Source organism: Alkalidesulfovibrio alkalitolerans DSM 16529 (assembly GCF_000422245.1).
Taxonomy (GTDB): domain Bacteria; phylum Desulfobacterota; class Desulfovibrionia; order Desulfovibrionales; family Desulfovibrionaceae; genus Alkalidesulfovibrio; species Alkalidesulfovibrio alkalitolerans.
The window spans coordinates 1-90,432 of record NZ_ATHI01000006.1 but is presented as its reverse complement, the minus strand read 5'-3'; the positions used below and the strand labels follow the sequence as shown (position 1 = coordinate 90,432).

Here is a 90,432-nt window from a genome sequence, read left to right as displayed (position 1 = left end):
GAGGCCTACTTCCTGCCGATCCTTTCGCTCGGCCGCGAGGCCGGAGCGCCCCAGGCCGCGAACATGGTCCTGCTCGGCGCGCTGTGCGCGGCCGACCGCCTGCCCTTCGGCCTGTCGCGCCTGGCCGAGACCATCCGCACCAGCATGTCCCCGAAACTACACGATATAAACCTCAAGGCCATCGAATTGGGCGCGCGCGCCCTGTGCGAGGCCAAGGCAGCCTGATTCCTCATGGAAAACACCCTCTCCTCGCTCAATTCCCAGGTGGTCATGGGCACCCTGAAACGGGTGCTGGCCGAGATCGGTCCGGGAAACGCCCTGCAGCCGAGCATGAAGTCTCTGCTGCGGGTCCTGGCCGAGAACATGGGCTACAAGCGCGCCTTCCTGGCCATCTTCGACCAGGAGACGGGGACTTTGAAAATCGGTTTGACCCACACCCAGCCCAAGATCAGCCAAGCCACCTACACCCCCGGCCAGGGCGTCATCGGCCAGGTCTTCGAGTCCGGTTCGAGCCTCGTGGTGCCCCGCATGAAGGACCATCCCGAGTTCCTGAACCGGGCCTTCGGCCGTCCGCCAGAAGAATTGTCCTCGCTGGCCTTCATCTGCGTTCCCGTGACCAACGTCACGCCGGATACGCGCGAGATCGAGGTCCTGGGCACCCTCTCCGTGGACCTGCCCGCCCTGCCCCGCGACATCCTGGAGGAGCACCGCCAGTTCCTGGAGGTCGTGGCCGGGCTGATCGCCAAGCAAGCGGCGCTGCTCCAGGAGGAGATGGCCCTGCAGCAGCGCCAGATATCGGCCCAGGCCCTGAGCGGCGAAGAAACGACCTTCATGATGCCCAACATCGTCGTCTCCTCCAAATCCATGCGCGTGGTACTACAGCAGATCAGCCAAGTGGCCAACTCGCGCGCCACGGTGCTGCTGCGCGGCGAATCCGGCACGGGCAAGGAGCTTCTGGCCGAGGCCATTCACGCCGCAAGCCCCCGCGCCCAGGCCCCGCTCGTCAAGCTCAACTGCGCGGCCCTGCCCTCGGAACTCATTGAATCCGAACTCTTCGGCCACGAGAAAGGCGCCTTCACCGGCGCGGTGGCCCAAAAGAAGGGCATGTTCGAGCAGGCCAACAAGGGCACGCTGTTCCTGGACGAAATCGGCGAACTCTCGCTGGAAGCCCAGGCCAAGGTGCTGCGGGCCATCCAAGAGAAGGAGATCCAGCGCCTGGGCAGCGAGCAGACCATCAACGTGGACGTGCGTCTGGTCACGGCCACGCACCGTCCGCTGGAGGAACTGCTGCGCGACGGCCGCTTCCGCGAGGACCTCTACTACCGCATCAATGTCTTCCCGATCTTCATTCCGCCCCTTCGGGAGCGGCGGGAGGACATCCTGCCCCTGGTCGAGCACTTCCTCGACCTGTTCTGCAAGGAATACCAAAAGACCATCCGGCGCATCTCCACCCCGGCCATCGACATGCTCACGCAGTACCACTGGCCAGGAAACGTGCGCGAGCTTCGCAACTGCATGGAGCGCGCGACCCTGATTTGCGACGAGGAGGTCATCCGCTCCTACCACCTGCCGCCGAGCCTTCAGACCTCGGAGTCCTCGGCCACGGACATGGACCTCTCCTTTGGCGAGGCCGTGGCCAAGTTCGAGCAGGAGATCCTGGTGGACGCGCTGAAGAAGGCCAAGGGCAACATGCTCCAGGCCGCGCGCGACCTGCGCGTCAGCTACCGCATCGTGAACTACAAGGTGAAGAAGTACCGCATCGATCCGCGCAAGTTCGTCACCGTGCGCCGCCGCGCAAGCGGCAAGAGCGCGGCCACAGGGACGTGAGCCGGACGGCCCACCCCGCCCCGAACATTGAAGGCCCCTGGTCCGATGGACCAGGGGCCTTTTCATTATTCCACGGGGATGAACGGCGTGCGGCTGTTCAGCCGGGCTGCCGGGCGTTCGCCCTGAAAAGCCTCGGCCCAAGCGGCGTGTCTTCCAGGCGGAAGCCGTGATCACACAGGCGCTCGCGCAGTCCGTCGGCGAGGGCGAAATCCTTTGCGGCCCGGGCCTCCTCGCGCTCGCGAACGATGGCGCGGACCTCCGGCGACCATGCGCCCTCGGCCAGGGGCACGGCCTCGCGGTCGAGGATGCCGAGCACGGCGTCCACCTCTTCGAGCGCGGCAAGCGCCCTCTCCGCGCCAGCGCCGATGCCACCCGCCGCCAAGCGGCCGTTGACCGCCTTGATGAAGGCGGAGAACGCGGGCCAGAAGCGATGCAATGAAAGATCGTCCTCCATGGCGGCGGAAAACGCGGCCCGAAGCGCGGCCGCCTCGTCGCCCACATCGCCGGGCAGGCCGCTGGCCGCGCCTTTGCCCGGAGACTGCGCGGCAAGATGCAGGGCCGCGTAGAGGTCCTGCGCCTTGCCCCGGTTGCGCCGCCACATGGCCAAGCCTTGCGGCGCGGTGGTCAGCGCCTTGCGGTAGGAGGTCGAGAGTAGCCAGACGCGCAGGTCGCGCGGGTCGGCCTCGCCGGACAATTCGGGCAGCCCCTGGGAGGTCTCGCCGCACTCCTCGCGACCGCACACAGGCCCGGCCACGGCCCAGACCGACGGCCGCATCCCGGCCGCGCGGCCGAAAATGGCCGCGAAATTCTCCAGATGCGGGAAGCGGTGCGCCTCGGCGGCCAGGACCACATCCACGGAGGGCAGGTTTTCCACGGCCGCGGCCGCAAGCTGCAAGAACCAACTCGGCCGCACCTTGCCCCACTGCGTGTCCAAGACCTCTCCGGCCTTCAGATCGGCCAGGGAAGCGCGCTTGAGCAAGGTGAAGTCCAGGGGGTTGTCCTTGGCGTAGGCCGCGAGATCCACGGTATGGCCGATCTTCAGGCCCGTGGTGTCGGCATGCGCGGTGCGGCCGTAATCGCGCTCGCGCGTGACGTCGAAATAGACGCTGCGAAGCTTCTCGTAGGCCAGCCCCCGGCCGAGCAAGGCCGTGGTCAGGCCAAGGGCGCGATCCATGGACGCGGAAGCCAGGACGAAACGCACCTGCTCGCCCACGCCGAGCCGCGCGGCCTGCTCGCGCACCCGCCCAAGCGACTCCTCGGCAAAGGCGGCGCGGGACAATCCAGCCTGACGCGCGGCCGAAAGGGCGCGGTCGTCCATGTCGGCCAGCGGCACCACGGCCGTGGCCTTGCCGCCGCGCGCGGCCACAGCCCGGCACAGCGCGTCGGCCGTGACGATGCGCCGCCAGGACTCGGCGTCGCAAAGCGCGTCGAGCGACGGCCCGGGCGTGAAGATGCCAAGGCCCCCCTGCCCTGCGGGCAGCACCTGTGCCGCGCCGGAGGAGATGTCGAAGAGCGCGGGTCCCGTGCGCTCGGCCGTGGCGAAGAGGGTGGTGGAAAGATAGCGCTCGCCGCTGTCGGGGCAGATGAAGACCACGAGGCTGCCGGTCCTGCCCTCCCGGGCGAGGCTTTCGGCCAGACGCGCGGCCACGGCCGCGGCCGCGCCACTGCTCATGCCCACAAGCAGCCCCTCCTCGCGGGCCATGCGACGGGCCATGGCGAAGGCCTCGTCGTCCGCCACGGTGGCCACCTCGTCGGGCACATGCTTGTCCCAGATGCCCGGCGGATAGGACTCCTGCATGTTTTTCAGGCCCTGGATGCGATGCCCTGGCCGTGGCTCCACGGCGATGATCCGGATGGCCGGGTTGAACTCGCGCAGCCGCTTGCAAAGCCCCATGGCCGTGCCCGTGGTGCCCAGGGTGGCCACGACGTGCGTCACGCGGCCGTCGGTGTCCTCCCATATCTCCCTGGCCGTGCCGTGGTAATGCGCCGCGATGCTCGCCGGATTGTTGAACTGGTCCATGAGCACGTAGGTTTCGGGATGCTCCCGAGCCAGGCGATAGGCCTCCTCGATGGCCCCGTCCGTGCCCATGTGGCCGGGCGTGAGACGCAGCGTGGCCCCGTAGGCGCGCATAATGCGCTTGCGCTCCTCGCTGGCCGACTCGGGCATGAGCAGCATGAGCTTGTAGCCCTTCACGGCGCAGACCATGGCCAGACCGATGCCCGTGTTGCCGCTGGTGGCCTCGATGACCGTCTTGTCCGGGGTCAGCTCGCCCGAGGCCTCGGCCGCCTCGATCATGGCCAGGGCCACGCGATCCTTGATGGAGCCGCCGATGCTTTTGGCCTCGACCTTCGCCAAAAGACCGACGCCGGGCGCGGGGTTGATGCGCCGCATGCGCACGAGCGGCGTGCGTCCTACGAGTTCCAGGGGATTGGAATGGATCATGCAATCAGTCCGGCGTTTGATACGGCAGTTCATCCGGCAACGGCCCTGGCATCCGACTCCAGGGGCCATGGACCGGGCAATCGACACGCGTCGTGCGGCACGTCAACGTCTAGGGGAAAACCCACGTCGGCGCAAGACGCCAAAAGACCACGGGAAAACGCCATGAAGCTCTACCAGTTCCTCAAGGAGAACCTCGACGTCCTGAAGGAGACCTCCCCCGGCTTGCACGCCTGGCTGTGGTCCCAGGAATACGACATGCAGACCCTTGAGACGTCCATCTTTCAGAACGAGCACGGGACGCTCGACTGGCGCATGCAAAACGGCCAGGGCCTTTTCGAGCCAGCGCCGCCCGTGGCTTACTACAACGCCTGGCAGCCCGGCGAGAAGGCCGAACAGAGCGCCACCGTGCTCATCGGCTGCAACCTGGGCTACGGCGTGAACCACGTGCTGATGACCACCCCTCCCTCGCACAAGGTGTTCGTGCTCGAACCGCGCGCCGAAATGCTCCTGGCCTGCCTCGGACAGACCGACTACCGCGAGTTCATCCGCGCCGGGCGGCTGCGTTTCGTGGCACCGCTCGAAAGCGAGCTTCAAGAGATGGTGCGCGGCCTGGATTTGCAATTCCTGTTCGGCCGCGTGGTCGTGCGCGAGGACCTGCCCAGCCGTCAGATCGGACCGGAGTACGCCCACTGGATCCACCGCTGTCGGGCGCGCCTGGAGAGCTTCTCCGTGGAGATGACCACCCTGCGCCTGCAGCAGGACACCATGGTCGGCAACGAACTGAAGAACTTCGCCCGGGCCGCGAACGACGGCTCGCTCATGCCGCTCAAGGGAATGGGCGATGGACTTTCCGCCGTGCTCTTCGGCACGGGTCCCTCGCTCATGCGTTTCACGGAACACTTCCAGGGAACGCCCAGGGCGCTTCAGGTATCCTCGCTGCAGGCCCTGCCCAGTTTGCAGAAAAACGGCATCAAGCCGCACTTCTGCCTGGCCATCGACTATTCCACGGGCATGCGCCAGATTTTCAAGCGCCTGGACGCGGACGCCGCCAGGGACGTGCCGCTCATCTACTCGACCAAGATGGACCCCAAGGCGCTTGCCGCCTATCCCGGCCCGACCATCCCCCTGTGGACGCTCGGCGGCCTCTCGACCTTCGTCTTCGGCGGACGAGAACTCGTCCTGGACGCGGGCGGCAACGTGGGCGTGACCCTCTTGCGCCTGCTCGACTGGATGGGCGTGCGTCGGGTGCTGCTCGTGGGCCAGGATTTCGCCTGCCCGGGCGACACCACCCACGCCGCCGGACACCACGGCAGCAGAGACGTGGCCCAGGTGGCAGCGACCTACAACACCATGGTCACGGACGCGAGCGGTAATCCCATCAGAACCTCTCCGCAGCTTCTGGCCGCGCGGCGCGACATGGAGGACGATCTCGCGCGCTCGACCATCACCGCCTTCAACCTGTACGGCGGCGGCTCACCCATCAGGGGGGCCACGCCCGTGGCCTGGGACGACGTCGAGGCGAAAAACCTGCTCGACTGCCCGCCCGAATCCCTGCGCGCCTTCGGCTCGGCCCTGAGCCGGGCGCACATGCCCAGGCCCCGGCCCGTCTTCGAGGCCCGCTCCCAGATGTGGACCAACTCCCTGCGGCACGTGGAGCGCAGACTAGCCAAGCTCTTCAAGAAGGTCGAGAAGCGGCAACGCGATATCAACCAAGCGCTGGCCGACGTCGAGGTCTTCGTCAAGCAGGACCCGCTCTATTCGCCCTACCTTTTCAACGAGATCATGGACCTCTCGGGCCTCATCCGCGCCCGCACGCGCTACGTGCCCACGGACTTCAAGGACATCAAGGCCCTGTTCTCGCGCATCCTGGCCAAGGTCCGCGAGATGGACGCCGCACTCGCGCCGAGTTCCGCCGAGGCCGCCTGAGGCTTGAGGGTTGCCGGGCCGGGACCAAGCGCGTATATCCCGCCCCATGATGAACGTGCTGCGCTTCTTCTGGGAACTGGCCCGCTCGCGGCCGTTCCTCTTTCTGGCCCTGCTCTTGGCGGTGCAGACCTTCGCCATGTTCGGCGGCCGCGCCCTGTGGTTCTCCGACGAGGTGCGCTACGCCGCCGCCTTCGCCAACCTCCTCGACGGGCACTGGCTGGTGCTCTACCTGAACGGGTCCATGTACCCGGACAAACCGCCCGTCTATTTCTGGTTCCTGTGGCTCATCGGCCAGTTCACCGGCGGCGCGACGCCCACGACCTTCTTCATCGGGGCCGCCGCGTCCACGCTCGCCGCCCTGTTCGCGGTCTGCCTGCTGGCTAGGCGCGTGGCCGAGGCCTCCAAGGACGCCACGCTCCTGGCCGGCCTGATCCTGCTCTCGACCTTCTATTTTGTCGGCTTGGCCCAGTATTCACGCATGGACGTGCTCTTCACGGCCTTCATCCTGGCCGCGCAGGTGGCGCTCTACCTTGGCGTCAAGGAAAACGCGCGAAGCTTCCTGGTGGTGCTTGGTTTCGTGCTCATGGGCGTGGCCGCGCTCATCAAGGGGCCGTTCGGCGTGGGCCTGCCGCTTCTGGCGATCCTCGTCTTCCTGGCCTGGCAAGGGCGGCTGCGACGGCTTTTCCGCCTCGACTTCGGCTTTGGGCTCTTCCTGCTCGTGGCCATCGTCGGCGCGTGGGCCGTGGGCGCGCACCTAAGCGAAGGCCCGGCCTATCTCGACAACATCCTGAACAAGCAGATCTACCAGCGGGCCGTGCGCTCTTGGCATCACGACCACCCCTGGTGGCACTACCTGGCCACGCTGCCGCTCGTCTGGCTGCCCTGGACGCTCATCCTGCTCGTCCTGCCCTGGCGGCGGTTCAGCGTCGAAAAGCTCGTGGACCTCTGGGCCACGCGGCGCGAGGCCGGGGGCAAGGCATTTTTGTGGTGCGCCTTCCTCTCGCAGTTCGTGCTGCTTTCGGCCGTGCACACCAAGATCGTCATCTACGCGCTGCCGCTCTTCGCGCCCGCGGCCATACTCGTGGCCATGGCCATCATGGACATGCCCGAGGAGAAGAGCCGCCGCTTCTGGGGACTCACGGCCGTGGTCATGGGCCTCATCGCCCTGGCCGTGCCGGTCTTCGAGGTGGCCTCGCCCTGGCCCATTCCCGTAGGCGGCACGGGGCTGGCGTTTTTGTGCCTCGCGGCCACGGCCGGGGCCGTGTGGCTCGCGCGCGGCATGGACAGCCAGCTTCCAGCCTTCGTCCTGGCCCTGGGCGTGACGCTGACCCTCTTTCCCGTGGGACGGCTGACCATCCCCACGCTCGATCCGGCCATGAGCCCCAAGGCCCAGGCCGAGACCATGGGCATGTACGCGAGCGCGGGCTTCGCACCGGCGGCCTTCAACGTCTATCCCGGCATCTACCAGTATTATCTGCGGCCCTTCACGCCGCAAGGCCTGTACATGGAGACCAAGGACGAGGCGGTTCTGGAGCAATTCCTGGCGGACAACCCAAAGGCCGCCGTGGTCTTGCGCACGCGCGACTTCGAGCGCCTACGCGAGCGCTTCGCCACCCTGCGGCCGGTGCAGGAGCAGTGGATCGTGGACCGGCCCTACGTGCTGGCCATCCAGGGCGGCGAAGGACCGCCCTGACAGGCCGCCCCATCTGCCACGCTCCGGCGATGCGCAAACACACCATGAAAACGGCCGGGCGTCCCGAGGGAGCCCGGCCGTTTCGCGTGGCGGTGTGGGGTTGGCGCGGGAAGCAGAAAAACTCATCCCGCTTGTCCCTCCGGATGCCCTGCCACGGAAACACGCGGTTTTGCACCGAGGCGCTTGCCGGATGTGCGGACATGGTTTAAACTGGTTTCAGACTGGTTTAAACTGGAGGCCGCCATGCGGACAGTGGGCGCATTCGAGGCCAAGACGCATCTTTCCGCGCTGCTCGACGACGTGGCCGAGGGCGAGCAGGTGGTCATCACCCGCCACGGAACCCCCGTGGCCCGGCTCGTTCCCGAGGGCGGGCCGGACGTGGCCAAGGCGCAAAGGGCCGCCGAGGCAATGCTCCGCGCGCGGGCGAAGCACCGCCTCGCGGGCATGGACTGGCGCGAATTGCGCGACGAGGGCCGGAAATGAGCGCCTTCGTGGCCGATTGCTCGCTGGCCATGGCTTGGTGCTTCGAGGACGAGGCCTCGGCCGCGGCGGACGAACTCCTCGCCCGGACAGTGCGACATGGCATTGTGGTTCCGTCGCTGTGGCGGCTGGAGGTCGCGAACGTGCTTCTCGGCGCGACGCGGAAAGGAAGACTGACGCTGGCCGACGCGCGCGCGTTTCTTGGACAGCTCGACAACCTCCCGATCCACGAGGACGAGGGCACCGGCCGCCAAGCCTTCGGTGAGACCATGGCCCTGGCCGCGGCGCACGGCCTCACGTCCTACGACGCGGCCTACCTGGAACTGGCCATGCGCGGCGGCCTGCCCCTGGCGACCCGCGACCGCGCGCTTATCCGCGCGGGCCGAAACGTCGGCCTGGAACTGCTGGGGTGCTGATCTTTTTGATCCGCCCGCAGATTATCAAGCTGCTTCGCAGGCCGGTCAAAAAGCTCCAGATGCAAGGCGCAAGGAAAGTTCAAGGCCGACGCGTATCAAAGAATACGCGAGGATTTGAACTTTTCGCGGCAACGCAGCAGATGGGGCTTTTTCAGCGGCCCGCACCATGAAAACGGCCGGGCGTCCCGAGGGAGCCCGGCCGTTTCGCATGGCGGGGTGGTTTGGCAAGCGGGATCAGGCCGCCGAGAAGGTCAGGCCGTCCTCGGACGCGCCCACGGTCACGCTCTGGCCGTCCGAAAGCTCGCCGCCGATGATCTTGCGCGCCAGCGGCGTCTCCAGGTGCATGGCCACGTAGCGCTTGAGCGGCCGCGCGCCGTAGACCGGATCGTAGGCCGCCTCGGCGATGAAGCGCACGGCCTCGTCCGAGAGCACGAGGTCGATCTTGCGCTCGGCCAGACGCTTCTTCAGGCTCTCCACCTGAAGCCCCACGATCATCTTGATCTGCTCGGGCAACAGAGGCTTGAAGAGCACGGTCTCATCCACGCGGTTCAGGAACTCGGGCCGGAAACCGCGCCTGAGCTCAGCCATGACCTGATTGCGCACGCCGCTTCTGAAGTCGCCCTCGGGCGTGATGCCTTCGAGCATGTACTGCGAGCCGATGTTCGAGGTCATGATGATGATTGTGTTCTTGAAGTCCACGGTGCGGCCCTTGGAATCCGTCAGGCGGCCGTCGTCCAGGATCTGCAAAAGCGCGTTGAAGACGTCCGGATGCGCCTTCTCGATCTCGTCGAAGAGCACTACGGCATACGGCTTGCGGCGCACGGCCTCGGTGAGCTGCCCGCCCTCGTCGTGGCCGATGTAGCCCGGAGGCGCGCCGATGAGCCGGGCCACGGTGTGCTTCTCCATGTATTCGCTCATGTCCAGGCGCACCATGTTGTCCTCGGAGTCGAACAGCGCCTCGGCCAGGGTCTTGCACAGCTCGGTCTTGCCCACGCCTGTGGGACCGAGGAAAATGAACGAGCCGATGGGCCTCTTCGGGTCCTTGAGCCCGGCGCGGGCGCGCAATACCGCGTCCGCCACGGCCTGCACGGCCTCGTCCTGGCCCACCACGCGCTCGTGCAGCACGTCGGGCAAGCGCAAAAGCTTCTCGCGCTCGCCTTCCATGAGCCGCGAAACCGGGATGCCGGTCCAGCGGGCGATAATCTCGGCGATGTCGTCCGGCCCGACCTCCTCCTTGAGCAGGCGGCGACAGGTCTCGGCCCCCTCGTCCTCGCACCCTTCGGCGGCCGCAAGCTGCTTTTCGAGCGCGTGCAGCTTGGAGTAGCGAAGCTCGGCCGCGCGGTTGTAGTCGAGCGCCCGTTCCGCCTCCTCGATTTCGAGCCGGGTCTTCTCGATCTCCTCCTTGATCTTGCGCACGCCTTCGATGCCCGCCTTCTCGCGCTCCCATTGGCGCATCAAGGCGTCGCGCTGCTCCTTCTGGTCGGCCAGTTCCTTTTCGAGCTTGTCCAACCGGTCGCGCGACTTCTCGTCGGTCTCGCGCTTCAGCGCCTCGCGCTCGATCTCGAGCTGCAGCACGCGACGGTTGAGCTCGTCCAGTTCCGTGGGCATGGAGTCGATCTCGGTACGGATCATGGCCGCGGCCTCGTCGATGAGGTCGATGGCCTTGTCCGGCAACTGGCGGTCCGTGATGTAGCGGTGCGAGAGCACGGACGCCTCCACGAGCGCGGCGTCTGCGATGCGCACGCCGTGGTGGACCTCGAAGCGTTCGCGCAGGCCGCGCAGGATGGAGATGGTGTCCTCCACGCCCGGCTCCTCGACCAGCACGGGCTGAAAACGGCGCTCGAGCGCCGGGTCCTTCTCGATGTTCTTGCGGTATTCGTCGATGGTCGTGGCGCCGATGCAGTGCAGCTCGCCGCGCGCGAGCATGGGCTTGAGCAGGTTGCCCGCGTCCATGGCGCCCTCAGCCTTGCCCGCGCCGACGATGGTGTGGATCTCGTCGATGAAGAGGATGATGCGGCCCTCGCTGCCCTGCACCTCCTTGAGCACGGCCTTCAGCCGCTCCTCGAACTCGCCCCGGTACTTGGCGCCCGCGATGAGCGCGCCCATATCGAGCGAGAAGATGGTCTTGTCCTTCAGCCCCTCGGGCACGTCGGCCTTGAGGATGCGCTGGGCCAGCCCCTCGACGATGGCGGTCTTGCCCACGCCCGCCTCGCCGATGAGCACGGGGTTGTTCTTGGTGCGGCGCGAGAGGATGCGCACGCAACGCCTGATCTCGGCGTCGCGGCCGATGACCGGGTCGAGCTTGCCCTTGCGCGCCTCGTCCACCAGGTCGCGGCCGTATTTCTTCAGCGCCTCGTAGGTCTCCTCGGGGTTGGCCGAGGTCACGCGCTGGCTGCCGCGCACCTGGGTGAGCACCGCGAGCAGCTTGTTCGCGTCGAGGCCGAAGGTCTTGTTCACGCGGCCCACCGGCGTGTTGGGCGGCAGGTTGCACAGGGAAAGGAAGATGTGCTCGACCGAGGTGTACTCGTCGGTCATCTTGCGAGCCATCTGCTCGGCCGCGACCAGCACCTCCTGCAACTGGGGCGTGATGAAGACCTGCCCCGGCTGAGCGCCCGGTCCCGTGACCTTGGGCAGACGCGAAAGCTCCTCCTCCACCGCCCTGGCGTAAGCGGCGGGGTTGTAGCCCGCCCGCTCCAGAAGGCTCTGGGCCAGGCCGTTCTCCTGCTGCACCAGGGCCAGGAGCAGGTGCAGCGCATCGATCTGCTGATGCCCGAAGCGCACGGCCACGTTCTGGGCCTCGGACACGGCCTCCTGGGATTTCTGCGTGAACTTGTTCAGATCCATGGATTCTCCTTTCGCTCCGTGAAGATTCCCGGGCTACACGAGCCGCCGCAGTTCGGCGATCTCATTTTGCAGCCGCTCGATGCGATCGAGCAGATCGACGACGATGGTCCCGGCGATGGTGGACATGCCGATGTCGTTGCACAGCCGGTTCAGCTTTTTCATGCGATAGACGTCCGTGAGCCGGAAAAGATAGTCCTGGCCGCTTTGCACCGGTTCGATCCAGCCCAGTTCGATGAGTTCGGCGATGCGGTCGCCGCCGATGCTGGCCATCTCAATGACCTGCGCCCACGCAATGAGCCGGGAGCGGGCCGGAATGCTCGTATCGCCTCGTATCATGACGGCATGCTCCTAGAAGTTGCGGGGGTTGAAGCCGGAAAGGCCGCGCAGCCGCTCCCACAGTTCCTTTTCCTCGTCCGTCTCGGCCTTTGGGGCCTTGACCATGACGCGCACGAACAGGTCGCCGCGCCCGGCCGGCCCCGAAAGGCCCTTGCCGCGCAGGCGAAGCTTCTGACCGCTGCCCGCGCCTGCGGGAATGCGCATCTCCACCGCGCCGTCGAGCGTGGGCACGCGCACGGTCGCGCCGAGCGCCGCCTCCCACGGGGCAAGCGGCAGATCGAGGACGAGGTTCACGTCCTCCACGGCGAACAGGTGATGCGGCAAAAGGTTGACCTTGAGGTAGAGGTCACCCGCCGGGCCTCCCAGGCCGGGGTTGCCCTGCCCCGCCAGCCGGATGCGCTGCCCCTGGCGCACGCCGGGCGGGATCGAGATGGAGAGGGTCTTCACGGCCATGCGCGGCATGCCGTCCGGGCCTGCCTCCTGCACCTGGAGCGAGACGGATTTCTTGCCGCCCTTGTACGCCTCTTCCAGGGTCAGATCGAGCACGGCCTCGACATCGCTGCCGCGCCTGGAGCGCGGGCCGCCGGAGTAGGTTCCCCCGCCCGCGCGGCCGCCCATCTGGCCGAAAATGTCCTCGAAGCCCGCGTGGCCTCCGGCGCTTCTGCCGCCCCGGGCCGCGCCGCCGAAGAGGAACTCGAAGAAGTCCGAGAAGTCGGCTCCCGCGCCGCCAGGGCCGCCGCCGCGAAACTGGAAGTGGGCGTTCTCGTAGCCCGGAGGCGGCCTGAAGTCCTGGCCCTGCTGCCAGTTGGGCCCCAGCGAATCGTAGAGCTTGCGTTTTTCGGGGTCCTTCAGCACCTCGTAGGCCTCGTTGGCCTCCTTGAAGCGTTCCTCGGCCTGCTTGTCGTCGGGGTTGAGGTCGGGGTGATGCTTTCGGGCGAGTTTCTTGAACGCCTTGGAGATCTCTTCCTGGGTGGCGCTGCGCTTGACGCCGAGAATGTCGTAGTAGTCCTTGTATTTCACGCTCATCTTCAGTAGCACTCCTTGGAACGCGCGCGCCTCGTTCCTTTCCCGGTCGCATGGTCGGTTCCGCGCATGAACGAACGATAAGCGCGATCACAGTCCTGTCAAGAATCTGACAAGCCCATGAAGCAAAGTCTGCCCGTCCTCCTGCACCACCACGTCACGGCGCGACGCGACGCGATCGCGGTTTCGCCGGAAAATTTCGAGGCCCAGTTGAAGGCCTTGTCGGCCGCTGGGTTCCGGGGCGTGTCCCTCGCGGAGGCGCACGCGTTCCTGGTGCGCGGCGTGCGACTGCCGGGCCGCCCCTGTTTGATCACCTTCGACGACGGCTACCTGGACAACGCCACCAATGCCTGGCCCCTACTGGCGCAATACGGCCACAAGGCAGTGGTCTTCGCCGTGACCTCGCGCCTGGAGCACGGCCCGGCGCGTCCCACTCTCGGCGATGCGCGCGCGGGTCGCGTGGCGTTGGACGACCTGCCCAACGTCACGGATCATCTGGTGACCGGCGAGCATGGCCTGTGGGAACGCCGCGATCAATTCCTCTCCTGGGATGAGGCCAGGGCCATGGAAGCCTCTGGCGTCGTCAGCGTGGAACCACACGGCCACAGACACGCCTCCGTATTCTGTAGACCCGATTTCCAGACCTTTTTCAAGCCCCGCAACAAGAAGCGGACCTTCGACGACATCGAGACGCGCACGGTCTTCGGCCTGCCCCGCTTCGAGGAAGGGCCGAGCCTGTCTTCCAGGGCTTTTCTGCCTGCGGACGAACTGTATGATCTGGCGCTGCGCGAGACGCCCCAGGACACGGGCGAGGCCCTGCGGTTCTTCGCCGATTCCCGCAACGAGGAGCGGCTGCGCTCCAAGGTCTTGGCCATTCCCAGGGAGCGATGGGGGCGTTTCGAGACGGACGACGAGTACGCAGCGCGCGTACACGAGGAGCTTGCGCCGAGCATCGCGGCGATCCGGGAAAACCTCGGCCGCGCGCCCGTGTCCCTGGCATGGCCGTGGGGCGCCTTCACGGAAGCGGCCCACGAAATCGCGCGCGGGCTTGGCATCGAGATGTTCTTCTGCACCACGCCGGGAGCCAACCCGCCCGGCGCGGCCGCCCACGTCAACCGCTTCAAGGTGCGCGACAAGGGCGGCGCGTGGCTGCGCTCGCGCCTGGAGATTTACTCGCGGCCCTGGCTCGCCCAGGCCTACGCCACGGTCCGGCGCTGAGCACGGATACCCCGGAATCACGACGAACGCCATGAACAATCCCTTCGAGAAGCTCAAGAAGCTGAAGATCAAGCCGAAGAAGGCTGCAAAGCCGCCCGAGCCGTCCAAGAAATCGGAGCAACGATCCGAACCCGACGAGGATGCGGTCTTCGCGGCCGCCATGGGCGGGGTGAAGCCCATCGCGGGCGGGGGCCGCGACGTGGCCCCCGACGCGCCGCCCCGGCCGCCGCTGCAACAGCCCGAGGACGACGGGGCCACGACCATGGAGAAGATCCTCGACGGCCGCATCGACTTCGATCTGGAGTTCAGCGACGAATACATGCACGGCCAGGTCAAGGGCCTGGATTCAAAGATATTTCGCCGCCTCAAGGCCGGTCAATTCGCCGTGGAGGCGCACCTGGACATGCATGGCATGACCCTGGAGCAGGCCTACGACGCCCTGCTCTTCTTCCTGCGCGAGGCGTATTTTTCCGGACGGCGCGTGGTGCTGCTCATCCCCGGCCGGGGCAAGGGATCGCCGCAGGGGCTCTCGCTTCTCAAGCGCGAAATTCAGCACTGGCTGACGCGCGAGCCGCTCAAAAGGGTCGTGCTGGCCTACTGCACCGCCCTGCCCAGGCACGGCGGCGCGGGGGCGCTCTATGTCATGCTGCGCAAGCAACGCAAGGACATGGGCAAGGTGGCCTTCGACCGGGGCGCTTTCTGGTCCGAGGACCAGTTCTAGCAGGCCGTCCTAAAAACACCATCTGCTGCGTTGCCGCGAAAAGTTCAAACCCTCGCGTATTTGGTAATACGCGTCGGCCTTGAACTTTCCTTGTGCCTGACATCTAGCGCTTTTTGAACGGTCTGCGTTCCGCAGACTTCGCACCGCCTGTCACGAGTTCGGCACCATGTCCGTTCACAATTCCCGGCCACCACCAGTCAATGCCGGAGAACGCGCATGGCCGACAAACCCGCCACCATCACCCCGCGCCTCAGGTGTCTGCTCGGCTGGACCCTGATCCTCGTGGGCCTGCCGCTGTACGTCCTTCCTCTCCCCCTGGGGGTCCCGCTGATCGTGCCGGGCGTGCTGCTCGTGATCTCCGGCTCGGCGGGCATGCGACGCCGCTTCGTAAGTATAAAACGTTTTTTTCCTGGTGCTTACGAGAAATTCAAACTGATCCGGAAACGTTTTCTCCCCGGCAACGGAAGAAACCGGAACGGCCCGCGCTGATGCCCTTGCACGCGTATTGGACATTACTGGTATTTTTCATAAACCCCATTGCGGCCGGGACATCATTTTCGTATGGTCCCCGCGGGTGAGGAGGAGGAACACGCACTAGGTAAGGACACGTCATGTCAGACAAAAACTCTTTCCCCAAAGCGACGGGCCGTACCGCCGCTCGGGGAGCCGGGCGTCTATGCCTCGACCTGGGGAAGGTTGATCGCAAGACGGCTCTGCGGACTTGGCTCATCTACCACGGAATTTCCGAAAAAGAGATTGCCGAGAAATTGAGCGTCAGCCCCTCGACTGTTACTAGGCTTTTGTCCGGTGAACGGCGTTCCCAGGATCTGATCGACAAGCTGGCCAACTTCGGTATCCCTCCGGTACTTCTCGCACCATCTTCCGAATCATGATAAAAGCCGTTTTCGACGCATTTTTTCAACCGCCGGGGGGTTCAAGAAAGGTCAATTTTTTGCCATAATGGAGTCATGGAACTCGTGCTCGACCTCTCTCAAGTTGAACGCGAAACCGCTCTTCGCACTTGGCTGGCCTATCACGGCATCGGCGAAAAACAGCTTGCCATCCAGGTCGGCGTCTCCCCGTCTTCTATCACACGCATCATCAAGGGCGAGCGCGCCTCGCGCGATCTCGTCGAACGCCTTGTCGGAGTCGGCATCCCTGCCAGTCTCTTGCCCGAGCCGGGCCCGGGCCGCCCGCCCCGCAGATAATCGTTCGACACGTAATCTCGTGGCGATTTTCCTCTTCCAAAACTGGCAATAATTTGCCAGAATAATCGCCATGGCACTTGTGCTCGACCTTTCCCTCATCGACCGAGAGCGCGCAATCGGCGCGTGGCTTGCGTTTCACGGCATAACCAAAGCCGACCTCGCCCGCGAGGTTGGCGTCGACCCATCCTTCATCACCTATGTCGTGCAGGGCAAACGAAAGTCTCGCCGCATCCACGCAAAACTCCTTGAGATAGGCGTTCCCAAGGAACTTTTGCCCGATCCGGGCAATGGCCCTGGCAGACCTCGCAAGAGCCGCGTCGTGAGGAAATCCGGCAGCGGGCTGGGGCGGCCGGGAAAGAAAAGATCCTGATCTCTCAACGAAAAACGAGCTTCATCGCCAGCATGGCCGCGACCAAGACAAGGGTCACGCCATTGGCCGCCACTACGGGCCAGTCTCCCACCAGCAGCCCATAGGCCAGCCAGGAAAAAACCCCGCAGGTCAGCACTGCGTACATGCCGAGCGAAATGTCGCTCGCGCTGCGGCTGCGCCACGTCTTGACCACCTGCGGAACGAAGGCCGCCGTGGTCATGGTCCCGGCCGCGAAACCAAGCATCTGAACCCATTCTTGCGCCATGCGCGTCACCCTCGTTCCGTTTCCTGAAACAACGGGCCGCCAGACAGGGATTCGTGCGGCAACGCAGCAGATGGTGCTTTTGGGGCAGCCTGCTAGAGCATGTTCACCGGGTCGAGATCCAGCGAGAGCCGCACGTCCGCACCATGCGGGACCATGGCCCGGCCGCGCAGGTACAGCTCCCGAATTTCGGGCCATCCGGAGGCTTTGACCAGACACTGGAATCTGCGTCTGCCCTTGAGTTGCGACAGGGGCGCGGGCGCGGGGCCGAGGAGCATGAGCCCCTTTTCGACTGCCACGGCCCGCAGCTCGGCGGCGATGGCGGCGACGAGATCGGGGCCAGCCGGATCGTCATGCGCGTGGGAGAGGCGTATGAGTCCCAGCCGCACGAACGGAGGATAGCGGAAGCGCCGCCGAAGTTCGATCTCGCGCGCATAAAACCCCTCGTAGTCGCCGGAGAGCACGAATCCCCAGAAAGGATGGTTCGGGCTCCTGGTCTGGATGAGCACGGAGCCGGGCTTCTCGCCACGCCCGGCGCGACCCGAGACCTGGACCAGGAGTTGAAAGATGCGTTCCGTGGCCCGGTAGTCGGGCAGGTTGAGCCCCATGTCCGCGTCCACGGCCACGGCCAGGGTCACGCCAGGAAAATGGTGTCCCTTCGAGAGCATCTGCGTGCCCACGAGCACCTGCGCGCGACCGGCCGCGAAGTCGGCCAGGATGCTCTCCATGCGCTCCTTGCGGCGGGCGGCGTCACGGTCCAGGCGCAGGACCGGTGTGTCGGGGGGCAGGATGCGGCCGAGCATCTCTTCGAGCTGCTCCGTGCCTTCGCCCATGGGCAGGTAGGAAGACTGGCCGCACGTCCCGCAGGGCGAGGGAAACGGCATGGACAGGCCGCAGTAGTGGCAGACGAGCCGTTCGCGCGCCTTGTGGTAGGTCAGGGCCACACGGCACTCGGGGCACTGCACGGCCTCCTCGCAGGACAGGCAGTACATGACCGGAGCGTAGCCGCGCCGGTTGAGCATGATCACGGCCTGCTCGCCCGCGCGCACGGTCGCGTTCAAACGCTCGATGGTCTCGGGTGCAAGCGGTCCCTGGCCGCTTTTGGCGTCGATGGGGACCAGTTCGACCGAGGGCAGTCTGCCCGCGCCTGCGCGGCGCGAGAGGCGCAACAGCGGCATGGCCCCGCTGGCTGCGGCATAAAAGGTCTTCAGATCCGGCGTGGCCGAGCCCAGCACGAGCAGCGCGCGCGAGCGCATGGCGCGAAACCAGGCGACATCCTTGGCCTGGTAGACCAGCCGCTCGTCCTGCTTGAATGACTCGTCGTGCTCCTCGTCCAGGATCACCAGCCCCAGGTTCTGCAAGGGCAGGAAGAGCGCCGAACGGGTGCCCACGACAAGGCGGGGGCCTTTTTCCGAGGCCTCGCCGAAGAGCGTCTCGCGGCGGCCGGGCGGCAGGTAGCCGTGATAGATATCCACCCGAAATTCCGGCAGCGCCTCGCGCGCGGCGCGATAAAGGGCCAGGCAAAGCGCCACCTCCGGCGCGAGCAGCAGCGCTTGGCGACCCTGACGCAGGCACTCGCGGATGAGGCGCAGATAGACGAAGGTCTTGCCGCTGCCCGTGACGCCGTACAAGAGCCGCGCCGCGCCCTGGTCGCCGCCAAGCGCGGCCGAGAGGTCGCAAAGGGCCGCCTCCTGATCGGGCGTGGGCGTCATGGCGTCCAAGCAGGAAAGATCGGATGGCGGCTGCAGGCCGGGTGGTCTCTCGTCTTCGGGCCAGGGACCGACCTGAACCAGGCTTCGGCTCTCCAGGGTGGCCAGAGCCGCCTCGTGCCCCGGCCCAAGGGCCGCGAAAAGCTGCTCCTTGCCCACGGGCCCGGTGTCGTAGAGGAATTCGAGAACCCTTGCCTGGCGGATCGCCCCAGGCCTCACCGGCCACGGCGGGTCAGCCAGAAGACGCACGCAAATGTCGTTCTCGCGACGCACCCGGACCTGCATGCGCCCCTGGCCCCAGGCAGCGGCGAGACGAGCGCGGATTTCGGACGGCGCATTCGCCAGATCGCGGGTCGTGAAAGAGCGGCCAAGGCCTGGCTCGCGCACTGAAAACCGCGCCTGGGCGCTGCGAAATCCCTTGGGCACGATGCCGTGCAGCACCTGGCCGAGCGGTTCGGCCAAGCGCGCGGACAAATTCGAGGCCATCTCAAGATAGTCCACGCCGAGCAACGGTTCGCGCTCCAGGGGCCAGAGCAGGGGCTTAAGCGTCACGTCGGCCGGGGGCTTGGCCTCCGGCCCGAGCACGACGACCACGCGAAACCCGCCCGAGAGCGGCGCCAGGGCGCGCGTGCCGGGCGGAAAAGCCCCGCGCGGCAGATGCGGCGGAAGCGAATAGGTGAGTTGCGAGAAGGGCGGGCTCGGCAGGACGACCCGGACGCATTCGGACATGGCGGAAAACGACGGTCAGAGCCAGCCGCGGCCGGCCTCGCGAGCATGGCGATTCGCCGCTCGCGAGGCCGGAGCATGGCCGGATGCTAGCTGCACGAGAGCAGCTCCCGCAGACGATGCACGAGGTCGTCGCGCAGATCCTCGTCGTGCAGGCCGAAGTAGATGTTGGCAGTGAGATAATCCACCCAGTCGCCGACGTCGAAGCGCTGGCCCCTGATCTTGACCGCCAGCAGGCGGTTCTGGGCGGCCAGCATCTGCAGGGCGTCCGTGAGCTGTATCTCGCCGCCCACGCCCGGCTTGACCTGGTCGAGGAGCGGGAAGATGTCGGGCGTGAGCACGTAACGGCCAATCACCGCCATACGCGAAGGAGCCTCAGACACGGGCGGCTTCTCCACCACGTTGCGCACGCGGTAAAGGCCGGGCGCGAACTCGTCGCCCGCGATGATGCCGTAGTTGGAGACCTTGCTCCTGGGCACCTCCATGACGCCGACCACGGGCAGGTTCTCCGCCCTGGCCACGTCGATGAGCTGCTTGATGCCGGGCTCGGCGCCGAACATGAGGTCGTCGCCGACCATGACCGCAAAGTTGTCGTTCTTGACCACCTCGCGGGCGCAGAGCACGGCGTGGCCAAGCCCGAGTTGCACCTTCTGGCGCACCGAGATGATGTTGACCATCTCGGCCACAGCCCGGATTTCCTCCAAAAGCTTGGTCTTGCCCGCGCGGGCGAGGAGGTTTTCGAGAACCAGGTTGTAGTCGAAGTGGTCCTCGATGATCTTCTTGTCCTTGTTGTTGATGAAGACCACGGTGTCCAGGCCGGAGGAGATGGCCTCCTCCACGACGTATTGCACGGTGGGCTTCTTGTAGACCGGCAGCATCTCCTTGGGGATGTTCTTGGTGGCGGGAAGCGAGCGCGTTCCCCAACCCGCGACGGGAATGACGACCTTGTTGATGAGCATGAAGTTCCCCTTTGTTCAGCTATGATTCACGGTTTCAGCGCAGATGCGCCTCGCACGCGCCGGCTATGTCCGCCGCCAGGGAGCTGACCAATTCGTGGTCCTCGCCCTCGACCATGACCCGAACCTTGGCTTCGGTTCCCGAGTAGCGCAGAAGCACCCGTCCCTTGTCGGCCAGGCGGCGTTCAGCCTCGGCCACGGCCGCCCCGACCTGGGGCGCGTCCTCGAAGGGAACCTTCCTGCCCACGGGGACGTTCAAAAGCACCTGCGGGAAAGGTTCGAGCAGATGCGAAAGCTCGGAAAGCGGCTTCTGCTTGGCTACCATTATACGCAATAGCTGCAGCGCGGCAAGGATGCCGTCTCCGGTGGTGGCGAAATTGACGAAGATGATGTGGCCGGACTGCTCGCCGCCGAGCACGGCTCCCTCGCGGCGCATGGCCTCGGCCACGTGGCGGTCGCCCACGGGCGTACGCAGGAGCCTGCCGCCGCGCTCGCGCATGAAGATTTCGAGCGCCATGTTGCTCATCACCGTGGCCACCAGGGTGCCGCCGTTCATCTCGCCGCGCTCCATGAGATCTTGGGCGCACAAGGCCATGATCTGGTCGCCGTCCAGCACGACGCCCTTCTCGTCCACGACGATGATGCGGTCCGCGTCGCCGTCCAGGGCGATGCCGATGTCCGCGTTCACCTCGCGCACCTTGGCCGCGATGACCTCGGGATACGTCGAGCCGCAACGGTCGTTGATGTTTTTTCCCGTGGGATCGCAGCCGATCTTGACGACCTTGGCTCCGAGTTCCTCGAAGACCAACGGCGCGACCTTGTAGGCCGCGCCGTTGGCGCAGTCCAGGGCGATGGTGAGCCCTTCCAGGGTGCGATCCTGGGGAAAGGCGTTCTTGACCGCCACGATGTAGCGGCCCGACGCGTCGGCGATGCGGTGCGCGCGGCCCACCGCCTCGGGCTCGGGATAATCCCACTGGTGGAAACCGTCGGCGAGCACCAGCTCACTGATCTGCGCTTCCATTTCGTCGGGCAGCTTCATGCCCAGGGCGTCGAAGAACTTGATGCCGTTGTCGCAATAGGGATTGTGCGAGGCCGAGATGACGACGCCCGCGGCCGCGCGCATGTTGCGCGTCAAAAACGAAATGGCCGGGGTAGGCAGCGGCCCCACGAGAAAGACATCCATGCCCGAGGCGCACAGCCCCGAGGTCAGGGCCGTTTCAAAGACATACCCCGACAACCGCGTGTCCTTGCCGATGATGATGCGCTTGTGCGGCGTGAGGGACTTGAAGACCCTGCCAGCCGCAAGGCCGAGCCTAAGCGCCACCTCGGGGGTCATGGGCCATTCGCCCACCCTGCCCCGCATGCCGTCGGTGCCGAAAAGCCGTTTATTCATCTGCCTTCGCTCTCCTTCATTATCCTGCCCCGCAAATCACTGGGGCCCGGAAGCCTGGGGTTCCGGAAACCTTACGCGCACCCTCTCCGGCCGGGCTTCGATGACCCGCGTGTACGCAGGCAGGTCGTACACAAGCACGACCTCGCGCTCGCCGGGCGAAACGTCCGTGCCCGGCGCAATACGTATCCTGACATCGTTACGAAATTCCTGATCGCGCGCCAAGTATTCCGGCAATTCGAGATGCAGCCGGACATGGGTCGGGTCGATGCGGACTTCGGGCATTCCCGGAGGAGATTCCACGGGCAGCCGCACCCACATCTGGGTGGTGATGGGTCCGATCATCACCCTGGCCATGACTTGGGATGGATCGGCTTCCACTCCCTCGGGCAGGTTCAGGGGCAGTCTGCGTTCCACAGTTTCGGCAAGCTGCGCGTCCAAGTCGAAGGGCTTGGTCGCAAGATCGGCAAGTCCCTCCACGACCGACTGCGGACCACGCACCCGCACCGCAGCGGGCACGAGCCGAACGTCCTTCAGCTCAAATCCGTCCCGCAGTTCTCCACGGGTCACGGGACGCACGTCCACGGTCTTCTCGACCACGGCGTCGGCGATCAACGTCAGCCGCGCCGGTTTGATCTCAAGCGGGGTGATGGCCCCGGAAAGGGGAATGGCCGCCGGGTTGAGGACGATGACGTTCTCACCCGCGCGGATATCGGAAAGATTCAGCACATAGACGAGGTCCGCGGGATTGATGTTGCGCATGAGCCCCTGCGGCCCCCGGATGCGAGCCTCGAGCCGTGAGGGCAGGCCCTCCATGACCACGAGTCCCTTGGGCGTGTTGGCGCTGACCACGTAGACCTCTACCCATACCTCCACGCGCTCGCGGCCGGAGACGAGGTACCAGGAGAGCATGGCCAGAACCAGGGCCAGCATCATGTATTGCCAGTTGCCGCGCACGATCAACTCTCCAGGGCTTCCTTGACCTTGCCGTGCAGCGCGGATTCGGTCAGGCCGTAATAGATGCGCCCCTGGGTGACCAGGGATATCTCGCCGCGCTCCTCGCTGACCACGAGCACCACGGCGTCGCTCTCTTCGGTGAGGCCGATGGCCGCACGGTGCCGTGTTCCGAAGGCCGTGGAGAGCTTGGCGTCGTGCGTCAGGGGCAGGATGCAACTCGCGGCCGAGATGCGGTCGTCCTTGATGATCACCGCGCCATCGTGCAGCGGGGTGTTGTGATGAAAGATGGTCTGCAAAAGCTCGGCGCTCACCATGGCATTGAGCGCGACGCCCTTCTCGATGAATTCGCCAAGCGGCACGCGCCGCTCGAAGACCACGAGCGCCCCGGTGCGGGTTTTGGCCATGGCCGTGAGCGCCGCAAGCACCTCGGCCAGGGTCTCTTCGGCGACCTTCTTGGTGAACCAGAAACGCAATTCGCCGATGTTCGAGAGGGCCTTCCTGATGTCGGCCTGAAACAGGATGATGATGACCAGGAAGATGGAACCCAGGAAGTTGGCGAGAAACCAGTTGAGCGTGTAGAGCCCGGCCTCGGCCGAGACCCAGTACAGGGCGAGCACCAGGATCAGGCCGTAGATCACCGGCACCGCCCGCGTGCCTTTCAGGAGCAGGATAAGACGATAGTAGATGATGGCCACGAGGCCGATGTCGAGAAGTTCTCGCCAAGCGAATTGCGTGGTGTCGAACATGCGGGGGAAAAAGCCCTCTCCGCTTGATTGGGGCGCGGCGCATAGGCCTTTCGGAATGTCGTCCCGCCGCCCGCGCGGTATTAATAAATCTAGCGCGTCGGGACCTCGAAAGCAAGAACAGTCGTGAACGCGACTGAACGAATCCGGATTTCCCCGAACAGGACAACCGCCATTCTACGGCATGAAAGCTATCCGTCCCAATGCCCAACGATCACCCCGTTTTCCTGCCGGGAAAGCCAGGGCAAGCTCCGAATTCATTTCTGGTAATGAATCCAGCATAATGCTACAGATTCTCCGCGCGTAAGCGCCATGTGCTCCAATAAACTGCGGAGGGAGGGTCCAATGTTCAAACACGCCGTCCTAATCCTCGGCGTGCTGCTGCTCACCAGTTGCGCGCCCAAGGTCGCCATGCAAACGGTTCCCGTCTCCACGGACCCCGTCGGGGCCGAGGTCATGGTCAACGGAAAGCCGGCCGGAACCACGCCGTGCCAAGTGAGCCTGGAACGCAACCAGGACCACATCCTGACCCTGACCAAGGATGGCTACCGGCAACAGGACGTGGTCATCAAGCGCCAGTACCAGACCGGCAAGGTACTGGTGAACGCCATTAACCAGGGGGCCCAATCCGGAAAATTCTTCAACAACGCCTGGATGGGAGCCAATGCCGGGGTCATGTCCCTCAACAGCCAGGAGGAAACCGGCGAGGCCTACGTGCTCACCCCCTCCACTGTCAGCCTGCGTCTGACGCCCACGGGCGGCTTCCCGGCCCAGCATTCCCCCGCGCAGGCGGACGAGGCTCTGGCCTCCCCGTTCTCGCCTCTGGACGTCATGAGCGTGAGCGACCAGCAGATGCTGGAGAACGCCCTTGAGCTTTGCCCAACCGGCGAGACCAAGACCTGGACCAACTCCGAAACCGGCACATCTTTCTCCATGGTGCCCGAGGACGCCACGCAGGACGAGTCGGGCAACATCACCCGCTGGTTCACGCTCGGCGCACGGCAGCAGGGCCATACGTCCACCAAGCATTACCGCGCCTACCGGGCGGGCAAGGGCGAATGGACGTTGAGCGTGCCCGAAAGCGGCGGCTCCGCCGATCCCGGAGCCGACGAGCTCACCAGCCGCGAGACGCTCCGGGCGCTCGGGCAGCTCTCCTGGCCCAGCGCGGGCAAAAGCTGGGACCTCGGTTCGTCCGGCTCAAGCCACACCCACACCAGCACCACGCAGACCGAGAGCGGCACCTCGACGACCACGACCACCACCTCGACCAAGATGTCGGTCAAGGCTGGCGTGAACGTCAGCCCCGGTGCGGTCTTCAGCGTCCTCGACGCCCTGACGGGACTGGGAAACTAGACTTCACGCCCGAGCCTTCATGGCCTCGGCGAGGCGCAGGGCCGTAACGGCCGGGGCGACCTCATGCAGCCGATGGATGCGCACGCCGCGCGCTTGCAAAAGCGCGCTGGCGATGCGCGTGGCCTCCTGCCGTGCATCGGGCTCAAGGCCCAAAAGCTTGCCGAGCCAGCTCTTGTTGGACAGCCCCATGTAGATCGGCCGCCCAAGGCTCATGAACTCCTCGACGCGGCGAAAGATGGACAGGTTGTGCTCCAGGGTCTTGCCAAAGCCGATGCCCGGATCGAGCACGATGCGGTCCTCGGGCAACCCGGCGCGCGTCAATTGTGCGAGGCGCTCCTCGAAAAAGGCCCTGATATCGTCCACGACGTCCACGTAGCGCGGATCGATCTGCATGGTGCGCGGTTCGCCCTGCGCATGCATGAGCACATAACCGGGCTTCTCCTGGGCCAGAACGTCCATGAGCGCGGGATCGAAGCGGCAGGCCGAGACGTCATTGACGATGGCCGCTCCTGCCGCGAGGCACGCGGCGGCCACGCTCGCCTTGGTAGTGTCGATAGACACGGGCGCTGCGGACGAAAGCGCCCGCACGACCGGCAGAACACGGGCAAGCTCATCGCCCGCGTCAACGGACTCGGCCCCTGGCCTGGTGGACTCGCCGCCCACGTCGAGCACATCCGCGCCCTCGGCGACAAGCCGCCTGCCGTGCGCCACGGCGGCCTCGACTCCGGCGTGCCGCCCGCCATCGTAGAACGAATCGGGCGTCACATTGAGGATCGCGCACACGACAAAGGGGGCGGGTCCGAGAACCCTGCCCCCCGAAAGCGTCCAGGTGACGGAAACGGTCATGCCAGCACGTCCCTAGTGAACCTTCTTGTCGTCGTCTTTGTCGGACCAGGTGAATTCGTCCTTGTCCGCGTCTTTGGTCCCCCCGCCGGAAGGTTGTGTACCCTCGGACTCCTGCCCGGATTCCCCGGCGGACGACTCGCCGGGTTCCTTGTCGTGGGCCAGGGCGCTGCCAAGCGTTCCAGCCGAACGGCGAGGTTTGGGTTCGGACGGCGCGGCGTCCTCGTCTTTCGCTTCCGTGGCATCCAAATGGTCCTTAAAGCTCGAAGGTTCCTTGGAGGAAGCCTCCTTCTCGGGAGCGGCCGGACCTTCGGCTCCCCCGCCCGACTGCGGCCCTGTGCCGGAGCCGCCGTTTTTGGGCATGGGCGGCAATTCCTTGCCCTCCATGAGCAGGTCGATGTCCGCGCCGGTGATGGTCTCGCGTTCGAGCAGCGCGGCCGCGATCCTGTGCATGACCTCGGCGTTCTCCCCGAGGAGCGTGCGGGTCTTCTCGTGCGCCTCGTCGACGAAACGGCGCACCTCGGCGTCGATGAGCCGGGCGGTGTCTTCGGAGTAGTCGCGGTTATGGATCAACTCCTTGCCCAGAAAGACCTGCTCGGAACTGTCGCCGAAGGCCAACGGCCCGAGCTTGTCGCTCATGCCGAAGTTGCGCACCATGCGCCGGGCGATCTTGGAGGCGCGCTCGATGTCGTTGGTGGCACCGGTGGTGATCTCGCCGAGGAAGAGTTCCTCGGCCGCGCGCCCGCCGAGCAGGACCACGAGTTGGTTCATGAGGTACTGTTTGGAGTAGCCGTGGCGGTCGTCCACGGGCAGTTGCTGGGTCACGCCCAGAGCCATGCCGCGTGGAATGATCGTCACCTTGTGCACGGGGTCGGTGCCGGGCAGAAGCTTGGCCGCCAGGGCGTGGCCCGCCTCGTGGTAGGCCGTGACGCGCTTCTCTTCCTCGGAGAGGATCAACGAGCGGCGTTCTTTGCCCATGAGCACCTTGTCCTTGGCTTCCTCGAAGTCGAGCATGTCCACTTCGTTCTTGTTCAGCTTGGCGGCGTGCAGCGCGGCCTCGTTGACCAGGTTCTCCAAGTCCGCGCCGGAAAAGCCCGGCGTGCCGCGCGCGATGACTTCCAGATTCACGGACGGATCGAGCGGGGTTTTGCGCGTGTGCACCTGCAGGATGCGGGTGCGGCCGCGCAGGTCGGGCGTAGGCACCACCACCTGGCGGTCGAAGCGGCCGGGACGCAGAAGCGCCGGGTCGAGCACGTCGGGCCGGTTGGTGGCTGCGATGAGAATGACGCCCTCGTTGGACTCGAAGCCATCCATCTCCACGAGCATCTGGTTCAGGGTCTGCTCTCGCTCGTCGTGACCGCCGCCCAGGCCAGCGCCACGCTGGCGTCCCACGGCGTCGATCTCATCGATGAAAATCAGGCAGGGGGCGCTCTTCTTGCCCTGGGTGAAAAGGTCGCGCACGCGGGCCGCGCCCACGCCAACGAACATCTCCACGAAATCGGAGCCGGAGATGGAAAAGAACGGCACGCCGGCCTCGCCAGCCACGGCCCGGGCCATAAGCGTCTTGCCGGTGCCTGGAGGGCCGACGAGCAGCACGCCCTTGGGGATGCGGCCGCCAAGACGCGTGAATTTCTTGGGATTGGAGAGAAACTCCACGATCTCGGAGAGTTCCTCCTTGGCCTCGTCCACGCCCGCCACGTCGGCGAAGGTGACCTTGGTCTCCTCGGCGGTCATCATCTTGGCCCGGGAGCGGCCGAAGGACATGGCTCCGCCCTTGCCTCCACCGCCGCCCTGCATCTGACGCATGAAGAAAATCCACACGCCGATGATGAGGAGCATGGGGAACCAGTTGAGGAGCAGGCTCATGTACCAGGGCACAGATTCGGCCGGTTCGGCCACCACCTGCACCTTATTGGCGAGAAGCTTGTCCACGAGCCCCTGATCGCGGGGCGCGAAGGTCCCGAACCGGCGGCCGTCGATCATCACGCCGCTGACCTGATCGCCCTGTATCTTCACCGAGGCGACCTGGCCGCGCTCCACGGACTGTATGAACTCGCTGTAGGCGAGTTTGGTCTCGGTGGCCGGGGGCTGGTTGAACATGTTGAACAGAACCACCATCACCAGGGAGATGGTGATCCAGAGAATCAGATTCTTGGTGACGTTGTTCACGTCGGAACTCCTTCTCAATAGACCGCGCGCGTCTCGCCCGGCCGTCGGATACGAGCGATTAGTAGTAATACCTCAAGCGCCCGGTGGCAAGGCAAAGACGCCGCGTGCGGGTCTCGCCTTGCCATGTGCGGGGATCGGCGCTACCACGCCCCGGATGAGCGGCGCGGAACTGTATCTCGTTGCGGTGGCCCTGGCCATGGACGCGTCGGCCGTGGCCCTGGCTGCGGGCATCTGCCTGCCCCAGGTCACCTGGCGCCACACCTTCCGGCTGGCCTGGCATTTCGGGCTGTTCCAGGCGCTCATGCCGGTGCTCGGCTGGCTGCTCGGCCTGTCCTTCCGCTTCGCCGTGGAAACCTTCGCGCCCTGGATCGCCTTCGCGCTGCTGGCCTTCGTGGGCGGCCGCATGGTCAAGGAAGGGATGTCCGGCGACAGGGACGAGGAGTGTCCGCGTAAGGACCCCACACGCGGCAGGACGCTGATCGTGCTTTCGGTGGCCACGAGCATCGACGCCCTGGCAGTGGGGCTCTCCCTGTCCGTGCTCGGCGCGCCCATCGCCATGCCCGCCGTGGTCATCGGGCTGACCTGCGCCGTCTTCACGGCCGCGGGCCTGCACCTGGGCCGGCTGGCCGGGCGCGTGCAAAGGCTCTCGCACTGGGCCGAGGCGCTCGGCGGCCTTGTGCTCATCGCCATCGGCCTGCGCATCCTGTGGGAAAACGGCGTCTTCGGCCGCTGAAAAGGTCCCGTCCGCCGCGTTGCCGCGAAAAGCGGCTTTGCCAGTAATCCGCGGCGTCTTCGGCATCCGATCCGGATTGCATCGGGTCCGGCGGCCCGCGCCGCGCATCAGGAAGACGAAGTCCCCTGCTCCGCGGCGCAAAAGGCGCGCACGGCCGCAAGCTGCGCGGCCACGCTCGCGGGACCGGTGGAGCCCGGCGTGACGCGGCGGGCCACGGCGTTGGCGTAATCGAGAACCGTAAAGACATCCTCACCGATCAGCGGCGAAAATCCCCTGAGTTCTTCCAGGGAAAGGTCTTCGAGACCGACGCCCCGCCCTTCGGCGTGGGCCACCGCCCGGCCGGTGACGTGGTGCGCCTCCCGGAAGGGAAGCCCCTTGCCCACGAGGTAGTCGGCCAGCTCCGTGGCATTCAGGAAGCCGCGCGAGAGCGCCCGGGCCATGGCCTCGGGCACGAAGCCCATGCGCTCCATCATGCCCGCCATGCAGGCCAGGGAAAGCGAGACCGTGCGGTCGGTGTCGAAGAACGGCTCCTTGTCTTCCTGCAGATCCCGGTTGTAGGCCAGGGGCAGCCCCTTCACCGTGGTCAAAAGGCCCATGAGCGCGCCGTAGACCCGACCGGTCTTGCCGCGCATAAGCTCGGCCACGTCCGGATTCTTCTTCTGGGGCATGATGCTCGATCCCGTGGCGTAGCCATCGGGCAGGCGCACGAAGCCGAAGGCCGGGTTGGCCCAGATAACGATCTCCTCGCACAGGCGCGAGAGATGGGCCATGATCAGCGAGCCGACGAACAGCGCTTCGAGCGCGAAATCCCGGTCCGAGACGGCGTCCATGGAGTTCTGGAAGACGCCGCGAAAACCCAGCTCTCGCGCCACGGCCCCAGGGTCGAGCGGATAGGTTGTTCCGGCCAGGGCCGCAGCTCCAAGCGGCGAAACGAGAATTCGGTCAAGGGCGTCGTCGATGCGCTCGGCATCGCGCATGAACATGGCGCAATAGGCCAGCAGATGATGAGCCAGGCTCACGGGTTGGGCAGGCTGCATATGCGTGCAACCGGGTAGAAGCGTCTCGCGGTGCTCCTCGGCCCTTTGGGCCAGGACCGCCACCAGGCGACGAAGCCCCTCGCGCCAGGCCGTGAGCCGCGCGGCCGTGTGGATGCGGAAATCGAGCCCCACCTGGTCGTTGCGGCTGCGGCCGGTGTGCAGCTTCTTGCCCGCCTCGCCGATTATCTCGGTCAGGCGCGCCTCGATGTTCATGTGCACGTCCTCGCGCTCTGTGAGGAACGTGAACGAACCGGATTCGATCTCGGCCTTGACCGCATCGAGTCCTTCGCGGATGGCGCGCGCCTCGTCGGCCGTAAGCACGCCCACGGCCGCAAGCATGGCCGCATGAGCCCTGGAGCCCGCGATGTCGGCCGCGTACAGCGCGCGGTCGAAGCTCACGGACTCGGTGTACTCCTCCACCAGGGCCTCGGTGGTCTCGGCGAAGCGGCCGCCCCAGAGCTTGGACATGACCTAGCCGATCCTCTTGGAGCCGCGGATGCGCAGGCTTTGCAAACGGATGAATCCGGCCGCGTCGCGCTGATCGTAGACGCTGTCCTCCTCGAAGGTGGCCAAGTCGGCGTTGTAGAGCGAATTGGGCGACTTGCGGCCGAGAGGATAGACCCCGCCCTTGTAGAGCTTGAGGCGTACCGTGCCGCTCACGCGCTCCTGGGCCTTGTCCATGAGGGCCTGCAGCACCTCGCGCTCGGGCGAGAACCAAAAGCCGTAGTAGACCATTTCGGCATAACGAGGGATGAGCGAATCGCGCAGGTGCATGACCTCGCGGTCCATGCACAACGACTCCAGATCGCGGTGCGCGGCGTGCAGGATGGTGCCGCCGGGCGTCTCGTAGACGCCGCGCGACTTCATGCCCACGAAGCGGTTCTCCACCATGTCCATGCGGCCGATGCCGTGCTTGCCGCCGATGCGGTTGAGCTCGGCCAGCAGCGCGGCCGGGCTCATCTCCTTGCCGTTCAGCGCCACGGGATCGCCCTTTTCATAGTCGATCATGACGATCTGCGGCTCGGCCGGGGCCTCCTCGGGCGGCACGGTCATGGAATAGGTGTAGGGGCCGCCCTCTTCCCAGGGGTCCTCCAGTTCGCCGCCCTCGAAGGACAGGTGCAGAAGGTTGCCGTCGCAGGAGTAGGGCTTGGCCTTGGTCACGGTCACGGGAATGTTGTTCTCCCTGGCGTAGTTCACGAGGTCGGTACGCGACTTCATGTCCCATTCACGCCAGGGGGCGATGCAGCGAAGCCCCGGAGCAAGGGCCGCGGCCGTGAGTTCGAAGCGCACCTGGTCATTGCCCTTGCCCGTGGCGCCGTGGGCGATGGCTTGGCAGCCCTCGGCCAGGGCGATCTCCACCAGACGCTTGGCGATCAACGGCCGGGCGATGGAGGTGCCGAGCAGATAGCGGCCCTCGTAGACGGCCCCCGCGCGCAGCATGGGAAAGATGAAGTCGCGAGCGAACTCCTCGCGCTGGTCCTCGACGTAGGCCTTGGCCGCGCCGGTCTCCAAGGCGCGCTTCTCCACGCCCGAGAGGTCCTCGTCCTGGCCCAGGTCGGCGGTGAAGGTCACCACCTCGCAGCCGTAGGTGTTTTTGATCCACTTGAGAATGACCGAGGTGTCCAGGCCGCCGGAATAGGCCAGTACGACCTTCTGAATGGTGCTCATCTGCGTTCTCCGTGTGCTCGTCTCAGGAATATATCCATTCGAGAATGGCTTTTTGCATGTGCAGACGGTTTTCGGCTTGGTCCCAGACGATGCTCGCCGGGCCCTCCAGGACCGCCTCGGTCAATTCCTCGCCGCGATGCGCGGGCAGGCAGTGCATGACCTTGCAGGTCGGCTTGGCCAGGGCCAGCAACTCCTCGCTGACCTGGAAGGCGCCGAATTTCCTCAGGCGATCGTCGAACTCGTGCTCCTGGCCCATGGAGGCCCAGACGTCGGTGTTCACGTAGTCCGCGTCCTTCACGGCAAGCGCGGGGTCGTCGCACAGGGTGAGGCGCGCGCCAAGGCCCTTTGCTCGCTTCACGACCGCCTCGTCCGGCTCGAAGCCCCTGGGGCAGGCGAGCCGGAGTTCGAAGCCGAAGAGCGCGGCCGCGTTGATGAACGAATGGGCCATATTGTTTCCGTCGCCCACCCAGGCCACTTTCAGAGAGGCCAGATCAGGCGTGCGCTCGTACATGGTCAGGCAATCGCTCATCACCTGGCAGGGGTGAAACTGGTCCGAGAGAGCATTGACCACCGGCACCGAGGCGTAACGCACCAGTTCCTCCAGCTTCTCCTGGCCGAAGGTGCGCACGATGAGGCCGTCCGCGTAGCGCGAGATGACGCGCGCCGTGTCCTTCAGGGGCTCGGAGCGGCCAAGCTGCGACTCGCGGTCGGTCATGAAGATGGTGGAGCCGCCCAGGTGGCGCACGGCGACCTCGAAGGACAACCTGGTGCGGGTGGAAGCCTTCTCGAAGACCAGCACCATGGTCTTGCCCCGAAGCAAGTCCAGGCGCTGCCCGGCGCGCTTCATCTCGTCGGCGCGGCGGACCATGGCAAAGGCCTCGTCGCGGGTCAGATCGAGGATGGTCAGGAAATGTTTCGTCATATACCCCTCGCGGCGAAAAAGAGTTGCATAGCGCCAAAGTACCGGATTTGTAAAGTGTCGACCAAGGAAGCTTTCCCCCGTCACGGCCCTGCCCGGCCGTTCAGAGCGCCGTGCCGGCCGCCATGCCCGAGACGAAAGCCCAGTGGATGTTGTAGCCGCCCAGATCGCCGGTCACGTCCAGGGTCTCCCCCACCACGTAAAGCCCTGGCGCAGGGCGGGCTGCGAAGGTCTTCTGGCAGATTGCGGCCGTGTCCACGCCGCCTGTGGTGACCTCTGCCCGCGCCTGTTTCGGATCGCCCGAGGGCCGCAGGGCGAAATCCTTGACCCGCGTGGCCAAAGCGTCGCGCTCCGCGCGCGTCAGATCGGCCAGCCGCCTGCCGCCGACGTCCGCGCACAGGGCCTCGGCCAGCCTGGCGGGCAACCGCTTGGCCAGGGCGTTTCTGGCCAATGTCTTACCCGAGGACAGGGCCAGCACGTCAAAAATGTCCTCGCCCGGCAGAAAGTCCAGCCGCAGTGGCGCGGATGCGAACGCAGGCCTGAGCGTGGCCCGAAGCGCGGCCGGACCGGAAAGTCCTTGGTGGGTGAAGAGAAGGTCGTCCACAAAGCGCTCCGGGCCGCATGAGACGCCGACCGGAAGCGAGATGCCAGAAAGGTCCGCTGGAGACAGCCCGGCCGCGCCTGTCCAAGGGATGGGCGCCAGGGCTGGGCGCGGCGGCTGGATGGCGAGTCCGAAGCGTCTGGCGAGACGAAAGCCGAGATCGCTCGCTCCGGCGCCCCGCCACGACGGCCCGCCAAGGGCCAATACCGCGCGCGAAGCCGCGAACACGCCGGATTCCGTGCGTAGCGTGAAAATCTCGCCGCCCTCTAGGCTCCTGACCGGCTCGCCAAAGGCAAAAGTCACTCCGGCCTCGCGGCAGGCGTCGAGCAGTCCGTCGGCCAGGCGGTCGGCCGAAACGTCGAGGAAGAGCTTGCCCTGGTCGCGCTCCTCGAAACCGCAATCGAACCGGGCCACGAACTCCACGGCGTCCCACGGCCCGAAACGGGCCAGGGCCGAGACGGCGAAGCGCGGGTTGGCCCCGAAATAATGCGAGGCGTCCATGTGCAGATTGGTGAAGTTGCAACGGCCGCCGCCCGCGATGCGAAGCTTTTTGCCGGGCCGGGCCAGATGATCGGCGAGCAGCACGCGACGGCCCCTTTGCGCCGCCGTGAGCGCGCAGACCAGCCCGGCCGCGCCAGCGCCCAGAACGATGGCCTCGAACGGATGGCTCATGGGATTTGCGCGAACGCCCGCCCGAAAGCCCCGGCAGCCGCTTCCACGGCCGTTTCGGTCAGGGCGTCCATGGTTTCGCCGTGTTCCAGCCCCGCAAGATGCAAAAGCCCGTGAGCCAAAAGGCGCGCGGTGTGCTCCGTCGGCTCCTGGCCGTAGAGGTGCGCCTCGCGCGCCAGGGTCTCGACCGAGAGCACGAGATCGCCGAGGAAAGCGCCCTTTCGCGGCTCCTCGCCGGAGGGAAAGGAGAGCACGTTGGTGGGTCCAGGAAAGCCCCGCGCCTTCCTGTTCAGCGCGGCCATCCCGGCGTCGTCCACGAGGCGCAGATCGAAGCGGCAGCCACGAAGGCCCAGGGCCTCCAAGAGCAGGGAGCACAGCCGCGCCAACTCGACGCGGCCGAGCGGAAATCCGGGCAAAAACGGCAGGCCTGGATCGCGAACGATCACTTCACGACCTTGAGACCAGGTTCCTGGCGCGCCTGTTCCCCGGACCTCACTGCGTGTTCGGGCTTCTCCCTTTGCCGCTGCTCGCCACCCTTGGCCTCGGCCTTGTCCTTGTCGGGGTAGTCGATGCGCTGGTGGAAGATGCCGGTCAACACGCGCTGGAACGCCTCGGAGATGAGGTGCAGATCCTTCAGCGTCAGTTCGGATTCGTCGAGCTGTCCCTCGGTGAAGATGGAGCGCACGATGGAGTCGATGTGGTTCTTGACGCGCGAGGGAGTGGGCTCGTTCAGGGTGCGGCTCGACGCCTCGATGGCGTCGGCCAGCATGACCAGACCGGCCTCCTTGGTCTGCGGCTTGGGCCCGGGATAACGGTACTCCTCCTCGCGGGGCATGTCCTCGCCGCGCGCCTCGGCCTGCTCCTGCGCCTTCTTGTGGAAATAGGCGATGAGGGAGGTGCCGTGGTGCTGCTGGATGATGTCCGTTATCTCCTGGCCGAGCTTGTGCTCGCGCGCCAGTTCCATTCCCTTTTTGACGTGAGCCGTGAGCACCAGGGCGGACATGGATGGGGCCAGCTTGTCGTGCTTGTTGGCCTGTCCGAACTGGTTCTCGATGAAATACTGCGGGTTCTTGATCTTGCCCACGTCGTGGTAGAGCGCCGAGACCCTGGCCAGGATGGCGTTGCAGCCGATGGCCCGCGCCCCGGCCTCGACCATGTTCGAGACGACCAGGGAATGGTGGTAGGTACCGGGCGCGCTGACCATGAGTTCCTGGAGGAGCGGTTGCTCCAGGCTCATGAGTTCGAGCAGCTTGAAGCGGGAGGTGTATCCGAAGACCATCTCCACGATGGCAGAGAGAGAGAGCACGGTGATGAGAGCCAAAAGAACGTTGGCCGTGGCCGCGACCACGCCTTCGGCCACGAAGGAGTAGCCCCTGAAGTCCATCAGGCTCACGCCCGCCCAAGTCAGAATGGTGGCCCCGAAGAGCGGGAAGATACAGCGCAGCAGCTCGGAGCGGGTCTGAGCGCGCTTGATGAAGATGACCGCGAATAGAGCAGTGGCGAAATAGAAGGCAAAGAGCGAGAGATCGCCACCGCCGAGCAGGCCGCAGATGAAGGCGAGCAGGAGCACGGCGAAGAAGCACATGCCGAAGGGGAAGAACAGGGCCAGCACGCCGGTCGCGCCGGAAACGGGCAGCAGGATGGGGAAAAGGTCACCGGGCACGTCCATGAAGACGATGCCTGCGGACAGCGGTCCCTGAAGAGCAAAAAGAAGTTTGGCGCCGCCGCCGAAAAGCAGCAGGATCACGGCCAGAAGCGCTCCGTCGCGATCCGAGGGAACGCGCCCCCGATCATGCACCTGTACGAGATACATGCCCAGCACGAGCATGAGCCCGATGAGGAACAAGCCACCTGCCTTGGCCGAGTCGAAATATTCCGAGTGCTGGCTCATGAGCGCCTGCAGCTTGATTTGCTGTTCCCGGGTGACGCGCTCGCCCTGGCGGACGATGATCTCGCCCTTCTTCACCTGGGTGTAGACCGGCTCGACCATGGCCATGACCCCGCGTTTGCGCAGGGTGGTCTCCTCGGTGTTGTAGGCCAGAGTCGGCGTCAGCAGGGGATCGATGAGGGCCAGCACGGCCTGGCGCACGCGAAGCGGCTTTTGCAACTCGCGGTTCAAAAAGACGTTCAGGTTCTCGCGCAGCCCGGCGAGTTCGTCGATCTCACTGACGCTGGTCAGCAGACGCTCCTCGTCGGTGGAGGCGTCGCGCACGATGATCCCACCCGCATAGGTCGAGAGCGCCTGCCTGTCGCGGGCCACGCCGCCCGACAGTCGTTCCGTTAGCCAAGGTAGGACCGACTCCACGACCAGTCCCTGGAAGTCGGACATACGCCACATGCGTAGCGTGCTCAACGGAATCTCGGCGTTCAGTTCCTCGGATATCTGCCAGCGGACCCGCTCCAGGTCGTCGGCGTCGGCCTCGCCGAGTTCGTTGAATATTTCGATGACCTGCTGTTCGATACGCGAGGCTACGGTCACGTCGAGGTCGAAAACCGGAGGCTGGAGATCACCGATCTGGCGGCGCTTGCGCTCGGTGGATTCGGTGTCCTCGATGAGCAGGTCGCGGGTGGCCGTGACGTCGCCGCTGGCCACGTCTCCGGCCACAAAAATGGCCAGCTTGCGTTCCACGTTCAGCCCGGCCAGCAGGCCGAGCACGACCAGCGAAAGGACGAGCGCCGCGAGGCCGACCCTGGGGAGCGGAGCGGCGGCCGTGGCAGCCTTGCGGGAATGCCCGTTAGCGCCGGGTTTCTTTTGTTTGCGAGTGCCGGTCATAGGCTTTCACGATTCTCCCCACCAAAGGATGGCGGATGACGTCGTTCTCCTCGAAGGTGACGAAGCGGATGCCCTCCACCCCGTCGAGCACGCGCCGGGCATGGATGAGACCCGAGGCCGAGGCGCCGGGAAGGTCGATCTGGGTCACGTCGCCGGTGATCACGGCCTTGGAGTTGAATCCCAGACGCGTCAGAAACATCTTCATCTGCTCGGGCGTGGTGTTCTGGGCCTCGTCCAGAATGATGAACGAGTCGTTGAGTGTGCGGCCGCGCATGAAGGCCAGCGGGGCGATCTCAATGCTGCCCTTGGCGAGCATCTCCTGCACGCGCTCGAAATCGAGCATGTCGTTCAAGGCGTCGTACAACGGCCGCAGATAGGGGTTGACCTTCTCCACCATGTCGCCAGGCAGAAAACCGAGCTTCTCGCCAGCCTCCACGGCGGGACGGGTCAGCACCAGCCGCTTGATGCGCCGCTCGGACAATGCGGCCACGGCCATGGCCACGGCCAGGTACGTCTTGCCCGTGCCCGCCGGGCCGATGCCGAAGACCATGTCGGCCTCGGCGATGGCGTCGAGGTATTCCTTTTGCCCTGGGCTCTTGGCGGCCACGGTCTTCTTCTTGGAGACGCGCCACACACCAGGCTTCTCGCCGGGGGACTCCCGCGTTCCGGCGGGAGTGGATTCCTCGTCCGCCTCGCGCCCGTATTCATCGTCCACATCGCGTTCCGTAACGGAGCGGCCCGACTTGACCCGCTCGTAGAGGTCGGCCAGGACGCGCGTGACCCGCTCCAGGGTTTCCTTGTCCCTGGCGCGCAAGGTCAGGGTCGATCCACGCGAGTGGATGGCCGCGCCGGAAAGGCTGCTCAGACGCTTCAGGTGCATTTCGTGCGGGCCGAAGAGTTCGCCCGCCAGCCGTGTGTCGCCGAACTCCAGGCGACGGCTGGTCATTTCGGCCATTTCGCCGACCTCGGAGAAGGAATCATGCGGCCCAGATAATCCTTTTTATCCCAGGCGTCCATGCCCCCCTAAATGCGGCGGAATCATTGGACTGCAAGCCGATCCTCCAGTTCCTTGTCGAGCCGGACGCGCAGAACCCGGTCGGGCTTGTCCAGACGCACGAGGCCCTTGGCCGCACCCTTGATCGTGCGCACGGCGCGCGCCTCGGCCAGCAGAACGTCTGCCCAGGCCGCGTCCCGCAAGGGGCTGGAAAGCGCCGCCAGCGAGGCGGCTTCGAGCAGGCTTCGCTCGGGCACTTCCTGGCCGGGATGGTCGCGCACGATCACCACGTGCGCCCCGGCCGCGTCCTTGACGTGCAGCCATAGGTCGTGGGGCCGAGCGGCGCGCGTGACCAGACCGTGGTTCGCGGCCGCGCTCTTGCCGCGCACCGCCAAAAAGCCGTCCGTGGTCACAAAGACCTTGATCGCAAGCCCCTGAAAACGCTTGGGGAGGGTTTGTGCGGGTTTCTCCAGGGACGATCCGGGACCGGCCGGGCCCACGTCGGACGCGTCGTTCCCGTCCGCCTCGCGGGCAGTCGGCACGATGTCGGTGAAGGCGGTCTCGTATTCGCGCAATACCTCCTGCCGCCTGCGAGCGACATGGGCAAGCCCTCTGCGGCCCTTGGCGGCACGGGAAAAAAGCGCCTGCATGGTGCCCGCCGCGCCCAGGCGCGGATCGATCTCGACTTCCACAAGGCCGCCGTCGGGGTGGGCGAGTGTAAGCCGCTCGGGCTGCGCTCCGTCCACGCGGGAGCGAAGCGCGGAAAGATTGGCCTGTAAGGCCTCGGCGGCGCGTTGCGAGACCAAAAGCCCGACCAGCCGCTCCTCGTCGCGGGCAAGCAGCTTCAGCAAGCGGTCGCGGCGCTTCCCAGCAGCCTTTTCCCGCTGCGACGCCTCGGAGGCGTCTGTGCTCAACATCTCGTAGAACCTGGGCTCCGCAACGCTTCGTGCCGCCAAGAGCGCGTCCTCGCGCCGCACGGCCGCGGGCGAGCAAAGCGGCCAGCAGACCGGGGCGTGGCCCTCGGGCATTGTCCAGAATTCGCCGCACTCGCCCGCCGCAAGCCTTTCCAGTTCGAGCACGGCCTCAACGCGAGGCAGCCCCCCCAGATGGCGGCGAAGCCCCGGCGAGACATGCGGAAACTCGCGCCAGATATCTTCGTCGCCCAAAACGGCGTCGAGAGACGGCCAGGGGGGCGGGCGGCCAAAGTCCTCGGGCAGGACGTCCACATGGCGCGCGCCTTGTCTCAGATCGAGCACCAGTGCGCCGCGTCCCGCAAGCACGAGAGCAAACGAGAGCGAGGGCCAGTCCGCCCTGCATTCGACCACGCGCGAACCCGTGACGCGCTTGCGCAGCCACATGGCAAACGCTCCGGGATCATGGGGCATGGGAGGTTTGGCCGGGGTCAGGCAGAAAAGGCCCCGCGCCTTGTGGGGATGGAAAAGCAGAAAAAACGCTTCGCCCTCCTTCTTGAGGGCGAAAACGAAACAGCCCTTGGCGGGCTCGAAGACCTTGCCGCAGCGAGCCCCGGTCAGCCGAGGCGCGAGGCAGGCCGCAAACGCCCTAAAGAAGACCGCGTCCACGGCCGCCCCCAGGGAGCGCGGCGGCTACTCGCCGCGCTGATCCTCTTCCTGCTCGCGCTTGCTCTTGCACTTGATGCACAGCGTGGTCACAGGACGGGCCTTGAGCCTGGGCACCCCGATCTCCTCCTCGCAGTCCTCGCAAATGCCATAGGTGCCGTCGTCGATGCGCTGCAGCGCTTCCTGGATCTTGCGGATCAGCTTGCGCTCGCGATCGCGGAGCCTCAAGGTAAAGGAACGGTCGGACTCGGCCGTGGCCCTGTCCGCCGGGTCGGCGTAGTTCTCGGGGCTGTCGGTCATATCCTCCAGCGTCTCTTCGCCCGCCTTGAGGATGTCGTCCAGCATGTCCTTGAGCAGAACCCGGAAATAATCGATGTCTTCCTGCCGCATCATGTTCTCCCGAAGGCCAGACAGGCCCCCTCGTGAAGTTCGCCCTGCCCTTAATGGAATTATCCCGAAAAATAAAGCCCCGAGTACCCGAAAGCATGGCTCCCCAAAAATTATAACGCCGATTCACGGCGTTGCGGTCTTTTTTTCGATCCGCAACAAAGACCTGTTGACACCCGATACCGTCGCGGATAAATAGGTGCTCCCTTTTGGGCGGGAATAACTCAGTGGTAGAGTGCAACCTTGCCAAGGTTGAAGTCGCGGGTTCAAATCCCGTTTCCCGCTCCAAAGAAAGGGCGGCATAGCCAAGTGGTAAGGCAGAGGTCTGCAAAACCTCCATTCTCCGGTTCAAATCCGGATGCCGCCTCCAAGATCGTTCTTTATAATATGATATAGATGTGGACGGCGGAAGCGTCGGGCTTCAAAGCCCAGACGACCCTCAGACCAGCCGTCTGCCTCGTTGAGCGGGAATAACTCAGTGGTAGAGTGCAACCTTGCCAAGGTTGAAGTCGCGGGTTCAAATCCCGTTTCCCGCTCCAAACGCTTTCCATGGCCGGTCCACGCGACCGGCCTTTTTCTTTCCCCTTGCAAAATCATACGAATAGAGTATGGAATCGTGCCCTGGCGCGTTGACCGAGCGGTGCAAATCGGCTACTCCCAGGCATCCCCCCACCCTACAAAGGACAGATTGTGAGCACGACTCCACCGCCCGACGCGAGCCTCGACGATCTTCTTGCGGCCGCACGCACTCGCTATCGTGTGCGTTTCGATTCCGTGACCGTGGGCGGCACGACCCTCGAAGTTCCGCAGATCGAGGACATGGAAGCGTTCGTGGACGGTCTGCTGCGCGATTTGCCCGAAGGCATGCCGCCGGAACTGCCCTTCTGGGCCAAAATATGGCGCACCTCGCTGCTCGCGAGCCTCGTGATCCAACGCCTGGAGCCGGATGGACGCAGCCTGCTGGAGATCGGCGGCGGCGTGGGCGTGTGCGGCCTGTTTGCGGCGGCAAAAGGTTTTACGGCCACCATCAGCGACATCAACCCCGATGCGGTGCTCTTCATCCGCATCGCCGCGCTCAAGAACGGACTCGGCGACAGAGTGCGCGCGCGCCGCGTCGATTTCACCAAGGATCGCATGGGCGAGCGCTTCGACGTCATCGTGGGCAGTGAGATCCTCTACCTGGAAAAGCAGGCCCGGCCGCTGGCCAAGTTCCTCGACGCGCACATCTCCCTGCGGCCCGGCGCGGAGATCGTCCTAGCGCGCAACTATTGCCGTCAGGCCAAAAAGTTTCTCTCCCTCGCCCAGGATGCCTACGACATCAAGGCATGCACCATCGGCTTCAAAAGCTCCGCCCACGACTCGGCGGACAAAACCGACGACAGCGGCCCCACACCGGAAAAACACCTCTCCACCATTTACAGGATGACCCGGAAGACCCATGCGTAAGCTTGCAAGTTGCCTCAAGACCTACACCAAGGACCAGGACAAGGCGATCAGCCCCGTCGAAACCGTGGCCAAGGTGCGTGCGCTCCTGGCCGAGAAGGCCGAAGGGGTTCTGGCCGGAACCAAACGCATCGACACCGGACGCCTCGGCATTCCGGTCTACATAAGCCTCTACGGCCCCAAGGCCCGGGTGCTCACGCCCTCGCACAAGCAGATGGGCAAGGGCGCCTCGCCGGAGCAGGCCGAGGCCTCGGCCCTGATGGAGCTTGTGGAGCGCTACAGCTTTTTCGCCTTCTTCGACAATGAGAAGAACTTTCAAGAGATGACCTGGAGCGAGGCCGAGGCCGTCTTCGGCGAGGCCCTGATGCCGATCTCCGAAATCCTTTTGTCCGTGGGCGAGACCATGGACGAGGACAAAGCGCGGATGCTGCTCGACCTTCTGCCCTGGCGCTTTTGTCCGGCCATGCATGTGCCAAGCGGCGAGATGCGTTACGTGCCCGCCAACTGGTTCAAGCTGCTGAACGAATTCAACGGATCGAGCGCGGGCAACACCCTGGAGGAATCGCTTCTGCAGGGCGGCTGCGAGCTCGTGGAGCGTCACGTCAGCGCCGTCATCGACGACGCGCAGCCCGCGGATCTGCCCACCATCAGGCCCGCCACGAACGACCCGGCGCTCGCCGGGCTGTTGGGCTGTTTTACGAGTAATGGCGTGCAGGTCTGGATGAAAGACTTCTCGCTCGGCTTCCCCGTGCCCACGGTGGGAGCCGTGGCTTACGATCCGAGCACCTTTCCGGCCCTCTCGGAAATCGTTCTCACGGCGGGCACGGCCAGTTCGCCGATCAAGGCCGCCGTGCGCGCCCTGACCGAAGTGGCCCAACTCGCGGGCGATTTCGAGAGCGCCGCGCGCTACGAACCGTCGGGCCTCTACAAGCCGCGCGACATGGACGACGCCGCCTGGCTCACCAAGGGCGGCGAAGTCGATCTCGCAGCCCTGCCGAGCGTGGAGCACGACGACATCCGGGAGGAACTGCGCGCCCTGGCCGATGGCCTCATGACCATGGGCTACCCCCTGTACAGCATCGACACGAGCCACCCCGACCTCGGCGTGCCCACCAACTACAACTTCGCTCCGGGACTGCGCTTCCGCGAACGCAGCCGCGAGGCCTGCCTGGGCCTCTACGTGGGCCGCAGACTCTGCGAGGAACGCGATCAAGAGACTGCCGTGCGCGGCCTGAAGGTCATCGAAAGCGTCTACCCCGACGCCCACTTCCTGCCCTTCTTCGAGGGGCTGGCCGCGCTCAACGCGGGTGATCCGGGCCTGGCTTTCATCAAGTTCGACGCCGCACTGCCCCGGCAGAAAGGCGACGAGGACACCTCGCTGTGCGCTTTTTACGCGGGCTACAGCCTCTCCCAACTCGGCGACTGCGCCGGCGCCCTGCCCTACCTCGACAAGGCCATCGCCCTTGAGGCTGGCGCCAAGGAGTTCTTCAACCTACGCGGCGTGTGCCGTTTCAAGCAGATGGAATACACTGCGGCGGCCGAGGATTTCGGCGCGGCCCTCGACCTCGACGCCGGTTCGGCCGTGGACCTGGCCAATCTGGGCCTGTGCCACAAATTCTCCGGCCGCCACGAAGAGGCGCGTGAATACCTGGGCAAGGCCCTGGAAATGGACCCCTCACTCGAATTCGCCCGCGAGCACTTGCGCCAGATTTCCTAGGCAAGGAAATCGGACGCCTTGGCCCCCGGACGCACGGCGTCGTTTTCCCCGCGCGTCCGGGAGGCATGGCGAAAGGCCAGGAGACCAGCCGTTCCCGGCCAAGCTGTGAACCGGACACGCGCGCAATACATCAACAAATCAAAACTGATGACAAACAATTCCGTACTTCGCACGGACGGCTGGCCGCCGTGACAAGTGGAGTTCGTCATCGCTTTGTGAAAAAAAAATCAACTATTGACGAAATCGGCGCGCACAATTTAGAACCCATGACGCCCGACACAGCGACTGTCGGCCTACGGGGCCGCAATCGAATACGAGGTGACCGGCCAGAGGTTCCAAGCATTTTGACAGGCCGGTATCAGGGTGCTAAAACCCGCAAACCAACTCTTCAAGGAGGAGAACAATGGCGACTGTCGAATTCCAGGGCAAGACCTTTGAGGTTGACGAGGACGGCTTCCTGCAGAAGTTCGAGGACTGGAGCCCCGAGTGGGTGGAGTACGTCAAGGAGCAGGAAGGCATCAAGGAAATGACCGACGAGCACCAGAAGGTCATCGACTTCCTCCAGGACTACTACCGCAAGAACGGTATCGCCCCGATGGTGCGCATCCTCTCCAAGGTGACCGGCTACAAGCTGAAGCACATCTACGAGCTGTTCCCCTCCGGACCCGGCAAGGGAGCCTGCAAGATGGCCGGCCTGCCCAAGCCCACCGGCTGTGTCTAAACAGCGAACCGCCTTCTGATCATTCGAGCGGGGTCTTCGGACCCCGCTTTTTTTGTCCGCTTCTGCCGCTTCGCGCTTCGTGGCGGAAAAATATCCGCAAGCTTTCCCGCCAGACCGATGCCCGACGGGCGACGTGTTATCTGCCGCCCTTGCTCCGCGCTGTCCCGGCCGAAGCCCCCGCTTGACGGCCAGATTTACCCCCGCTCCTGGCGGGAGCAGCCTTTGCCGCTCCCTTCGCCGCCGTGGCCTTGCCTTTTCCAACTCCGCCCGAAGCGGACGCAGGCTTGCGCCTGCCTCTGGTCTTCTTGCGGCCCGCCTGTTCGCGCAGTTCTTTCTCGTATTCCGCGCTGAAGAGCTCTTCCTTCTTGCGCTCGAACGAGACCGCGGTCTTGATGGCCGCCGCGATCATGGCCACCACGGACAAGATGACGATGAGCCCCTTTTGCAATTGCCACTTCTGCCGGGTGAGCAGATCGAGGGCCCATGATTCGAAGTAGTGCTGCGCCCCGTAGATGATGGCCGGAACCATGACCAGGGCCAAGGCGAGCCCGATGAGCTCCAACCAGATGAAATTTCGCCCCAGGAGCAGGACGAAAAATGTCGAATCGCGGATGATACGCAGCGTCACCAGCCTGCCTTGCAGGACTGTCAGTCGCTCCTCGACATCGGCCAAATAGCCTTGCGCCTTGCGGAAATTCTCCGCGATCTGCATATGCTGGGTGCGCATCCAGTTCAATTTGTCGGCGCAGAAGTTGAAATCGTGGTTGAAATCCCGCAGCAGCTTGGGAAACGGAAACCACGAGGCATCCCGCTGGACGAAGGAGAGGCGCTCAATGAGCTGGGTGACGCGCTTCTCGAAAAGCTTGATCTCCTGGGCCACCTTTTCCTGCAATTCCTGATTGAATATTTTGGTGCCCGCAATGAGGCGGCGGTAGGAGACGAAATTTTCCACCCGGGTCAGGGCGAGAAGTTTGTCGATGCGGGGAGCGGCCACCTCCAGAAACTCGTGTTCCGGCGAAAACCACAAATCGAGTTTACCGGCCAATTCCTCGGCGATCTTCCTGGCCTTGCCCGCCTCGTCCCGGGTCTCGCGCCAGATGTCCCACAAGGCAGACAGGATGCTGAAACGGCCCCGTTCCAATTCTGGATCGATCACGATCCGGTTAAACATGTGAGGATCGCGCTCCACAAGTTGCTGGATGATGCCGATGGCGTGCTCCGTAAAGCCCATCTTGACAAGGCAGACGGCCTGCCTGTACAGCGCGTCGCTCCATCCCCGAGCATGGCCCTCGGCCTGCTTGTAGAGCGCCACGGCCTTGCCGAACTCGTACTGGTATTCCCAGAGCCTGCCCATGAACATGCACAATACGGCCCGCTGCACAGGGGTGTAAGAAAGCCGTTCCGCCTCCTGGAAAAAGAACATGGCCTGCTGGTGGTCGTCGGCCTCCATCAGCAGGAAGGCGTTCAGGGCTCTCGGCTGATAGCTGCGCGGATAGCGGGCCATGGCGTGCGCCGCCAACTGCTCTGCCGAGGCTCGATCGTCCTTGCGCAGGCTCTCCAAGGCATTCCAGATGAACTCGCCTTCCTCGGGACCGAGCGAATCGAAGGCGTCCTCCCAGTCCTTGGAACGGCTGCGCCAGACCATGGCCAGCATGCGCAGTTGGAATGGGAGGGTGTTTTCGAACATGCCCTGGACGAGGAGCCCGGCCCTGCTGTTCGCTTCGAGCAAGGGCGGGATCGCTTGTAGAGGGTTCTTTTGCAAGGCCTCGTCCACTTCGGCGGAGATGGCGCTCAAGTCCTCCACGTTGATGGAGGCCAATTTCTCGAAGACCTTGGGCCTGCCGAGGGGAATTTGGCGCGACGGGCAGGCCGAGGGGCGGTGGTTTTTGAGTCCGCAGTAGAAGCACTCGGCCTCCGTGCCCACGAGAATGCGGCGCGGAAGATCGACCTGAAGCGATCCCGCTCCTGTGCCGTCCTCTCCCGCCTGCGAGAGGCTGACGTAGCACCAGTTGTCAAGTCCCTGGCGCTCGTTGAAATAACTCACGGCGTTGACCGTGAATTCCTCGCCCATGAGGAAGGCGGTACGATAGCTCATGTGCGGATAATCCGGGGATAGCCGATTCCACTCGATGTTCAGTTTGCGCGGCAGATCCTCGTTGAAGTTCAGTCCTTCCTTGCCCACCGCGACCATCACGCACGGCCAATAGTGGGCTTCGGAATCCGCCTTGACTCCGCGCATCAGCGTCAGCATCTCCTTGGTCCATGAGCGCAACAGACGAAGATTTTCAAGAGGAAGGATGAGCGCCGACTCGTTGTAGATGTACTTAAGGCCCATGCGCCGCAACACGGCCTCGGCATTGTTGAAGAAACCGCGCCAGCCCAGGGTGTAGTCGCGCTCACCGGGATTGCCGAGCGGCTTGATGACGAAATACCAGGCCAGAGAAGAGTCGTAGGAAAAGCCCGACTCTGCCTCCAGGCGCTTCCATTCGGCCGCGGCAAGGCCTGGCACGGCGCCCACCGGCTTCAGCGTGAGCCCTGCCAGACCGGCCAGAGCCTCATGGCAGCGAGGATGGACGAGTACCTCGAAGGAATCTGGGGCATGGACTTCCTGCTTGAGCAGTTCGGCCGAAACGGACAGGGATACGTCGTTCTTCCAACCCACGAGAATCGAGGCGGGCACGACCGCGAAAAACAACGGCAAAGGATTGATGCGAGCCCATATCTGTAGGCGGGCGAGCGCCTTGAAGGCCTCGCGTGTGGAGAAGAACCACAGAGCCTGGGAGGCCGAGGCGGACATCTTGACGCCGCCGTGGTCCTCAAGAGTCTGCGTGAGTGCCTTGGAGAGCTGTCCGGACCAGACCATCCAGACGCCAAAACCGCTCGACACCACACGCGCCTGCCCCACGCTCGGCAGATTTTCAACTAACTCGGAAAAGCTATACATCGGCCCGTCCCGAGGGTATTATGTCAGATCAACGACATCCGAAGAGGTCAGATACTCTCATGGACATCTCAAAAACCATTGCCGAACTCAAGAAAGACCCGGAATTCCAAAAAAACGTGGGCATGGTCCTGGTCCATAACGGCGTCGTGCGCGGCTGGTCGCGCGCGGGGCACGAAACCGTCGAAGCCGTGGACATACATGTCGATCGCGACACGGTCGAGGCCATCCGCCGCGACATCGAAGCCAAACCCGGCATCTGGCGCGCCGTGGCCGAGGCCAACGACGGCCTGCTCTTCCCCGGCGACGACGTGCTCTTTCTCCTTGTGGCGGGCGACATCCGCGAGAACGTCAAGCCTGCCCTGGCGGAGTTTCTCGACAGGGTCAAGGCCGAGGCCGTGCACAAGAAGGAGCACGTGGCCGCGCCCGGTGAAGAACGCCGACAATCCTGAAGCAAGATACGAGCCAGCCGTGCTCGAACGCTCACGGAAACATCCTGATGGCGCACCGCGAGGCGACGCCGTACCAGGGCGCGTGGCCATTCTCGTGGAGCGCCTAGCCACCTATGGCGGCACCGAGGTCTTCGCCCGCAGACTGGCCCAGGCCTTGGCGGAAAGGGGACACGAAGTGGACGTGCTCTGCGCCCGTGCCGAAACCGATCCGCCGCCGGGTGTGGGTGTTGTGACGCTCGGCCGCCCGCCCCTGGGCAAGGCGATCAAGGCGGCCTGGTTTGCCATCACCGCCGAGCGCGCCCGCAAACGCGGCCGCTACGATGTCGCCATCTCCTGCGGCAACACCCTGACCCAGGACATCGCCCGCGTCAGCGGCGGCCCCCTGAGGGTATTCCAGGAAAAATCCATCCGCGCCTACCCATACGGCTTGGCCCGTCTCACCAAGCGGCTGCGGCGCGCTCTATCCCCGGCCAACGCCGTGGGTCGGGCCATCCAGCAGCGCCAGTTTGCCGTCCCCGGGCGAGTGGTCTGCGTCTCACACCTCGTGCGCGACTGGATGGCAGAAACGTTCCCCCACCTCGCGGAGCACGGCATGGACGTGGTCTACAACCAACCCGATCTGACGCGTTTCCGTCCGCCGAGCCAAGCCGAGAGAGAGGCCGCGCGAGCCTCCTTCGGCATCGCGACGGGTGAGGCAGTGGTCAGCCTCGCGGGCACGAACTTCATGCTCAAAGGCGTGGCCACGGCCGTGGCCGCAATGGCCGAACTGCCGTCCCACATCCGGCTCCTGGTCGCCGGGGGACGTAATCCCGCTCGCTTCGCCGCGCAGGCCGCACGGCTCGGAGTAGGGAACCGCGTCATCTTTCTTGGCCGGGTCACGGACATGCCCAGGCTCTACCACGCCTCGGATGTCTTCGTGCTGCCAACATTCTACGACACCTGCGCCAACGTGGTCCTGGAAGCGCTGGCCTCGGGCGCCAAAGCCATCACCACGCGCGACAACGGCGCCAGCTTCTTTCTCCCCGCGCATTGCGTACTCGACGATCCGGCAGACTCTCACAGGCTTGCAACACTCATCAAACAGGCATTGAGCGAACCCGCGCCAACCCCGTTCGTCTGGCCGGACGACGTGGCCTGCGGCATTGAGCCTTACGTGGCCCTGGTGGACGAGATCCTAACCACGAAAAGAGCTTCGTCCCGGAAGGAATCACGATGACAACATGCCGCCTTCTCGCTCTGGCCTGCTGCCTGTTCGCCTGCCTATGGCACGGTCCGGTGTCGGCCCAGGGCGACCCGCTCGCCGACTTGCCGCAAAGCGCGGCCGTGACGGGCGTGGGTATGGCCTTTGTGGGACCTCACCCCAAAAACGGCCCGCCGCCCGAACGCGCCGCCCGACGCAAGGCTATCCGCTTGGCGCGGCTCGATGCGCTGGAACAGGCGGTTTTGGCTCACATGGGTCCTGGCCCCACGCGCGACGCCTTCTACCGCGTCCGGCCCCGACTGAACCATATGGCCGACGCCTACCTCGAAGCCGTGCGCCAGACCGGTGAGGAAATGAATGCGCTGGACGCCCTGCAAGTCTCGATCGCGGCTTCGGTGCGGCTTCGCGACATGATGCGCGACGCCCTCGCCCTGGACGAACGAGGACGGCCGCCCTATCCGCCCAGAAACGGCGAACCGCTCACCGTGACCCACGAGGGGCTCTTCTCGCCAGACCGGAGCCGGGAGGTCATGGACTGCCTCGCGAGCGTCCTGCCCGACGCCGGGCAGGCGGTTTTCCTGCGCCACGCGGGCTCCACGGCCACTTACCGCCTGGATTACGTAGGCACTCCAGATGAATTCGCACAGGATCTGAAGTTGAACGCGGTCCAAAGGCAATGCGGGAATTTCGCGCTCATCCGAGGCGAAGGTTCGGTCCTGCGCATCGGCCCCGCCTCCGGAGACTGACGCCATGCCCAAGCCCGGACGCAAAGGCCACCTCGACCCTGCGCGCCGCTACCGCGCCTCCCTGTCCACGCAACCCGGCGAGGTTTCGTTTCAGGTCGTGGTCGAGGAATCCGACCTCATGATCACGGCCCGGCGCGATCTCTCCCATGAAGCCGCCGACGCGGCGCGGCGCCTGCGCGGCGAGATCATGGCCCACGCGGTCCTGTACCCGGAGTTTCTGACCAGCCTTTCGCCCGTGGCCGCGCCTCGCGGCGCACCGCTTATCGCAAGGCGCATGTGCGACGCCGCTGCCAGAACGGGCGTGGGCCCCATGGCGGCAGTGGCCGGAGCAGTAGCCCAAGGCGTGGCCGAGGCGCTGGCAGAGGCGAGCCCGGACGTGCTCGTTGAGAACGGCGGCGACCTCTACGCTCTTTCTACCAGGGAACGCACCATCGGCATCCTGGCCGACCCATCCCATGGTGTGGCTCTGGGCGTAACGATCATGCCTGACGAATTTCCGGTCAGCTTCTGCGCCTCTTCGGGCCGCATCGGCCATTCCCTCTCCTTCGGCGCGGGCGATCTCGTGGCTGTGCGCGCCCGCGACGCGAGCCTGGCCGACGCCGCTGCCACGGCTCTATGCAACCGCTTGCGCTCGTCGCGCGACTTGGCGGCGGTCACGGATCAGGCCATGGCCTGGGAGGAGATCGGGATCGAAGGGGTCTTTGCCCAGTGCGACGGCAGGATCGCCCTTTGGGGACGCATGGAACTAACAGCCATTGCAGGTTCCTGAAAAAACCATTCCACAGACCTTTCACAAAAAGCCGGAGACAAGGCGCACGAAAAATCCAAGGCTGATGCGCAGGAGAACTGTGCGTCGACCTTGGATTTTCACGGCACGCCTCGATGGCGCTTCTTGGTCGGCCCCTACAGATCGAGGACTTCCAGAGCCCGCTCGAACTGACGACCGTGCGGCGTGCGTCGACTTATCTCGCGTTCGACCTTGGTGATGCCCTTGAGGACCGTGGAATGCTTGCGGTTGAAGTGGCGACCGATGTCGTTGAGTGAAAGGTCGGTGTATTTGCGGGCCAGAAAGAAGGCGGTGTTGCGGGCCATGACCACGCCCTGCTTGCGGCTCTTGGAGGCGAGTTCGGGCGGCGCGAGCCTGAAGGTGCGGCACACTGCGTCGATGATCCTGCCGATGTCAGGGCTCTCCTGCTCCTGGGCGTAGTTGGAGAGCACTTGCAGGGCCATCTCCATGGTGATCTGCTCGCGCATGAGCCGGGCTTTGAGGATCAGGTTCTGCAGGCAACTTTCGAGCTGGCGGATGTCGGAGCGGATGCGTTCGGCCAGAACCGACGAGACGTCCTCGGGCAGATGGACCTGATACAGGCTCCTGGCCTTTTGTTCCACGATGCGCATGCGGGTCTCGAAATCGGGCCGCTCGATGACCGTCAAAAAACCCGAGCCAAAGCGCGAGGCCAAGTGGCTGTCCACGCCGGACAATTCCTTGGGCAGGAAAGAGCTCGTGAAAACCACCTTGCTGCCGCGCTCCTGAAGGGCCTTGAGCGTAGCCAAAAGCTCGTCCTGGATCTTCTCCTTACCCTGCAGAAAATGGATGTCCTCCATGAGCAACAGATCCACGTTCTCGCGAAACTCGGATTTGAAGCGGTCGATCTCGTTCATGCGCAAAGCCATGACCATGCGCGTAGCGAATTCTTCGGCCGTGAGATAGCGCAGCCGTACACGGCGGACGTTGGCTTCTTGGAAGAGCTGCTTGCCGATGGCCTGCAAAAGGTGCGTTTTGCCGAGCCCCGGTGCCGAGCACAAAAAAAGCTGGTCCGTGGAGAGCGACTGACGGCACACGCTTTGCGAGGCCGCGTGGGCCAAAGCGTTGTTGGGACCGACCACGAAATCGTCGAATGAGAAACGCCATTGGTAGGATGGGGCCGCGGTCGCGGGCTCGCTGGAGGCGCTCCTGCCGCAGGCGACGTCCATGGTGCGCATGGCCGAGGTGACGAGCGCGGGTTTGGCTCCGGCGAGAGCAGGCTTGGCGCTCGCGGCCCGAACCACGATCTCGGGCGAGACTCCGAGCGCTTGGCTGGCGGCTTCGCGGATCATGCCGACGAGCCTGTCGCGGACCCAGGAGGCGACAAAATCGTTGGGAGCGGTGAGGACGAGATCCCCGCCCTTGAACTCTGCGTTCAGGGGTTTAATCCAGACCTTGAAGAGACCTGGATTCAGCCTTTTTTCGAGGATTTCGAGAATATGCTCCCAGCCGTGTTTCATGGGGAGCAGTCTAAACCAGTTTTCATCGCGTGCCGCAACGCTGGCTGACCGGCTAAATGAAGCCTTGCCCCCGGCATTTTATCTACAGCCTATCCATCTGAAAAACAAAACCTTATTCATTATCTTGGCGATTCTGCGTCTTCGCGCCCCTCCCGTGGAGCCAGCGGGAATCCTGCCTCTTCTCCCCCGCTCCGGTATGCACCCAACAGCGCCGGGGAATTGTTTTCCACAGGCATGAACATAATTTTCTTCCAAAATCGCATTCTTCATTTCATTTTCGCTTTTACGCACAAGTCTCGCAGTTGACATTTTTGCCAGTGCGAAAACCCGAAAAAGACAATAAATATACCTCCAACATACTGAAAATAAAAATATAAACAAATCCGTAACGTTTTCAACGGGCCGCGTTCTCCCCCGCGGAACCATTGATGAAATTCGGGTTTGCCGGACAAAGCGGTCGGCGCAGCATTGCGACAGCCGCGCGCAATCGTCGCTCGCGGCGCCACAACATTTATAATTGCCTATGATTAAACGATTGCCACCTCGAACGACGTAAGGCCGCGGCGCGACAAACGAAACAGCCCGGTCAAGCCGGGCTGTTCGGGATGATATCCAAAATGTGTCGGGGAGGACGGCCCGGCAACGGTCTCAGGTGACGTTGAAGCGGGCCGCGAGATCGCCGAAGAGCGCGGGCAGGCGGCGGTTGAACTCGGCAAGAAGCGGCAGCATGACCTGCCGGATCTGCGGGTGGGCCGGGGTGTCGCAACGAAGCTTCAGCACGTGCCGCCACTCGCGCATGTTGGCGGTCATGACGATCTCGGTCTTCAGGGAATTGGGCAGCACGCTCCGCGCCTCCTGGGCCGTGGCCCCGGCGTCCACCAGATCGAGGTAGGCCTTCTCCGCCGCGAGCATGGCCTGTTTCCAGAGTTCATAGCGCGCGTCGTCCTCGGCCCAGAAATGGGGCCGGATGACCGTGATCTCGCGGCCGAACTTGTCCTTGGCGTAGTTGGCGTAGCGCGTGGACTCCTGGCTGTAGGAGGCCAGGCGGTGGCGCACCAGTTCGTGGGTCACGCCCCTGTCGCAGACGAAGCGCACCGTGGCCCCGGCGTGCTCGATGACCGACTCGTGGCCCGAGCGGACGATGCGGCCGATGAAGTCTGCGGCCGAATCCTCGGTGATGCGGTCCTCGGACTTGTAGCAGACGCGTCCGGCCAGTTCGAGCAGGCGCAAAAGGTCGGCGGGCTCGGCCATATGCATGATCTCGAAGGACGGGTCGATGATGCGCACGCATGCTCCTTGCAAAACGGCTAGATGATTTTCAGATGGGTGTAGGCCTTGGCCGTGGCCACGCGACCGCGCGGAGTGCGCTTCATGAAGCCGCACTGGATCAGGTAGGGCTCGTAGATCTCCTCGATGGTCCGCACTTCCTCGGAGAGGGCCACGGCCAGCGTCTTTACACCCACGGGTCCGCCCTGGAACTGCTCGATGAGCACGCCCAGGATGGCCCTGTCCATCTGGTCCAGGCCGTGCGGGTCCACGTCCATGCGATCGAGGGCGGCTACGGCCACGGCCTCGTCGATGACCTCGGCCCCCTGCACCAGGGCGAAGTCGCGCACCCGGCGGAGAAGTCGGCCCGCGATGCGCGGCGTGCCACGGGCGCGCCTGCCGATGGCCATGGCGCCCTCGCGGGTCACGCGCGCGCCCGTGATCCTGGCCGCGCGCTCCACGATCAAGGCCAATTCGTCGTGACCGTAGAAATCCAGGCGGAAGATGACCCCGAAGCGGTCGCGCAGCGGCGACGTGAGCAGCCCGATGCGCGTGGTCGCGCCCACCAGGGTGAAGGGTTCGAGGTCGATCTTGACCGACCGCGCGCCCGGCCCCTGGCCGATGATCAGGTCGATCCTGAAATCCTCCATGGCCGGATAGAGGACCTCTTCCACACTCGCCGGCATGCGATGAATCTCGTCCACGAAGAGGATATCGTGGCGGCCCAGGTTGGTCAGGATGGCCGCAAGGTCGCCGGTGCGTTCGAGCACGGGACCCGACGTCGAAACCATGTTCACGCCCATCTCCGCGGCCATGATCCGGCACAGCGTCGTCTTGCCCAGGCCCGGGTTGCCGTAGAAGAGCGTGTGGTCCAGCGCCCGGCCGCGCTCACGGGCAGCCTGAAGATAGACGGAAAGATTGGCCCGCAGGTCGTTCTGGCCGATGAACTCGGACAGCCGCTCGGGCCTGATGGCGTCGTCGGCGCAGCCGGTGGGGCCGACCTGCGGGATGGGAGGCGTGTCGAATTGCATCTGTCTTCCTGAAGACGGCTAGGAGCTTTTCGCCCGAGCGATGGCCTGCAAGGCCTTGCGCAGCGCGGCCGCAACGTCGAGATCCGGCTCGCGCTCCAAAACCTCGCGCACGAGGGGCGCGGCATCCTCTTCGCTGTAGCCCAGGTTGACGAGCCCGGCAAGAACGTCTCGAAAGACCCCTCGCGCCTGCTCCGGGGCCTTGGCCGCGTGGGCGGCAACGCCCTTCTTGTCCAGCTTGTAGCGCAGTTCGAGCAGCATCTGCTGCGCGGTCTTCTTGCCGATGCCCGAGATGCTCGTCAGGGCCGCCACGTCCTCTTCCATGACGATGCGCACGAGATCGTCGGGACCGTACTGGTTGACCACGGAGAGGGCCTTGCGCGGGCCAAAGCCGGAGATGGCGATCAGGGTGCGGAAGGCCTCGCGCTCCTCGCGGCTCTCGAAACCGTAAAGCTCGCGCGCGTCGTCGCGGATGACGAGGTGCAGGTAAAAAGCGACGTCCGCCCCGCGTTGCGGCAGATTGGCCAGCGTCTTGTGCGCCAGATGCACTTCGTAGCCCAGCCCCCCGGCCGTGAGCACGGTGCAGCCGCGCTCGTCCATCTCGAAAAGCGCGCCGCGAATGTAGGCGATCATCGGGCGGCTCCCGTCATTTGACGCACCCCGTCAGGCGGCGCATGCGCCGCTCGTTCAGATGGCACACGGCCACGGCCAGGGCATCGCTGGCGTCGGCGGGAAGCCGACCGGAAACGCCCAGCACGCGGGCGATCATGAAGGCCACTTGGTCCTTGTCCGCACGGCCCACCCCGACCACGGCCTTCTTGACCACCGTGGGTTCGTAGGAGGCCACGGGCAACCCGGCCACGGCGCAGGCGGCCATGGCCGCGCCGCGCGCCTGCCCGAGCTTGATGGCCGACATGGTGTTGCGGCTGACGAAGACGTTCTCCAGGGCCGCTTCCACCGGGCAATGCCGGACGATGAGCGCGCTGAGTTCCGTGTGGATGCGGCCAAGGCGCGCGGCCATGTCCGCCGCGCCAAGGGAAATGACTCCGGCGTCGACAAAGACGAGCCTGCCGCCGTCGTCGCGGACCAGCCCGTAGCCGGTGACGCGCGAGCCCGGATCGAGCCCGAGCACCACCAGGGGCGGGTTCGGTCGATCCGAGGGCGCGGTCACGTTCAGCCTTCCATCTCCGCCAGCACTTCGTCGGGCAGGTCGAAGTTGGCGTAGACGTTTTGCACGTCGTCATTGTCCTCAAGCATGTCGAGCAACGCCAGGACCTTCCGGCCGGTCTCGGCGTCGACCGGGACGGTGTTCTTGGGCAGCATGGTCACCTTGGCCTCGGAATAGGCCAGGGAAGCCGCGTCCAGGGCCTGCTGCACCGCGCCGAAATCCTCGAAGGCGCAATGCATCTCGAAGACCTCGCCCTCATCCTTCACGTCCTCGGCTCCGGCTTCGAGCGCGGCTTCCATGAGCTGCTCCTCGGTGAAATTCTCCGCCGGGAAGAGGAACATGCCCTTGCGCTCGAACATCCAGGCCACGGAGCCGGACTCGCCCAGGTTGCCGCCGCGCTTGCCGAAGATGTGACGGATTTCCGCCACCGTGCGGTTCTTGTTGTCCGTGGCGGTCTCCACGATCACGGCCACGCCGCCGGGGGCGTAGCCCTCGTAGAGGATCTCGTCGAGCTGCTCGGCCTGCAGTTCGCCCGTGCCCTTCTTGATGGCCGTCTCGATCTTGTCCTTGGGCAGGTTGATGGACTTGGCGTAGCTGATGGCCTGGCGCAGGCGGTTGTTGGCCGCCGGGTCGCCGCCGCCGAGCCTGGCCGCGAGCATGAGCTCCTTGGCCGCCTTGGTGAACAGCTTGCCGCGCTTGGCGTCCTGTGCGCCCTTCCTGATCCTGATGTTGGCCCATTTGCTGTGTCCGGCCATGCGAATGCGTCTCCTAGGGATTGTCCGCGTCCAGGCCCTTGTAGCCCAGACCGATGATGAATGTTTCCTTGCTCTCCTCGCGGGAGCTTTTCGGCTTGAATATCTTGACCGAGGTGAATGCGCGGCGCACGTCGTCGACAAAGGCCTTGGTGTCCGGCCCCTCGAAGTTCTTCACCACGAACCCGCCGCCCTGTATCAGGACGAGCCGCGCCAGCGCAAGGGCCTCCTGGCAGAGGTTCATGGAGCGCGCCTGGTCGGTGAACTTGACCCCGGTGGTCTTGGGCGCCATGTCGGAGATCACGGCGTGAAAGGGCTTCCATTCGTCCAGGAGGGCCGAGAATCCGGGACTGCGCTCGAACACGTCCTCCACCAGGAAGGTCACGTTCTCCGGGAACGTCGTGTCCGTTTCCTGGATGTCGCAGCCGAGCACCCGGCCCGAAGCCCCCACGACCTTGGCCGCGTAAAGCGTCCACGAGCCGGGGGCCGCGCCGAGATCCAAAACCTTCATGCCGGGCTTGAGCAGGCCGAAGCGGTTGTTGATTTCCTTGAGTTTGTATACAGAGCGGGCAGGATAACTCTCCTGCTTGGCCTTCTTGAAATAATGATCGCGATAGGTTTTCATTTCATCCGCATCCAGCCGCGACTCTACAGAAAACCCTCCCCGGAGTACAGCCCATGACACGCCCCGAACGCCTGAGCATCACCGCCGAAAACGGCAGGCCCATGGCCCTGCAGGAAGGCGAGGGACAGTTCGAGGCCCTGGGCGCTGGCGACCAGCTCGTGGTTTTGGGCCTTGGCCCGGACCCGGCCCTGCTGGCCGAGCTTTTGCCCGCCGAGGGGGTGTTCTACGTGGAGCACCCGGACTTCGAGGCCGCCATGCCCGCGCGCTGGGTCGCCTCCATCCCCGCCACCTGGGAACGCATCGGGCCGGAGCGCGCCGAAACGGCCCTTGGCAAGGGCTGCCGCGTCCTCATCTACAGGCCGAACCTGCGTCTCTTCCCATCGTTTTGGGGCAGGCTCTGGGCCAAGGCGCAAGTGGCTTCCATAGCTCCAGGCCCGGCCACGGCCGAGGTCTGGCTGCCCGCGCGAGAAACCTCGCTGCTTGCGGCCGAACTCACGGACGCCTTCGAGCAGGCCGGATTTTCCGTGCGCCACCTGGACCCAGGGCACACGGCCACGGCCATCCCGCGCCTGCTGCGCGAGGCCACTCCCGCCCTGTTCCTGAGCGTCAACTTCGCCGGACTGGACGCCTGGGGCGAGACCTTCCGGCTTTTGCAGGCCGCCGGGACGCCCGTGGCAGTGTGGTGCGTGGACAATCCCCTGCACCTGCTCTCGGGGCTCAGGGCGGGTTTTTGGCGCGAGACGCTTTTGTGCATCACGGACGACTCCTTCACCGCGCCGCTCATGGAGCTTGGCGCGCGCGCCGTGGCCCATTTGCCGCTTGCGGCCTGGCCGCGCTTCGCCGCCACGGCGCAGCCCGGCGAGCATGCGGACCTGCGCGACCGCCTAGTCTTCGTGGGCCGTTCCGAATTCCCCGACCGCGCGGGCTTTTTCTCCGGGATACAGTTGCCGCCCGACGCCCGCGAGACCGCCCTGCGCATGATCGCCCGCGGTCAGCGGCCGGACTACGCCTGGTGGCTCAGGGTGCTGGACGCGGGCCCCTTGTGGCCCGGCCGCGCGGCCCGCGAACCGGGCCTGGGCGCGGAGGAAAGCGCGCAGGCGATGCGCGCGGCCTGTCTTCGCGCCTGCGCGCGCAGCCTGCCCCTCACGGTTTACGGCGACGACGGCTGGGACGCGCTCGTGCCCGAACTTTCCGACCGCCGCGACCCCGTGGACTACTACGGCCCCCTGGCGGGAATCTACGCCGCCGCCGGGGCCGTCCTGAACGTCACGAGCCTGCTTCTGCCCGCCGGGCTCACGCAGCGCCATTTCGACGTCTGGGCCGCGGGCGGTTTTTTGCTCAGCGACGCCACGCCGGGCCTTGGCGTCTTTCCGGTGGAGCTTTCCCGGCCCATATCCTTCGCCAAGCCCGAGGAAGCCGTCACCTTGTTCGGCCACTTCGCCGCCCACCCGGAGGAGCGCGCCGACCTCGCCGGGGCCTGGCGCGAGCACATCCTGGCTCACCACACCTATGCGCACCGGGTCCGCACGGTGCTCGACCTCCTGGGCATCTCCGCTCCTTGACCCATCTTGCAGACGACCTGATTCATTCAATAAGCCATAAAACCGTCATTTCGGAACGTTACCAGTTTCCCGACGCGCCCGCTCCGGAAATTGTTGCCCTTTGGCGTGAAAAACGTCAGGTTATGGACCATGAGCGTGGCCCCGACCGCGCCCCTCTGACGCAAGCGAGCGCCTTTGGGCGCGAGGAGGACCGATGCGCCGCAGGGAATTTCTCAAATGGCAACTCTCCGGAGCGCTGTGGCTGGCCGCCGGAGCGCCGTTCATCGACCCGCGACCGGCCCTGGCCGCGACGCCGGACATCGCCGTGGCCACTGGAGAAGCCAGGGCCGCGACGCACGCGGCCGTCAAAATGCTCGGCGGCATGAAACGTTTCGTCGCGCCCGGCCAGCGGGTGCTCATCAAGCCCAACATGAGCTTCGCCACGGAAGCGGACTACGGCGCCAACACCCACCCCGAGGTGGTGGCGGCCCTGGCCGAGATGTGCCGCGACGCGGGCGCGTCGAGCATCCTGGTCATGGACAACCCCCTCTCGCAGCCCGAGGAGTGCATGGTGCGCTCGGGCATCCGCGAGGCCTGCCGCGACATCGGCCGCGACATCGTGCAAGCGCCCACGGCCAGCCGCTTCTTCCGCGAAGAGGACATTCCCGGCGCGCTCTCCATGGGCGCGAACGCCTTTTTGCGCGAGGCGCTTGAGGCCGACGTGATCATCGCCGCGCCCACGGCCAAATCGCACGGCTCCACAGGCGTGAGCCTGGGCCTCAAGGGCATGATGGGCCTCATCTCGAACCGGGGCGTGATGCACTGGCGCTACGATCTGGACACGGCCATCGTGGACCTGAACACCAAGCTGCGCGCGGCCTTGACCGTCGTGGACGGAATATACGTCCTGACCACGGGCGGCCCATATGGCCCCGGCAAGGTCGTCAAGGCCGACACGGTCATCGCCTCGGCCGACATCGTGGCCGCCGACGCTTACGCCGTGGAGGCCTTCGAGTGGTACGGCCGCAGCTTCGAGGCACGGCAGGTCAAGCATCTGCGGCTGGCGCACGAGCGGGGGCTTGGCCGCATGGACGTGGCCGCGCTGAACGTGCAACGGATCGCGCTCTGAGATGACTCTGCGCGGCGCGGTCCAGGCCGTCTCCCTGGCCGCCTTCGTCCTTCTGGTTCTGGGCGCGGCCGAGGCCCTGCTGGGCCAGCCGGGCCGTGACCTCTTCGTGCGGCTCGATCCTGCGGCCGCGCTCGTCACCCTCCTGGCCGACCGTTCGTTGACCGTGAAGATCGCGCCGGGACTCGTCGTGCTGGCCACGGGACTCGTGCTCGGCCGCGCCTTCTGTGGCTTCGTCTGCCCCCTGGGCGCGACCATCGACGCCACGGACCGGCTGCTTCGCCACTTCCGGACCTCGCCGCCGCGCCTGCCCGCGTGGCCCAAGTTCGCCGTGCTCGCGGCCATGCTCGCGGCCGCCGCGTTCGGCGTGTCGCTGGCCTTCGCCGCCGCCCCCTTGCCCCTGGCCGCGCGGCTCTACGGCCTGGCCGTGCAGCCGCCCCTGGCCCTTGCGGCCGACCTGGGACTGCATCTTTTCGCGCCGCTGGCCCGCGAGGCCGGAATGCTCGGCCTAGCCTACGCCGAAATCCCGGTGCCGGCTTACGACACCCTCGTTTTCGTGCTGGTCTTTTTCACGCTGGTCATCGGGGCGGGAGCCTTCGTCCGCCGCGCCTGGTGCCGGATGCTCTGCCCGGCCGGGGCCGGGCTCGGCCTTTTGGCCCTGGCCTCGCCCTTCCGGCGGCGCGTCTCAAGCGCCTGCACGGCCTGCGGCCGCTGCGCGCGCGTCTGCCCGTCCGGGGCCATTCAGCCCGGGCCAAGGCAAGACTTCGCGGCCACCCGCCATGTGGAGTGCTTCGCCTGCCTGCGCTGCCGCGACGCCTGTCCGGAGCGGGCCATATCCTTCATGCCCAGGGCGGGTAGGAACGCGGCCACGACCGCCCCCACGGGCTCGCCCGGATTCTCGCCGCTGCGCCGGGCCATCATCGGCGGGGCCGCGACCGGCGCGGGCCTGGCCGTGCTCGGCCTCGCCGGTCCGGCGCTCGGACGGCCAGCAGGCGTGGTGCGCCCGCCCGGCAGCCTTCCCGAGGACGATTTCCTGGCCCGCTGCGTGCGCTGCGGGCTGTGCGCCGCGGCCTGTCCCACGAACACGTTGCAGCCCGCCTGGTTCGCGGCCGGAGGGCTCGGCCTCTTCAGCCCGGTGGTCACGCCCGCCGTCGGATTCTGCAATCCCGCCTGCCACGCCTGCGCCCCGGCCTGCCCCACTGCGGCCATCCTGCCCCTGGGCGAGGAGCGCACCTTCGCCAAAATCGGCACGGCCGAAGTGGTGCGCAAAAAATGCCTGGCCTGGGAGGACAAGAAGAAGTGTCTGGTCTGCGACGAAGTCTGCCCCTACGACGCGGTGGACCTGAAACCCGAGCCCGGCAATCCCGTGGCCGTGCCGCACGTGGACGAAAAGCGCTGCGCGGGCTGCGGCTTTTGCGAGCGTTACTGCCCGGTGCCGGGCGAAAAGGCCATCGTGGTACGGCCAAAAGACGCCATCCGCCTGCGCCGGGGCAGCGCGGCCCAGGCGGCGCAGGCCCGCGGCCTGCGCCTGGAGTTCAAGCCCAAGGAGCCCGGCGCGCTCGTCTTCGACGAGGACTACGAAGGCCTGCCGCCGGGCTTTTCGGAATAGCTCCGCCATCCTCACACTACCGCTTCCGCCCGTTTGGCTTCCCCCAAAACCTCTTTCAGGCCCGCGCAGCGACGCGCCTGCCATCTCTCCAATATTTATCCATGATTCTAGCCTATTAGCTCAGGATTGACCGTCCAGGTTTTTTTTACATGCCCGCGCGCACCCCCCTTGACACCCAAGGTGGCGAGGCGTACTTGCAAATTCTGAGTGAGTACTCAGTACAAATTTTGACGAGCAGAGGAATGAAGAAACGCGATCTGATCATCGACAACGCAGCCTGGCTGTTCGCCCACAAGGGCTTTCGCGACACCTCCACGGCCGAACTTGCCGAATTGGCCGGGGTGGCCGAAGGCACGATCTTCTATCATTTCGGCAACAAAGAACGCTTATTCCTGGCCGTGCTCGAAAACATCAAGTCGCGAATCCTGGCTGAGTTCGACACCTATTTCAGTGACGCCAGCTTCGAAAACGGCGTGGAGATGGCACTCGGCGCGGTCAGCTTCTACATCTATCTCGCGGGCAGGCTCGAAAGCCGCTTTCTGCTCTTGCACCGCACCTTCCCCTACGAGCTCGCGCGCAGCAACCCCGTCTGCCGAGAGACCCTGGAGGCCATCTACAACGCCGTGGCCGACATCTTCGAAGACGCCGTGGCCCGGGGGATCGAGGATGGCTCCGTGGACCCTGAAGTGAATCCCCGCAAGACCGGGCTCCTCCTCTTTACCATGGCCGACGGCCTGGTGCGCTTCAAGACCAACAACCTGTACGACGCCGGAGCCCTCTACGGGGAACTCATGGCCTCGTGCAGGCGGATGATCGAGGGACGAAGCGGCTGCGCTTCGAATGAATCGACCGAATCATGACAGGTGGGACCATGCTGACGAAAATCTTTCCTTTTCTCGACTGGTTCAAGGGGTACGGAGGGTCGGCGCTCAGGGCCGACGCCTTGGCCGGACTCACGGTGGCCCTGGTGCTCATCCCGCAATCCATGGCCTACGCCCAGCTTGCGGGCATGCCAGCCTACTACGGGCTCTATGCGGCCCTGCTACCGCCGATGATTGCGGCACTCTTCGGCTCCAGCCGACAACTCGCCACCGGACCGGTGGCCGTGGTTTCGCTCATGACCGCCGCCTCTCTCGCCCCGCTGGCCACACAGGGCAGCGAGCACTACATCGCCTACGCCATCCTCCTGGCGCTGCTCGTGGGCGTCTTCCAGCTTCTTCTGGGCGTGCTCAAGCTCGGCCTCGTGGTCAATTTCCTCTCGCACCCCGTGGTCGGCGGCTTCACCAACGCGGCCGCCATCATCATCGCCACTTCGCAGCTTTCCAAGATGTTCGGCGTTTCAGTGGACACGGCCGAGCACCACTACGAAACGATCATGGCCGTGGTCTCATCGGCCATCAATTACACCCACTGGCCAACATTCCTGATGGGGGCGCTGGCCTTCGCGCTCATGTTCGGCCTGAAAAAGACCATGCCCAAAATTCCAGGCGTCCTCGTGGCCGTGGCCCTGACCACGCTCATCTCCTGGGCCTTCGGTTTCAACCACGACACCCGCGCGCCGCTTTCATCCGTGCAGTCCTCCGAGGCGGTGGAACTCGTCCAGCGCTTCAACACCGCCGTCACGAGCGTCACACCCCTGGCGGAAAAGAGAACCATGCTGAACGCCCAACTCGACCAGGCTCAAGCCTCGGGCGACGGCCTGCTGGTTCTGGACGTCAAGCATCAGCTCGACGTGCTCGCCGTGGAGATGACTCGACTGCAGGAAGAGGCCCACCTGCACCGCGAGAGCCTGCGGCTGATGCTTTTCGAGGGGGTGGATCAGGGAAGCGGACTATCCTTCTATCCCAAGGGTGAAGTACCGGCCGGTCTCTCCGGCGACGGCCGCACCTGGAGAATCAGGGTTGGCAACAGGCCGATCGACGAACGCGGCCTGCTCATGACAGGCGGCGGGGCCATCGTCGGCTCCATTCCGAGCGGCCTGCCCGACTTCTCGATTCCTGCCCTCGATATCCCTGTCATCCTCAAGCTCTTCCCCTACGCCGCGATCATCGCCCTGCTCGGCTTCATGGAGGCCATCTCCATCGCCAAGGCCATGGCCGCCAAAACAGGCCAGCGGCTGGATCCGAACCAGGAACTCATCGGCCAGGGCATGGCCAACATCCTCGGCTCCATAGGCCAGAGCTACCCTGCCTCGGGTTCCTTCTCCCGCTCGGCCGTCAACCTTCAGGCCGGAGCGCAGACCGGATTCTCCAGCGTGTTCACGAGCCTCGCCGTGCTCGTCGTTCTCTTTTTCTTCACGCCTCTGCTCTACCACCTTCCCCAGAGCGTGTTGGCGGCGGTGATCATGATGGCCGTCATCGGCCTGATCAACGTTTCCGGTATCGTGCACGCCTGGAAGGCACAGTGGTACGACGGCGTCATTGCCCTGATCTCGTTCCTGTGCACCCTGGCCTTCGCCCCGCATCTGGACAAGGGCATCATGGTCGGCGTCGCGCTTTCGCTGGCGGTGTTCCTGTACAAGAGCATGCGGCCCACCGTGACCTCTCTCTCGCGCACAGAGGACCAAGCGTTGCGTTCGGCTGGCCTGCACGGCCTCAAGGAGTGCGCCTATATCGACCTGATCCGGTTCGACGGCCCGTTGTTCTTCGCCAACGCGAGCTTCCTGGAGGACCAGATCACCTCGCGCATGAGCGCCAAGAAGGATCTGAGGCATATCATCATCGCAGCATCGGGCATCGCCGACATGGACGCCTCGGGCGAGGAAACTCTATCTCTGCTCGTGGACCGCGTTCGCAGCGCGGGCATCGACATCTCGCTTTCGGGCGTCAATGAATCGGTCATGAAGGTTCTTGAACGCACCCACCTCATCGAAAAGATCGGCCGCGACCACGTCTATCCGACCATGGATCGCGCCGTGTGTTCCGTCCACGCCGAGGCCCATCGCGACAGTCGCGAGGAGAATTGTCCGCTGACCAATGTCTGCCGCCTGGCCTAGTCCAAGCGCGAGAATCAAGGAGGAATCCCGTGTCCGTCATTTCCATCTTCTCCGCCGCATACTGCTCCGCGGACCAGGTCGTTGGCGAGGTCGTGGATCATCTCGGCTGCCGACTGCTCGACGATGACTCACTCTGCCAGGACGCGGCCCGGCTTGCCGGCGTGTCCGCCGACAAAATCCAGCGCGCCTTCCATGCCAAGACGTCGGTCTTCAACAAATTCACTCATGAGAAGGAACGCGCCGTGGCCTGGCTCAAGCTCGCCCTCGCCCAGGCCATGCAGGACGACGGCCTGTTGATCTCGGGTTTCGCCAGCCTACTCGCCCCGCGCACCGTGACCCATGCACTGCGCGTTTGCCTCGTGGCCGACACCGAGTACCGGCTGGGCGAGGCTGCCAAGTCGGGCGTCTCCGAAAAGGAGGCCTTGCGCCGACTGCGCGAGGCGGACGAGGACGCCGCCGCCTGGGCCGAAGTCGCGTGTGGCTTCAAGGATCCGTGGGACAGCGCCCTGTATGATGTGGTATTGCCCATGGACAAAAAGCCCATCGCGGAAGCCGGGTCGATCATCGTCCGCAGCGCGGCCAGGGAGGCCCTGGCCGTGACCGAGGCATCACGGGCGGCGGCAGCCGACTTCCTGCTCGCAGCGCGTGTCGAGGCCGTGCTCGTGGGCGAAGGGCATACGGTCGGCGTCGAGGCCCGAAACGGAAACATTACGCTGAGCATCAACAAAAACGTGCTCATGCTCGGTCGGCTGAAGGAGGAACTCGCCCGCATCGCCAAGAGCGTGCCCGGCGTGGAAGACGTGGAGACCAAGGTGGGCAAGGACTTCTATCAGGCAGACATCTATCGCCGCGCGGACTTCACGCTGCCCGGCAAGGTGCTGCTCGTGGACGACGAGCGGGAGTTCGTCGAAACCCTCTCCGAACGCCTGCTCATGCGCGACATGGGCTCGGCTGTGGTATACGATGGCGAGTCGGCCCTGGAGATGATCGAGGCCGACGAGCCGGAGGTCATGATCCTCGACCTGAAAATGCCCGGCATCGACGGCATCGAGGTGCTGCGCCGCGTCAAGCAGACCAACCCGGCCATCGAGGTCATCATCCTGACGGGGCACGGCTCGGAAGCCGACCGGGAGCAGTGCATGGAACTCGGCGCCTTCGCCTATCTGCAAAAGCCCGTGGACATCGACAAGCTCTCCGAAACCCTCAAGGCGGCCAACGAAAAGATCCACGCCGCCCGCAAGGACTAGGCCAGACACAGGACGCGAAGGGAGAAGGCAATGCCTCTCAGTCATCACATCACGCCATCCTTTTGGAACCGCGACGACATGAAGTCGCATTTCAAAAGTCTCTTCAACTACCGCAAACTGTGGCGCTTTGCGGTCCTGCTCACCCTTGGCGTCAGCCTTCTGCCGCTTCTGGCCGTGGCCGTCATCGATTACACCATCACCGAAACCGCGGCGGAGCAGGAGACCGTTCTCAGAACCTCGCGCCTGGTCTCCAACACCCGGCGCATCATCGACGCCTTCTTCGACGAACGCCTCCACGCGCTCATGTTCATCGCCGCCGACAACACCATGCCGGATCTCGCATACGAGAGCCGCCTGTGGGATGTTCTGCTCCACCTGCAAGGAAGCTTCGGCGGCTTCGTGGATATCGGGGTCATCGACGCCAATGGCCTGCAACTGAACTATGTCGGCCCTTACAACCTGCTAGGCCGCGACTACTCCAAGCAGGACTGGTTCCAGAAGACGTTGCAAAAAGGAACGTACATCAGCGAGGTTTCCACGGGATTTCGCGGCGTTCCGCACATCTCCATTTCCGTGCGCAAGGACCTGCCCGGCGGCGAATTCTTCATCCTGCGCGCGACCATCGACACCGATCGCTTCAACCAGATAGTCAAGGGACTTTATCTCGCCTCCAGGGGCGACGCCTTCATCATCAACCGCGACAGGGTGTTGCAGACCCCCTCGCGCAATCATGGCGACGTGCTCACGACGATCGACCTGCCCCTGCCGCCATGGTCGGCATCCAGTGAAGTCATAGAAATCAAGGGGGAATCTGGGCGCCTGTTGAGCATCGGCTACGCCTACATCCACCGGACCCCATTCGTCCTGGTCATCGTCAAAGACCGCGACGAACTGCTCAGTTCCTGGCATTCCTCGCGCAGGAGCCTGCTCGGCTTCCTCTTCATCAGCATCGGCATCATGGTGCTCGTGCTCGTCGGCGTCGCCACCATGCTCGTCAACCGCATCCATCTGGCCGACCTGCGGCGCGTCCAGGCCCTGCGTCAGGCCGAACACGCGAGCAAGATGGCCTCCATCGGACGGCTGGCCGCAGGCGTCGCCCACGAGATCAACAACCCGCTGGCCATCATCGGCGAAAAGGCGGGGCTGATGAAGGACATCTTCGTCTTCGAGGGCAAATACGCCCAGGACAAGCGCCTGATGGGGCTTGCGGACTCCATCCTGGCCGCGGTGGAGCGCGGCGGCGCGATAACCAAGCGGCTCCTCGGCTTCGCGCGGCACATCGACATGAGCGTCAAGAGTGTCGACGTTCTCGAAATCATCAAGGAATGCCTGGAGTTTTTGCACAAGGAAGCCGAATTCCGGTCCATCGAAATCAACGTACAAAGCGACGAAAACGTGCCGGTTTTCGAAAGCGACCACGGCAAGCTCCAGCAGATATTCATCAACATTTTCAACAACGCCTTCGCGGCCATGTCCGAGGGAGGCCACCTCAACGTCCACATCACTCCGGGCGAAGGCGAGGTGGTCGTCCACATCTCCGACGACGGTTGCGGCATTCCCAAGGAAGACCTTGGACACATCTTCGAGCCCTTTTTCTCCACGAAAAAGGGAGAAGGCGGCACAGGACTGGGCCTGTCCATCACATACGGCCTGGTACAGGAACTCGGCGGCCGCATCGAGGTCGAAAGCACCGTGGGCAAGGGAACGACCTTCCATGTGCATCTTCCGACCACGCGCCCGCCGAAAAAGGAGTAGCCCATGCATGTTCTGCTGGTCGATGACGAAGAAGAACTGGTCTCCGCGCTCGCGGAACGCCTCTCCTTTCGAGGGATGGACGCCGACTGGGCCTTGAGCGGCGAAGCGGCCATCAAGGCCGCCCGATCCAAGCACTACGACGTTGCCGTGCTTGACATGAAAATGCCTCGCATGGGCGGCATCGACCTGATGCACGAGTTGAAGGACATCCAACCCGGAATGCGCTTCATTTTCCTGACAGGCCACGGCTCCATGCGCGATTTCAAGGCCGGGACGGCAGAGGCGGGCAGGGCATTCTACCTCGTCAAGCCCGTGCCCATCGAACTTCTCCTAGAGAAGATCCACGAGGCCACGAAAACGCAGGAGACGTGAGCCATGAACAGCGCGCCGTCCAACGCAGCCTCGGCCGAATTCCAAAGACTGGCCTTTTTCGGGCGCATCAGCGCCTCGGTATCGCACGACATCAAGAACTGCCTGGCCGTCATCAATGAGAACGCCGGGCTTTTGGAAGACATCGCCCACCTTGCGAGCGCGGAACGCCCCCTCGATCCCGGCCGCGTCGTCGCCACGGCCTCCAGGGTCAAGGAGCAAGTACGCAAAGCGGACTTCATAGTGAAGAACATGAACACCTTCGCTCACAGCGCGGACAAGCCCGCCATGACCTTCGACCTGTGCGAGAGCGTCACCCTGCTGCTCGATCTTTCCGCACGGCTTGCGGCTCGCAAGGGGGCGAAGATATCCGTGACGCTGCCGAGCAAACCGCTGATGATCTCCGCGAGTCCTTTCCGCGTCATGCAGGCCCTTTTTGGCTGCATAGAAATGGCATTGGCCCAGGCCGGAGAGGAGGCCCGGCTGACAGTGAGCGCCGCATCGACTCCCTCGGGCGCTCAGTTGCTCGTGGAGCGCGACGCATGGAACGGCCACCCCCTCGCGGCCGAGGTCGCGGAACTCGCCGAAACGGCGGGCGGTGTCGTGTACCTGAATGAAAACGGTTCAATCGTGCTCGAACTGGGCGAGACCGGAAATTGCTCCTGTCCGTCCATGGCCCGCACGTAATCCTTACCCTCTTATATCAAGGAGAAATGTCATGTCTGAGAAAGTGCTGCTGGTCGACGACGACCCCGAATTCCTGTCGGTCATGGCGGAACGCATGCGAGGCAGGGGCATGGATGTGGCCACGGCTGCTTCGGCCGCCGAGGCTTTGGATCTGGCGCACAAGGAGTCCTTCGACGCCGTGATCCTGGATCTGCAGATGCCCAAGATGGACGGCATCGAGGCGTTGAAGGCCCTCAAGGCCGACCAGCCTGAAGCGCAGATCATCTTCCTCACCGGTCACGCCACCGTGGAAAAGGGCATCGAGGCCATGAAGCTCGGCGCCATGGACTTCGTGGAGAAGCCCGCGGACCTGAACAAGCTCTCCGAGAAGATCAAGAGCGCCAAGGCGCATAAAATGATCATCGTGGAGAAGCAGACCGAGGAAAAGATCCGCGACATCATGGTCGGCCGCCCCTGGTAGAAGGCCAGGGGCGAAAACGGGCGGGGCGTCCGGAGATTTCCGAACGCCCTGCCTGCTCTCGCTCGGCTGCCTGTTCGCCGGGGATTAGGGGGCTGTTGAGAAACTCACTTTTGCAGGCCGGTCAAAAAGCTTCAGATGCAAGGCGCAAGAAAAGTTCAAGGCCGACGCGTATTTCGCATACGCGAGGGTTTGAACTTTTCGCAGCAACGCGGCAAATGAGACTTTTTCACCGGCCTGTTAGCGGCCCCTGAAATAGATGCCCTTCATGCGGCGCACCAGGGCCACGTCGGGCTCGTGGGGATTTTGGCACGGCGGGCAGTCGGGCAGGGCCACGCGGGCCGCGAAGGGCGAACCGCACAGCAGCTTTTCGGCCGCATGGCGCAGAAGCGGGGCGAGCGAGAGCACGTCCTCGGCGTTGTAGGCCAGCATGGTCTCCAGCACCCGCTCGTCGCGGGTGTCGAGAAAGCGCTTCCAGAGCAGCACGGCGAAGTAGCCGTCCACCCCGTCGAGTTCGTCGCGGCCAAGGCCGAGCGCCTTTTCGCAGCGCTTGAGCCCACCCGAGAGCCCCACCCGCTTCAGCAGATAGCGCAGGTCCACATGGGCCTTGGGCAGCGTTATCCGCATCTCTCGCTCGATGAAGGGTGCGTCGAAGGCCTTGCCATTGAAGGTCACGAGCAGCTTGTAGGCGCGAATGTCGTCCTCGAAGCGTTCGAGATTGCGGCCGTGCACGTAGGTGCGCACGCTTGTGCCGTCGAACAGGGCGATGGAGGTGATGTGGTCGAGCCCCCGGCCAAGGCCCGTGGTCTCGATGTCGATGTAGGCCGTGGCCTGGGCGAAATGGGGCCACAGCCGCCAGTGCTCCTGGGCGGGCAGGCGCGCGGCGAAGAACTCGGCGTCGCCCGCGGCCAGGCGCTCGCGCGATTCGTCGATGAGCGCGGCGGCCTGGGCGTGGCGGTGGGGGGTCATGAGGCCGTGGGCCTGGGTAAAGGCGTCCCAGTCGAGGACGCCCGCGGCCCAGAGCTTCTCCTCGGTGCGCACCCCTATTCCGGGCAGATGGCAGAACGTGTTGGGCAACATGGCCCGCATTCAGTAACCATCGCGCCCGGCGCTGGCAAGCAGGGAATCGGGGAGCCCCCTCCCTTTGTCAGGCACCGGAAAAAATCGTCTGCCCCTATCCCCGTTTGCTGATGAACCGGCTGTTCTTGGGCTGGCGCATGCCGGCCGCCTGCTGGTAGCCGCCGAAACGTTTGGCCTCCTTGCTCGTGCGCACGAGGTCCTCTTTCAATTCGGCGTGCAGCCGCTTGGCCTCCGTGGTCAGGCGGCCCTGCATGTTCCGCAGTTCCTTGAGCTTCTCGATCAGGTCGTCCTGGGTCGTGGGCTCGTTCTTCATGGCCAGCACGCGGCGGATCAGTTCGCCGCGCTCGGCCGAACTCTCCTCGGCCCTGGCGAAATCTCCCTCATTCAGATAGCCGAGCTCGGCCTCACTCAAGGCCAGAGCCTGATCCAGCAGTCGCAGCTTCTCGGACATGATGCGCCCCTTTCCTACTGGACGTCGCGAATTTCCTCGCGAAGCTTGGCGATAATGTTCTTCCAACGCTGCACAGCCGGGACGTACTCGTATTCGAGCAGGTCGGAGAGCAAAATCCAGTCCTCGTTGCCCATCACGTCGAGCATCTCGGTGAAGAGGTTGGAAAGCTCCTCAATGGCGGCGGTAAAGGGCTTGTGCTCGCGCAGGGTGAACTCGTCGCGCAATACGCCGACCATGCCGAAGAAATCGCGCGTCACGTCGAGCAGATCCTGGAGCATGTCCAGGGCCTCGGCGTCGTCGGCCTGACGGAACAACGTCGCGACCTGATGCGCGCCCGTGTCCATAATGGTCACGACCTTGTACAGCTCGCGGGTGATGTTCACGGCCATCTCGGTGGTGCCCATGGTCACGATCTCGATGGACTCCACCTCGGAGGAGGGGATGTCCTCGGCTTGGTGCGGGTAGATCTCGGAGAAATTTTCCTTGTTGACCAGCACGTCGGTGACGATGCGGTCGTTCATGTAGGAGTCTTCCATGACCTTGAGCAGAATCTGCTCCAGATTCTGGAACGACTTGATGTCGATGGTTTTTTCGTGGCCGTCCACAACGATCATGCTTCGCTCCTCCATTGGGTGGCGGTTGTTTTCCGCCACTTCAATTCAAGAAACGTGCCGTTATTGACCGATGTGTCGTGCGAGCGCCCCGAGGCCGTCGCGGTATCGTTCGAGGAGCGCCAGGAACTCCGGCAGGCGGCCTCCCTGCTCCTCGCCCTGCCCAGCCAGAAGCCAGCCCAGGGGGGCAAGGCGCGGGTCGGCCTGCAAGAGCGCGGTCAGGCGCTGCCAGTAGGCCAGGAACTTGGTCTTCAGGGCCGGACGCGGGGAGTGGATGAGCAGCGCGCCCTGGCTGCACAGGAGCGCGAGCACGGTGCAGGCTTCGGCGAGCGTGGCGGCAAGCGCGGCCCGCGCCTCTCCAGAGAGAGGCGGCAGGCCGTCGAGCGCCGGGGCGCGCGCTCCGTCAAGGAACTGACGATAAAAGGCGCGCTGCGTGAGCAACCAGGCCTGGCGGTCGTCCATGCCGCCGCCCAGGCGGTCGAGCGCAAGGTAGCCGGACGTGTCGTGGCCCGTGATCCAGGCGCGTGAGCCGGGCGGCGGCGCATCGCCCCACCTCGGTCCGGCAAGGCGCGCGGCCGCGGCAGAAAAAACGCCCTCGGGACCGATGGCCCGGCGGCAGGCCTCGTCGTGCGCGCAGGCCGCACCGAAGGCGCAGGGGTGGCAGACCATGTCCGGCTCCAGGCACAGGGCTCCGGGTTGGTACGGCCCGGTGTCGAAAGCCTGGGCCGTGCACAGGAACACGGCCAGCACCGGCGCGCCCATCCCGGCCGCGAGGTGCATGGTGCCGGTGTCGTTGCTGACCAGAAGGCGCACGAGGCCGAGCACGGCAGCCAGCTCGGGCAGCGTGGTGCGGCCCACGAGCGAGAGGTGCGGATGTCCAGCCAGCACGGCGTAGCGTTCGGCCAGCCGCGTCTCGTCCGGCCCGCCGAGCAGCACCGGCAGGGCGGCGCATTTTTCCCAAAGCAGGCCGCCCAGGCGGGCAAAATATTCCAGCGGCCAGCGGCGGCGGTCCTCGCTGGCCCCCAGTTGCAGGGCCACGAGACCGCCGGGAGCTTCGGGCGCTTCGCGCAGCAGTTCCTCGGCCTTCAGGCGCACGGCCTCCTCGGGCTGTGCGAGCGAAAGGACGCGCGGCCTGCCCGGCGCGGGCAGACCGGCCACGCGGCAAAAGATGTCCGCGACGTTGAAGGGGCTCGTGCCGCGATGCCTGCTCGCGGTCTGCAAAAAGGCCGCCCAGGGGCTCTCGTCGCGGGCGAAGCCCTCCGCGTCCAGCCCCAGGCCCACCTGCCGCGCGGCCTCGAAACGCCGGGCCAACAGACGGCCCGGAAGCGACGGCGTGATGTTCGCCACTACTTCGGGCGCCACCTCGCGTTCCAGCGAGTCGGCAAAGCGCCAGAACTCGGCCAGCCCCTGCCGCCAGTCCGCCCCCGGCGTGAAGAGAAACCGTGAGCCGGGCACGGGTCGAATGCTGGTCACGCCGCGCAAAAGGCGGGCCGCCTGGCTGAAGTTATCCAGGACCGCGAGGTGGACCTCGAAGCCCTGCTCCGCAAGGCCCGTGATACAGACCTGACTTTGCACAAGGTCGCCGAAGCGAGTCAGGTTGACGAGCAGAAGACGCATGACCGGTCAGTCTTGCACACCGCGTGCCGCGCGTACGAGTTGCAAAAGCTCGCGCGCCGCCTCGCGCGGGGAGAAGGCCGCGCACAGCGCCGAGACTACGGCCACGCCGTGGGCCCCGGCCCGCAACACCTCCATGGCGTTGGCGGGGCCGATGCCGCCGATGCCCACCACGGGCCGTCCGGCCAGCCCCACGACCTCGCCAAGCCCCGAAAGACCGAGCACCGGCGCGGCGTCGGCCTTGGTCGCGGTGGGGAAGACCGGCCCCGCGCCGAGATAGTCCACCGGAAAATCGCGCGCGGCCCGGGCGAGTTCGGGCGTCTCCACGGAGAGCCCGATGATCGCGCCGGGCCCGAGAATGGCCCGCGCGTCGGACGGGTGCATGTCCGATTGGCCCACGTGCACGCCGTCGGCTCCGCAGGCCAGGGCCACGTCGAGGCGGTCGTTGACGAGCAGCGGCACGCCCAGAGGCGCAAGCGCCTTCTTCACGGCCCTGGCCAGTTCCACGAACTCGCGCGTGCCGGCCTCTTTCTCGCGCAACTGCACGAGCGTGACCCCGCCCGCGGCGGCCTCGGCCACCACGTCGATCAGGGCGCGCCCGCCGCACAGCGGCCGATCCGTGACCAGATACACAGAGAGATCGAAGCGCTTCACGTCTCGTCCCCGAGCAGGCGGCGCACCGAGGCCGTCTTGGCCGCGAGCCTGCCGCCCGCGCCCTGGCGCGAATCGACCTTCAAGGTCAGGTAGACGCGCGGATGGCGCTCGCGAAGGACCTCGTGGCAACGGCCGACAACGGTCATGACCTCGTCCCACTCGCCTTCCAGGGTTGTGCCCATGGGGCCCAGCTCATGCGCCAGACCGCTTGCGCGGATGACATCCACGGCCAGGGCCACGGACTCGCTCACGCTTTCGCCCGCGCCAATGGGAAATATCGACAACTCCGCCAGCACGCTCATGACTGTCTCCCGTGATGTCGTTTCCTTCATGACTAGTACCGCATCACGGCCAGCGCAACCCCTGCGCCGCGCGGCCCGATGCTTTACTTCGCCTTCGTGCTTTTGTAGCTTGAGGCGCTCGTTTTCCAACCCCTGCGTCCGGCGCGGCCGGGCGCGCTACCCATGGAGGTTTCTCAATGGCTTTGTTCACCCCGGAGGAGGCGCTGGCCTATCACGGCAAGGGCCGCAAAGGAAAGGTGGAAGTCGTTCCCACCAAGCCCTGCCTGACCCAGAAGCACCTCTCCATGGCTTACACCCCCGGCGTCGCCCTGGCCTGCAAGGCCATCGAAAAAGACCCCGCCCTGGCCTACGACTACACGACCAAGGGCAACCTCGTGGCCGTGGTCTCCAACGGCACCGCGGTGCTCGGCCTTGGCAACATCGGCCCGGCCGCTGGCAAACCGGTCATGGAAGGCAAGGGCGTCCTGTTCAAGGTCTTCGCCGACGTCGACGTCTTCGACATCAACCTGGACTGCAAGGATCCCGACAAGCTCATCGAGATCGTCAAGGCCATGGAGCCGACGTTCGGCGGCATCAACCTCGAAGACATCAAGGCGCCCGAGTGCTTCCACATCGAGGAAACCCTCAAGCGCGAGATGGGCATCCCGGTCTTTCACGACGACCAGCACGGCACGGCCATCATTTCCGGCGCCGGTCTTCTGAACGCGCTGGAGATCTCGGGCAAGAAAGCCGGGGATATCGTGGTCGTGGTCTCGGGCGCGGGCGCGGGAGCCATCGCCTGCACCAAGTTCTACGAGGCGCTGGGCGTGAAGCGCTCCAACATCCACATGTTCGATTCGCGCGGACACCTGCACAAGGGCCGCTCCGACCTGAACGAACACAAAATGGCCTACGCCCAGGACAAGGCCCTGCCGTCCCTGGCCGAGGCCATGAAGGGCGCGGACTGCTTCCTGGGACTTTCGGTGGGCGGCATGGTCAAGCCCGAGATGGTGGCCGCCATGGCCAAAAATCCCATCATCTTCGCTTGCGCCAACCCCGATCCGGAAATCCCCTACCCCGACGCCAAGGCCGCACGCCCCGATGTGATCATGGCCACGGGCCGTTCGGACTTCCCCAATCAGATCAATAATGTGCTGGGCTTCCCCTTCATCTTCCGCGGCGCGCTCGACGTTCGCGCCTCGACCATCAACGAAGAGATGAAAGTGGCTGCCGCCCAGGCCCTGGCCGCCCTGGCCAAGGAACCGGTGCCCGATTACGTGAAGAAGGCCTACGGCGTTTCGGAGATGGAGTTCGGCATCGATTACATCATTCCCAAGCCGCTCGACCTTCGCGTCATCGAGTGGGAATCCCCGGCCGTGGCCAAGGCCGCCATGGACAGCGGCGTCGCGGCCAAAACCTTGGACCTGGATGCCTACAAAGTCGAGCTGCGCGAGCGCTTGGCCGCCTCGCGCGCCCGCATGGAATCCTTCATCGCCAGCTACGGGCTGGACATCTAGCCATTTATCCTTTCCGTGCAGCGCGGCCTGCCGTGCTGCACGGAAAGGATTCTTCCTCGCTAACCGATCGACTCCCCGCGCGCCCGAAAATTATCATTCCTCCACGCACGGGAAAGGACTACGCAGGAATCAGGCGGCGTGAAGGGTCGCCGTGGAAAACGATTTTCCGTTTTCCCCTGAAACGATTCATGATAGCGGATGATGCATGGGCAAGATCAAGGCAATCGTGGACGCGGCGCAAATCCTGTTTGCCGAAAAGGGCTACGAGAACACCCCCGTGTCCGACATCGCCAAGGCCGCAGGCGTTGCAGGCGGCACCGTCATCTACCATTTCAAGAACAAGGAGAACCTGCTCTTCATCGTCACTTGGCGTGTGCATTACTCCCTATTCAAGGCCACCCTCAAGAGCCTGACGCCCGCGCGAAGCGGGCTTGACGCGGCTCTTTCCTTCGTAGCCGCCTTCTTCGAGTACCTGCGCAAGCGAGCCGGGGAATTCCAACTCATCCTCAAGAACACGGCCTACGACACCCTCGACGTGAACGCATTCCCCAACGCCGACCTGAAGCTCATGCATCTGCGTTATCTGCGACTGCTGCAGGAAGGCCTGGAGCGGGGCATCGAGGACGGCTCCGTCCGTGCCTGCGATCCCATGTCCGTCTCCCACGTCATCTACGCCATGCTCATCGGCGCAGCCCGGCTGCACCTTTCGCATGGAGAGGATCTGGAGAACTTGGCCGCCGAATCCATGGCCTTCGTGCGCGCCCGCCTGGAAAACCCCGCGCCCGCTTTGGCGTGACCTGAAAAAAAACAGACCTGCGGCCCTCTTGCCGACCTCCGGGGAAAGCCGCGTCAGCGCAGCAACGTGAGCCGTGCAGGCAACTCGCCCTGCGCGTGCACCCGGCCCACGACGTGGGCGGGTTCTCCCGCCTCCGCGAGCATGCGCAGGGCGTCCGGGACCTTTTCCTCGGGCACGGCCAGCACCAGACCGCCGGAGGTCTGGGCGTCGAAGCACAAATCCGCCCTCAGTCCGTCCACTCCCGGCTCGACATGCACGGCGCTCGCGCAAAATTTGCGGTTGGCGTGGCTGCCTGCGGGCAAAAGCCCCATGGCGGCGAGGTCCAGCGCCTCGTCGATGACCGGAACGTCGGCGCTGGCAAGCGCGATGGAGACGTTCGAGGCATGGGCCATCTCCAGAAGATGACCGCCCAGGCCGAAGCCCGTGACGTCCGTTGCAGCGCGAAGCCCGAGTTCGCGGATCACTCGGCCGCCCGTGGCGTTCAGGCGCGAGGCCCAGGCGATGAGCAATTCCTCGAAGCGCTCGAAACCCTGCCACTTCGCCTTCAGCGCCGTGGACAAGACGCCCGTGCCCAGAGGCTTGGTAAGGATCAGCCTGTCGCCGGGCAAAAGCCCCTTGTTGGTGGCCACGCGGTCGGGATCGACCACGCCCGAGACCGCCAGGCCGTACTTGGTCTCGTCGTCCTCCACGCTGTGCCCGCCCGCCGGAACCGCCCCCGCCTCGAGGACTTTGTCTCGGCCGCCGCGCAGGATGTCCGTGAGGATTGCGCGAGGCATCTTCTTGATGGGGAAGCAGACTATGTTCATGGCACACAGCGGCTCACCGCCCATGGCGTAGACGTCGGAGAGGGCGTTGGCCGCCGCGATCTGCCCGAAGGCGTAGGCGTCGTCAACGATGGGCGTGAAGAAGTCGACGGTCTGGACAAGTGCCTTGCCGCCTGGGAAGGATAGGACGCACGCGTCCTCGTTGCCTGCAACGCCCACGAGGAGGCGCGGGTCGGCGACGGTGCCGAGCGCGGCCAGTACTTCCTCCAGGTCCCCGGGAGGAATCTTGGCCGCTCAACCGGCGGCTTTAACAGTATCCACCAGGGTGATGCGTTTTTCGCTCACGTGGCTTCCCCGCGTCCGGGAGCGGACGCCGTCAGAATATGTTCGACGAAATGGCGGTAAGCGGGCATCAGGCTCCGCCGCACGTTGCGCACGAGGTAAAACTCGCGCGACATGTCGAGTTCGGGCACACTGACGGCGGAGACCTCGCCCCGCTCGATGAACCCGGCCGCGGCCAGACGCGAGGTGACGCTGACACCGAGGCCGCCGCGCACGCAGTTAATCGCGGCTTCGGTACTGGCGACCGAAACCACCACCCGAAGCGAATCGATGACCGCTCCCCTCTGTCTCAAAGCGATCTCCAGGGTCTTACGTGTGCCCGACCCGGCCTCCCGCATGATCCATGGCCATTTCAGGGCTTGCTCAAGCGTCGCATCGGCTCCGATCTCCACGGCAACAGAGGGGGGAGCGATAAGCACGGCCTCGTCGGAAAGGACGAGGTCGAATAGCAGGTCGGGATGATCGACCCGTGCGCCGCAAAGGCCGCATATCAGAGAGCCCTCCGTGACGCGTTCGATGACGGAGTCTGAGTCGCCGTTTTCGATGCGCACGCCGACGCCTGGATAAGCGGAGAGAAAGCCGCGCAACAGACCAGGAAGAATATATTGCGCCGGGATGGTGCTCGCGCCCACGACGATTTCGCCGCTCACGGAGTCGAGCAGAGCCTCGATGTCTGCCCGGGCGTTCGCGAGGCTGCGGAAGACTTCGCGGGCATGGCCGTAGAGGATCTCCCCAGCCCTGGTGGCAAGCACCGAACGCCCCATGCGGTCGAAGAGCCTGACGCCGAGTTCGTCCTCAAGAGTGGAGATATGGGAACTGATGGTCGGCTGGGAAAGAAAAAGCTCCTGGCCAGCCTTGGAAAAGCTGCCAAGTTCGTAGACCTTGCAGAAAGCTTCGAGCCGCCTGATATCCATGGAGACGATACCATACATCAGGACAGTCAATATGGAAACAAAAAAGAAGGCAGGCCATCGGCCTGCCTTCCATAATCTCTTCGGGTGCAGAAACGCTACTTGTTTTCTTCGGACTCGGCCTTCGGGGCTTCCTCGGCAGGAGCTTCCTCGCTCGCGGTGGCCTTCTTCTTGGGGGCCTTGGGCTCTTTGGGCTCCTTAGGTTCCTTGGCGGCCTTGGGAGCCTTCTTGGCGGGAGCGGCCTTCGGCTCCTCGGTCTTTTGGACCTCGGGGGCGGCGGCAGGAGCCTCGGCGGCTCCAAGAGCGGTGAATTCGATCACGGCCAGAGGGGCGTTGTCACCCTTGCGGGGCTCGCCCAGGCGAACGACACGAGTGAAGCCGCCGGGAACGCCGACGAACTTGGGGCCGATCTCGTCGAAGAGTTTCTTCACGAGCTGGTGGTTCTCCAAGACCTTGTAGGCTTGGCGGCGGGCGTGCAGATCGTTCTGCAGGGCCAGGGTGATGAGTCCGTCGGCCACCTTGCGCAGTTCCTTGGCGCGCACAACGGTCGTACGGATGCGGCCATGGGTGATCAGGGAACGGGCCATGTTGCGGAACATGGACTTACGGTGGGACGGCTCCATCCCGAACTTCTTGCCGGACTTTCTATGCCTCATTGTTCTCTTTCCTCTTCAACCATTCCTGGAGTTTCTCGTCGAAGCCGTCGATCCTGGTTCCGAACTCCAAGCCCATGTTGTCCAGGACGCGACGAATCTCCTCCAGCGACTTGCGGCCGAAGTTCTTCGTCTTCAGCATCTCGTTCTCGCCACGCTGCACGAGCTCGCCCACATAACGGATGTTGGCGCTCTTCAGGCAGTTGGTGGCGCGAACCGAGAGTTCGAGTTCGTCGATGGACTTGAAGAGGTTCTCGTTATCCTCGCCTGAGCCGGAGTGACCGGAGCGCTCGTCCTCGGAGGTCAGCTCATCGAAGTTGATGAAGATGGTGAGCTGGTCCTTGAGGATCTTGGCGCTATAGGCGATGGCGTCCTCAGGAGTCACGGAGCCGTCCGTCCAGACGTCGAGGATGAGCTTGTCGTAGTTGGTCATCTGTCCGACACGGGCCTGCTCCACGGTGTAGGCCACCTTCTTCACGGGAGAGAAGCTGGCATCCATGGCGACGAGCCCGATCTCCTGGGGTTGGTCGTGCATCTCGGCCGGGACGTACCCCTTGCCCATGCGCACTTCCAGGGTGATCGTGAACTCGATGTCGTCGGACAGCGTCGCGATGTGCTGATCTGCGTTGAGCACCCGGACGTTCTGATTCTCCTTGATGGCGGCAGCGGTGACCGCGCCCTTCTTGGAGGCGGAGAGAACCAGCGTCTGCGGTTCGTCAGTGTTCATGGCCAGGCGGACGGACTTCAGGTTCAGGATGATATCAGTCACGTCTTCGATCACGCCGGGAATGGTCGTGAACTCGTGATGCACACCCTCGATACGGGCGGACACGATGGCCGCGCCCTGCAACGAGGAGAGCAGCACGCGGCGAAGCGCGTTGCCGATGGTCGTCCCGAAGCCGCGCTCCAGGGGTTCGCAAACGAACCTGCCGTAGGTGTTGCCCGTCTTGGCATCCTTGACCAACTGCTCGGGCTTGACCAATTCGGACCAGTTGCGCGAATTGATGAACTTGTCGCCTTGCTGAATGAGCATGTCGTCCTCTTACTTGGAGTACAACTCGACGATGAGCTGCTCGTTGATGGGGTGCTGGATGTCTTCACGGCGCGGGGTCGCCTTGACCACGCCCTTGAAGTTCTCCCCATCCACCTCCAGCCAGTCGGGACATCCCCGACGGGCGATAACCTGCTGGGCTTCTTGGATCACGGGCACCTTGCGGGACTCCTCGCGCACGAGGACCGTGTCTCCGGGCTTGACCTGCATGGACGGAATGTTCACCCGGCGGCCGTTGAGGCTGAAAATGCCATGGCGAACAAGCTGGCGCGCCTGGTCACGGGAGTTGGCGAAGCCCATGCGGTAGATGACGTTGTCCAGGCGCTGCTCAAGCAGGGCCAGAAGATTGTGGCCGGTGACGCCTTTCTTGCGGTCGGCTTCCTGGAAGTACAGGCGGAACTGGTTTTCCAGAACGCCGTACATGCGGCGGACCTTCTGCTTTTCACGCAACATGACAGCGTAGTCGCTCATCTTCACGCGGCCGCGGCCATGCTGGCCAGGGGCGTAGGGACGGCGTTCGTAGGCGCACTTGTCGGTGTAGCAGCGGTCGCCCTTCAAAAAGAGCTTGCCACCTTCACGGCGGCAGACCCGGCACTTGGGACCATCGTAACGAGCCAAGACTGAATCCTCCCTCGGTTAGACGCGGCGGCGCTTCGGCGGACGGCAGCCGTTGTGGGGAATGGGCGTCACGTCGCGGATGAAGGTGACCTTGAAGCCCGAATTGTTGATGGCCCGCATGGCGGCCTCACGACCCGAACCAGGGCCCTTGACGAGAATGCCCACGGACCGCATGCCGTTTTCCTGTGCCTTCTTGGCGGCGGTTTCGGCCGCCACCTGAGCGGCGAACGGGGTAGACTTGCGCGACCCCTTGAAACCGCTACCGCCCGAAGATGCCCACGACACCACGTTACCCCTCATGTCAGTGAAGGTGATGATGGTGTTGTTGAAGGACGCCTGGATATGGGCGATCCCCGTGGGAATATTCTTCTTTTCCTTCTTCTTCGTCACACGGCGCGCTTTGGCCATGACCATTACTCCACAGTCGAAATTTCGCGAAACGCAAACGGAATGGATTTCCGCTTACTTGCCTTTTTTCTTGCGACCCACCACACTCGGACGCGGCCCTTTACGGGTGCGGGCGTTGGCATGGGTGCTCTGACCACGCACCGGCAGGCCCTTACGGTGCCGAAGGCCCCGATAGCAGCCGATGTCCATGAGGCGCTTGATATTGGTCGTGATCTCGCGGCGCAGATCGCCCTCGACCTTGTAGCTGCTCTCGATTTCCTTACGCAGCGTGTTGACCTCGTCATTGCTCAGGTCATCGGCGTTCTTGGTCCACTCGACGCCGGTGGCGTCGCAGATCTTGAGCGCGGTGGTGCGGCCGATCCCGTAGATATAGGTCAGGGCGATGTCCAGCCGCTTCCTCGGCAGTTCGACTCCAGCGATACGAGCCACTCAAATTCCCTCGCTAACCCTGGCGCTGCTTGTGCCTGGGGTTTTCGCAAATGACGCGCAACACGCCCTTGCGTTTGATGATCTTGCACTTGGGGCAAATCTTTTTGACCGACGGTCTCACCTTCATGACCTTGTCTCCCTCTCGTCGTCCGCCCGCGTCACAGGCTCAATATCTCGGGACCGTCTCCGGTCACCACCACGGTGTGCTCGAAATGTGCGGCCAGGCTTCCGTCCCTGGTGACCGCGGTCCACTTGTCGTCCAGCACCTTCACTTCCGGGGATCCCAGCGTGACCATCGGCTCGATGGCCAGGACCATCCCTGCTTTCAGCGGGATGGAGGGCGAACCCTGCGGAACAAAGTTCGGCACTTCCGGCTTTTCGTGCAGGTTGCGGCCAATGCCGTGCCCGACAAACCGCCGTACGACATGCATCCCTTTGCCCTCCACGTACTCCTGGATGGCCTTGGAGATGTCGTACAGGTCGTTGCCGGGCCTCGCCTGCTCGATGCCGTGCGCCAAGGCGCTCCTGGTGGCATCGAGAAGGGCGTTAGCCTTACCTGAAACCTCGCCGACTGTAAAGGTCTTTGCGGAATCACCGTAAAAACCTTCGTACACCACGCCCATGTCGAAACTGACAATGTCGCCGTTCTTGAGGAGTCGATCGGACGGAAACCCGTGCACGATCTCCTCGTTGACGGAGCAGCACAGCGCGAACGGAAACCCGTGGTAGCCCTGAAAGGCCGGACGGACTCCGTACTCGCGGCACTTGGCCTGGGCGATTTCTTCAAAGAGCATGGTTGGGACACCCGGCCGCACGGCTTTTTCAAGGGCGTCGAGTATGCGGGCCACTATGCGATTGGCCTCGCGCATTATCCTTATCTCGGCAGCATTCTTCAGAAAGATGCCGCGATACTTCTTCACCTAGCGCCTGCCCTTGACCCTTCCGGCCTTCTCCATAAGTCCCTGGTACTGCCGCGAGATCAGGTAGGATTCGAGTTGTCCCATGAAATCCATGGCCACGCCCACGACAATCAGCAGCGACGTGCCTCCGAAGTAGAACGGGACGTTGAATTGCGCGATGAAGATCATTGGCAGCACGCAGATGATGGAGATGTAGGTCGCACCCCAGATGGTGATGCGCGACAACACGCGATCAATGTATTCTTTGGTCTTCTGGCCGGGGCGGATGCCGGGCACGAAACCGCCGCTCTTCTTGAGATTCTCGGCGATCTGGTTCGGATCGAAGATGATCGCCGTGTAGAAGTAGCAGAAGAACACGATCAAGGCCACGAAGATAACGTTGTAGATGAGCGCGTCGGGAGCAAACCAGGTCGACACGGTCTGCAGCCACTCCACTCCGGAGAACTGGGCGATGGTGCCCGGAAACATGAGGATGGAGGAGGCGAAGATGGGCGGAATGACGCCCGCAGTGTTCAGCTTGAGCGGCAGATGCGAGGTCTGGCCGCCGTACATCTTTCTGCCCATCTGGCGCTTGGCGTACTGGATGGGAATGCGGCGCTGGGCCCTCTCGGCCGTGACGATGGCGATGAGCACGCCAGCCATGATCACGGTCAGGATAAGCAAAAAGAACACGCTCATCTCGCCCGCGCCGACAAGCTGGAAGGTATTGATGAGCGCACGGGGCAAGGTGGCCACGATACCCGCAAAAATGATCAACGAGATGCCGTTGCCAAGGCCCTTGGCCGTGATCTGCTCACCAAGCCACATGACCAGAATGGTGCCCGCCGTGAGCGTGAGCACAGTGACCATTCTGAATCCCCAGCCCGGTTCGAGCACCACGGGCAGGCCCGTGGGGCTGGTCATGCTCTCAAGGCCGATGGCGATGCCGAGACCCTGGATGATCGTGATCAGCACCGTGCCGTAGCGCGTGTACTGGGTGATCTTCTTGCGGCCCTCGGCACCCTCCTCCTTCTGCAGTCTGGACAGCTCGGGGCTGACGACCGTGAGGAGTTGCATGATGATCGAGGCCGAGATGTAAGGCATGATGCCCAGGGCGAAGATCGAAATACGGGACAGGCCGCCGCCAGAGAACATGTCGAACAGCCCGAAAAGGGTGTTCTGCATGCTCTCGAAGAATTCGGTCAGAGCCGCCGTGTCCACACCGGGAACGGGGATATGGATGCCGATCCTGTAGAAAGCCAGCAGGGCAAAGGTCCAGAGCAGTTTTCTGCGCAATTCTGGAAGCTTGCCTATGTTCTCGACACCTAACGCGGCCATGTCCCCTTCCGTCGTTTATGCTTCGAGGGCCTTGGCGGAGCCGCCGGCCTTCTCGATCTTTTCCTTGGCCGTGACGCTGAAGCGATGCGCTTCGATGGTCATGGAGGCGGCAAGCTCGCCGCGTCCCAGGATCTTCACGGGAAGATTCCGGGAGCACAGCCCCTTGGTGTAGATGTCCTCAAGGGTCACCTCGGCCTGGCCCTCGAAGGCCTTGGCCAGGGCGTCAAGATTCAACGCAGCGTATTCGACGCGATTGAAATTCTTGAAGCCGCGCTTGGGCAGGCGACGCTGAAGGGGCATCTGGCCGCCTTCGAATCCAGCCTTGACGCCGCCGCCGGAGCGGGAACGCTGGCCTTTATGGCCCTTGCCGGAGGTCTTGCCGAGACCCGAACCACGGCCGCGACCAAGGCGTTTCTTGGTCTGCCGCTCCTCGGGGAAGGGATAGAGTTCGTGCAGTTGCATTATTCCTGAACCTCCACCAAATGGGCGACATGCTTGACCATGCCGCGCATGGCGTCATTGTCGGGATAGATCTTGGTTTGCCGGATGCTGCGCAGCCCCAGAGCCTCGAGCACCTTGCGCTGTTTCGGCGTGGCGCCAATGGCGCTGCGCGTGAGCGTGATCTTCATGACGGGCGCTCCCTTATTTCCTCGGCGTGGACAAGGCCTTGCCGCGGATGTCGGACATGGCGTCGGCGCTGATGATCGACGCTAAGCCGGCCAGGGCCGCCTTGACCACGTTGTGGGGATTGTTGGTGCCGATGGCCTTGGTCAGGATGTCGCTGACGCCGGCGGCCTCCATGATCGCGCGCACCGGGCCGCCGGCGATGATGCCGGTACCCTTGCTCGCGGGCTTGAGAAGCACATTGGCGGCGCCGAATTCACCCAGGATCTCATACGGCAGGGTGCCGTCGATCAGGGGAACCTCGATCATGTCCTTTTTGGCGCGGTCGGAGGCCTTGCGAATGGCCTCGGGGACCTCGTTGGCCTTGCCCAGGCCGCAGCCGACCTTACCCTTGCCGTCGCCGACCACCACCAGGGCGCTGAAGCTGAAACGACGGCCGCCCTTGACGACCTTGGCCACGCGGTTCAGGTAGACGATCTTTTCGATGTGTCCGGTATCGTTGGTCTCGGCCATGACGGCTTCCACTCCTTAGAATTTCAGTCCGGCTTCCCGGGCGCCCTCTGCGAGCGACTGGATGCGGCCGTGGTACTTGTAGCCGTTGCGGTCGAACACGACGGCCTCGATGTTCATGGCCTTGGCCTTCTCGGCCACGTCCTTGCCGACGACGGCCGCCGAGGCCTTGTCCAACTTGACGGCCTGCCCGGCCTTGACGAGCGAGAGCGTCGAGGAGGACAAGATCGTCTGCCCCGTGTCGTCGTTCACCAACTGGGCATAGATGTGCCGGTTGGAGCGGAAGACGACCAGCCTGGGCCGTTCGGCCGAGCCGGAGATCTTCTTGCGGATGCGCAACTTGCGACGTTTGCGCTGTTCTTCCTTGGTCAGCTTCATGGCGTCATTCCTTTTGTGGCATTACGGCGGCTATTTCTTGCCGCCGGACTTGCCGGCCTTGCGGCGGATCTGCTCACCCGCGTACTTGATGCCCTTGCCCTTGAACGGTTCGGGCGGGCGCACGCGGCGAATCTGGGCAGCCACCTCGCCGACCAGTTGCTTGTCGATTCCCATGATGGTCAGCTTGTTGCCTTCGGCCTTGGCCTCAATGCCCTTGGGCAGCGGGAAGTTCACGGGATGGGAGTATCCCACCGAGAGCACCACGCTCGCGCCCTGGACCTGAAGCTTGTAACCGACGCCCACGACCTCGAGCTCCTTCTGGTAGCCCTTGGTCACACCCTCGACGCAGTTGGCGAGCAGGGTGCGGCGCAGACCGTGCTGCTCACGCGCGGCACGGCTCTCGTCCACCCGCGTCAGACGCACGGTGGAGCCCTCGATCTCGTAGGCGATCTTCTCGTGACGCGGCGTGATCAGGGCGCCCTTGGGGCCCTTGATCTCGATGGTGTCGATTCCGACCCTCACCTCGACGCCGCTGGGCAGATCGATATGATTCTTGCCGATTCTGGACATGGTTCGATTCCCCTTACCAGATTTCGCAGAGCAGCTCGCCGCCGACCTTTTCGGTGGCGGCTCTCTCCCCGTCCATGACCCCCTTGGAGGTGGACAGGACACAGATGCCCAGGCCGTTGCGCACGCGCGGGATCTCACCAACGCCGACATACACGCGTCGGCCGGGCTTGGAGACCTTCTTGGTACCGGTAATGACCGGCTTGCCGCCTACGTACTTCAGGGTGACGACCATGTCGCGCTCGCCGACCTCGTAGTCGGCGATGAAGCCTTCATCCTTCAGGATGCGCGCGATGTCGGCCTTCATCTTGGAAACGGGCACGTTGACCTTGGCGTGCAGCCCCTGGTGCGCGTTGCGCAGCCGGGCCAGCATGTCGGCAACGGGATCACTCACAGCCATTGCTCATTCTCCTCACTACTGCCTTTCTCGACTACCAGCTCGACTTGCGCACGCCGGGCAGTTCGCCGCGCAGGGCCTTGTTGCGGAAGCAGATACGGCAGACGCCATACCTGCGAAGATACGCGCGCGACCGGCCGCAGATGGGGCAGCGGTTGTAGGCGCGGGCGGAAAACTTGGGCTTGCGGCGCGCCTTGACCATAAGAGAGGTGCGGGCCATTTCGAAACTCCTTATTTCCTGAAGGGCATGCCGAGCAGGGACAGGAGTTGCTTGGACTCCTTGTCGCTGGACGCGGTCGTGACAAAGGTGATGTTCATGCCCTTCACCCGATCAACTTTTTCGATGTCGATCTCGGGGAAGATGGTGTGCTCGCGGACGCCCATGGTGAAGTTGCCGCGTCCATCGAATCCCTTGTCCTGCACACCACGGAAGTCGCGGACGCGCGGCAGGGAGAAGTTCACCAGCTTGTCGATGAAATCCCACATGCGCTCGCCACGCAGCGTCACGCGGCAACCCACGGGCTGCCCTTCACGAAGCTTGAACGAAGCGATGGACTTCTTGGCCTTGGTGATCACGGCCTTCTGACCGGAGATACGGGTCAGCTCGTTCACCGCCTCCTCGATCAGCTTGTGGTTCTGGCTGGCCTCGCCAAGACCGATGTTCAGATGCACCGAGCGCAGCCGGGGGATCTGCATCGACGACTTGTATCCGAACTCCTTGGTCAGTTCGGGGGCGATCTTTTCCTTGTACAGCTTTTCCAGAGTCGTCATGGTGCTATCCCGCCTTGATGATCTCGTTGCATTTCTTGCAGAAACGCACCTTGGTTCCGTCCTCGGTGTAGCGGTACCCGACGCGGGTGGCCTTGGTGCAGGCGTCGCAAACGACGGCCACGTTGGACACGTGGATCGGGGCTTCCTTGTCCAGGATGCCGCCGGCCTGGCCGCTGTAAGGGTTGCCGCGGGTATGGCGCTTGACCACGTTCACCTTCTCGACGATGACGCAGTCCCTCTTCTTCAGGACCTTCAGCACCTTGCCGACCTTGCCCTTGTCCTTGCCAGCCAGGATCTGGACCTTGTCGTCCTTGCGGACGCGATAATTCTTGGCTTCCATGGTATTCCTCGCTCTCCTTCCCCGTTCCTCGGCCTACAGCACTTCGGGGGCCAGGGAGACGATCTTCATGAAGTTCTTGCCGCGCAGTTCCCTGGCCACGGGACCGAAAATGCGGGTGCCGACGGGCTCGAACTGCTTGGACAAAATGACGGCGGAGTTGTTGTCGAACTTGATGAAGGTGCCGTCGGGACGACCGATCTCCTTCTTGGTCCGCACCACAACCGCGAACATGACGTCGCCCTTCTTCACCTTGGCGTGGGGCATGGCGTCCTTGACCGAAACCACGATGATGTCGCCGACGCTCGCGTAACGACGCTTGGAACCGCCCAGCACCTTGATGCACATGACTTCCTTGGCGCCGGAATTGTCCGCGACGTCGAGCCGGGATTGAACCTGGATCATTGCCGTTTTCCTTTACGAAAGCTTAGACAGCTTTTTCCACGATCTTAACGAGATGCCAGCGCTTCCGGGCGGACAGCGGCCGGGACTCGACGATCTGCACCTTGTCACCGATGGCGCACTCATTGTTCGGATCGTGCGCCATGAACTTGTTGCGACGGCGGATGTACTTGCCAAGCAGCGGGTGCTTGACCAAGGTCTCGACGCTGACGACAATGGTTTTGTCGTTCTTGTCGGAGACGACCTCGCCCACGAATTCCCGCTTGTTGCTCTTCTTCTCGATCATGCGTGTCACCTACGCCTTGCCTGAATCGTTCTTCACGGTGAGGATGCGGGCGATGGACTGCTTCACGGCCTTGATGCGCTGCGTGTTCTCAAGCTGCGCGGTGGCGTGCTGGAAGCGAAGGTTGAAGAGTTCCTGGCGGAACTCGGCAAGCTTGGCGTCCAGTTTTCCAGCGTCCAGTTCGCGGATGGCTTTCATTTCCATCTTAGATCGCCTCCCTGACCACGATGGCCGTCTTCACCGGCAGCTTGTGCGCGGCGCGGGTCAGGGCGACCTTGGCCACCTCGATGTCCACGCCGGCGAGTTCGTACATGATCCGTCCGGGCTGCACCGGGGCGACCCAGCCGACAGGCGCGCCCTTACCCTTGCCCTGACGGACTTCGGCGGGCTTGGCGGTGATCGGATGATCCGGGAATATCCGGATCCAGACCTTGCCGCCGCGCTTGACGTGACGGGTGATGGCGATACGGGCGGCCTCGATCTGCTGCGCCGTGATCTTGCCGTGCTCAAGACACTTCAGACCGACCTCGCCGAACGAGACGAGGTTGCCGGTCTGCGCGTTGCCCTTGAGGCGGCCCTTTTGCCGCTTACGAAATTTCAGTCTCTTGGGAGCGAGCATTATTGTTCCACCTCATCCAGAATCTCACCCTTGAAAATCCAGACCTTGACGCCAATGACGCCATACGTGGTCTTGGCCTCGGCAAAGCCGAAGTCCAGGTCCGCGCGGAGGGTCTGCAGGGGCACGCGGCCGTCGCGATACCACTCGCTGCGGGCGATCTCGGCTCCGGCCAGGCGACCTGCGCAGGCGACCTTGATGCCTTCGGCGCCGAACTTGCGGGCAATGCCCACAGTGCGCTTCATGGCGCGACGGAAGGCCACGCGACGCTCAAGCTGGGTGGCGATGGACTCGGCCACGAGTTGGGCGTCGGTCTCGGGACGGCGGATCTCGACAACCTCGATGGCGATTTCGCGTCCGAACTTCTTGCGCATGTTGTCGCGGATTTTCTCGATCTCCACGCCCTTACGTCCGATCACGATGCCGGGACGCGCGGTGTGCACGATGATCCGGACCTTGCCGCCCGCGCGTTCGATCTCGATTTTCGAGATGCCAGCGTGGAAGAGCACCTTTTTCGCGTACTTGCGAATCTTGTCGTCCTCGAGCACGAAGCCGGGGTAGTCTTTCTTGCTGAACCAGCGGGAAAGCCAGTTCTTGTTGTACCCGAGCCTGAACCCGTAGGGATGTACTTTCTGACCCATGACGTCCCCTTAGCTCTCGTCAACCACGATGGTGATGTGGCTGGTCCTCTTGAGGATACGGTAGGCGCGGCCCATGGCGCGAGGCATGATCCGCTTCCAGGTGGGACCCTCGTTGACGATGACACTCTTGATGTAGAGCGAGTCCACATCCACACCGGGCAGTTGACCGGCATTGGCTATGGCCGAGCGCAGGACCTTGTTCAGTTCCTTGGCGGCCTTTTTGGGGGTGAAGCGAAGGACGTTCATGGCGTCCTCCACAGGCATCCCCTTGATGTTGTCGGCGACGAGCCGGGTCTTGCGCGGCGAGATGCGCACGAACTTGGCGACGGCTTTGGCTTCCATCGTTCCCTCTCCCTACTTCTTGCCCGCGGCCTTGGACTTCTTGTCCACCGAGTGGCCGAAGAAGGTCCGGGTAGGCGCGAACTCGCCAAGCTTGTGACCGACCATGTTCTCGGTCACGAAGACCGGGATGAACTTGCGGCCGTTGTGCACCGCGAAGGTCATGCCGACCATGTCCGGAAGGATGGTGGAGCGCCTGGACCAGGTCTTGATGACGCGGCGGTCCTGGGTCTCGGCGGCCTTTTGCACTTTCTTGACTATCGAGGCGTCCACGAAGGGACCCTTCTTCAGTGACCTGGGCATGTCCGGTTACTCCTGCTATTTCTCGCCGCGCCGCTTCACGATCAGCTTGGACGAAGACTTGTTCGGCTTGCGGGTCTTGTAGCCCTTGGTCGGCTTGCCCCACGGCGTGCACGGATGGCGACCGCCGGAGGACTTGCCCTCGCCGCCGCCCAGAGGGTGGTCGACGGGGTTCATGGCCACGCCGCGGACCATGGGACGACGCCCGAGCCAGCGGTTGCGACCGGCCTTGCCCAGCGAGATGTTCTCGTGCTGGATGTTGCCAACTTGGCCGATGGTGGCCACGCAGGCGGAAAGCACGTTGCGAATCTCGCCGGAAGGCAGCCGCAGCAGGGCGTACTTGCCTTCCTTGGCCACGAGCTGGGCATAAGTTCCAGCGGCGCGGCAAAACTGTCCGCCACGACCGGGCTGCAACTCGATATTGTGCACCACCGTGCCGGTGGGGATGCGACCGAGATGCATGGCATTGCCGGGTTTGATGTCGGCCTTCTCTCCGGAGAGAAGGACGTCGCCGACCTTCACCCCCACGGGGGCCAGAATGTAGCGCTTCTCGCCGTCGGCATAATGCAGCAGGGCGATGCGGGCGCTGCGGTTGGGGTCGTACTCGACCGCGGCGACCTTGGCCGGGATGTCGACCTTGTTGCGCTTGAAGTCGATGATACGATAAAGCTTTTTATGTCCGCCTCCGCGCCGACGGGAAGTGATCCGGCCGTAACAGTTGCGGCCGGACTTCTTCCGCAGTCCCTCGGTCAGGGACTTCTCGGGCGCCTTTTTCGTGATCTCCTCGAACGAGGAGACCATCTGGAATCGGCATCCGGCGGAGGTGGGCTTCAGCTTGCGCACGGCCATCGCTAGACTCCTTCGAAGAACTCTATCTTGTCGCCCTCGGCCAACGAAACGTAGGCCTTCTTGTATCCGGGCACCTTACCGACGACCTTACCGAACTTCTTGCGCGGCGAGGGGCTCTTGCGGACGACGTTGACGTCGGTGACCTTGACCGCGAAGGCCGTCTCGACCGCCTTCTTGATCTCGATCTTATTCGCCTTGTCGTGGACATAGAAGACCACCTGACCGCCCACTTCCTTGACGAACGTCGCCTTCTCGGAGACGGCGGGCTTGAGGAGAATCTGCGTGTAGTCCATCTTACTTCAACCTTTCCTCGACGCTCGTCACGGCCTCTTTGACCATCACCAGCTCGGGGTATGTCAGCACATCGAGAACGCTCAGTTGGTCGGCTTCGAGCACCTTCACGTGCGGAAGGTTCCGGGCCGAAAGAGCGAGAGTCTTATCAGGGCCGCCAACAACAATCAAGGCTTTTCTCAAGCCGAGCTTGCCAACCACGTCGGCGAAAAGCCGGGTCTTGATCTCGGGCAGGTCGAACCTGTCCACGACGGTCAGCTTCTCGCCCAGAGCCTTGGAGGTCAGGGCCATCTTCAGGGCAAGGCTCTTGACCTTCTTGTTGACCTTGATGTCGTAGGAGCGGGGGGTGGGGCCGAAGGCCACTCCGCCGCCGCGCCAGACAGGGTTGCGGCTGGAACCGACGCGGGCGCGGCCGGTACCCTTCTGACGCCACGGCTTCTTGCCGCCGCCGCTGACCTCGCCCCGTCCCTTGACCTTGTGGGTTCCGGAGCGAGCCGAAGCACGCTGCGCACGAACCACGAGGTTCAAGAGTTCGGGACGCACGTCCACGCCGAAGACATCGGGGGAAAGCTCAAGGCTTCCCACCTCGACGTTGTTCTGGTCGACTATCTTCACGCTCGCCATTGTCGTTACCTGCCTAGTCCTGCTTGCGGATCATCACGAGACCGCCCTTGGCGCCCGGCACCTGGCCTTTGACCAGGATGACGTTCTCCTCGGGGAGGATCTCGAAGATCTCGATGTTCTTGATGGTCACGCGGCGATCGCCCATGTGACCCGGCATGCGCTTGTTCTTGAAGATGCGGCCGGGCTGCGTGCGGTTGCCGATGGAACCGGGCGAACGGTGAACCTTCTCGGCGCCGTGCGAATCGCGCAGGCCGGAGAAATGGTGCCGTTTCATGACGCCCTGGAACCCTTTTCCCTTGGACGTTCCGGTGACCTTGACGACTTCACCGGCCTTGAACATGTCCACGGTCAGGTCCTGGCCGAGTTCGTACCCGTCGAGGGAGTCCACGCGGAACTCCTGAAGGGTGCGGTACAGTCCCTTGCCGGCCTTGGCCAAGTGGCCCTTGAGCGGCTTGTTCACAAGGCGCTCGGGGATATCCTCGAAGCCGACCTGCAGGGCGGTGTATCCGTCCTTCTCGGCGTCTTTGATCTGCACGATGGGGCAGGGTCCGGCCTTGACGGCGGTCACGGCGGTGACGGTCCCGTCTTCGGTGAAGACGCGGGTCATGCCGAGCTTACGGCCCAGAATTCCGAGTTTCGTCGCCATGGCTTCCTCGCTAGAGCTTTATTTCCACGTCAACGCCGGCGGGCAGCGAAAGCTTGCCCAGTGCGTCGACGGTTTGCGGCGTCGGCTCCAGGATGTCGAGAAGGCGCTTGTGGATGCGCTGCTCGAACTGCTCCCGGGATTTTTTGTCGATGTGCACGCTGCGCTGCACCGTGGTCTTGTGGATGTTCGTGGGCAGCGGGATGGGTCCGGCGATGGCCGCCCCCGTGTTCCGCGCCGTGTCCACGATCTCCGCCACGGCCTTGTCCAGAATGCGGTAGTCGTATGCCCTGAGCTTGATGCGAATGCGATCGCTGGTCATGGTCGCCATAGTGTTCACCCTACTCCACGATCTCGGAGA

The 90,432-nt window shown here is 64.4% G+C and carries 98 protein-coding genes, 3 tRNA genes and 1 pseudogene; 36 read left to right on the top strand and 66 right to left on the bottom strand.

Going from position 1 to position 90,432, the window contains the following annotated elements; translation table 11 throughout:
• A partial coding sequence (locus tag DSAT_RS05035; protein WP_020886511.1) for a 2-oxoacid:acceptor oxidoreductase family protein occupies positions 1-225 on the top strand: 225 nt, incomplete at its 5' end.
• 6 nt (positions 226-231) lie between these two features.
• Entirely contained in the window at positions 232-1,827 is a 1,596-nt protein-coding gene (locus tag DSAT_RS05030; protein ID WP_020886510.1) for a sigma-54-dependent Fis family transcriptional regulator, read from the top strand.
• A gap of 97 nt (positions 1,828-1,924) precedes the next feature.
• On the opposite strand, the gene DSAT_RS05025 is transcribed toward DSAT_RS05030, so the two are convergent.
• A complete protein-coding gene (locus tag DSAT_RS05025) occupies positions 1,925-4,270 on the bottom strand; it encodes a cysteine synthase (RefSeq protein WP_020886509.1) in 2,346 nt (781 codons plus the stop codon).
• Positions 4,271-4,432: 162 nt separating this feature from the next.
• On the opposite strand from DSAT_RS05025, the gene DSAT_RS05020 reads away from it, so the two are divergent.
• The 4 genes from DSAT_RS05020 (at position 4,433) to DSAT_RS05005 (ending at position 8,785) form a co-directional block, all read left to right on the top strand.
• Positions 4,433-6,196 carry a motility associated factor glycosyltransferase family protein gene (locus DSAT_RS05020; protein ID WP_020886508.1) on the top strand — a complete coding sequence of 588 codons (1,764 nt, stop codon included), beginning with the start codon at positions 4,433-4,435 and terminating at the stop codon, positions 6,194-6,196.
• Between the two features lie 46 nt (positions 6,197-6,242).
• Positions 6,243-7,889 carry a glycosyltransferase family 39 protein gene (locus DSAT_RS05015; RefSeq protein ID WP_020886507.1) on the top strand — a complete coding sequence of 549 codons (1,647 nt, stop codon included), beginning with the start codon at positions 6,243-6,245 and terminating at the stop codon, positions 7,887-7,889.
• Positions 7,890-8,132: 243 nt separating this feature from the next.
• A complete protein-coding gene (locus DSAT_RS05010) occupies positions 8,133-8,372 on the top strand; it encodes a type II toxin-antitoxin system Phd/YefM family antitoxin (RefSeq protein ID WP_020886506.1) in 240 nt (79 codons plus the stop codon).
• On the top strand, positions 8,369-8,785 hold the full coding sequence (locus DSAT_RS05005; RefSeq protein ID WP_020886505.1) for a type II toxin-antitoxin system VapC family toxin: 417 nt from the start codon (positions 8,369-8,371) through the stop codon (positions 8,783-8,785). The genes DSAT_RS05010 and DSAT_RS05005 overlap by 4 nt, the downstream gene beginning before the upstream one ends.
• Positions 8,786-9,019: 234 nt before the next feature.
• On the opposite strand, the gene clpB is transcribed toward DSAT_RS05005, so the two are convergent.
• From clpB to DSAT_RS04990, 3 genes are read right to left on the bottom strand one after another with little or no spacing between them, the layout of a single operon-like run.
• Positions 9,020-11,629 (bottom strand): ATP-dependent chaperone ClpB, encoded by a 2,610-nt coding sequence (gene clpB / locus DSAT_RS05000; RefSeq protein WP_020886504.1) that lies wholly within the window; start codon positions 11,627-11,629, stop codon positions 9,020-9,022.
• Between the two features lie 33 nt (positions 11,630-11,662).
• On the bottom strand, positions 11,663-11,965 hold the full coding sequence (locus DSAT_RS04995) for a chaperone modulator CbpM (RefSeq protein WP_020886503.1): 303 nt from the start codon (positions 11,963-11,965) through the stop codon (positions 11,663-11,665).
• Positions 11,966-11,977: 12 nt separating this feature from the next.
• Positions 11,978-12,991, bottom strand: coding sequence for a DnaJ C-terminal domain-containing protein (locus DSAT_RS04990; protein WP_020886502.1), 1,014 nt, complete (start codon positions 12,989-12,991; stop codon positions 11,978-11,980).
• Between the two features lie 117 nt (positions 12,992-13,108).
• Here DSAT_RS04990 and DSAT_RS04985 point away from each other — a divergent pair, with 117 nt between their 5' ends.
• The 6 genes from DSAT_RS04985 to DSAT_RS04965 all read left to right on the top strand — a co-directional run bounded on the left by DSAT_RS04985 (position 13,109) and on the right by DSAT_RS04965 (position 16,505).
• Positions 13,109-14,206 carry a polysaccharide deacetylase family protein gene (locus DSAT_RS04985; protein WP_020886501.1) on the top strand — a complete coding sequence of 366 codons (1,098 nt, stop codon included), beginning with the start codon at positions 13,109-13,111 and terminating at the stop codon, positions 14,204-14,206.
• A gap of 31 nt (positions 14,207-14,237) precedes the next feature.
• Positions 14,238-14,927, top strand: coding sequence for a Smr/MutS family protein (locus DSAT_RS04980; protein ID WP_020886500.1), 690 nt, complete (start codon positions 14,238-14,240; stop codon positions 14,925-14,927).
• A gap of 216 nt (positions 14,928-15,143) precedes the next feature.
• Entirely contained in the window at positions 15,144-15,416 is a 273-nt protein-coding gene (locus DSAT_RS04975; RefSeq protein WP_020886499.1) for a hypothetical protein, read from the top strand.
• 122 nt (positions 15,417-15,538) lie between these two features.
• Positions 15,539-15,820 carry a helix-turn-helix domain-containing protein gene (locus DSAT_RS15095; protein WP_020886498.1) on the top strand — a complete coding sequence of 94 codons (282 nt, stop codon included), beginning with the start codon at positions 15,539-15,541 and terminating at the stop codon, positions 15,818-15,820.
• Between the two features lie 75 nt (positions 15,821-15,895).
• On the top strand, positions 15,896-16,135 hold the full coding sequence (locus DSAT_RS04970) for a helix-turn-helix domain-containing protein (protein WP_020886497.1): 240 nt from the start codon (positions 15,896-15,898) through the stop codon (positions 16,133-16,135).
• A gap of 70 nt (positions 16,136-16,205) precedes the next feature.
• A complete protein-coding gene (locus tag DSAT_RS04965; RefSeq protein ID WP_020886496.1) occupies positions 16,206-16,505 on the top strand; it encodes a helix-turn-helix domain-containing protein in 300 nt (99 codons plus the stop codon).
• 4 nt (positions 16,506-16,509) lie between these two features.
• Here the strand turns inward: DSAT_RS04965 and DSAT_RS04960 are convergent, their stop codons facing one another.
• The 6 genes from DSAT_RS04960 to cdaA form a co-directional block, all read right to left on the bottom strand.
• Complete coding sequence (locus DSAT_RS04960; protein WP_020886495.1) at positions 16,510-16,770, bottom strand: SemiSWEET family sugar transporter; 261 nt, start codon at positions 16,768-16,770, stop codon at positions 16,510-16,512.
• A 92-nt stretch (positions 16,771-16,862) separates the two neighbouring features.
• Positions 16,863-19,205, bottom strand: coding sequence for a replication restart helicase PriA (gene priA, locus DSAT_RS04955; protein ID WP_020886494.1), 2,343 nt, complete (start codon positions 19,203-19,205; stop codon positions 16,863-16,865).
• An 86-nt stretch (positions 19,206-19,291) separates the two neighbouring features.
• Positions 19,292-20,161, bottom strand: coding sequence for a UTP--glucose-1-phosphate uridylyltransferase GalU (galU, locus tag DSAT_RS04950; RefSeq protein ID WP_020886493.1), 870 nt, complete (start codon positions 20,159-20,161; stop codon positions 19,292-19,294).
• 34 nt (positions 20,162-20,195) lie between these two features.
• Complete coding sequence (glmM, locus tag DSAT_RS04945; protein ID WP_020886492.1) at positions 20,196-21,551, bottom strand: phosphoglucosamine mutase; 1,356 nt, start codon at positions 21,549-21,551, stop codon at positions 20,196-20,198.
• Positions 21,552-21,587: 36 nt separating this feature from the next.
• The gene (locus tag DSAT_RS04940) at positions 21,588-22,505 is read right to left on the bottom strand and encodes a CdaR family protein (protein ID WP_020886491.1); all 918 of its coding nucleotides are present in this window, start codon (positions 22,503-22,505) and stop codon (positions 21,588-21,590) included.
• Between the two features lie 2 nt (positions 22,506-22,507).
• On the bottom strand, positions 22,508-23,251 hold the full coding sequence (cdaA, locus tag DSAT_RS04935; RefSeq protein ID WP_020886490.1) for a diadenylate cyclase CdaA: 744 nt from the start codon (positions 23,249-23,251) through the stop codon (positions 22,508-22,510).
• A gap of 342 nt (positions 23,252-23,593) precedes the next feature.
• On the opposite strand from cdaA, the gene DSAT_RS14805 reads away from it, so the two are divergent.
• Complete coding sequence (locus tag DSAT_RS14805; protein ID WP_020886489.1) at positions 23,594-24,601, top strand: PEGA domain-containing protein; 1,008 nt, start codon at positions 23,594-23,596, stop codon at positions 24,599-24,601.
• Positions 24,602-24,604: 3 nt separating this feature from the next.
• Here DSAT_RS14805 and folP read toward each other — a convergent pair whose 3' ends face one another.
• The gene (gene folP, locus DSAT_RS04925; RefSeq protein ID WP_020886488.1) at positions 24,605-25,447 is read right to left on the bottom strand and encodes a dihydropteroate synthase; all 843 of its coding nucleotides are present in this window, start codon (positions 25,445-25,447) and stop codon (positions 24,605-24,607) included.
• Positions 25,448-25,459: 12 nt separating this feature from the next.
• A complete protein-coding gene (gene ftsH / locus DSAT_RS04920) occupies positions 25,460-27,613 on the bottom strand; it encodes an ATP-dependent zinc metalloprotease FtsH (protein WP_020886487.1) in 2,154 nt (717 codons plus the stop codon).
• A gap of 154 nt (positions 27,614-27,767) precedes the next feature.
• On the opposite strand from ftsH, the gene DSAT_RS04915 reads away from it, so the two are divergent.
• Positions 27,768-28,346 carry a manganese efflux pump MntP gene (locus DSAT_RS04915; RefSeq protein WP_020886486.1) on the top strand — a complete coding sequence of 193 codons (579 nt, stop codon included), beginning with the start codon at positions 27,768-27,770 and terminating at the stop codon, positions 28,344-28,346.
• A gap of 107 nt (positions 28,347-28,453) precedes the next feature.
• Here DSAT_RS04915 and argH read toward each other — a convergent pair whose 3' ends face one another.
• From argH to dksA, 9 genes are all read right to left on the bottom strand, one after another.
• Positions 28,454-29,851, bottom strand: a complete 1,398-nt coding sequence (argH, locus tag DSAT_RS04910) for an argininosuccinate lyase (protein ID WP_020886485.1) — start codon at positions 29,849-29,851, stop codon at positions 28,454-28,456.
• A gap of 3 nt (positions 29,852-29,854) precedes the next feature.
• Positions 29,855-31,051, bottom strand: coding sequence for an argininosuccinate synthase (locus DSAT_RS04905; RefSeq protein ID WP_020886484.1), 1,197 nt, complete (start codon positions 31,049-31,051; stop codon positions 29,855-29,857).
• Between the two features lie 22 nt (positions 31,052-31,073).
• Positions 31,074-31,973 carry an ornithine carbamoyltransferase gene (gene argF, locus DSAT_RS04900; protein ID WP_020886483.1) on the bottom strand — a complete coding sequence of 300 codons (900 nt, stop codon included), beginning with the start codon at positions 31,971-31,973 and terminating at the stop codon, positions 31,074-31,076.
• Between the two features lie 100 nt (positions 31,974-32,073).
• Complete coding sequence (locus DSAT_RS04895) at positions 32,074-33,243, bottom strand: BaiN/RdsA family NAD(P)/FAD-dependent oxidoreductase (protein ID WP_020886482.1); 1,170 nt, start codon at positions 33,241-33,243, stop codon at positions 32,074-32,076.
• Positions 33,240-33,686 (bottom strand): rRNA maturation RNase YbeY, encoded by a 447-nt coding sequence (ybeY, locus tag DSAT_RS04890; RefSeq protein ID WP_020886481.1) that lies wholly within the window; start codon positions 33,684-33,686, stop codon positions 33,240-33,242. Before ybeY ends, DSAT_RS04895 begins: the two co-directional genes overlap by 4 nt.
• Complete coding sequence (locus DSAT_RS04885; protein ID WP_020886480.1) at positions 33,683-36,013, bottom strand: HD family phosphohydrolase; 2,331 nt, start codon at positions 36,011-36,013, stop codon at positions 33,683-33,685. Before DSAT_RS04885 ends, ybeY begins: the two co-directional genes overlap by 4 nt.
• On the bottom strand, positions 35,976-36,968 hold the full coding sequence (locus tag DSAT_RS04880; protein ID WP_020886479.1) for a PhoH family protein: 993 nt from the start codon (positions 36,966-36,968) through the stop codon (positions 35,976-35,978). The genes DSAT_RS04885 and DSAT_RS04880 overlap by 38 nt, the downstream gene beginning before the upstream one ends.
• Positions 36,969-37,051: 83 nt before the next feature.
• Positions 37,052-38,587, bottom strand: coding sequence for an NFACT RNA binding domain-containing protein (locus tag DSAT_RS04875; protein ID WP_020886478.1), 1,536 nt, complete (start codon positions 38,585-38,587; stop codon positions 37,052-37,054).
• A 24-nt stretch (positions 38,588-38,611) separates the two neighbouring features.
• Positions 38,612-38,974, bottom strand: a complete 363-nt coding sequence (gene dksA / locus DSAT_RS04870; RefSeq protein WP_020886477.1) for an RNA polymerase-binding protein DksA — start codon at positions 38,972-38,974, stop codon at positions 38,612-38,614.
• Positions 38,975-39,184: 210 nt separating this feature from the next.
• Here dksA and DSAT_RS04865 point away from each other — a divergent pair.
• The 6 genes from DSAT_RS04865 to DSAT_RS04840 all read left to right on the top strand — a co-directional run bounded on the left by DSAT_RS04865 (position 39,185) and on the right by DSAT_RS04840 (position 42,852).
• Positions 39,185-39,259 (top strand) — tRNA-Gly (locus DSAT_RS04865).
• A gap of 7 nt (positions 39,260-39,266) precedes the next feature.
• Positions 39,267-39,341: transfer RNA gene (locus tag DSAT_RS04860), tRNA-Cys, on the top strand.
• Positions 39,342-39,435: 94 nt separating this feature from the next.
• Positions 39,436-39,510, top strand: a tRNA-Gly gene (locus tag DSAT_RS04855).
• 151 nt (positions 39,511-39,661) lie between these two features.
• The gene (locus DSAT_RS04850; RefSeq protein WP_020886476.1) at positions 39,662-40,417 is read left to right on the top strand and encodes a class I SAM-dependent methyltransferase; all 756 of its coding nucleotides are present in this window, start codon (positions 39,662-39,664) and stop codon (positions 40,415-40,417) included.
• Positions 40,410-42,131, top strand: coding sequence for a YcaO-like family protein (locus DSAT_RS04845; RefSeq protein WP_020886475.1), 1,722 nt, complete (start codon positions 40,410-40,412; stop codon positions 42,129-42,131). The genes DSAT_RS04850 and DSAT_RS04845 overlap by 8 nt, the downstream gene beginning before the upstream one ends.
• A 403-nt stretch (positions 42,132-42,534) precedes the next feature.
• Positions 42,535-42,852 carry a TusE/DsrC/DsvC family sulfur relay protein gene (locus DSAT_RS04840; RefSeq protein WP_020886474.1) on the top strand — a complete coding sequence of 106 codons (318 nt, stop codon included), beginning with the start codon at positions 42,535-42,537 and terminating at the stop codon, positions 42,850-42,852.
• Between the two features lie 136 nt (positions 42,853-42,988).
• Here DSAT_RS04840 and DSAT_RS04835 read toward each other — a convergent pair whose 3' ends face one another.
• Positions 42,989-45,796 carry a tetratricopeptide repeat protein gene (locus DSAT_RS04835; RefSeq protein WP_020886473.1) on the bottom strand — a complete coding sequence of 936 codons (2,808 nt, stop codon included), beginning with the start codon at positions 45,794-45,796 and terminating at the stop codon, positions 42,989-42,991.
• Positions 45,797-45,855: 59 nt separating this feature from the next.
• On the opposite strand from DSAT_RS04835, the gene DSAT_RS04830 reads away from it, so the two are divergent.
• The 4 genes from DSAT_RS04830 to DSAT_RS04815 all read left to right on the top strand — a co-directional run bounded on the left by DSAT_RS04830 (position 45,856) and on the right by DSAT_RS04815 (position 48,961).
• Positions 45,856-46,245: a molybdenum cofactor biosynthesis protein MoaE gene (locus tag DSAT_RS04830; RefSeq protein ID WP_020886472.1), complete on the top strand. Its 390-nt coding sequence runs from the start codon at positions 45,856-45,858 to the stop codon at positions 46,243-46,245.
• A gap of 82 nt (positions 46,246-46,327) precedes the next feature.
• The gene (locus DSAT_RS04825; protein WP_020886471.1) at positions 46,328-47,461 is read left to right on the top strand and encodes a glycosyltransferase family 4 protein; all 1,134 of its coding nucleotides are present in this window, start codon (positions 46,328-46,330) and stop codon (positions 47,459-47,461) included.
• Positions 47,458-48,192, top strand: coding sequence for a hypothetical protein (locus DSAT_RS04820; protein WP_020886470.1), 735 nt, complete (start codon positions 47,458-47,460; stop codon positions 48,190-48,192). The genes DSAT_RS04825 and DSAT_RS04820 overlap by 4 nt, the downstream gene beginning before the upstream one ends.
• 4 nt (positions 48,193-48,196) lie before the next feature.
• A complete protein-coding gene (locus tag DSAT_RS04815; protein WP_020886469.1) occupies positions 48,197-48,961 on the top strand; it encodes a UPF0280 family protein in 765 nt (254 codons plus the stop codon).
• Between the two features lie 134 nt (positions 48,962-49,095).
• Here the strand turns inward: DSAT_RS04815 and dnaA are convergent, their stop codons facing one another.
• The 7 genes from dnaA to DSAT_RS04780 all read right to left on the bottom strand — a co-directional run bounded on the left by dnaA (position 49,096) and on the right by DSAT_RS04780 (position 55,296).
• A complete protein-coding gene (gene dnaA / locus DSAT_RS04810; protein ID WP_020886468.1) occupies positions 49,096-50,457 on the bottom strand; it encodes a chromosomal replication initiator protein DnaA in 1,362 nt (453 codons plus the stop codon).
• 648 nt (positions 50,458-51,105) lie between these two features.
• Positions 51,106-51,744: an FAD-dependent thymidylate synthase gene (thyX, locus tag DSAT_RS04805; RefSeq protein ID WP_020886467.1), complete on the bottom strand. Its 639-nt coding sequence runs from the start codon at positions 51,742-51,744 to the stop codon at positions 51,106-51,108.
• Between the two features lie 20 nt (positions 51,745-51,764).
• The gene (gene ruvB / locus DSAT_RS04800) at positions 51,765-52,754 is read right to left on the bottom strand and encodes a Holliday junction branch migration DNA helicase RuvB (RefSeq protein WP_020886466.1); all 990 of its coding nucleotides are present in this window, start codon (positions 52,752-52,754) and stop codon (positions 51,765-51,767) included.
• A gap of 18 nt (positions 52,755-52,772) precedes the next feature.
• Positions 52,773-53,384 (bottom strand): Holliday junction branch migration protein RuvA, encoded by a 612-nt coding sequence (gene ruvA, locus DSAT_RS04795; protein ID WP_020886465.1) that lies wholly within the window; start codon positions 53,382-53,384, stop codon positions 52,773-52,775.
• A 13-nt stretch (positions 53,385-53,397) separates the two neighbouring features.
• Complete coding sequence (gene ruvC / locus DSAT_RS04790) at positions 53,398-53,922, bottom strand: crossover junction endodeoxyribonuclease RuvC (protein WP_020886464.1); 525 nt, start codon at positions 53,920-53,922, stop codon at positions 53,398-53,400.
• A 2-nt stretch (positions 53,923-53,924) separates the two neighbouring features.
• Positions 53,925-54,674, bottom strand: coding sequence for a YebC/PmpR family DNA-binding transcriptional regulator (locus tag DSAT_RS04785; protein WP_020886463.1), 750 nt, complete (start codon positions 54,672-54,674; stop codon positions 53,925-53,927).
• A 13-nt stretch (positions 54,675-54,687) separates the two neighbouring features.
• A complete protein-coding gene (locus DSAT_RS04780; protein WP_020886462.1) occupies positions 54,688-55,296 on the bottom strand; it encodes an RlmE family RNA methyltransferase in 609 nt (202 codons plus the stop codon).
• 53 nt (positions 55,297-55,349) lie between these two features.
• Between DSAT_RS04780 and DSAT_RS04775 the strand changes: the two genes are divergently transcribed.
• The 10 genes from DSAT_RS04775 (at position 55,350) to DSAT_RS04730 (ending at position 67,085) form a co-directional block, all read left to right on the top strand.
• Entirely contained in the window at positions 55,350-56,858 is a 1,509-nt protein-coding gene (locus tag DSAT_RS04775; protein WP_020886461.1) for a glycosyltransferase family protein, read from the top strand.
• 193 nt (positions 56,859-57,051) lie between these two features.
• Positions 57,052-57,966, top strand: coding sequence for a DUF362 domain-containing protein (locus DSAT_RS04770; RefSeq protein ID WP_020886460.1), 915 nt, complete (start codon positions 57,052-57,054; stop codon positions 57,964-57,966).
• Position 57,967: 1 nt separating this feature from the next.
• The gene (locus tag DSAT_RS04765; protein ID WP_020886459.1) at positions 57,968-59,572 is read left to right on the top strand and encodes a 4Fe-4S binding protein; all 1,605 of its coding nucleotides are present in this window, start codon (positions 57,968-57,970) and stop codon (positions 59,570-59,572) included.
• A 242-nt stretch (positions 59,573-59,814) separates the two neighbouring features.
• Positions 59,815-60,432 (top strand): TetR/AcrR family transcriptional regulator, encoded by a 618-nt coding sequence (locus tag DSAT_RS04760; protein ID WP_040370805.1) that lies wholly within the window; start codon positions 59,815-59,817, stop codon positions 60,430-60,432.
• Positions 60,433-60,443: 11 nt separating this feature from the next.
• Positions 60,444-62,567 (top strand): SulP family inorganic anion transporter, encoded by a 2,124-nt coding sequence (locus DSAT_RS04755; protein WP_020886457.1) that lies wholly within the window; start codon positions 60,444-60,446, stop codon positions 62,565-62,567.
• A gap of 29 nt (positions 62,568-62,596) precedes the next feature.
• Positions 62,597-63,814, top strand: a complete 1,218-nt coding sequence (locus DSAT_RS04750; RefSeq protein ID WP_020886456.1) for a response regulator — start codon at positions 62,597-62,599, stop codon at positions 63,812-63,814.
• 30 nt (positions 63,815-63,844) lie between these two features.
• On the top strand, positions 63,845-65,569 hold the full coding sequence (locus DSAT_RS04745; protein ID WP_020886455.1) for a sensor histidine kinase: 1,725 nt from the start codon (positions 63,845-63,847) through the stop codon (positions 65,567-65,569).
• Between the two features lie 3 nt (positions 65,570-65,572).
• Positions 65,573-65,941: a response regulator gene (locus tag DSAT_RS04740; RefSeq protein ID WP_020886454.1), complete on the top strand. Its 369-nt coding sequence runs from the start codon at positions 65,573-65,575 to the stop codon at positions 65,939-65,941.
• 3 nt (positions 65,942-65,944) lie between these two features.
• On the top strand, positions 65,945-66,625 hold the full coding sequence (locus DSAT_RS14800) for a sensor histidine kinase (protein WP_020886453.1): 681 nt from the start codon (positions 65,945-65,947) through the stop codon (positions 66,623-66,625).
• Between the two features lie 31 nt (positions 66,626-66,656).
• Positions 66,657-67,085: a response regulator gene (locus DSAT_RS04730; RefSeq protein WP_020886452.1), complete on the top strand. Its 429-nt coding sequence runs from the start codon at positions 66,657-66,659 to the stop codon at positions 67,083-67,085.
• A 237-nt stretch (positions 67,086-67,322) separates the two neighbouring features.
• Here the strand turns inward: DSAT_RS04730 and DSAT_RS04725 are convergent, their stop codons facing one another.
• The 6 genes from DSAT_RS04725 to DSAT_RS04700 all read right to left on the bottom strand — a co-directional run bounded on the left by DSAT_RS04725 (position 67,323) and on the right by DSAT_RS04700 (position 71,794).
• Positions 67,323-68,162: a ribonuclease H-like domain-containing protein gene (locus tag DSAT_RS04725; RefSeq protein WP_040370804.1), complete on the bottom strand. Its 840-nt coding sequence runs from the start codon at positions 68,160-68,162 to the stop codon at positions 67,323-67,325.
• 94 nt (positions 68,163-68,256) lie between these two features.
• Positions 68,257-68,613 carry a hypothetical protein gene (locus tag DSAT_RS04720; protein WP_020886450.1) on the bottom strand — a complete coding sequence of 119 codons (357 nt, stop codon included), beginning with the start codon at positions 68,611-68,613 and terminating at the stop codon, positions 68,257-68,259.
• 14 nt (positions 68,614-68,627) lie between these two features.
• Complete coding sequence (locus DSAT_RS04715; RefSeq protein WP_020886449.1) at positions 68,628-69,227, bottom strand: DUF8043 domain-containing protein; 600 nt, start codon at positions 69,225-69,227, stop codon at positions 68,628-68,630.
• A gap of 60 nt (positions 69,228-69,287) precedes the next feature.
• Positions 69,288-70,841 (bottom strand): glycosyltransferase family 9 protein, encoded by a 1,554-nt coding sequence (locus DSAT_RS04710; RefSeq protein WP_020886448.1) that lies wholly within the window; start codon positions 70,839-70,841, stop codon positions 69,288-69,290.
• 6 nt (positions 70,842-70,847) lie between these two features.
• A complete protein-coding gene (thiE, locus tag DSAT_RS04705) occupies positions 70,848-71,492 on the bottom strand; it encodes a thiamine phosphate synthase (protein WP_020886447.1) in 645 nt (214 codons plus the stop codon).
• Positions 71,489-71,794: an MTH1187 family thiamine-binding protein gene (locus tag DSAT_RS04700; protein WP_020886446.1), complete on the bottom strand. Its 306-nt coding sequence runs from the start codon at positions 71,792-71,794 to the stop codon at positions 71,489-71,491. The genes thiE and DSAT_RS04700 overlap by 4 nt, the downstream gene beginning before the upstream one ends.
• Before the next feature lie 176 nt (positions 71,795-71,970).
• On the opposite strand from DSAT_RS04700, the gene DSAT_RS04695 reads away from it, so the two are divergent.
• Both DSAT_RS04695 and DSAT_RS04690 read left to right on the top strand, forming a co-directional pair.
• On the top strand, positions 71,971-73,290 hold the full coding sequence (locus tag DSAT_RS04695) for a malic enzyme-like NAD(P)-binding protein (protein ID WP_020886445.1): 1,320 nt from the start codon (positions 71,971-71,973) through the stop codon (positions 73,288-73,290).
• Between the two features lie 205 nt (positions 73,291-73,495).
• On the top strand, positions 73,496-74,086 hold the full coding sequence (locus DSAT_RS04690; protein WP_020886444.1) for a TetR/AcrR family transcriptional regulator: 591 nt from the start codon (positions 73,496-73,498) through the stop codon (positions 74,084-74,086).
• A gap of 53 nt (positions 74,087-74,139) precedes the next feature.
• Here the strand turns inward: DSAT_RS04690 and selD are convergent, their stop codons facing one another.
• From selD to rpsJ, 31 genes and pseudogenes are all read right to left on the bottom strand, one after another.
• Positions 74,140-75,195, bottom strand: coding sequence for a selenide, water dikinase SelD (gene selD / locus DSAT_RS04685; protein ID WP_084712769.1), 1,056 nt, complete (start codon positions 75,193-75,195; stop codon positions 74,140-74,142).
• Positions 75,192-76,124 (bottom strand): selenium metabolism-associated LysR family transcriptional regulator, encoded by a 933-nt coding sequence (locus tag DSAT_RS04680; protein WP_020886442.1) that lies wholly within the window; start codon positions 76,122-76,124, stop codon positions 75,192-75,194. Before DSAT_RS04680 ends, selD begins: the two co-directional genes overlap by 4 nt.
• 248 nt (positions 76,125-76,372) lie before the next feature.
• Positions 76,373-76,759 (bottom strand): annotated as a pseudogene (rplQ, locus tag DSAT_RS15745) (50S ribosomal protein L17); the annotation flags it as partial.
• A complete protein-coding gene (locus DSAT_RS04670) occupies positions 76,749-77,789 on the bottom strand; it encodes a DNA-directed RNA polymerase subunit alpha (RefSeq protein WP_020886440.1) in 1,041 nt (346 codons plus the stop codon). The pseudogene rplQ and the gene DSAT_RS04670, both read right to left, overlap by 11 nt.
• A gap of 9 nt (positions 77,790-77,798) precedes the next feature.
• A complete protein-coding gene (gene rpsD / locus DSAT_RS04665; protein WP_020886439.1) occupies positions 77,799-78,425 on the bottom strand; it encodes a 30S ribosomal protein S4 in 627 nt (208 codons plus the stop codon).
• Between the two features lie 18 nt (positions 78,426-78,443).
• Positions 78,444-78,833, bottom strand: coding sequence for a 30S ribosomal protein S11 (rpsK, locus tag DSAT_RS04660; RefSeq protein ID WP_020886438.1), 390 nt, complete (start codon positions 78,831-78,833; stop codon positions 78,444-78,446).
• A 54-nt stretch (positions 78,834-78,887) separates the two neighbouring features.
• A complete protein-coding gene (gene rpsM, locus DSAT_RS04655) occupies positions 78,888-79,262 on the bottom strand; it encodes a 30S ribosomal protein S13 (protein WP_020886437.1) in 375 nt (124 codons plus the stop codon).
• 13 nt (positions 79,263-79,275) lie between these two features.
• A complete protein-coding gene (rpmJ, locus tag DSAT_RS04650; RefSeq protein ID WP_020880439.1) occupies positions 79,276-79,389 on the bottom strand; it encodes a 50S ribosomal protein L36 in 114 nt (37 codons plus the stop codon).
• Between the two features lie 31 nt (positions 79,390-79,420).
• Complete coding sequence (gene map, locus DSAT_RS04645; RefSeq protein ID WP_020886436.1) at positions 79,421-80,182, bottom strand: type I methionyl aminopeptidase; 762 nt, start codon at positions 80,180-80,182, stop codon at positions 79,421-79,423.
• Positions 80,183-81,499 carry a preprotein translocase subunit SecY gene (gene secY, locus DSAT_RS04640; RefSeq protein ID WP_020886435.1) on the bottom strand — a complete coding sequence of 439 codons (1,317 nt, stop codon included), beginning with the start codon at positions 81,497-81,499 and terminating at the stop codon, positions 80,183-80,185.
• Positions 81,500-81,514: 15 nt separating this feature from the next.
• Positions 81,515-81,961 carry a 50S ribosomal protein L15 gene (gene rplO, locus DSAT_RS04635; RefSeq protein WP_020886434.1) on the bottom strand — a complete coding sequence of 149 codons (447 nt, stop codon included), beginning with the start codon at positions 81,959-81,961 and terminating at the stop codon, positions 81,515-81,517.
• Positions 81,961-82,128 carry a 50S ribosomal protein L30 gene (gene rpmD, locus DSAT_RS04630; protein ID WP_020886433.1) on the bottom strand — a complete coding sequence of 56 codons (168 nt, stop codon included), beginning with the start codon at positions 82,126-82,128 and terminating at the stop codon, positions 81,961-81,963. Before rpmD ends, rplO begins: the two co-directional genes overlap by 1 nt.
• A 13-nt stretch (positions 82,129-82,141) precedes the next feature.
• Entirely contained in the window at positions 82,142-82,636 is a 495-nt protein-coding gene (rpsE, locus tag DSAT_RS04625; protein ID WP_020886432.1) for a 30S ribosomal protein S5, read from the bottom strand.
• A 15-nt stretch (positions 82,637-82,651) separates the two neighbouring features.
• The gene (rplR, locus tag DSAT_RS04620) at positions 82,652-83,011 is read right to left on the bottom strand and encodes a 50S ribosomal protein L18 (protein ID WP_020886431.1); all 360 of its coding nucleotides are present in this window, start codon (positions 83,009-83,011) and stop codon (positions 82,652-82,654) included.
• 30 nt (positions 83,012-83,041) lie between these two features.
• Positions 83,042-83,581, bottom strand: coding sequence for a 50S ribosomal protein L6 (rplF, locus tag DSAT_RS04615; RefSeq protein ID WP_020886430.1), 540 nt, complete (start codon positions 83,579-83,581; stop codon positions 83,042-83,044).
• Positions 83,582-83,594: 13 nt separating this feature from the next.
• Positions 83,595-83,978: a 30S ribosomal protein S8 gene (gene rpsH, locus DSAT_RS04610; RefSeq protein ID WP_020886429.1), complete on the bottom strand. Its 384-nt coding sequence runs from the start codon at positions 83,976-83,978 to the stop codon at positions 83,595-83,597.
• 31 nt (positions 83,979-84,009) lie between these two features.
• Positions 84,010-84,195 carry a type Z 30S ribosomal protein S14 gene (locus DSAT_RS04605; protein WP_020886428.1) on the bottom strand — a complete coding sequence of 62 codons (186 nt, stop codon included), beginning with the start codon at positions 84,193-84,195 and terminating at the stop codon, positions 84,010-84,012.
• Positions 84,196-84,206: 11 nt separating this feature from the next.
• Entirely contained in the window at positions 84,207-84,746 is a 540-nt protein-coding gene (gene rplE / locus DSAT_RS04600; protein ID WP_020886427.1) for a 50S ribosomal protein L5, read from the bottom strand.
• A gap of 4 nt (positions 84,747-84,750) precedes the next feature.
• A complete protein-coding gene (rplX, locus tag DSAT_RS04595; protein WP_020886426.1) occupies positions 84,751-85,086 on the bottom strand; it encodes a 50S ribosomal protein L24 in 336 nt (111 codons plus the stop codon).
• A 33-nt stretch (positions 85,087-85,119) separates the two neighbouring features.
• The gene (gene rplN, locus DSAT_RS04590) at positions 85,120-85,488 is read right to left on the bottom strand and encodes a 50S ribosomal protein L14 (RefSeq protein WP_020886425.1); all 369 of its coding nucleotides are present in this window, start codon (positions 85,486-85,488) and stop codon (positions 85,120-85,122) included.
• 22 nt (positions 85,489-85,510) lie between these two features.
• Positions 85,511-85,771 carry a 30S ribosomal protein S17 gene (gene rpsQ, locus DSAT_RS04585; RefSeq protein WP_020886424.1) on the bottom strand — a complete coding sequence of 87 codons (261 nt, stop codon included), beginning with the start codon at positions 85,769-85,771 and terminating at the stop codon, positions 85,511-85,513.
• Between the two features lie 9 nt (positions 85,772-85,780).
• Positions 85,781-85,972: a 50S ribosomal protein L29 gene (gene rpmC, locus DSAT_RS04580; RefSeq protein ID WP_020886423.1), complete on the bottom strand. Its 192-nt coding sequence runs from the start codon at positions 85,970-85,972 to the stop codon at positions 85,781-85,783.
• 1 nt (position 85,973) lies between these two features.
• The gene (gene rplP, locus DSAT_RS04575; RefSeq protein ID WP_020886422.1) at positions 85,974-86,387 is read right to left on the bottom strand and encodes a 50S ribosomal protein L16; all 414 of its coding nucleotides are present in this window, start codon (positions 86,385-86,387) and stop codon (positions 85,974-85,976) included.
• The gene (rpsC, locus tag DSAT_RS04570; RefSeq protein WP_020886421.1) at positions 86,387-87,025 is read right to left on the bottom strand and encodes a 30S ribosomal protein S3; all 639 of its coding nucleotides are present in this window, start codon (positions 87,023-87,025) and stop codon (positions 86,387-86,389) included. The genes rplP and rpsC overlap by 1 nt, the downstream gene beginning before the upstream one ends.
• A gap of 9 nt (positions 87,026-87,034) precedes the next feature.
• Positions 87,035-87,367, bottom strand: coding sequence for a 50S ribosomal protein L22 (gene rplV, locus DSAT_RS04565; RefSeq protein ID WP_020886420.1), 333 nt, complete (start codon positions 87,365-87,367; stop codon positions 87,035-87,037).
• 12 nt (positions 87,368-87,379) lie between these two features.
• Positions 87,380-87,667, bottom strand: a complete 288-nt coding sequence (gene rpsS, locus DSAT_RS04560) for a 30S ribosomal protein S19 (RefSeq protein ID WP_020886419.1) — start codon at positions 87,665-87,667, stop codon at positions 87,380-87,382.
• A gap of 15 nt (positions 87,668-87,682) precedes the next feature.
• Entirely contained in the window at positions 87,683-88,513 is an 831-nt protein-coding gene (rplB, locus tag DSAT_RS04555) for a 50S ribosomal protein L2 (protein ID WP_020886418.1), read from the bottom strand.
• 2 nt (positions 88,514-88,515) lie between these two features.
• Positions 88,516-88,806: a 50S ribosomal protein L23 gene (rplW, locus tag DSAT_RS04550; protein ID WP_020886417.1), complete on the bottom strand. Its 291-nt coding sequence runs from the start codon at positions 88,804-88,806 to the stop codon at positions 88,516-88,518.
• A gap of 1 nt (position 88,807) precedes the next feature.
• Positions 88,808-89,428: a 50S ribosomal protein L4 gene (gene rplD, locus DSAT_RS04545; protein ID WP_020886416.1), complete on the bottom strand. Its 621-nt coding sequence runs from the start codon at positions 89,426-89,428 to the stop codon at positions 88,808-88,810.
• A 13-nt stretch (positions 89,429-89,441) separates the two neighbouring features.
• Positions 89,442-90,074, bottom strand: coding sequence for a 50S ribosomal protein L3 (gene rplC / locus DSAT_RS04540; RefSeq protein ID WP_020886415.1), 633 nt, complete (start codon positions 90,072-90,074; stop codon positions 89,442-89,444).
• 10 nt (positions 90,075-90,084) lie between these two features.
• On the bottom strand, positions 90,085-90,402 hold the full coding sequence (gene rpsJ / locus DSAT_RS04535) for a 30S ribosomal protein S10 (protein ID WP_020886414.1): 318 nt from the start codon (positions 90,400-90,402) through the stop codon (positions 90,085-90,087).
• Between the last annotated feature and the right edge of the window lie 30 nt (positions 90,403-90,432).

What these genes read in the sequence shown, in the direction of transcription:
- DSAT_RS05030 (WP_020886510.1), top strand. Translation starts at nt 232, where the DNA reads ATGGAAAACACCCTCTCCTCGCTCAATTCCCAGGTGGTCATGGGCACC.
- DSAT_RS05025 (WP_020886509.1), bottom strand. Translation starts at nt 4,270, where the DNA reads ATGATCCATTCCAATCCCCTGGAACTCGTAGGACGCACGCCGCTCGTG.
- DSAT_RS05020 (WP_020886508.1), top strand. Translation starts at nt 4,433, where the DNA reads ATGAAGCTCTACCAGTTCCTCAAGGAGAACCTCGACGTCCTGAAGGAG.
- DSAT_RS05015 (WP_020886507.1), top strand. Translation starts at nt 6,243, where the DNA reads ATGATGAACGTGCTGCGCTTCTTCTGGGAACTGGCCCGCTCGCGGCCG.
- DSAT_RS05010 (WP_020886506.1), top strand. Translation starts at nt 8,133, where the DNA reads ATGCGGACAGTGGGCGCATTCGAGGCCAAGACGCATCTTTCCGCGCTG.
- DSAT_RS05005 (WP_020886505.1), top strand. Translation starts at nt 8,369, where the DNA reads ATGAGCGCCTTCGTGGCCGATTGCTCGCTGGCCATGGCTTGGTGCTTC.
- clpB (WP_020886504.1), bottom strand. Translation starts at nt 11,629, where the DNA reads ATGGATCTGAACAAGTTCACGCAGAAATCCCAGGAGGCCGTGTCCGAG.
- DSAT_RS04995 (WP_020886503.1), bottom strand. Translation starts at nt 11,965, where the DNA reads ATGATACGAGGCGATACGAGCATTCCGGCCCGCTCCCGGCTCATTGCG.
- DSAT_RS04990 (WP_020886502.1), bottom strand. Translation starts at nt 12,991, where the DNA reads ATGAGCGTGAAATACAAGGACTACTACGACATTCTCGGCGTCAAGCGC.
- DSAT_RS04985 (WP_020886501.1), top strand. Translation starts at nt 13,109, where the DNA reads ATGAAGCAAAGTCTGCCCGTCCTCCTGCACCACCACGTCACGGCGCGA.
- DSAT_RS04980 (WP_020886500.1), top strand. Translation starts at nt 14,238, where the DNA reads ATGAACAATCCCTTCGAGAAGCTCAAGAAGCTGAAGATCAAGCCGAAG.
- DSAT_RS04975 (WP_020886499.1), top strand. Translation starts at nt 15,144, where the DNA reads ATGGCCGACAAACCCGCCACCATCACCCCGCGCCTCAGGTGTCTGCTC.
- DSAT_RS15095 (WP_020886498.1), top strand. Translation starts at nt 15,539, where the DNA reads ATGTCAGACAAAAACTCTTTCCCCAAAGCGACGGGCCGTACCGCCGCT.
- DSAT_RS04970 (WP_020886497.1), top strand. Translation starts at nt 15,896, where the DNA reads ATGGAACTCGTGCTCGACCTCTCTCAAGTTGAACGCGAAACCGCTCTT.
- DSAT_RS04965 (WP_020886496.1), top strand. Translation starts at nt 16,206, where the DNA reads ATGGCACTTGTGCTCGACCTTTCCCTCATCGACCGAGAGCGCGCAATC.
- DSAT_RS04960 (WP_020886495.1), bottom strand. Translation starts at nt 16,770, where the DNA reads ATGGCGCAAGAATGGGTTCAGATGCTTGGTTTCGCGGCCGGGACCATG.
- priA (WP_020886494.1), bottom strand. Translation starts at nt 19,205, where the DNA reads ATGTCCGAATGCGTCCGGGTCGTCCTGCCGAGCCCGCCCTTCTCGCAA.
- galU (WP_020886493.1), bottom strand. Translation starts at nt 20,161, where the DNA reads ATGCTCATCAACAAGGTCGTCATTCCCGTCGCGGGTTGGGGAACGCGC.
- glmM (WP_020886492.1), bottom strand. Translation starts at nt 21,551, where the DNA reads ATGAATAAACGGCTTTTCGGCACCGACGGCATGCGGGGCAGGGTGGGC.
- cdaA (WP_020886490.1), bottom strand. Translation starts at nt 23,251, where the DNA reads ATGTTCGACACCACGCAATTCGCTTGGCGAGAACTTCTCGACATCGGC.
- DSAT_RS14805 (WP_020886489.1), top strand. Translation starts at nt 23,594, where the DNA reads ATGTTCAAACACGCCGTCCTAATCCTCGGCGTGCTGCTGCTCACCAGT.
- folP (WP_020886488.1), bottom strand. Translation starts at nt 25,447, where the DNA reads ATGACCGTTTCCGTCACCTGGACGCTTTCGGGGGGCAGGGTTCTCGGA.
- DSAT_RS04915 (WP_020886486.1), top strand. Translation starts at nt 27,768, where the DNA reads ATGAGCGGCGCGGAACTGTATCTCGTTGCGGTGGCCCTGGCCATGGAC.
- argH (WP_020886485.1), bottom strand. Translation starts at nt 29,851, where the DNA reads ATGTCCAAGCTCTGGGGCGGCCGCTTCGCCGAGACCACCGAGGCCCTG.
- DSAT_RS04905 (WP_020886484.1), bottom strand. Translation starts at nt 31,051, where the DNA reads ATGAGCACCATTCAGAAGGTCGTACTGGCCTATTCCGGCGGCCTGGAC.
- argF (WP_020886483.1), bottom strand. Translation starts at nt 31,973, where the DNA reads ATGACGAAACATTTCCTGACCATCCTCGATCTGACCCGCGACGAGGCC.
- DSAT_RS04895 (WP_020886482.1), bottom strand. Translation starts at nt 33,243, where the DNA reads ATGAGCCATCCGTTCGAGGCCATCGTTCTGGGCGCTGGCGCGGCCGGG.
- DSAT_RS04885 (WP_020886480.1), bottom strand. Translation starts at nt 36,013, where the DNA reads ATGACCGGCACTCGCAAACAAAAGAAACCCGGCGCTAACGGGCATTCC.
- DSAT_RS04880 (WP_020886479.1), bottom strand. Translation starts at nt 36,968, where the DNA reads ATGGCCGAAATGACCAGCCGTCGCCTGGAGTTCGGCGACACACGGCTG.
- dksA (WP_020886477.1), bottom strand. Translation starts at nt 38,974, where the DNA reads ATGCGGCAGGAAGACATCGATTATTTCCGGGTTCTGCTCAAGGACATG.
- DSAT_RS04845 (WP_020886475.1), top strand. Translation starts at nt 40,410, where the DNA reads ATGCGTAAGCTTGCAAGTTGCCTCAAGACCTACACCAAGGACCAGGAC.
- DSAT_RS04840 (WP_020886474.1), top strand. Translation starts at nt 42,535, where the DNA reads ATGGCGACTGTCGAATTCCAGGGCAAGACCTTTGAGGTTGACGAGGAC.
- DSAT_RS04835 (WP_020886473.1), bottom strand. Translation starts at nt 45,796, where the DNA reads ATGTATAGCTTTTCCGAGTTAGTTGAAAATCTGCCGAGCGTGGGGCAG.
- DSAT_RS04830 (WP_020886472.1), top strand. Translation starts at nt 45,856, where the DNA reads ATGGACATCTCAAAAACCATTGCCGAACTCAAGAAAGACCCGGAATTC.
- DSAT_RS04820 (WP_020886470.1), top strand. Translation starts at nt 47,458, where the DNA reads ATGACAACATGCCGCCTTCTCGCTCTGGCCTGCTGCCTGTTCGCCTGC.
- DSAT_RS04815 (WP_020886469.1), top strand. Translation starts at nt 48,197, where the DNA reads ATGCCCAAGCCCGGACGCAAAGGCCACCTCGACCCTGCGCGCCGCTAC.
- dnaA (WP_020886468.1), bottom strand. Translation starts at nt 50,457, where the DNA reads ATGAAACACGGCTGGGAGCATATTCTCGAAATCCTCGAAAAAAGGCTG.
- ruvB (WP_020886466.1), bottom strand. Translation starts at nt 52,754, where the DNA reads ATGCAATTCGACACGCCTCCCATCCCGCAGGTCGGCCCCACCGGCTGC.
- ruvA (WP_020886465.1), bottom strand. Translation starts at nt 53,384, where the DNA reads ATGATCGCCTACATTCGCGGCGCGCTTTTCGAGATGGACGAGCGCGGC.
- DSAT_RS04785 (WP_020886463.1), bottom strand. Translation starts at nt 54,674, where the DNA reads ATGGCCGGACACAGCAAATGGGCCAACATCAGGATCAGGAAGGGCGCA.
- DSAT_RS04780 (WP_020886462.1), bottom strand. Translation starts at nt 55,296, where the DNA reads ATGAAAACCTATCGCGATCATTATTTCAAGAAGGCCAAGCAGGAGAGT.
- DSAT_RS04775 (WP_020886461.1), top strand. Translation starts at nt 55,350, where the DNA reads ATGACACGCCCCGAACGCCTGAGCATCACCGCCGAAAACGGCAGGCCC.
- DSAT_RS04770 (WP_020886460.1), top strand. Translation starts at nt 57,052, where the DNA reads ATGCGCCGCAGGGAATTTCTCAAATGGCAACTCTCCGGAGCGCTGTGG.
- DSAT_RS04765 (WP_020886459.1), top strand. Translation starts at nt 57,968, where the DNA reads ATGACTCTGCGCGGCGCGGTCCAGGCCGTCTCCCTGGCCGCCTTCGTC.
- DSAT_RS04760 (WP_040370805.1), top strand. Translation starts at nt 59,815, where the DNA reads ATGAAGAAACGCGATCTGATCATCGACAACGCAGCCTGGCTGTTCGCC.
- DSAT_RS04755 (WP_020886457.1), top strand. Translation starts at nt 60,444, where the DNA reads ATGCTGACGAAAATCTTTCCTTTTCTCGACTGGTTCAAGGGGTACGGA.
- DSAT_RS04745 (WP_020886455.1), top strand. Translation starts at nt 63,845, where the DNA reads ATGCCTCTCAGTCATCACATCACGCCATCCTTTTGGAACCGCGACGAC.
- DSAT_RS04740 (WP_020886454.1), top strand. Translation starts at nt 65,573, where the DNA reads ATGCATGTTCTGCTGGTCGATGACGAAGAAGAACTGGTCTCCGCGCTC.
- DSAT_RS14800 (WP_020886453.1), top strand. Translation starts at nt 65,945, where the DNA reads ATGAACAGCGCGCCGTCCAACGCAGCCTCGGCCGAATTCCAAAGACTG.
- DSAT_RS04730 (WP_020886452.1), top strand. Translation starts at nt 66,657, where the DNA reads ATGTCTGAGAAAGTGCTGCTGGTCGACGACGACCCCGAATTCCTGTCG.
- DSAT_RS04725 (WP_040370804.1), bottom strand. Translation starts at nt 68,162, where the DNA reads ATGTTGCCCAACACGTTCTGCCATCTGCCCGGAATAGGGGTGCGCACC.
- DSAT_RS04720 (WP_020886450.1), bottom strand. Translation starts at nt 68,613, where the DNA reads ATGTCCGAGAAGCTGCGACTGCTGGATCAGGCTCTGGCCTTGAGTGAG.
- DSAT_RS04715 (WP_020886449.1), bottom strand. Translation starts at nt 69,227, where the DNA reads ATGATCGTTGTGGACGGCCACGAAAAAACCATCGACATCAAGTCGTTC.
- DSAT_RS04710 (WP_020886448.1), bottom strand. Translation starts at nt 70,841, where the DNA reads ATGCGTCTTCTGCTCGTCAACCTGACTCGCTTCGGCGACCTTGTGCAA.
- DSAT_RS04700 (WP_020886446.1), bottom strand. Translation starts at nt 71,794, where the DNA reads ATGAGCGTGCTGGCGGAGTTGTCGATATTTCCCATTGGCGCGGGCGAA.
- DSAT_RS04695 (WP_020886445.1), top strand. Translation starts at nt 71,971, where the DNA reads ATGGCTTTGTTCACCCCGGAGGAGGCGCTGGCCTATCACGGCAAGGGC.
- DSAT_RS04690 (WP_020886444.1), top strand. Translation starts at nt 73,496, where the DNA reads ATGGGCAAGATCAAGGCAATCGTGGACGCGGCGCAAATCCTGTTTGCC.
- DSAT_RS04680 (WP_020886442.1), bottom strand. Translation starts at nt 76,124, where the DNA reads ATGTATGGTATCGTCTCCATGGATATCAGGCGGCTCGAAGCTTTCTGC.
- DSAT_RS04670 (WP_020886440.1), bottom strand. Translation starts at nt 77,789, where the DNA reads ATGCTCATTCAGCAAGGCGACAAGTTCATCAATTCGCGCAACTGGTCC.
- rpsK (WP_020886438.1), bottom strand. Translation starts at nt 78,833, where the DNA reads ATGGCCAAAGCGCGCCGTGTGACGAAGAAGAAGGAAAAGAAGAATATT.
- rpmJ (WP_020880439.1), bottom strand. Translation starts at nt 79,389, where the DNA reads ATGAAGGTGAGACCGTCGGTCAAAAAGATTTGCCCCAAGTGCAAGATC.
- secY (WP_020886435.1), bottom strand. Translation starts at nt 81,499, where the DNA reads ATGGCCGCGTTAGGTGTCGAGAACATAGGCAAGCTTCCAGAATTGCGC.
- rplO (WP_020886434.1), bottom strand. Translation starts at nt 81,961, where the DNA reads ATGCAACTGCACGAACTCTATCCCTTCCCCGAGGAGCGGCAGACCAAG.
- rpmD (WP_020886433.1), bottom strand. Translation starts at nt 82,128, where the DNA reads ATGAAGATCACGCTCACGCGCAGCGCCATTGGCGCCACGCCGAAACAG.
- rpsE (WP_020886432.1), bottom strand. Translation starts at nt 82,636, where the DNA reads ATGGCCGAGACCAACGATACCGGACACATCGAAAAGATCGTCTACCTG.
- rplR (WP_020886431.1), bottom strand. Translation starts at nt 83,011, where the DNA reads ATGAAGCTGACCAAGGAAGAACAGCGCAAACGTCGCAAGTTGCGCATC.
- rplF (WP_020886430.1), bottom strand. Translation starts at nt 83,581, where the DNA reads ATGTCCAGAATCGGCAAGAATCATATCGATCTGCCCAGCGGCGTCGAG.
- rpsH (WP_020886429.1), bottom strand. Translation starts at nt 83,978, where the DNA reads ATGGCTGTGAGTGATCCCGTTGCCGACATGCTGGCCCGGCTGCGCAAC.
- DSAT_RS04605 (WP_020886428.1), bottom strand. Translation starts at nt 84,195, where the DNA reads ATGGCCCGCACCTCTCTTATGGTCAAGGCGCGCCGCAAGCCCAAGTTT.
- rplE (WP_020886427.1), bottom strand. Translation starts at nt 84,746, where the DNA reads ATGACGACTCTGGAAAAGCTGTACAAGGAAAAGATCGCCCCCGAACTG.
- rplX (WP_020886426.1), bottom strand. Translation starts at nt 85,086, where the DNA reads ATGGAAGCCAAGAATTATCGCGTCCGCAAGGACGACAAGGTCCAGATC.
- rplN (WP_020886425.1), bottom strand. Translation starts at nt 85,488, where the DNA reads ATGATCCAGGTTCAATCCCGGCTCGACGTCGCGGACAATTCCGGCGCC.
- rpsQ (WP_020886424.1), bottom strand. Translation starts at nt 85,771, where the DNA reads ATGATCGAGAAGAAGAGCAACAAGCGGGAATTCGTGGGCGAGGTCGTC.
- rpmC (WP_020886423.1), bottom strand. Translation starts at nt 85,972, where the DNA reads ATGGAAATGAAAGCCATCCGCGAACTGGACGCTGGAAAACTGGACGCC.
- rplP (WP_020886422.1), bottom strand. Translation starts at nt 86,387, where the DNA reads ATGCTCGCTCCCAAGAGACTGAAATTTCGTAAGCGGCAAAAGGGCCGC.
- rpsC (WP_020886421.1), bottom strand. Translation starts at nt 87,025, where the DNA reads ATGGGTCAGAAAGTACATCCCTACGGGTTCAGGCTCGGGTACAACAAG.
- rplV (WP_020886420.1), bottom strand. Translation starts at nt 87,367, where the DNA reads ATGGAAGCCAAAGCCGTCGCCAAGTTCGTGCGCATCTCGCCGCGCAAG.
- rpsS (WP_020886419.1), bottom strand. Translation starts at nt 87,667, where the DNA reads ATGCCCAGGTCACTGAAGAAGGGTCCCTTCGTGGACGCCTCGATAGTC.
- rplB (WP_020886418.1), bottom strand. Translation starts at nt 88,513, where the DNA reads ATGGCCGTGCGCAAGCTGAAGCCCACCTCCGCCGGATGCCGATTCCAG.
- rplW (WP_020886417.1), bottom strand. Translation starts at nt 88,806, where the DNA reads ATGGACTACACGCAGATTCTCCTCAAGCCCGCCGTCTCCGAGAAGGCG.
- rplD (WP_020886416.1), bottom strand. Translation starts at nt 89,428, where the DNA reads ATGGCGAGCGTGAAGATAGTCGACCAGAACAACGTCGAGGTGGGAAGC.
- rplC (WP_020886415.1), bottom strand. Translation starts at nt 90,074, where the DNA reads ATGGCGACGAAACTCGGAATTCTGGGCCGTAAGCTCGGCATGACCCGC.
- rpsJ (WP_020886414.1), bottom strand. Translation starts at nt 90,402, where the DNA reads ATGGCGACCATGACCAGCGATCGCATTCGCATCAAGCTCAGGGCATAC.